The following is a 115,343-nucleotide window of genomic DNA, read 5'->3' as shown; positions in this document are numbered from 1 at the left end:
CGGGCCATTGGTTCATGTTGAGTTGCCTGAGTATTTACCGAAACCGGCCTCGATCTTGCTGCGCCGCACCCGCATCGCGCGCGTGCTGGGCATTGTGATTGATGATGCCGAGGTGGAGCGTGTTTTACATGCACTTGGTATGCAGGTGACTGCTCAAGCGGATGGCTGGCGAGTTGTTGCACCAAGCCGGCGTTTCGACATTGCGCTTGAGGAAGATCTGATCGAGGAGCTTGTACGTATCCATGGTTACGAGCATCTGCCGACGGCGTTGCCGGGTGGAGCGAGTCGCATCGCAATGCCAAGTGAAACGCGACTTGATGTGAGCAGTGTGCGTCGTCAGCTAGTTGCGCGCGAGTTACAAGAAGCCATCAACTATGCCTTCATCGATCCTGAGTTGCTGCACCGTTGGCAATTGGATGCCAGTCAGGTCGTGCTGGTTAACCCGCTGAGCGCTGAGTTAGCAGTGATGCGGCCACGCTTGTTACCAGGCTTGGTGGCAGCGTTGGGTCGCAACATTGCGCGTCAGGCTGAGCGCGTGCGTTTGTTTGAGTTGGGGAAGGTGTTTACTGCGTCTGATGAGTCTGGGGCAGCACCGCTTGAAGTCCAGCACGTCGCTGCTGCGGTGTGTGGTGATGCGTTTGCCTTGCAGTGGGGTGAACAGTTGCGTAAGGTCGATTTTTACGATCTGAAAGGTGATCTTGAATCGCTGGCTGCGGCTAGCGGCGCAGTCTTAGCGTTCCATCCGTCAGCACAGCCATGGAGCCATCCGGGCCGCTCAGCCGACGTTTGGTGTGATGGCACTTGTATTGGCTGGATCGGACAATTGCATCCGATGCTCATCAAAGCACTCGAGATCAATGTGGATGTGATCGCGTTCGAGCTGGCTTTGGAACCGTTGGTACGTTGCGCACTTCCACGTGCTTATGCGCTGTCGCGGTTCCCATCGGTGCGCCGTGACTTGGCCTGTGTGGTGCCGGAGGAAGTGACTTGGAACGATCTGTCAATCACTGTACGCGACTCAGTCGGACCGTTGCTTCGCGAGGTGAAACTGTTTGATCGCTATGTCGGTAAGGGTATCGAATTTGGCTTTAAAAGTCTGGCTATTGGCTTGATTTTACAAGATAGCACGCGCACTCTGACCGACCGTGACGTGGACGACCTCGTTACAAAGGTCGTGATAGCGATCAAGCAGCGGCACGGCGCGCGAATTCGGTCTTGAGGCGAGAAAGGGAGCACATCAGCATGGCATTGACGAAAGCAGAGATGGTCGAGCGTTTATTTGATGAAGTCGGCTTGAATAAACGCGAAGCGAAAGAATTTGTTAATACCTTCTTTGACGTGTTGAGCGATGCACTGGAGCAAGGACGGCAGGTCAAGCTCTCCGGCTTCGGTAACTTTGAATTACGCTGTAAGAATCAACGTCCTGGCCGCAATCCTAAGACGGGTGAAGAGATCCCAATTTCTGCCAGGACAGTGGTTACTTTCCGATCGGGTCAGAAACTGAAGGAGAGGGTGGATGCCTATGTTGGATCCAGGCAGTAACCGAGAACTTCCATCGATTCCAGCCAAGCGTTACTTCACCATTGGTGAAGTTGCTGATTTGTGCGACGTCAAACCGCATGTATTACGCTACTGGGAAACTGAGTTCCCCAGTCTGGAGCCAGCCAAACGTCGTGGTAACCGTCGTTACTACCAGCGTCACGATGTGCTTTTAGTGCGTCAAATTCGCAGCCTGTTGTACGAACAGGGATACACCATCGGTGGTGCACGCTTGCGTCTGGACGGTGAGAGCACTCGCCACGAATTGACGCTAAGCCATCAGATCATCAGGCAAGTGCGCATGGAACTGGAGCAAGTATTGCAGTTACTGCGGCGCTGAGTACGTCAAACGCTTCCTCTTATGAGTGTCTCAGCCTATGTGGAATGCTGCGCAAACCCTAGGCAGGGTTGAGCTAATGCGGCTATAATCGCGCCCTGCCGCCACACCGGCGTGCTGTTGAGCGGGGTATAGCGCAGCCTGGTAGCGCACCAGTCTGGGGGACTGGTGGTCGTCGGTTCGAATCCGGCTACCCCGACCAAATTAAATGGAAAAATCGTACTGCTTGGTGGAGTGTTCTCATTTTGGCTTCCACTACGCTGTTTGCTTTATTCATTCCCGATTGCCGTAGCTTCTGGTCTGCATAATATGTTGTCCGGTATGCATTGATGTTGTTGCCAGCGTGGAGAATATTGGTGACTGCTCCTGCTCCTATCCAACGTCCATGAACGTTGCCAGCTTAGGCAGTTTGGAGGAGATGCACTAGCACACGCAGGGTTGCCCGTGCAGATGGCAGTGTTTGCTTTTCAGAGGATCAGCCAGATACAGTTGTATCGATGGCTAATGCCTCGCAAAATGATTCCGTCTGTCTTGTCAGAATCTGTCCGCTGAATGTTGTATGCCCAGGTCCACCTCACTCTGCCTGCCTGGATTCACCAACACGTCGATTCAACATGCCCCTATCTGGACGACAACGACAAGATCAATTTGGCAATTCGCCTATCTGCATTAAATGTGGAGGAACGTAGCGGTGGCCCATTTGGAGCAGTAGTGTTTGGTCCGGATAACTGCATCATTGCCATTGGTATGAACCGTGTAGTACCACATACCACCTCGATAGCTCACGCCGAGATCATGGCCTATATGCTGGCCCAGCAGCGTTTGCAGACTCCACGTCTGAATGATGTTTTATCCCCAGTGACTCTGGCCACGTCCGCACAGCCGTGTTGCCAGTGCTACGGTGCTACGATCTGGGCCGGTATTGATCGCCTGCTGATCGGAGCCCGTGCTGAAGATGTGATGGAGTTGACCGCGTTCGACGAAGGGCCGTTACCTGCCGACTGGATTGGTGAACTGGTCAAGCGCGATATCGAAGTCGTGCGTGACTTGCAACGCGACGCCGCGCGTGCTGTGCTGCGCCAGTACTCGGAGGGTGGTGGCGATCATTACTGAGGTACCACGATGAACGGTCTCATCGGTTACTGCCGTCAAGGGTTTGGGCCAGCATTGGCGGCTGAGTGAAACGACGGCCCAGCATTGCTCGTGATATACAAACACACCGCAATGACCGCTTCGTGCTGTTGCTGTGCGATCTGCTTGAGGCCGATACACTGGTGTAGCAGTTGCACTGGCGCGGATTGAATTCGCAGGACAAATCCTGCACCTACATGCCGAACTGAAAGATCTGAATTTACGCGATCGGATTGGTCCTAATCCTGACGGCACTACCCAATACACCGTGCTTCGGTAATCTGTGGATTGAGTATCCAGATTCAGACATGGGTCAGCCATTGGCCGGGCTGGCATGCAGAGTGTTGGTACGCATTGCGTCCAGTACTGCGCAGAGCCTGACTGCTTTCCGGGCACATCAATGCACCGTGGCCACTCGGCATCCCGCGTTTGAAACTGTTGCCGGATACGTCCTCGTGCTCTGCACTTAAACGGGAAGAGGCATTGATTACCCTGCTGACTCCGATCGAGTCTGCATCCTGGTATGCGTGCGACCGATCTGGGGGCAGCGTCCAGTGGTTGGGCCTGGGTGTTGATTCGCCAGTACCTGCACGTCAACGGTATTGACAATGCATCGTTGCGGTCACCGTTGCTCGACACTGATTGGTTGAACACGTGCGTGTCAATGGCTTTCGTTGGAAGCTGCTGCAGCCAATGGATTGGATGGTCTGCGACATGGTCGAACAGCTGTGCTGAGTCGCAGAGCGTATGGTTGTCTGGCTGCGCTCAATCTCAAGTGACCGATGAAAAAACGTTGGCATGAAACCCGGTTGTGTCTGGAACGCTTCAAGACGCATGCTGGAGTGCCACTGACCATGTGTATCATGACCCTGAAGAGATCACGATCTATGCCAGCAACGCCGTTTGGCAGGTATCTGAAATAACGCATCAATGACTTCATTCTGCTGTGACTAAGAGGACAAGCACCTAATCGACTGGATTAATGAAGCATCACTCCGCAGATCTGTCCCAACTGTAAAGTTGGTCGACTTTCAGAGGTCGTCATGAAAAACGCTAGTTCTACCTCTGAGAGGATTTTGGGATTTATCAACTAAATCAACGCCGGCATCGCGGTACCGGTACATTCCATCGTTGTGGGATATCCCATTTGTATGATTGGTTGATTGAAATTCAGCTCAGCAGTCGATAAAAATGTCTGACAGAAGAAAAGGGGCCGATCTCAAAACAATTGTTGCGGTTGAGTATGCTATGAGGAACGGGTCGAAGGACCAGGGCCCCGAAAAATGCAAGGACATGTTTGTTGACGATACCCATTTGCTCCTTACGCATCAGTTTTGTCTTGATGCTGTACTAAATCATATTCCTTGCGCTGCCTGAGACGAAGAAGCGTTAGCTTTTTCCCTTTTATCACCTAATTGGCGTCAGCACCTTTGCTGACGGCACAATCTCACATGTACCGTCTTTCACTCATTATCTTTCGACGATCGACCGATGTTGTTGCAATCGCTATATATCACCACTGTCGCGTGAATTTGTTTAGAGAATATTTATTCATATTGCTTGTTTTACAGAGTTATCTTGCTATCCCGAGGTTGAGACGATTGTTGTGAAGGTGACGTTTGCACATATTGGAGTCAGTCTTTGAACGTGACTTCATTAAATAACATCAAAGGAATTTAACTGTGTGATGCTTACTAAAGCGAGGCTCTTCGGATAAATAGACCAAGCACTACTGTTTGTTGGCAATGACGCCGTATTGTTTGGAATAGCTGGAAAAGTGCTCAATCGGATATTGACTCTTATACAGGCTGTGATTGTGATCATGACCTGTTTACCCGTTATTGCACTAATAAATTTTAGTTTTTCCAGGGTGCAATGCGATCCCTGATTAGATCGTTTGGTATATCGATGGTGGTATGAATTTTTGTTTAGCTCACTATGACTGTGTCCGATAGTTTGTGGTGCTGTAATTGTTTTCCATTGTTATGTTGGTGAAGAAGAACGGTTGTTGAATCGATCTTTGTATACGTGTTACTGATGTTTAGGCGGTTATTATGCGTGTTCGTTCCAACATGGTCTTTGCAGCCCGACAATAATGGTTTGATCTGTTTCCATTCATTCTGATCGAAATATGGAATGGCCGATTATGGAAGGTAAATCGATTGACCAAGACACAAGCATGTCTTCTATAAGAGTGATAGCACGTCTTAGCCATCTAAGACGTGGATATTACTGGCAACGGCAATAGCCATTGGTTGGCGGAGTAGTGGCTGGGCGCTGAAGATTTGTCTCCAAACAAGTAGTGACTGAAAGTATTTATGCGCTGACGTATGCGACAGCGCTTGCTTGCGCAGTAAACAAGAAAACTTCTGACGCTTTTAGCCTGGAAAGGCTGGGAATTTTTCATCTGGGTGTTTAGCTTTCCACGCTGTGTAGGCGGCAGTGCCTACCCAGGCTTCGAAAGCTTTGGGTGTCTTGCCACGCCCGCTCCATGTTGCGTTGCAATGGGGTAGCCAATACTTTATAGGAACTTCGCGCTTAGTTTTGGTTGGTGCCTTACGGGGAGGGGTAACCTCTTTGACCAGTGCCCCGATTTCAGACTTCTGTTTGGAGTTGAAATGCGTACTGAATGTGTTTATCAGGCTGATGACTTCGAGAAATGCATCGTTTGCCTGTACTTGGCGCAGCTGCGCTTCCTGTTCTTCCAGCTTGTGCAGCTCTTCCGTCAGTTTGATCTTGGTTTGAGCAATCAAATCCAGAGAGGAGTTGGTTGTGTCGTTCATAGCTTCCGGTGTGGTGTCTATAAATTGAGTCAGAGGTGGTTATCAGCCAAACCCTAGAGATAGGGAACAGTCGCTGATGCATATCAATGCCTGCATGGTACTGACCAAACCCTGATTATTGGAGTGATCCGTGGGTACGGAGGGAAAGCGTACTCCTGTTGCCTTAACCGCATATCGCAGCCCTTTTCCAGCCAAGTGCCAGAGCGAGCAGTGTAATACAGCTTCACTGCTCGAATGGAATGTTAGGTGTCGTCTGGCATAGATAACAGTGGCTGCAACTGTGTTTCGAGCAGAGCGCGACGCCATTGACCAAGTGAGTCAGGCCATTGGCGTTGTTCGATGAGAGCCTCTAAATGACGGCGTGAGGCGAGGATACCGTCAGGTAAACCTAGATCGCAGCTACATTTAGCTACGGTTTGCTGTAAGCGCTTGAGCAGGGCTTTATCTGCATCGCTGGGTGCGATGGCTAGCGGGGCTTGAGTTTCGTCGGCAAGAGGAGTGTGCAGTGCTTCCAGTATTTGACTGGCGAGTGTGTTCCACGATTTGTTGCACTTTTTAAGCTGGTATCGCAGGTCAGCTAGATCGGAAGGAGGGAAGCGCGCCAGAGTATTGGCCAGTTCATTGTTCAATATCCAGTTACGTGGCTGGTTGCTGGTGCGCGCTAACGTGTCCCGCCAGCGCAGCAGCCTTAGCAAGCGGTACTGTCCTGGTGTGTCGAGAAGGTGTGCCGAACGTATTGCCAGATGCGGCCAGCGTTCGTTCTCGTCTTGTTCGATGGTGTGGATAAGTCGTGCGCAGTCCTCTTCCAGCCAAGCACTGCGGTTCAGCTGTGCCAGCCGTTCTGTGAGCGTGTCATGCAATGTGAATAGGTAACGGACATCGTTAGCGGCGTAGTCTAGTTGGGCTGGTGTGAGTGGTCGGTGCATCCAGTCTGAGCGTGTTTCCCCTTTTTTCAATTCCACGCTGGTGACCGTGGCCACCAGCTTCTGGTAACCCAGTCCGCCCCCCAAGCCTGCCAAGGCAGCCCCAATTTGGGTGTCGAACAGCGGTCGTGGCAGTACGCCGCAGGCACGCTTAAATGCAATCAAGTCTTCGCTAGCGCTGTGCATGACTTTGACCACATGCGGCGCGGTTAGCCAGAGTCGCAGTGCGTCGATTATGCCCGGTACTAGTGGATCGACGAGTAATATCTCGTCCTCAATTGCGATCTGTACCAGAGCTAATTGTGGCCAGAAGGTGCGCTCGCGGATGAATTCGGTATCCATACCGATTCGGGTTGGCTGTCGGTGCCACCAGGTAGCGAGGGTGTCGGGATGCTGGATCCAATGCGGCACGTGATTTCCGTGATTAGGCTAGGATTATTCGAATTGAGCAGAATAGCCTAAGGTGTGCTGCGGTGCGGTCTTGGGAGGAGGCGGATGTGCGCATCGGTGGTCAGTGGATTGTGGGATTGTGGCTGTTGTTATCGGTCGGATGCGCGCCGACGCCCGAGCCGGCTGCACCAAAGGTGGTTGCCGCATTGCCGACTGCACCCCATGTTTCGATGGCCGGCCAAAAATCGGTTCCGACACTCCCACTTTGGCAAGCGCCGCCGGTCGTATTAGGTGACATGACGTCCGTGCAGGTCAGGCGACGTGCCGCTCAGGCATTGGTGGAGGATCGACTGTACCGCAGTGCTGACGATGCGATTCCACTTTACTTGGCGTTGCGTACCCGCAGTGGCGGGCGCGACCGTGCGGCTGAAGATGGTCTGCGCCGTGCGTTGCTGCGTTTGCTCGCCCTGGCGGATGGGCTATTGCTGCAGCGAGAGGTACAAGAAGAGGCATTAGAACAGGCTGGCGACGTGACGAGGGTGGCGTTGTCGCTGGCACCGCAGGATATGCGCGTGCGTCGTTTGCAGAGTCGTGTTGAGACCGCACAACGTGTCCTTGCATTCAATCTCGCTGGTGAGGACGATCTGCGTGCTGGGAGGTTGGGCGAGAGTGGTCATGGTGCCTTGGGCAACTTCCGTGATGCGTTGGGCTTGGATCCAGACAATACTCGGGCGCCTCAGGGCTTGGCGGCAGTAGAGAGCGCGATGATCCGCCACGCCGAACAGGCGGCTGATGCCTCCAACTTCGAGAGCGCTACGCACTGGATTGGTTTGGCATCCGAGGTGCGCGAGCAAGCACCCACAGTGACCGATGCGCGGGTGCGCATCGTCACCCTCCGTATGGCCAAGATTGCCGCATTGCGGGATGCCGCATTACGTGCGATATCTGATCCGAAGAAATTGAAGGATGCGCGCATCCTCTTCGCTGAGGTGTTACGTATTGCCGTGCCTGGTGATGCGGTGGTGAGCGAGTTGCGAGAGCGCATCGATCGGGCTACCCACTATGGTAGTTTCCGGCGAGGACAAGTGTTTACCGATGCGATGCAAGACGGTACCCGAGGCCCGCAAATGGTTGTGGTGCCCCACGGTAGCTTCCAGATGGGGGCAGGCGATACCGAACCAGGCACATCAGCTGCGGAACGGCCGCGCCACTACGTGCGTTTTGAACGCGGTTTCGCAATGTCCATTACCGAGGTCACCGTCGCCCAGTTTCGGCGCTTTGTTGAACAGACAGGTTACCGGCCACGAGCGACTCGGCGTGGACACTCGCTGGTCTATGATGAGCGCAGTGGAAACTTCGTGCGGCGCAGTGGGGTGGATTGGCAGTCCGGCTACGATGGTCGTGCGGCTGGCCCCAATGATCCGGTGATGCATGTCAGCGTGCGTGATGCGGAGGCTTATGCAGTGTGGATGTCGCGCCAGACCGGGCGTTATTACCGTCTGCCCAGTGAGGCCGAGTTTGAGTACACACTGCGTGCCGGCGGAGAAGGCTATTATCCTTGGGGCAACGCCGCAGTCCCAATGACCGGCAACTATACTGGCGGTAACGATGTCTCTCCGAGCGGACGGCGTTGGGCCAATGCCTTCATCGGTTATGGGGACGGTTATTGGGCCGTAGCGCCAGTCGCCAGTTTCCAGGCCAATGCCTGGGGCCTCCACGACATGGGGGGGAACCTTAGCGAATGGGTGGCCGATTGCTGGCACTCAAGCTATCGACGTGCCCCGGCTGATGGCATCGCTTGGTACAACCCGGGCTGCCGCCAACGTTTGGTGCGTGGCGGTAGCTGGGCTAACTCGCCACAGCAGACCCGTGCGGCGTGGCGTGGATCACAAGATTCAGATATGACGAGCGCCAGAATCGGTTTCCGTCTGGTCCGTGGCATCTAAGTGTGTTGTTATTGCGAGTAGCAGGTCGTAATGAGGGGTGTTGCCGTTTCGATCCCAACATAATGCGCAGTAGTACAGTCGTTCGGCGAGGAATCAATGAGGTGCGTTAATAGCAGGGTCAAGTGGTTGACGGCGTTTGCATTGCTGGTGGGCGGCAGTGTTGCAGTGTGTTTTCAGGTGTATAGCAATGCTTTCGCCAGGCGTGATGGATTGCTTGGAATGTTGACGTTAGCCCGTGCATCGCCTGTGATGCTGATGCAGTATCCGAGCGTCGCTGCCACGCTCTTGGCTCATCCTGCTGTGGTACAGCCGCTGGCTGAGGACGGAGTGATCAATACAGGTCGTTACTTGACGCATAGGTATGGGTGCACATTGAAGTGCATAGGTTTAGTCGATGCTCCCTTGGGATTGAACAAGCGCTTACTGCGTCGCCAGGGTGACGATGCTTTCATGGTATCTGCTCTGATTGGTCATGATCGTAGGAAAGTCTTGGTACCACAGATTCAGGCTTCTACTGAGACCGACGTGTCAGGCGAGGTTGTTGCCACCATACCGACCAACACAAGGTCTGTATTGGCCACTGATCCATTGCAGGTCAATGATTTGACCCATGGATTTGTGGAGATGCTACCGAAGTTTGCTTCCCAATCAGAGTTGCCGGAAAAAGTACAGCCGCATAGGGCCACCCATATACCGGGCAGAGGCGTAGAGACCCTGCCGCTCGTGGAATACTATGCGCCGGGCAGTGATCGGCTGGCCATCATGATCTCCGGTGATGGTGGTTGGCGCCAACTGGATCAGGGTTTGGCCAAGGAATTGCAGCATCGCGGTATTTCGGTGGTGGGATGGAGTAGCCTGAGTTATTTTTGGAATCTGCGCACCCCTGAACAAGTGGGTGATGATCTTGGTCGTGTCATTGCCTATTACCAACACCATTGGGATGCCCACCAATTAATACTGATCGGTTATTCGTTCGGTTCCGACGTGATGCCATTTGCCTACGCCAGATTGACGCCGGCACAGCGCAACCAGGTTGACTTTATTTCTCTGCTTGCTCTGGGCCATCAGGCAGACTTCAAAGGCCGGATTTTTGGTTGGATAGGTTGGGGTGAGCACGGCACCCGAGATGTCTTGCCTGCGTTAGCTGCGTTCGATTTGCAGCGCGTGCAATGCATCTATGGACAGTATGAGAAAGACACGCTATGCCCCGAATTGCGTGGACGTGTGTTCGATGTAGTGATGCGCCCCGGCGGTCATCATTTCGACAATGATCCTGCCAAGCTTGCCAATGCGATCCTACAAGGGTGGCGGCGTAGTGTTGAGACCCGTGAACCACACAGGGCGGAGTCGTAGTTGATGCAAGCCGTCGTCGGCTGTAACAGTGCAGCGTGACCAATGGCGATGGTATTTAGTTCAGTTGCTGCTGAACTCCACCCGCACGCGCAGCTGGCCGTGTGCCAGTTTGGCGTCCAGCAGATCGCCAGTAGTGACCTGGGTACTGTCGCGTACTAGTTCGTTGTTGTCGGTACGACTCATCAGCGCGTAGCCGCGTGCAACCGTGGCCAGAGGGTTCACGGCTTCCAGGGCGCGTACCAGTCCGTGTAGACGCAGTTGTTCGTATCTCAGACGTCGTTGCAGCGGTTCCTGTGGATTCAGGTGCTGTAGATCCCCTTGCAATCTTTCCAGCTGCTGTCTCGGGTTGTGCGCATATAGTCGTGTCTGCTTGTTGAGTAGTTGCCCTTGGGCGCGTTCCAGCACGTGGCGTATGCGCTGCTGCAGGCGGCGTCCAGCTTCGGTTTGGCGTTGTGCTAACAGGCGCAGGTGCATCTGAGGGTTGCGTGCGTGCAGGCGCAGTCCCAGTTGGTCGGTACGTTGGATCGCTTGGTCGAGATAATGTTGCTGCAAGTACAGGAGGCGCTCCTGCAACTGGCGTAAGTGCTTTTGCAGCGTACGCTGGTCGGGCACCAGCAGTTCGGCCGCAACGGATGGGGTCGGCGCACGTATATCTGCGGCAAAGTCGGCCAGAGTGAAGTCAGTCTCGTGCCCAATGGCCGAGATCACCGGGGTGTGTGCGGCAGCGATAGTACGTGCTAGCTGCTCGTCGTTAAATGCCCATAGATCCTCAAGCGAGCCTCCGCCGCGTGCCACCAGAATGGCGTCGTAACGGCCGCTGGTGTCTGCGCGGCGCAGCAGGTTGGTGATCTGTGCCGCCGCTGTATCACCCTGCACCAGTGACGGTAACACTTCGATCTCGACCAGCGGGAAGCGTCGCATCAGCACGCTGAAAATGTCACGTACCGCGGCGCCGGTGGGCGAGGTGATCAGCGCGATGCGACGCGGATGGGTAGGGAGCGGCTGCTTGCGTGCAGCATCGAACAGGCCTTCAGCCTCGAGCCGGATACGTAGTTGCTCAAAAGCCCGGCGCAGAGCGCCTTCACCGGCTTCTTCGATGTGATCGAGGACCACTTGGTAGTCGCCGCGCGCTTCGTACAGGGTCATCCGCCCGCGTGCGAGTACCCGCAAGCCCTCGCGCGGTTGAAACGTTAACCACTGGCTTTGGGGTTTGAACATCGCACAGCGCACCTGCGCATGCGTGTCCTTCAGAGTGATATACAAATGTCCTGACGAGGGGCGCGTGACATGACCGAGTTCACCCTCAATCCAGACCAGTGGAAACGCGCTTTCAAGCAGATCGCGCGCGAGTGTATTGAGTTGACTGGGTGTCAGAATCTGGTCGCGGTGCTGCATGTTCGCATTATTACCCAGTCGGGCAGGATGCAGCGTACTTCTGCCAGCGACGTCGAAGCAGCTCAGATGTGGATGTCATCCTTCCGTGCGTAGTCCAATTGCAGCGGGATCACGGCGCGGTGTTCCAAGGATGTGTTGGTACGGTGTTGTGTCATGTTTCCTAGATACCTAGCTAGATTCACAAGTGAGCTGCGCTGTTTTCCGACGGATTCTGGTGATATCCAGGGGTTGGAAGCCAGCCACGTGCTTGTACATCTGAAAAGTGATAAGCATCGTATCTTTGGGAGTGAGCGTAGCAGCCATATGCACAGTTATAGAATTCCCACATGCATGCTCCTTTGGCGCTCTATGACACCGTGACCGCATGTACGCTTGACGCACAGGTGACTGCGCATTTAGCTGATGATGGTTATATCTTGATGCAGCGCGCTGGCCATGCTGCTTGGGAGCTGCTATGTCAGCGTTGGCCTGCGGCTCGTCACGTGTTGATTGCATGCGGTCCTGGTAACAATGGTGGCGACGGCTATGTACTTGCCTGCTTGGCGCAGCGCGCCGGCTGGCGGGTAAAGGTGGTGCATTTGCCCGGGTGTGGGCCGGCATCGTTGCTGGCGCAGCGTGCTTGTGCCGATTATCTTGCCGCGGGTGGTCAGGTGACATTGTTCCCATGTGCGCTCGATGCTGCGGATGTGTTGGTTGATGCCTTGTTCGGCATTGGTTTAAATAGGCGCTTGGATGTGCCGACGCAAGGTCTGATCGATGCGTTGAATGCGGCGGGTCGACCCGTGTTGGCGTTAGATGTTCCTAGCGGGGTCGATGCCGAACGGGGCGCTGTATTTGGTACGCCAATACGTGCGCATGTCACGCTGCAATTTATCGTGCGCCATGTTGGTCTTTATACAGGCCAGGCATTGGAATCGGTGGGTGAGCGTTTACTCGCCGAGCTCGATGTGCCGGCAGCGCTCCGGGATAGCCTTGCCCCCTGCGCTGAAGTATGGGCTCCACCGATACTAGCGTCCCGGTGGCGTCCGCGGCGGCGTAACAGCCACAAAGGCGAGTCCGGGCGTGTGCTGTGCGTGGGCGGTAATTGGGGTAGCGGTGGAGCTATCATGTTGAGTGCCGAGGCCGCGCTGCGAAGTGGGGCCGGTGTGGTGCAAGTTGCCACGCGTGAGGCGCATGTCGCGCCGTTGCTGGCGCGTTGTCCAGAGACAATGCCATGTGGTGTCGTGGGTAGTGCCGAGTTAACACCGTTGCTGGCCGCCGCCGATGTCGTTGCGCTGGGGCCGGGGTTAGGGCAGGACCTATGGGGCCAAGCGTTATGGTCGACCACCCTCGACAGTGGGTGTGCCCTAGTGGTTGATGCTGATGCGTTGAACTTGTTAGCGGCGGCACCACGTGCTTTGCCATCCGGTGCAATTTTGACGCCGCATCCGGGCGAGGCTGGGCGTTTGCTTGGCTGCGAGACGGCCCAAGTGCAGGCTGATCGCCGTGCGGCTGCTCAGGCGTTGGCGGCGCGCTTTGCTGCTGTGGTGGTGCTTAAGGGCGCTGGCAGCGTGATTGCGGCGCCTCGTTGCTTACCTTGCCTGATTGATGCCGGTAATCCCGGCATGGCGGTTGGTGGGATGGGCGACTTACTCACTGGCGTGATTGCCGCGTTGCGTGCGCAGGGGTATAGCGCATTCGATGCGGCATTGTTGGGCGCGTTGCTGCATGCGGCGGCTGGAGACCGTGCGGTGTGTGACGGTGGTGAACGCGGCTTGCTGCCTAGCGATTTATTGCCGGTACTACGCCGTTTGGTGAATCAGGATCCTGCTCAGTGATCGAGTTCCACCTCACTGATGTTGCTGCTACTGAACGCTTGGGTGTGGTCTTGGCACACAGCCGGCCGATACGTGCCGGGTTGCATCTGCAGGGCGATATCGGGGCTGGCAAATCGACCTTGGCACGCGCGCTACTGCGTGCGCTGGGTGTCAGTGGGTTGATCCGCAGTCCGACCTACACGCTGATTGAACGTTATGTGTTGGCCGATGGCGGTGAAGCTTGGCATTTGGATCTATACCGGATTGGCCATGCAACTGAACTCGATTTTCTCGGTTTGGATGAGGACGAGGTTGCACTATGGCTGGTGGAGTGGCCTGAGCGTGGAGCGGGTGCGTTGCCGTTGTTGGATCTGGAGGTGGCGTTGGCCGTCGATGGTACGGGGCGTCGCGTCCGGTTACGTGCAGCCAGTACGCAAGGTGAGGTATGGCTGGCTGCTGCGGCTATAAAAATGCAATTGCCGGTTATTTTTCCAGAAATGTCCTAGGAAATGACGCCAGGCTATGGATTATTAAAGAGAAATTGCTTGCAATTCACAGGGGGCAATGCTTGAATCATTCACTATGATTCCCGGGAGTTTTCGATTCCGATGCTGTGCCTTGCTGTTTGTAGCTGCCCTCACGCTGGTGGGACCGCCGCTGCATGCAGGTGAGGTCAATGCGGTCGAGTTGACCAACAGTGTCAGTGGTACCCGTGCTGAAATCCGTCTTGTTGGCCGCGGTGTTTTCAAGACTATGTCGCTGGCTGCGCCAGAGCGTTTGGTAGTGGATTTCCCTGATTCCAGCGCCATTGAATCCTTGAAGCTACCCTCAGGGAGCGGCGTGGTGCGTAGCGTGCGCACTGGGCAGCCGACGCCCGGAACGTTTCGTGTGGTATTCGACTTGGTGAGTCCTGTGGTTTCGCTCAAACCGCAGATGCAAATGATCGGCAATGTCTCGACGTTGGTGATTGAGTGGCCGGGCAATGTCAGTCGCACATCAATTGCGGCGGACGTGCAGTCCGAGATCCGCCCGGCAGCGGTACCGGCTCCTTTGCCTATCGTTGATTCACGTACCGAGGCGGCACGTGCCACCGCGGTGTTGACGGGAAAGGTGCCACATCCCGCCTCCATGCTGGTTGCTCCTCAACCAAGCGAGGCGACCACCTACAGACTGTCTCCTGCTGAAATTCTCAACGGAGCGTCGCTAGGCGATGCTGCGTCTAGACAGGTCCCGGTGGTGGCTGTCTCTGCGCCTGCACCGGTGTTTCCAGCATCTCTTGTGGCGGCGGCTAACCCGGTGGGCGAAGCGATGGTTCCGCAGGTGACTGATGTGAAGGGTGCCCAGGGAGACGACACCGCACTGGTGTCGGCGCATCCCGTCATACCTGGCAATCTGGCACACATGAAGATGGAAGCTGGCATGCGTCCATTGATCGTGGCGATCGATCCCGGCCACGGTGGTCAAGATTCTGGTGCGGTTGGTCCCAGCGGTAAACTTGAGAAAAACGTGACTTTGGCGGTTGGCCGTGAGTTGGCGCGTCAGATCAATGCGACTCCCGGCATGAAGGCCTACATGACCCGTGATAGCGATGTATTTATCCCACTGCCCATGCGCGCGCAAAGAGCACGTGCGGCCAAGGCCGACATTTTCATTTCGATCCATGCGGATGCCGCTGATAACCGGGTTGCCAGTGGTTCGTCGGTCTATGTGCTGTCGACGAAGGGGGCCTCCTCGCAGCGCGCGCGCTGGTTGGCTGACAAAGAAAATGCGGCCGATCTGGTCGGAGGGGTACGTTTGCAAAAGGCCGAGCCAACCTTGGTCAACGTGTTGTTGGACTTAGCCCAGAGCGGTTATATGAAGGCGTCTGAAGACGCTGCCGAGCATGTGCTGGGTAGCCTGAAGCGGATCGGTAATAGCCACAAGCCAGAGGTAGAACACGCCAATTTCGCGGTGCTGCGCACCTCGGATATGCCGGCGATGCTTGTCGAAACGGCCTTCATCTCCAATCCATCTGAGGAACGGCGCTTGATCGATCCCATGTTCCAGCGCCAGTTGGCTAGTGCGGTGTTGGATGGAGTGATGACCTTCTTCACCAGCCAGCCACCACCCGGTACGCTATTCGCCGTGCGTGCCCAACTCGAGTCAGCCCCGGCCGCTGGCTCGGTGAGCAACAGCACGCGTTAAGCTGCTTGATGATGATCTAAGAGGTTCTGGAGTGAACCGGAGCCCGGGTGCCGTTGATCCGGGTTTCCCGGATGCCTGGGTATTTCATCGTGTCAGTTTGATTACTGTTTCCTATCCGTCATCCCCGGAGAATCGCTGATGCCAATCCGTCAGCTGCCCGAGATCTTGATTAACCAGATTGCTGCTGGCGAGGTGGTTGAACGTCCAGCCTCGGTGGTCAAAGAATTGGTCGAAAATGCAATCGATGCCGGCGCGACACGTGTGGACATCGATTTGGAAGAAGGAGGAGTGCGCCTGATCCGAATCCGCGACAACGGCCACGGTATAGGTGCCCAGGAATTACCGCTGGCAGTCTCGCGCCACGCCACTAGCAAAATCGCCTCACTGGATGACTTAGAAGCAGTTGCCACACTCGGCTTCCGTGGCGAGGCACTGCCTTCGATTGCGTCGGTGAGCCGTTTTACCTTGATGTCGCGTCGTGCCGCTGATGAGCACGGCGCGGCATTGCACGTTGAGGGAGGTCAATGTGGTGAGGTGATACCGCATCCACATGCACTGGGTACGACTGTTGAGGTACGTGAGTTGTTCTACAACGTGCCGGCGCGGCGTAAGTTCCTTCGTGCTGAGCGCACTGAGTTGGGTCATATTGAAGAGTGGGCGCGCTCGCTGGCGCTGGCGCATCCAGACGTAGAGTGGCGTATCTCGCATAACGGCAAACTTTCGCGTCGCTATAAACCTGGCGACTTGTATTCAGACGTGCGCCTGATCGAGATCCTGGGCGAAGACTTTGCGCATCAGGCCTTGCGTGTGGACCACAGTGGTGCCGGATTACGTCTGCATGGGTGCATCGTTCAGCCGCATTACTCACGCCCCAATGCGGATCAGCAATACCTGTACGTGAACGGACGCCCAGTCCGTGATCGCAGTGTTGCTCACGCTGTCAAGAATGCTTACGGCGATGTGCTCTACCACGGTCGTTATCCAGCGTACGTGCTGTTTCTAGAGCTGGATCCAACACGCGTGGACGTGAATGTACACCCAGCCAAACATGAGGTGCGTTTCCGTGATGCACGGCTGATCTATGACTTCGTCTACCGCACCCTTCAGGATACGTTGGCACAGACGCGTGCTGGTACCACACCGCTGGCGGCATTAGTGGGTATGGGTCATGTGGAGGGGGAAATCGCGTCGCATCCTGACCCTCAGGCCCTGTCATCTGTAGGGCGGCGTGCTGTCTCGGATGTGTTGGGGAGCCGCTCTAGCGGCGCTTGGCGGCCTCTTCAGAGTTCGCCAAGCTTGTCTGTGGCTGAAGCGCCAGCCGCGTATGCCGCGTTGTATGCGCCGCCAGCGGTTGAACCTGTGGATGCTGCGCCACAACAGGTACTGATTCAGGCCGGATTGCCATTGGCCGATGAAACTGATGGCATACCACCGCTTGGCTATGCGATCGCACAGCTACATGGCGTTTATATTCTCGCGGAGTGTACTGATGGATTGATCGTGGTGGATATGCATGCTGCTCACGAGCGCATTGGCTACGAGCGACTCAAGCGCGCCCACGATGGCATTGGCTTGCGCACCCAGCCGCTCTTGGTACCGATGACCTTGATGGTATCCGAGCGTGAGGCCGATGTGGCTGAGTGCGAAGCTGAGACCTTGGTCGGCCTTGGCTTTGAAGTGACCCGCAGCGGTCCGGGTGCGTTGCATGTGCGCAGCATTCCGGCGTTGCTTGCCCACGCTGAACCAGAGAGGTTACTGCGCGACGTGCTCAGCGATCTGCTTGAACATGGCCAGACCCGGCGTGTGGCCGCTGCACGTGACACGCTACTTTCGAAGATGGCTTGCCATGGTGCAGTGCGTGCGCACCGACGCTTGACCATCTCCGAGATGAATGCGTTGTTGCGTGACATGGAAGCCACCGAGCGTTCCGGTCAATGTAATCATGGCCGTCCCACCTGGGCACGGTTCAGTCTGGCTGAAATCGATCGTTGGTTCCTTAGGGGGCGGTGATGCGACGTGGATGCGAATGGGGGACCGTATCGATCCTGTTGGCCGTCTTGGCAGCGCTTTTGGTGGGTTGTCAGCGTGGTCGTGAGTCTGCCGCACAGCCGTTTGTGAAGACAGACGCGACATTCCAGGCCGATCATCGGATGTGGCGCGAGCACCGGCGGCGTGAGCTGAGTAAACCCGATGGGTGGACTAGCTTGATTGGCTTGCACTGGTTGGGGCCGAAGGCGCATTACATCGGCACCAGTCCCGACAATGGCATCCGCTTGATGATGGGGCCGCCTGAGATGGGCATGATCGAGCGCGATGGAGATGTTGTTTGGTTGACTCCAAAGTCCGGTGTGCCGTTGAGTGTCGATGGGCAGCCGTTGCGTGATCGCGTCCGGGTGTTCAGTGATCGTGATCCCACACCCACCACGATTGGTTTTGATGATGGCAAGGGATGGTTGACGCTGATTCGGCGCGGTGACCGGTTTGCACTGCGGGTCAGACATGCGCATGCACCGTCACGGCTGCACTTCACTGGTGTGCAGTATTGGCCGGTAGATCCAACATGGCGGATTCAAGCTCGTTATTTGCCTAACAAGGCTGGCGCTACGCTATCGATTGTTAACATCGTTGGTGTGACGACCAATGAGCCCAACGCGGGTGTGATCGAGTTCGAGCGCTTTGGCCGCACCTATCGTCTGCAAGCGATCGGTGAGCCGGGGCAGGCGCTGTTCGTGATGTTTGCTGACCGTACCAGTGGCCACGGCAGCTATCCTGCTGGGCGCTTCTTGGAGGTGGATACGCCGGATACACAGGGTCGTGTAGCGCTGGATTTCAATCGTGCCTACAACCCGCCATGTGCATTTACGTCGTTTTCCACCTGCCCGCTCCCACCCCCTGAGAACCGATTGAATTTGGCGGTAACTGCTGGGGAGAAGACTTACCATGCATCGACAACTTCACCGTGAATGCATGGGCGGTGTCGTCTGAGTGGTTGATACCGCTGACTGACTAGGGATCTGTCATCGTATGGTCGTTGCTTCGGTCAATGGCCTGTTATGACCGCGGTTGCAAGATGTGGATGATGACGCTCATTGCACCTGGCTTTATTGTTGTTTCGCAGCTGGTCGAGGATGGCTGCGCATGCACTACGCAGTGACGTGGATGTCAGTGCTGCGGCACATACCACGTATAAAAGCGGGTGGGTTTGGAGCTGTGTTGTCTGCCAAATCCAAATGCCATCGGGCTTGTCTCAATGGGTGCGATAAACCCGCATGATCGACTGAGCGATGCAGTCATTCTTCTTTAAAGGTCCATTTTCTCCGGTTTGTGCTGCGAGTCCTTTCTGGCGAGTCATGACTCAGTCCAGGCAGATCGTTGTAACACATGATCCCAAGCATCCAGGGGCCTCAGGACATCTGCCTGACTGAACTGATTGAGGTGCGTCGCTGGTCGGTGGTATCCGTTCGATCTGTCCGCTTCAAGTACGTGGCAGCGTGACTCCCGTCTGTCCTTGATATTTGCCGTCGCGGTCGCGGTAGGATGTTTCGCACACATCGTCGACATCGGCTTGTAGAAACAGCATCTGCGCTACGCCCTCGTTCGCATAAATGCGTGCGGGTAACGGGGTTGTGTTGCTAAATTCCAGAGTCACGTGCCCTTCCCACTCCGGCTCCAATGGGGTCACATTGACGATGATCCCGCAACGTGCGTAGGTGCTTTTCCCAAGACATACCACCAGTACGTCACGTGGGATGCGGAAATACTCGATCGTACGTGCCAAGGCAAAGCTGTTCGGCGGGATGATGCATACGTCTGACTCGACATCGACGAAGCTTCCATTGTCGAAGTGTTTTGGATCGACGATGGTCGAATTGATATTGGTGAATATCTTGAACTCACGCGAGCAGCGCACGTCGTAGCCGTAACTGGATGTGCCGTAACTGACGATGCGTTGCGCTGCCGCATTTTGCTTGATTTGGCCAGGTTCGAACGGTGCAATCATGCGGTGTTGCCCGGCCATATGCCGGATCCAGCGGTCGCTCTTGATGCTCATGTGATGTCCTTAGGAACAGGGGGGCGCTTGGCCGCGCATTCTAACCGCCGTCAGTGCTGTCCGCCTCGACCTTGAATGCGTGATACCCCGGTGACAGCGCGTTGCTGGGATATCGAATCTGCTTGTCCATGTTGCCGCTATCGTGTTACAGCGCGGCCTGATGCCTCGAACCCGTATCTGCCAAGGTGTTTACGGATGTTGTGTCAGCGCCTCCACTTGGACGCCGCCATGACTCATTCCCGATGCTTCCCAACACATGCGTGTATTGGGGGTGTCTGCCCTGCGCAGATGTTCTCGCCAGTCTTAACCTACGTATCCCTCGATCTCCACGAGCAGATCATTGCGGCATATGGTGCCGTGCAACAGCACGTGCGGGATCGTGTCCAGGCGTGCCTGTAGTGCGGTGGCAATGCGTGGTAAGTCCATGTGCTCGCGCACGTAGACTTTTAATCGCGTTTTTGGGTCAAAGTGCGCTGGTATTTCGGAGCGCTGTGCGTGCGCTTGACTGAGCAGTGTGTTGAAGTTTGCGAAGATCTCCTCCAATTGTGCCACTGGTTCACCGGGATGCATGGAGCGATGCCCGACGATGGCTGCAGTGCTAGACAACAACAGTGGCATTGCGCTGGCGCGGGGGGGCAGCATCGCTCGTGCGAAGCTTGGAGATTGTGGGCCGTAGCGACGTGGATAGCAGTAGGCACTGATCTGACGCGGATTTTCCAGAGGTGTCCCAGGCATCGCTGCAGCCAACCAATAGACTTGAAGGATGCGGTGTTCGCTGCTGTGACCGATGGCTGTTGCAGCGGGCAGTTGTGTGGTCTCCAAGCTGCCGAGGCCACGTGCGCGGCCAATGTTGAACTTGCGGTAACGCTCGTGATCACCAGTACCGATGGTGATTGCGTCTAGATAGTTCCAGATCCGTAACAAATGTGGTGTGCTGCTGCCAGCAACAAAGTTCGTCAGGCGCGTGTAGAGTCGTTCAGCGCAGCTTTCGATCGGTTGTGCTCCCTCCTCCAATTCAATCACGCCGAATTGCAGCTGACCGTTACTGGCCCAGGCAATCTCAGCGTTACGTCCGCAATCTACCGGTGTATTGCTGGACCATACTTCCAATGGTGCTGCGCCGTATGGTTCCAGACGTACGCGTACGTAGCGCGGGTCGTCGGCACGCGGCGCATCGGCACCAAAACCAAACACAGCCAGCACGCAACGATCGGCCAGCAACATGCCCAGGGCTGAGGTTGGTGCGTAGTCTACGTGTAATGCGGCAGTAAACGCGGTGTTCATCAATGGTGTCATTGTAGCGTCTCGCCTGCGAAGCCAAGACGCGGCTGACGGTGGCGTTGCCGCCAAGAGTGCCCGGTCTGGGGCAGTATCAACAATGTGGTCATCGCGTAGATCAGGGTGAACACGTGCAAGCGCTACGGTATGGCTGAGGGAAAGTCGGCGCCGAACTCGAGTGCGCTGATGGCGCGCACGGTGTCCAGTACCCCTAGTCATTGCAAAAGCGGTATGTTCAATGACAGCAGCGACGCGCTGATGTGCAAGCGCGGGTGGATATTTTTTCTAACCATGTCACTCCCCAGCCGCGTTGGGTAAGCAGGATGGCTGCGGTGTAGCCTGCGGGACCAGCGTCGATCACCAACACATCCGGGGTGTTGACCTTGGCCATCGACCGTGGAACAGCGGACGTCGCGTGTGTGGCGGTGGGCGTCACCTTAGATATGTACCTTGAACAGAGCGTGAAAACATCTCAATGCTACCTGGGGAAAAGGTGCCGGGGGAGTTGCACGCGACGTGCCGATGCATGATCTTTGTGCACCGTTTATTGTTTGGGATCTCTGCTAGATGTCTGTGCAAACTCCTGCTGAGCGCGAACTGGCTGAGTTACTGGTTGAAAGTCTCAATCTTGAGGATGTCCAACCCGGGGATATCGATCCGACAGCACCGTTGTTCAACACGGGGTTGGGCCTGGATTCGATTGATGCGCTCGAATTGGCTCTGGTGATTACCAAGCGTTATGGTTTCCAGATACGTTCGGATCATGACGACAACCAACGTATCTTCGCTTCGCTGCGTGCGCTTTCAGATCATGTCCAAGCGCATAGAAGTACCTGAGTCAGTTGCAGATACGTCTGTCCTAGCCTGGGTGTTGGGCTTGGCCGTGTTGGTGGCGTTGTCCTAATTCATTGCTGGGGCACTAGGCCAATACCACGCACCGGTCTTCGCTGGCGCGTGCTGGCGGGTGCCGCCCTGGTGCTGATTGAGCCAATAGCACGTGGCCGCATATGGGCTTGTCGTGCCGTGTTGGTTGTGTTGGTGGCGATCGCGTCATTGTGGGAATCGCGCCGTGCGTTGCTACTGCTGGCGGTGCCACCGGTGGTGTTCACTGGGTGGATGGCTTGGCTCTTCGGGGGCCGGGTGCGTCGCGGCCATGTGCTGCTCATCACCCGTAGTGTTGCGGGCTTGTATCGCCCCGCGTGCCGGAATATTAGCCCGGTTCAATCTCGCTACGCTTGCCGATTGACTCTGGTGTGGACCTTATTTTGACCGGGCCGACCTTGGTGAATGGAGTGCTTGGGTTGTGTGCGGTGCCAAGTGGGGTGCTTGCTCAGCTTGGCCAGCCACCGTGGCTGGCGATTCCTGACGGGTGGGTTGCGGTATTGGTGAATCTGTTGGCTTACGCCGTGATCGGCAGCTGCTTCATTGGGGAATATTTTTTGTGTGGAGACGGGTTTCCGTAGCGTCCATACGGGAATTTTGTGGATTTTTTGTGCCAGATGGTGTGTTTGGGTCCCGAATGTTGGCGCAATTTGCTGCGTTGAGTTTGACGTTCTTTACAGCATGAGCAGTTGAGCGAACGTGACACTGCCGTATCGCATGTGGGTATGACGCACTCTCTTGCCAACCACGCTTTATCTTGAGTTTGGGCTGCTGGCAGTATCCTGCTGCGGTTTACCTTAAAGAGCGTGGGTGCGGGTGTTAAGTGTGGCGCGCAATATGGTCTCAAGCATGTTCATGAGAGATGCGATTGATGGAATTTTTCATTCCTAAAACGCATCCCTGCTTGCCTGGCCACTTTCCTGGCTTTCCCATCGTGCCTGGCGTGCTCGTGTTGGAGCACGTGTTACATGCATTGCAGGTACGCGAAGGTAGGTTGACCGGCATCCGTCTGCCGCAGGTCAAATTTTTGCGGCCGCTGTTGCCGGAGCAACATGCGCGGATCGAATTGGAGGGAACCATGCCACGCTGGCGTTTCCGCGTTTGCTGCGCCCAGCATCTTTTGGCCAGCGGCGAGATTGTTGCCGGGTCGGCGGCATGAGTGCGTTCTGGAAGCATCGTCCGGAGGGTGGGGGGCGCTTCGCGCTGTGGTTAATCTGCGGTATTGCGCGCTATGGCGGTCGTGTGATCGGGCGTGCGTTGCTGTATCCGATCACTGTCTACTTCCTCCTGGTGCGTGGTTCGGAACGCCGCGCCTCTCGGTATTACCTGACGTGTGTGCTGGGCCGGCCAGCGGGCTGGATGGATGTGGCGCGACACATCCATGTGTTCGCCTCCACGATTCTCGACCGCGTGTATATGTTGTGTGGGCAGATGGAGCCTTTCCAGATCGATTTGCGCGGATTGGATCAGTTGTCTGTGTATCTGGACCGCGGTTGTGGTGTGCTGATCTTCGGTTCGCACCTGGGCAGTTTTGAAGCGTTGCGTGTGCTGGCGACCGAGCGTCCGCATGCCAAGCTCCGGATCGTGCTCGATAAGGCACACAACCGCGCAACGAGTGAGTTGTTGGACGCACTCAATCCGGAGCTTGCGGACGGCATCATTGATGCTGGTATGGACAGTACCTCGATTGTCATCGCGATTAAGACAGCCGTGGAGGAGGGAGCGATGGTGGCGTTGCTGGTGGACCGCCCATCCCAGAGGGATCCTTTGTTGCCGATGATGTTCCTCGGACGCACCGCGGCGTTTCCCACCTCGCCGTGGCTGATCGCTGCAGCGCTGAAGGTGCCTGTGGTGCTGGCATTCGGTTTGTACCACGGCGGTAACCATTACGAGTTGATATTCGAAGCGTTCAGCGAAGGGCTGGAACTGCCCCGTCGCCAGCGTGCCCCAGCATTGGCCATGCTCATACGCGATTACGCCGCCAGGCTGGAACATTACACACGTTACGCGCCATACAACTGGTTCAACTTCTACGATTTCTGGAATGTCCCTGATGCTGCTGATGCGTCGTGCCTTGCCGTGGATGCTGATACTGCTGTGCAGCGGCGCACCGCTGCTGCTGACCGCAGCAAATGAGCAGGATGATGTCACCTGGATACTTAAGACGCTGGCCCACCCAGTGTCAGTGAGTATCCCGTTTTTGGAATTGCACCGCTCGGCATTATTGAAGACCCGGTTGCGGGTTCAGGGCTATTACCGTTGGCTGGATGCGCAGACCCTGGTGCGCGAAGTAACCGTGCCGTACCACGAGGTGACAACGCTGCGCAATGGCGAGGTGATCCTTGAGCGCGATGGCAAGGCACGACGCCGTTTTGATCTGTCACGCGCACCTGAGTTAGCTGCTTTGTACACTGGATTAAGTGCGTTGCTGTCAGGCAACCGCGCGTTGCTCGAACGGAATTTTCGTGTTCGTGCCGAGGGCACACAGGATGTTTGGCAACTGCATCTGGCCCCTCTGGAGGCAACATTGGCGCAACAGGTGCGTGAGGTGCGTCTGTATGGACGTGGTGCCGATCTGAACTGTATGGAAAGTGTGCCGGCCAGAGGGGACGTGCAGCGTACCTTATTGGCCGGTGCAGTACAGGCGGTGACTGCGGTGGATAACACAACAACACTGGTCGCGCTATGTCATGGCCGTTCTACGTGAGGTTTGCTCACGAGAGCGGTGATGTGCCGATGTGGGGTGCTTGCAGTATTGGTCCAGGTTGCGGGACGTGTGTCTCCATCCGTTCCGGCATGTTCGATGACCGCATGTGGTCTGATGTGTGGGTGCCTTGGCCACGATCTGCCGCTTGTGTCGGTGTCGCCTGCTGCAACGTGGAGACCGATCATGCGTGATTGGAGTGCGGGGTGTCGTATCGGCATCGCTTTATTGTGGTTGGTGCTCTTAGTGGTCATGGCCTGGTGGCTTTCTGATCGGCTGCAACTCACGGGTGATCTGCGTAAGTTCATGCCCGAGGCACATACTCCCGCACAAAAGCTGTTACTCGAGGAACTGGGTGAAGGGCCGGGCTCACGTCTGTTGTTGATGTCCTTACGTGGCAGTGATCCAGCCACGCTGGCGCGGCAATCGCAGGCATTGCACCAAATACTGGCTGGGCAGGACCAGGTGTTTGAGCTGGTGGCTAACGGTACCCATGTTGGGTTGGAGGCCATCCCGGCGCGATTACTGCCATACCGTTACCTGCTCACTGACAGCTTTGATGCGGCACCGCTGGATGCCGCGCAGCTCAAGCAGGCACTGCAGCTGCGGTTACAAGATCTGGGTTCTCCGGCGGCCATCTTGGTTGAACCTCTGCTGCCCCGGGATCCAACGCTGGAAGTGGTGCATCTGGCGGAGCGTTTACAGCCGCTGGTGGCACCTCCAATGCACGATGGTGTCTGGTTTGATCATGCTGGACAGCGTGCGTTACTGCTGGCACAGACGCGTGCGGCTGGTTTTGATCCGACGAGTCAGCAGCGCGCCTACGATACGGTACAGGCCGCGTTCACCCGGGTGGCTGTCAATACTGCAACTCAGTTAGAACTCACCGGACCCGGAGCATTCGCGGTGGAGATTACCGCGCGGACTCAAGGTGAGGCGCAGTGGATCGGGATACTGGATACGGCAGGGCTGATTGTGCTGCTGCTGCTGGCGTATCGCAGTTGGAAAGTGCCAGTGTTGGGTGTGTTACCTCTTGCCAGTGCCGGTTTGGCTGGTCTGGCGGCGGTGGCCTTGCTGTTTGACAGCGTGCATGGCATCACCGTGGCGTTCGGTTTTACTTTGATCGGTGTGGCGCAGGATTATCCGATTCACTTGTTTAGCCATCAACGTCCGGGCCTGGACCCGCGGGAAAACGCGCGCCACCTTTGGCCGACCTTGGCGACGGGTGTGGTGTCCACCTGTATTGCCTATGTCACTTTCCTATTTTCCGGAGTGGATGGTCTGCGCCAGCTTGCCACCTTCACCATTGCAGGCTTACTGGTGGCGGCGCTGACCACACGCTGGTTGTTGCCGGAGTTGATTGATCCTGCGCCGCGTGATCCTGCGCATTCGGTATGGCTCGCGCGGCTATGGCAGTGGATCGCGGGGGGGCCGTGTCCGCGCTGGTCGCTGGCCCTATTGAGCGTGGCTGCAGGAGCCGCTGTGCTCCTGGCGCCGGGACCGTTCTGGCAGAACGACCTGTCCAAGCTGACTCCGGTACCGGTTGAGGCGTTGCGGCGTGATCTGCACCTGCGTCGGGAGCTGGGTGCACCGGATGTACGTTATGTGCTGGTATTGCATGCGGCTTCGGTCGAGCAGGCTTTGCAGGCTAGCGAGGCATTGCGCCCACGTCTGGATCGTGCGGTTGCCCAAGGGAGCGTTGCCGGTTACGACATGGCCGCACGTTATCTGCCCAGTATCCAGACCCAGCGTCGCCGTCAGGCGGCATTGCCCACACCGGAGGAGGCGCGGCGCTTGATCGAAGCAGCGGTTGCGGCCTCAGCGTTTCGCACCGACGTATTCGAGCCATTTCAGGCGGATGTGGAGACGGCACGGCAGGCGCCGCCTCTGACGGTACAGAGCTTGGTGGGTACTCCGTTGGCCATGCCGGTCAGCAGTTTGTTGTTGCTGCGTACGGATGGCGTTACCGCGCTGGTTTCCCTGATCGGTCTGCATGATCCGCAGGCGCTCGCGGCAGTGGTACGCGGCAGTGGTGCCCAGTTGATGGACCTGAAGGAAGCTTCTGAGTCCCTTGTTGTGGCTTACCGTGGTCGTGTGCTGGCCGCGTTGGGTGTTGCTGCGTTTCTATTGGCTGGTACCGTTGCCTTGGCATTGCGTCAGTGGCGACGGATCGTGCGTGTGCTATTGCCAATGGCGATGACGACGTTGCTGATCGTGGCATTGCAACGCCTCTGCGGGGTAGAACTGAATCTGTTTCACCTGATTGCGCTGATTCTCGCGGCTGGGTTGGGCCTGGACTATGCGTTGTTCTTCGAACATGCCGGTCACCATCGTGCCGACCAATTGCGTACGCTGCATGCGCTGTTGGTGTGCAGTGTGATGACGCTGTTAGTGTTCGCGCTGCTGGCCGTATCGAGCATCCCGGTGCTGAGTGCGATTGGGAGTACGGTGGCACTGGGTGTTTTGTTTAACTTCATTCTCGCGTTGTTGATCTCGCGTGCTCCGGTGTTGGACCGGATCTCTGGGAAGGAAGCGGATGTTGCAAGGATTTGAATCTATCGCTGAGCTGCTGCCTCACCAAGGCAGCATGTGTTTTTGGGAACAGGTAGTGGATTGGGACACGACGCGCATTGTGCTGTGCAGTGATATGCACCGTGATCTGGTCCACCCACTACGTGACGCCGGGCGTTTGCACGCAGTGCATCTGTGTGAGTACGGTGCGCAAGCAATGGCGGTGCATGGCGGCTTGCTGGGGCGCGAGATAGGCCGCCCCGTGCGACAGGGCATGCTGGTCGCATTGCGTGCGGTGACGCTGTATGTAGATCGGTTCGACGATTTACCACAGGCGCTGCATGGGGAGGCCGCAGTGCTGCTGCAAGGCGAGGACAGCCAACAGTACACATTCCGTATCTTCCATGTTGGCCAGCTGCTTGCCGAAGGCCGTGCGGTGGTGATGCTGGACTGAGCGCCTGTGTGGCTGTGCAGGCGGTGACCACTTTTTGTACCGTTTTAATCCGGTGGTCAGTGGATTGCGCTAGGCGTGATTGAATCGAAACAAAGACAATGCAGTACTCACCCGGTGAATTGTGGAGCACCGTACGTATTACGGAGGGGGTCGAGTGTTGCAAATGATTGATTTTATTGGAGCGGGCGATGGGAATCGAACCCACGTCAGTAGCTTGGGAAGCTACAGCTCTACCATTGAGCTACGCCCGCTGAGCGTGCACCGGAGTCTATGCTTGCTTTGCTGTGGAGGCAACGACGCGAGCCCGGTCGTTGCCTTGCTGGTGCTTCATGGTGGCATACGCAGGCGATATGTTTAAAAACTGCCGTTGACGTTGACGAATAACGTAGTGTCGCGGGCGTTCTTCTGCGTGGTCGTGGTGAGGCCAACGTTGCTTTGCAGATTCCTGATGTTGGCTCGGGCACCGAGCACGATGCTCACATAGTTGCGATTGAAATTCAGTCCCGGCACTGAATACATACCCGTCTCTGGCATGGTTTGCAGCCATGCGCTGGCTTCGGTTTGTTGTTTCTTGAATTCGTGATCGTAGGTCACCTGTAGATAGGGGTTGACCACGCCTGTTTCGAATCGTATCTGCCCACCAACGCGTCCGAGCAGTGAATTGAGGCGCTGATCGGCATAACCGAGTGCGGAGGCGCTGGTATTTTGTTCGGTGTAGCCGTCCAATTTGGTTTTTTGCCAGATCAGACCGGCGACTGAGCCATAGCGCAGCTGACCCTCGCCCATTTCGTAACTGGCGTTCAGTGCGGCGGTCAGGTTGCTGCCATTGGGGGAACCTCGATGTACCCGCGTGGCTGGACCGAGTTGCACCTCGCGGTTGACGTCGTAGTTCAACCAGCTGTAACTGATCTGGGCATTGACCCAGACGGGGCCTGTATACCAACCGAAAAAGCCGCCGAGGGTCTTGTCTTTTTGCTTGAAGGTGCCGTTGTCATTACTGAAGTCGGCATGCATCCGTCCGTAGCCGACGAAGCCGCCGGACACCAGTTGACCCTTGTTCCAGTCAAGGCCGAATAGGCCTTCTGGCGCAACGCTTTTGTATAGGTCGTTACGATCATTGCGCTGGGAGTCACCGCGCATACTGCCCCACCAGCGCAGGCCATCGTGCTGCGGTGTGCCGTCCAGATGCCAACCCACCTGGTAGGCGCGCCCACGACCCACCCCTTGGGCCGAGTGAGTCAGCACTTGCTGCAGGGGTGGCGCTTCCAGGATTGAAATCGTGTACTGGCCCAAAATATGGTGTGCTGTGGTCGTTGGGTGGATGCTATCGGCGAACGCATAGTTGTTAGGCGCATTCGCGTTGACCAGGGTATTGGGGTTGCACAATGGCAGTGCTAGGGTGCAGGCCGTGTCGGTGGTGTTGGTAAAGCCGTAGGTCGCTGGTGAAGCGATGATTTCTTGTAATAAATGGAAGGTGTCTACCGGGATGATGTTCAATCCTGCCGATTGCAGACCAGTGAATAAGGCTGTGTTGTAGGCGATGGCCGCAGCGGTGCTTTGCGCAGCGGTCCCGGTGGTTTGGGCGAGTGGGGTCAAACCAAGATCAGGGATTGACAGCACGGCGATGTAATGTGCGCCGGCGCTCTTCAGGGTGTTCACTAAGCTGATTTCTGCGGCGGTTGCACTGCCGATGATGGCTTGTGCCTGGTCTGGGGTTGCGAATGCGGCGAGCAGATCGTTGGCGCCCCCCCAGATGGCGTACAGCGCGTTTGGGTCAGCCTTGCCTCCATTCGCACTGAGATAGGTGCTCGTTTGAGAGATCAGTGGTGGTGCTTCGCCCAATGCGTTGACCGAGGATGCATTGACCCGCGCGTTGCCAGCGGCGTAATTGTTGCCGGTTTGGCCGTTGCCATTGGGGGACGCATTGCTGTCATAGTAGCTGGCTACGTGTTCCGCCCAGACCCAGCCAGGGTTGGTGGTGAATTTGCCGGTGATGGCTTGCACATTGCTTGGTAGCAGTGGGCGATAGTAGCCGCTGTCTGTCAGGCTGTCGCCGAAAAATAGGGTTTGTTGAAAGTCTGGGTGAGCGATAGCCGGTGTGGTGGCCGCAGTGATGGCGATTGCGATGAGGGAGCGTGTGGGATGGAAAAACATTGTCATGGGAATTTTCTTTGAAATCTCGACGATGGGTGCTGCAGAAACAACGTGTATGTTAGGGAAGAGTGGTCATCAGTTCGCCAGTATGGTTGGCGTTCATGTGGTGATTGTCACGTGATGGCAAAACCTCAACCAATAATATTATTGGTGTCACAATTCTGTATCTATGAACATCCAACTCAACGGTCAATCCCGTCAAATCCCCGAGGCGAGTTCCATTGTGGCCTTGCTTGCAGGGGAGGGATTAAGCGAGCGCCGTGTTGCGGTGGAGGTCAATGGGGAGATCGTGCCGCGCCTCCAGCATGGGGGTTACGTGCTGCACGAGGGCGACCGGGTTGAGATCGTCCATGCGCTGGGAGGAGGCTGAAGTTCCTGAGTCACCATGCGCAGCAAGGTAATCGGCCATAATCCCTGGATGAACAATCTCGCTTCCCATGATCCGCTCGTTATTGCCGGTACTGCCTACTCATCCCGGTTGCTTACTGGGACTGGCAAGTTCAAAGATCTCGAAGAGACCCGCTTAGCCACTGAGGCGGCGGCGGCCCAAATTGTGACCGTGGCGATCCGCCGGGTGAATATCGGCCAGGATCCAAACCAGCCCAATCTGCTTAACGTTCTATCTCCGGATCGCTACACGATCCTACCCAATACTGCGGGTTGCTACACGGCTGAGGATGCGGTGCGGACCTGCCGGTTGGCGCGGGAACTGTTGGATGGACACACGCTCACTAAGCTAGAAGTACTTGGCGACAACAAGATGTTGTATCCGGACGTGGTGCAGACTTTGCAAGCAGCGGAACAGTTGGTTGCCGAAGGTTTTCAAGTGATGGTGTATACCAGTGACGACCCGATCTTGGCCAAGCGCCTGGAGGAGATCGGTTGCGTGGCGGTGATGCCGTTAGCGGCACCCATCGGTTCGGGCCTGGGGGTTCAGAATCGCTACAACCTGCTGGAGATTATTGAGAACGCTCAGGTGCCTATCATTGTTGACGCTGGAGTAGGCACAGCCTCGGATGCGGCCATTGCGATGGAACTTGGCTGTGATGCTGTATTAATGAATACCGCGATTGCTAGTGCGCGCGCTCCGGTGTTGATGGCCAGTGCCATGCGCAAGGCTGTGGAGGCTGGACGTGAAGCGTTTCTGGCTGGACGTATCCCACGCAAGCGTTACGCTGCGGCGTCCAGCCCAATTGAGGGATTGGTTGGATGATGGATGTGCTCGGTAGCGATGCTACCCAAGCCCCGCCTAAACCCTTCATCCTCAATGAAGGGCACCGTCAAGTGCGTAGCTTTGTGCTGCGTCAGGGTCGTTTCACGCCTGCTCAGAAGCGTGCTTTCGACAACTATTGGCCGTGTTTTGGCGTGGACTTTATCGGTCAGTTGCGCGATCTGGATGTGTTGTTTGGCCGCAGTGCGCCGAAGGTGCTGGAGATTGGGTTTGGTAACGGCGATGCGTTGCGTTTCGCCGCACGGCAGGAGCCCAGATACGACTATATCGGCATTGAAGTGCATGCGCCGGGTGTAGGGCGTTTGTTGAATGCGTTGGCTGAGGATGGCAGCCACCATGTGCGTCTTTATCAGTACGATGCTGTTGAAGTGCTGAAGAAGGAAATTACAGATGGTGCCCTTGATGAGGTCCGCATTTATTTTCCAGATCCTTGGCATAAGAAGCGGCATCACAAGCGCCGGTTAATTCAGCCGCTATTCGCTGCGTTACTGGTACGCAAGTTACGTGTCGGCGGACGTCTGCACATGGCGACGGATTGGGCCGATTATGCTGAACAGATGTGGGATGTGCTCGATGCCACGCCTGGATTGGTCAACCGTGCTGGCTTGCGTGGCCAAGTACCTTGCCCTGATTGGCGAGCTCATACGCATTTTGAGAGGCGTGGACAAAACCTGGGTCACAGGGTCTGGGATCTGCTCTACGATCGAGTCTGAATTCTGAAATCGGGATCACTACATCACTCCATGGATACTGCCTTGACGTTGACCAATGATATGAAGCTCGTGCTTGGATTGGTCGGTTTTACGATGGCAATGTTTGTCTGGGAGCGGATCCGTGCTGATGTGGTGGCGTTGATCGTGTTAGTGGTGCTGGGAACCACGGGGTTGATTGCCCCGGAAGAGCTTTTCGGCGGTTTCTCTGGTAATGCAGTGATGAGCATCATCGCTACGGCTATCCTGGGTGCCGGACTGGAACGCACCGGTGCGTTGAACCGCTTGGCGGCTTGGTTGATGCGTCGCTCCGATGGTAGTGAACGGCGGTTGTTGCTGATAACCATGGTGGTTGCTGGACTGAACTCGCCATTGATGCAAAACACGTCGGTGATGGCACTGTATATGCCGGTTGCTGCGCGTTTAGCGGCACGCACGGGTCTCACGTTACAGCGATTACTACTACCGATTGCCGCGATGATTGTCATGGGTGGTGCATTGACGATGGTCGGTAATTCGCCATTGATCTTGCTCAACGATTTGTTGCAATCGGCCAACAACAATTTGCCTTCAGGAATCGCCACAATTGAGCCGCTGCAGATGTTTGCGCCGCTGCCGATCGGTGTCGCATTATTGGTCGCGGCGTTGCTTTACTTTTATTTCTACGGACACAGCAAGCTGATTCAAGAGGAGTGCTTGGCCAACGATGAGGTGGCTGCGGTGCGTCACGAGAGCTATTTCGCGCGTACCTACGGCATTGATACCGAGGTCTTCGAGTTGGTGGTTAGTGCCGAGAGTCCACTGGTGGGTATGACGTTAGGCGAGGCTGAAACTATCCGTGGTGCGCCACGGTTGTTGGCACTGAAGATGGGTAACGATACTCGCTTGGCTCCGCCAGTGGACATGCGCATCTGGGTTGGCAGTGTGCTTGGGGCAATGGGAGCACGTCAGCAGGTGGCTGATTTTGCGAAGCATCAATTTCTGCATTTTTCCTCACGATTGCGTCACCTTGGTGACTTGTTCAACCCGGCATGTGCTGGTATTTGCGAGGTGGTGATCCCACCGAGTTCGCGTTTCATTGATAAGACATCGACCGAGTTGCGCTTGCGTAAGCAAATGGGGATCAGTTTGCTGGCGATCAGCCGCGATAAGCATGTGATTCGAGAAGACGTGCGTAACGTGTCGCTGCGTGCGGGGGATATGCTGGTGTTGCACAGCCTCTGGCAAGATCTGGCGCAGGCGGCAGAAAGCCGGGATTTCGTCCCAGTGACTGATTATCCTAAAGGCGAACAGCGCCCGCATAAGTTCAAGGTTGCGATGGCAATCTTCGCATTGACCATTGTGATTGCGCTGACGGCCAAGTTACCGGTGCCGTTGACTCTGTTGACCGGTGTGGCTTGTATGCTGGTGACTGGGGTGATCCGCATGGACGAGGCTTATACTGCCATCAGCTGGAAAACCATTTTCATGATGGCTGGCTTGATCCCTCTGGGTTGGGCGATGGACAGCAGTGGCACCGCGGCTTGGGTGGCTGGGCACACAATCGACCGGCTACCGCATGGAATGCCGGTATGGGCGATCGAGCTGGCCTTGGCATTCCTGACGACGGCGTTTTCGCTGGTGATCAGTCACGTTGGTGCAACGATTGTGATGGTCCCGATCGCAGTTAACTTGGCGTTGGCAGCGAACTGCAATCCGACTGCATTCGGCCTGATCGTAGCGCTATCAGCTTCCAACAATCTGATGACGGTTTCCAACCCAGTGATTTCAATGGTGACCGGCCCGGCCAACTATCAACCACGCGAACTGTGGCAGGTAGGTGGGCCGTTGTCCCTGATCTATATCGTGGTGATGGTCGCGATGATTAACTTAATGTCTCAATGGGGTGTGCTTTGAGCGTATCAGCTTCAGTCGCTGCATGGCTAAGTCGCAGTGGTTCATTAGTCTTTATACAAGTTGTTTCTCGGGGTAGGAGTGCTGATAACAGATGTTTCCGTATTACGTCGAAGCGTGCAGAGTTTTAAGAGTATGTGTGTCATGTATTTAAATTGTAGCTATTAAAATAATGATAGTTTTGCGACTGTTGTGTGTGGCGTGATCGGTGCATTAAGTTGTTTTATGTAAATAAGTGGTGTGGTTATTGGGCCATTCCGCAGTCATCTGATGAGAGGCTATACACGCATCATTTAGGCGTGTTTACCTTGAAGGCAAGACCGTGTTGTTTTGAGGGACTGTTTGCCTGTGTCAGAATGCAGTGAATGCATTGCTATGACTTTCAAATATATTTGAAAAGTGACATCGTAGACTAATAACAGTGCGTTATTTTTTCCATTAAGCTGCATAGTGAAGGTTGAATATCTGTCGTCCAGTATGGGCCCAATATATGGACCGAGATTCTCGAAATGTTGGTCATGGTTGGTCAACCTAGGGGAGGTGCTTATGTAATGACGTGTGTCGAGGACTTTAATAAGGTATGAGAAGTACGAACTCTTAGTACGAACTCTTCGGAGTCACTATGGTTTGAGCGATTGTCCTTGATACCCATGTCATTTTCTGAGCGATGGAATTTGATTCGCGCAGATTGCTGTGGGTAAAGGAGAAGTCCAAACGTTAAGCAACTGAAAAAATGTACCTGTGTAACTTGATGATGATCGAGTTGTTATTTGGCATTGATGTACATCCACTCGATCAGTGGAGGATAGTTTGGTACAGGCTGGGGATGATCTGAATAAGAAAATGAATGGATCAGTGTGGCGATTCGACATCAATGTGATGTGGTGGTATTTCAATCTCATCGTGATGTTAAAGACCAACAGGGTAGATTATTTTTGATGGTTATATTACTGAAATTGAGGTTTCGCTTGGTTTCACGAGCGGTCAAGTGAAATGGTCTCCTGCACTCAGAGTGATAGACAAAGGGATAGGTACAGCGAATGCCATTGAGGATTCGAGTCATTCAGATTATTTCTTTTTTCTGTTGTAACTCTGACTACATTATTTGAGAGATACATAACATCCTATCTAAAGATGTTCTCGCGGCTGTGTAGTCACTCGGCCAAACTGAGTCTTTAATCTGAGGTGGGCCGTCATCGAAAAAATGTTTGTACCTTTCTTTTTGACCTAATAATCCATCCATACGTTGTTGTTATTCTTTCAGAGAGAAGCAGTAGTAACCGATCACGGGATCATCATTTGGACGTGAGAAGCATCGGTTGTTGATGTTGCGGTGATGTGGTGTTTCTCGTAGGCCAGTACTTGCAGTGTATTGTTTCCTCACTCATGTCGAGCCAAGTCGAGGAATACAGAGGCAGGAATCTCCGATATGAGGGTGCTGGCATTCACATCTTCCTGCTGGGTAAGCGACATAGTCGTAATACAACCGTTACGGCCCACTAATCTTGAACTGCCTATCCAAGGAGGGAATTTTACTTCGAATGGAAATGCTTCGGACGGTACCATAAACTCTTGCTGCACGCATTTTCGATATTGGTGACAAGCGCTAGGGGGGGGGCCAAATGACAGTCACTCATACATATCCGTTGTGTTTACTTGATTGCTCTAGATCACCCGACACCGGTCGGTTTCCGGTGTGGTGTGCCGGAGTGTTTTTTGCAGGCGTAATACTTCTGGATGGCTGTTCCCGCCCGGTCTAAATCAGGTCAGTCCTAGTTAAATTCTTCTTTAAATGAGATTGGTGTCACTCTGGTGCCCGATTTTCTTAGATTTGATTGTGAGGAGTTGAAATTATTTACTATTTTTAAATTCATATAAAAAAATTTGCGATGAAATTCATAATTTTTATAAATATTCTCGTAAATTATTGATTATTAAGGGGTGAATCTTATCAATGTTGTTAAATTTTTCTAAATGAGTGGAAAAATAGGGTTAATCCAGGTTTTTTATGGTTTTTTGTGGTTCAATAACCCTTGGTGCGGACTTGTTAGGGCCTTGAAGGCAATTACGACAGTGTTCCAGGGTGAAACGGCCATTACGTTGGACGATAAAGGACGCATGGTGGTCCCTACGGCCTATCGCGATCTTGTCGCAAGCATGAGCGCCAATCGTCTTGTGTTGACGTACAACCCGTTCGAGGCTGGTTGTCTTTGGTTGTATGCAGAGAAAGAGTGGGAACGTGTTCGTGATGAACTGATGGTCAAGCCCAATACCCAGCGTATGATTCGGGTACTACAGCAGAAGCTTGTTGGTTCCTCGGCGGTGTTGGAGTTGGACGCCAACGGACGCATTAGTGTTCCGCCCAGTCACCGTGGTGCAGTTGGTATCGAGAAAAAAGCGGTGTTACTAGGGATGGGAGACAAGTTCGAACTTTGGAGCGAGCAGGCGCATCGTGCATTGATCCAGCAGACGCTTTCTGATGGTGATCTTGGCGATGGATTACTCGATCTCAGGTTGTGAGTGGGAACCCATGTGCGACACAGGGTGGTCCGATTGCCTGGCACCGCAATTGTCAGTGACGCATGTCCCCGTGCTCTACACGCAAGCCATGAAAGGGTTGCGGGTGGTTGAAAACGGAATCTATTTGGATGGTACTTTCGGGCGTGGGGGGCACGCGCGTGGGGTGCTGCAACAGCTCGGCCCCGGAGGTCGACTGCTAGTGATGGATAAGGATCCAGAAGCGATCGCAATGGCTGCGCGTGCGTTCAGCTCCGATCCGCGCGTAGTCATCCGTCATGGCAGCTTTGCTTCGCTCGCACAGGTGGCTGCGCCACAGTCTTTGGATGGAGTGTTGTTCGACTTGGGAGTGTCTTCACCACAGTTGGATGTGGCTGAGCGCGGTTTTTCTTTTGTTAAGGATGGTCCGCTCGACATGCGCATGGATCCGGAGATCGGAGAGAGTGCGGCGCAGTGGCTGGCACGTGTGCCCGAGCGTGAAATCGCTGATGTACTTTGGACCTATGGCGAGGAGAAGCAGAGCCGTCGTATTGCTCGTGCGATCGTCGCGTATCGTGCTAAGCAGCCGTTATTACGTACCGTGCAGTTGGCTGAACTGATTGCATCGGTGATGTTACGCAGCAAGTCTGGTGCCCATAAATCCAGGATTCATCCTGCTACGCGCAGCTTTCAGGGGATCCGTATCCATGTGAACTGTGAATTGCTGGATTTGGAGGTTGGTCTTGAGGCGGCACTTGCCGCATTACGCCCAGGCGGGCGGTTGGTCGTGATCAGTTTTCACTCGCTGGAGGACCGTATCGTCAAGCAGTTCATCCATCGTCATGCCAAAGTGCCGTTTGGCAACCGCCGCCTGCCTGAGATGCAGACCTTCGTGCCGCTATTGCGCATTATCGGTCGTTCGATCCAGGCCGATGACGATGAATTAGTGGTTAATCCACGTGCACGCAGTGCGGTGCTGCGGGTGGCTGAGAAGTTGGATAGGTTGGAGGTGGTGCAATGAGCCGCCTTCTGTTGATTGTTCTGTTGGCGTGCACAGTCGCCTCGGCGATCGGTGTGGTTTATATGCGCCACCTGCATCGCAAGCTGTTCGTTGAACTGTCCCATGCCGAGCGGGTCCGTGATGATTTGAATATCGAGTTTGGTCGATTGCAGTTGGAGCAAGCGACCTGGGCCGAAGCCAATCGGGTTGACCAGGTTGCACGTGAGCGTCTGGGGATGAAATTCCCGGAAAGCAACGAGATTGTCGTGGTGCGTCCATGAAGACCAGCCACAGTCGCTTCCGCAGTCATTTCAATCTGCGTGGCCGGCTGCTGCTGGTGGGTACGGCACTGGCGCTGTGTTCACTGACGTTGATCGCTAGTGCAGCCTACGTGCAATTGATCAATAGCGATTTCTACCAGCGTCAGGCTGAAGCGCGTTACTTGCGTGAGCTGCCGATTCCAACCTCACGCGGCATGATTACAGATCGCAATGGTGAGCCGTTAGCGGTCTCCACACCGGTGGAATCGATTTGGGCAAACCCACAGGAACTGCTGCGTAATCCTGATTGGATCCCGAAACTGGCCAATGTACTGCAAGCCCCGGTGGATGAACTCACCACTCGTTTGTCGCAGAAGGCCGATAAAGAGTTCATGTACCTCAAGCGCAGGATTAACCCGGATGTTGCACACCGCATTCTTGCGTTAAAAATTCCTGGGGTGTTTACACAGCGTGAGTTCAGGCGTTTTTACCCTCAGGGTGAGGTGATGGCTCATGTATTGGGTTTTACCAATATCGATGACCGTGGCCAGGAAGGTTTGGAGCTGGCATTCGATGACTGGCTGCGAGGTAAGCCTGGCAGCAAGCGTGTGGTACGTGATGCACGCGGCGCCATTGTGGAGAGTGTGGATTTGATCCGATCGGCGCAGCCGGGCAAGGACCTGGTCTTAACGCTCGACCGTCGTATCCAATACCTTGCTTATAAGGAACTGCGCAACGCCATTATCGAAAATCAAGCCGCTGGCGGTTCGATTGTGGTGATGGCTGTGGACACTGGCGAAATTCTAGCCATGGTCAATCTACCGACCTACAACCCTAACGCGGTGACCGGGATTAACTCCTCAGCGCAGCGTAACCGCGCGGTGACGGATCTGATCGAGCCAGGCTCGACGATGAAGCCGCTGACGATTGCGACCGCGTTGCAAGCTGGTGTGGTGACTCCCGATACGGTCATTGATACCAATCCTGGTTATCTGTCATTGGGGCGCTTTACCATCCGTGATGTGCCGCGTAACAACGGTGTGCTCAATGTAACTGGCGTGATTACGCGCAGCTCCAACATCGGTGCCGCCAAGATCGTCGCCAAGGTGCCGGACCAGACGTTCTACCAATTGATTCAAGGCTTTGGTTACGGTACGGCACCTCATAGCGGCTTTCCTGGTGAATCCAGCGGGGTGTTGCCTTTACCGGCACGCTGGAGCGGTACCTCCAAGACCACGATGTCTTACGGTTACGGCCTGTCTGTGACGCCGTTGCAAATTGCACAGGCGTACGCGGCGTTGGGTAACGGCGGCAAGCTGATCCCACCGACTTTTGTGAAAGGCCAGCATGCCGAAGCACGCCAAGTGATCGACTCCCAAGTTGCACGCCAAGTGATTGGCATGATGGAAACCGTGGTTACCCGTGGAGGTGCTAAGGCCGCCGCGATCCTCGGCTACCATGTTGCCGGCAAGACGGGCACGGCGCGCAAAACGGGTGCTAATGGCTACGAATCCGGCCATTACAACGCGCTGTTTGCTGGTTTGGTGCCGGCCACACACCCGCGCTTCGCTACCGTCATTGTGATCAACGATCCGCAGGGCAAGGTCTACTACGGCGGGTTGGTGTCTGCACCAGTGTTCCGCCGGGTCATGGAGGGAGCACTACGGCTGATGGATGTGTCTCCCGACGATATTCAATCATGGCTGGCTGCGCAGGTTGCTGGCAAAACCGGACGGACGCCAGCGCGGCAGATCGAGCTCGATCCGGCGTTGGTACCCGATGCTGCCGACGAGGTGGCCGCTGGGATTCCTACTGTGGTTGCACCATCCCCGTCTCCGATGCAGAGAAATAACCAATGAGGCGTTTCATGCCATTGGCGCAGCTGTTGCCTGATATTCCGCAAGCGCGTGATGTCGTTATCTCTGGTTTAGTCATGGATAGCCGCGAGGTGCAGCCAGGCGATGCTTTTGTCGCGATTGCAGGGTTCGGCGCCCATGGGTTGGGTTTCATTGAGCAGGCGTGTGCCAAAGGTGCAGTGGTGATTTTGTTTGAGCCGCCTGCACCAGAGGGGTTACCAGTGCCTGACGAGGCGATTGCAGTGCCTGGATTGCGTGGGCGTCTGGGTGCGATGGCGGACCACTTCCACGGCCATCCGTCGCAAGAGATGACTATGGTCGGTGTCACTGGCACCAATGGTAAGACCTCCACTGTGCAATTGTTGGCGCAGGCTTGGCATCGTCTGGGCGTGCGCAGTGCGACCTGTGGAACACTCGGTGTGGGTTTGTACGATCAGGCCGTACCGACGGGTTTCACGACGCCGCTGGTGTTGCAACTGCATCAGTGTCTGGGACAGCTACGTGATGCTGGCGCGCAGGCGGTGGCGATGGAAGTCAGTTCGCATGCACTTCACCAGGGACGCGTAGACGGCGTGCGCTATGACGTGGCGGTGTTTACCAATCTGACACGTGATCACCTTGATTATCACGGTGACATGGAGCACTACGGTGCAGCCAAGGCTCGGCTCTTCACGTACAACGATTTGCAGGCAGCGGTGATCAACGTGGATGACCCCTTTGGTGTCCGCCTGTTGCATGGTGTGGCCCATGGGGTGCGCCGGATCGCAATCAGCTCACGTGGTCACACGCATGCCGATGTAGGGGCGCAGCATCTGAGTCTGAATGCTCAGGGTATCGCGTTCGATCTGGTGATCGGCACTCACCGTTTGCCGGTGCATTCACCCCTGATGGGGCGTTTCAACGTTGATAATCTGCTTGCGGTAGCCGGTGTTTTATATGCGTTGGACCATGCTCCGACCGAGATCGCTGCGGTGCTGTCGCAGTTGCAGCCGATTCAGGGTCGGATGAATCGCCTTGGCGGTCATGATGGGCAGCCTCTGGTGGTTGTCGATTACGCACATACACCCGATTCGCTGGAGCAGGTGCTGTCCAGTTTGAGCAGTCATGCCTGTGGCCGTTTGATTTGTGTGTTTGGCTGTGGTGGTGAACGCGATAGCGGCAAGCGCCTGCAAATGGCTGCTATTGCCGAGAAAAAAGCCGATGTCGTGTTCGTGACCGACGATAATCCGCGTGGTGAAGATGGTGACCGCATTGTCGCCGACATTCTGGCCGGTTTTGTTCATCCCGAAGCCGTAAAAGTGCAGCGTGACCGCTCTGCTGCGGTTGCTGCAGCCATTGGTATGGCCAGCGCAGATGACATCGTGTTGATTGCTGGCAAAGGTCACGAGCAATACCAGGAAGTGGCTGGGGTGCGGCATCCGTTCGACGACACCGAGGTTGCGATGCGCATGCTTGCGGTCATGTCGGTGCAGGAGGGTCCCTGATGAGGCGTACACCACTTTCATTAATTGCGCATTGGACTGGCGGTTACCTGCATGGTGAAGATGTCATGGTGTGCGCCATCGGTCATGACACCCGTGCGCTGGATGTTGGCGTGTTGTATGTGGCGTTGCGCGGCCAGTGCTTCGATGCCCATGCATTCTGTGCCGAAGCGTTGGCACGCGGTGCGGCGGGGTTATTAGTCGATCACGTGTTGCCAGAACTGGATATCCCTCAGGTCGTTGTGGCCGATACTGAGCGTGCACTTGCGGCGGTTGCTGCAGCATTGCAGCGTGACCGCACTTCCGTTGTGTTGGCATTGACTGGTTCCAATGGAAAAACCAGTGTTAAAGCACTGCTTGTGTCGATCTTGGAGCATGCCGCGGCGCAGAACAGTGCAGTGGTCTACGCGAACTCCGGCAACCGCAACAACGAGATCGGCCTGCCGTTGGCAGTGATTGCTGCCCCCGATGATGCCGATTTTGTGGTGTACGAGATGGGGGCTGGCAAGTTGGGTGACATCGGTTATTTGACTGGCATCGTTCCGCCGGATGTGGCGTTAGTCAACAACATCGCACCGGCCCACTTGGAGCGCATGGGCAGCCTGCTTGGTGTGGCGCGTACCAAAGGTGAGATCTATGCCGCGTTGCGGCCTGGTGGTACCGCTGTGATCAATGTCGATGATGCCTTTGCTTTGTGGTTTGAGCAGCAGTGTGTGCCGGCTGGCCGTGCAGTGTTGCGGTTCGGTTTGCAGGTGCCTGCTGACATTACTGCGTATCACCTGCAATTCAGTGAGGATCATGTGCGTTTTGTACTTGTTACGCCGCAGGGGGAGGTGCCGGTACGGCTGGCACTGACTGGACGTCACAATGTGTGTAATGCGCTGGCGGCGGCGGCCATGGCGCTGGTGGCTGGCATTTCGTTGACGCAAATTGCGACCGGTCTTGGTTTGGCCAAGCCGGTGGCTGGCCGCCAAGTCGCGCATGCATTACCCGGCGGTGCGGTATTGATCGATGATAGTTACAACGCCAACCCCGGTTCGTTAGACGCGGCGATCGACACGTTGACGACTGCTGTAGGTCCGGCGTGGTTGGTACTTGGCGACATGCGCGAGCTCGGTTTGGAAGGTATAGCGCTACATGCGGCGGCTGGACGTCGCGCACGCCAAGCGAAAGTAGCCCGGTTGTACGCGCTGGGTGAGTTGAGTGCCGTTGCGGCTCGAACGTTTGGTGAGGGTGGGTATGTGTTTGCTGATCATGCGGCGTTGGCGGCCGTGTTGTGGGATGACTTGAAGCGTGCTCAAGCCGAAGTGCCGCCACGCGTACTTGTGAAGGGCTCGCGGGGTAGTGCCATGGATAAGATTGTGAGCGCACTGTTGTCGAGTGCGGATGGTGCATCGCATGTTGCTTGAACTGGCCCGTTGGTTACAGCAATTTGAAAGTCTGTTCGGGTTGTTCAATTACCTGACATTCCGCAGCATCCTGGCGGCATTGACCTCATTATTGTTGTCGCTCTGGATAGGGCCGGTGTTGATCCGGAAGTTGTCCCAATTTAAAGGTGGTCAGCCGATCCGCCAGGATGGCCCAAAGATGCACTTTTCTAAAGCTGGCACGCCGACGATGGGCGGTTCCCTGATTCTGATGACAGTGACGTTATCGGTATTGTTATGGGGTGACTTGCGTAATCGCTACGTGTGGCTGGTATTGGCCGTGATGCTGTGCTTTGGTGCGATTGGTTGGTACGACGATTGGATCAAGCTTGCCAAGCGTGATCCGAACGGTCTGAAATCGCGCTGGAAGTACCTGCTGCAGTCGATCTTCGGTTTGGCGGCTGGCTTGTTTCTTTACTGCACTGCTGATGTGCCGGCGGCAGTCACTTTTTACATCCCCATGTTCAAGTCGATCGCATTACCGCTGACGGGTATTAGTTTTATCGCGATCACCTATTTTTGGATTGTTGGCTTCTCCAACGCGGTTAATTTGACGGATGGTTTAGATGGGTTGGCGATTATGCCGACAGTGCTAGTGGCGTGTGCATTGGGCGTATTCGCTTACGCTTCCGGGAACGTGTTGTTCTCCAGTTATCTGAAGATTCCTACGGTTCCTGGCGCTGGTGATTTAATCATTATCTGTGCGGCCATTGCTGGATCTGGCCTCGGTTTTCTGTGGTTTAACGCGTATCCGGCAATGGTGTTCATGGGCGACATCGGTGCACTGGCATTGGGTGCGGCGCTTGGCACGATTGCAGTGATCGTGCGGCAGGAGTTGGTATTAGTGGTGATGGGTGGCGTGTTTGTCATTGAAACGTTGTCGGTGATCATTCAGGTGGTCAGTTTCAAGTTGACCGGGAAGCGTGTGTTTCGTATGGCACCGATCCACCATCACTTTGAGCTTAAGGGTTGGCCGGAGCCGCGTGTAATCGTGCGTTTCTGGATTATCTCTGTGGTGCTGGTGTTGATTGGTTTGGCGACGTTGAAGGTGCGCTGATGAACGCTTTCTTGCGCCAGGCAACCCGACTTGAGGCCATTGGAGGCTGCTACGATCCGTGGCTGCTTGGTGCTGCTGTGGCGTTGGCTTCGCTTGGTGTGGTCATGGTGGCTTCCAGTTCGATCGAGCTGACCAATAGCCCGTTTTATTACCTGATTCGGCACCTCGTGTCCTTGAGTATCGGCATCGGTTTAGCGTTTTTGGCGATGCGTACTGAGCTTAAGAAGGTCGAACAATACAACCGCATGCTTCTTTTGATCTGCTTCGTGTTGCTGTTAATGGTGTTTGTGCCGGGATTGGGCAGCAATGTTAACGGCGCCAAGCGCTGGATCAATCTGGGTGTGTCCAAGTTCCAGACGGTCGAGGCGGTGAAGGTGTTGTATATCGTTTGGTTGTCCAGCTACCTGGTGCGCTTCCGTGACGATGTCAACGCGACTTGGCCGGCGATGCTTAAACCGCTGAGTGTGGTTGCTGTGTTGATTGGCTTGTTGTTGATGCAGCCAGACTTTGGTTCCTCAACGTTATTGCTGGGCATTACTGCCGGGATGTTGGTATTAGGCGGGGTGAATCTGCCAAAGATGTCGATGCCGATAGTTGTAGCGCTGGTGGTGCTCGTCGCGCTGGTGGTGTTCGAGCCATACCGTATGCGTCGTATGACGTCATTCATGGACCCGTGGGCTGATCAACGTGGGTCCGGTTATCAGTTGTCCAATGCGTTGATGGCGGTGGGCCGTGGCGAGTGGTTTGGTGTGGGTCTGGGCGCTTCGGTACAGAAGCTCAATTATTTGCCTGAATCGCACACTGATTTCATCTTTTCGGTGATTGCAGAAGAATTGGGTTTCGTTGGGGTATGTACGGTGATCGCGTTGTATACATTGCTAGTCGGACGCGCGTTCTGGCTAGGGATGCGTTGTGTCGAGATGAAGCGTCATTTCCCCGGTTATGTCGCTTTAGGGATTGCGTTATGGATCAGCTTGCAGAGTTTCGTCTCGATTGCTGTCAATCTGGGTATCTTGCCAACGAAGGGTCTGACTCTGCCGCTGATTTCCTCTGGCGGTTCGTCGGTGCTGATGACATGTGTCGCGATAGGGTTGTTGCTACGTGTTTCCTATGAGGTCGATCGAGCGGAGCGATTGCGCAAAAAATTGGTGTCTGCTGCTGATGAGGTTTTGCTGCACGAGGTTGCCGCTGTTCCCTTGGTCGCATCACAGCGTGGCATCAGCCGGATGCAGTCCCGCGTGGCATCAGCTTTTGGGAAGGTGCTATGGCCATAGTCGTCCAGGCTCCGGTGACACACTATCGTCCCGTCATGATTTTGGCTGGTGGTACCGGTGGTCATATCTTCCCGGGCCTGGCGGTGGCACGTGCGCTGCGAGCCCGTGATGTGCCAGTGGTATGGCTGGGTGCGATCGGGAAAATGGAGACCCATCTGGTACCAAAGCACGGCATTGAAATCGAGACAATCCCAATCGCCGGCTTGCGCGGTCGTGGCATGTTGGCCTTGCTTGGGGCACCTATGCGAGTGTTTCGCGCGATTTGTGCCGCAAGTGTTGTGTTGCGTCGCTACCGCCCACGCGTTGTGATCAGCTTTGGTGGTTTCGCTGCTGGCCCCGGTGGTATTGCAGCACGCTTTATGCGCCTGCCTTTGATCGTGCACGAACAGAATCGTGCACCTGGGATGACCAATAAGATCCTCGCGCGTGTTGCCGGACGCGTGCTGGCAGGCTTTCCTGGCAGTTTCGTCGGTGAGGAGGTGGTTGGCAATCCAGTGCGCGAGGACATTGCTGCGCTGTCTGCGCCGGCGGTGCGTTTTGCTGGCCGCAGTGGTCCGGTGCGTTTGTTAGTCCTTGGGGGCAGTCAGGGCGCACGTGCAATGAATCAAGCTTTGCCGGTGGTTTTGGCGATGCTGTCTGATGTGGCAGTGGAGGTGCGCCATCAGTGCGGCGAAACATTGTGTGCTGAAGCGGAGATGGCCTATGCACAAGCAGGTGTCGCTGCTCGTGTTGAACCGTTTATCAATGACATGGCTGCAGCTTACGCCTGGGCCGACTTGGTGGTGTGTCGTGCCGGTGCCTCAACGTTGGCTGAGTTGTGTGCCGTCGGTATTGGTAGTGTGTTGGTGCCTTTCCCAGCTGCGGTGGATGACCACCAGACTCGCAATGCCGAATATCTGGCCGGTGCCGGTGCTGCGCTGTTGCTTAAGCAGGACGACACGCTGAGTGTGCGACTGCAACCCGTGTTGCGTGCCTTGTTGACTGATCCGATACGTCGCTTGGCGATGGCTGAGATTGCACGTGGATTGGCTAAATCTGATGCCTCAGAGCGTATTGCTGACATTATTCTTGAGGAATCCATATGAGGCGAGGAATCGACACCAAAATCGTTGGGTGCAGTGCTCGAAGTGAGGCTCGTTTGTGATTCGTCGTCTCCAAGACAATGGCGATTTGATCCGCACGTTCCCACGCGTGCATTTCGTTGGTATTGGCGGTGCCGGCATGAGCGGTATTGCTGAGGTGATGTTGACGTTGGGTTACGAGGTATCCGGTTCGGACAATGCCGATAATGCGGCGACCCGACGTTTGGCCACACTTGGTGCGCGGGTGATGCGTGGTCACTCAGCGGCCAATGTGCTTGGTACCGACTGCGTGGTGGTGTCCAGCGCGATTCGCGAAGATAACCCCGAATTGATGGAGGCGCGTAGTCAGCGTATCCCGATCATGCCGCGTGCGGCGATGTTGGCCGAGTTGATGCGTTTTCGCCACGGCATTGCCGTGGCCGGTACGCACGGTAAGACGACGACGACCAGTCTGATTGCGGCAGTGCTCAGTGAGGGAGGGCTGGATCCGACTTTTGTGATCGGTGGTCAGTTGCTTGCTGCTGGTGCTAACGCCAAGCTCGGTGCCGGTCAATGGTTGGTGGTTGAAGCTGACGAAAGCGATGGTAGTTTCCTGCGTTTGAATCCGCTCGTGGCGGTGATTACCAATATCGATGCCGATCACTTGGAGAACTACGACAACGACTTTTCTCGCATAAAAGAAGCGTTTGCGGAGTTTCTGCAGCGCCTGCCGTTCTATGGACTGGCGTTGTTGTGCATTGATGATCCTGAAGTGATGGAGTTGGCGAGCAAAACGACACGTCATGTGATGACTTACGGCATCAATGCTGCTGCTGATGTGCGTGCCGAAGAGGTGATTCAAGAGGGTGCCCACATGTGTTTTACGCTGTGTCTTCCTGAGGGCAATAGTATCCCGGTGACGCTGGCATTGCCTGGGCGTCACAACGTACTCAATGCCTTGGCTGCCGCTGCAATAGGGTGGCAGTTGGGTGTGCCGCCGCAGATTATTGGGCGTGCATTGAAGAGCTTTGTTGGTATCGGCCGTCGTTTTAATGATTTAGGAGAAATCGCCATTGGAAATGGTGCATGTGTTCGTTTGATCGACGATTATGGCCATCATCCGCGTGAATTAGAGGCGGTGTTTGCGGCCGCGCGGGGGGGGTGGCCGGACAAGCGTCTGGTGGTTGCGTTTCAACCGCATCGCTACAGTCGTACCCGCGATCAATTTGACGCATTCGCTGCGGTGTTGAGCAGTGTCGATGCACTCGTGCTGAGTGAGGTTTACCCGGCTGGTGAAGTGCCAATTCCGGGTGCTGATGCTAAGTCGCTGGCGCGTGCGATCCGCGCACGCGGACGCAGTGAGCCGGTAGTGGTCGGCCAAGTCGCTAGTTTGGTTGAGGTATTACCGGATGTGCTGCAGGACGATGATCTGCTGTTGATGATGGGCGCTGGCGACATTGGTTACATCGCTCAGCGGATCGCTCATGCTGGCTTTGGAGGTATTGAAATATGAGCCTATTTTCACTTGCTCCACGCTACACCAATCCGGCTGTGTTCGGTCGTGTTGCAGTGCTTTTTGGGGGGACATCTTCTGAGCGTGAGGTGTCTCTGCATTCTGGTCACAACGTGCTGGAAGGATTGCGCGCGCGCGGGGTCAATGCCCAGCCGGTAGATGGGATTCCGGCACTGGCTCAGGCGCTGGTAGAACGGCGTTTTGACCGTGTGTTCAATGTGCTGCACGGCCATAATGGTGGTGGTGAGGATGGTGTGGTGCAGGGTTTGATGCAGGCTTTTGGTGTGCCATACACCGGCTCGGATGTGCTTGGTTCGGCGCTGAGTATGGATAAAGTGCGTACCAAGCAGATTTGGCTTTCTTTGGGTTTGCCTACGCCGCGTTATGCGAGTTTGAGTGCTCGTGCCACTGCTGTTGAGGTGCGTAAGGCGGCTGAGATGCTGGGTTTGCCGGTGATCATTAAACCGGCTAAAGAAGGATCCAGTGTTGGTGTTAGTCGCGTGTTTGCGCTGGAGCATTTAGAGGAGGCGGCCGCTTCAGCGGGGCGTTACGATGGCGAGCTGCTGATGGAAGAGCTGATTGAAGGCGATGAATTGACGGTGGCGATTCTCGGTGAAATGGCGTTGCCGTCCATTCGGATCGTTCCTCAGGGACAGTGGTATGACTATAACGCCAAGTACATTGCTGAAGACACTCAGTATCTGTGCCCGGGTTTGGACGGTGTTGATGAGGCTGAAATCGCTCGACTTGCCTTGGCTGCATTTCGTGCTGCCGGTTGCCGTGGTTGGGGTCGTGTGGACGTGATGCGTGACGGTGCGAGTGGCCGCTTTTTCTTACTGGAAGTAAATACTGCTCCTGGTATGACAGCCCACTCGTTGGTACCCAAGGCAGCGAGCCAACTGGGTATCGGCTTTGATGACTTGGTATGGCGGGTTCTGGAGCAGACGCTGTGAGTTGCTTTGATATCCGTACGGGTGTGCGACAGAACGGGTGTGCATGTTGTGCTGGCAGCGTTGTGATGTGCGTGTTTTGCGTATCGCACGCTTGGAGTGCCATCGTATGAACACTGTGCTGCGTATCCTGGCTTGGTTGTTGGCGATGACGCTAGTGGTATTACCGGTGGTCGCTGTGCTCAATGGTTGGGTGGGCACTGAGCGCTGGCCGTTGGCCAAGCTGCGTGTGACCGGCGATTTTAAGCGTGTTTCACCGGAGCAACTGCGTGCAGTGGTATTACCTTACGTACGCTCCGGTTTCTTTGCGGTGCAGTTGCAGCAGGTCCAGGATGCAATTGAGCGTCTACCATGGGTGGAACGTGCGCAGGTCAGTAAGCGCTGGCCGGATGTGTTGGAAGTCATGGTGATTGAACATCAGCCGTTCGCGCGCTGGGGAGCTGACCGGATGTTGTCCGAACAGGGGCGGTTGTTTCCTGTGCCGGGGGGGCTCAAAGATCTCAAGCTCCCACAGCTTGGTGGTCCAGACAGTAAGGTCACGGAGGTGATAGCACTGTATAAAGTCTCGGGTGCGCTGTTTGCGTCGACCGGATTGGATGTGAGCTGGTTGGAGATGGATGCACGGGGTAGTTGGTCGCTGGGATTAAGTAACGGTCTGCAGATTCTGGTTGGTCGCGACGATACAAGGGAGCGACTGCAACGCTTCGCTCGAGTGTTGCCGCAATTGTTGGACCCGCAGCATCCGGTCGTGCGCGCTGATCTGCGCTATACCAATGGGTTCACTGTCGTGCGTGGTCCTGCCTCTGTTGCTTTCAGCGTTGAGAGTAGGTTGTCTGAAGCGATGTTTGCGTCGGCATCGCAGCGGGTGACGTCGTGTGTGCAGTTTGGTCGGCAGCCGTTCATCGCGTTTCAGTCCGTATTTCCTATTTGCAGCTTTGGCACATGAACCGTAAAGGTGAAAAATCTCTAATTGTTGGATTGGACGTCGGCACGTCCAAAGTGGTTGCGCTGGTTGGCGAGTACTCGCCAGGCAACTTGATCGAGGTGATTGGTATCGGCTCGCATGAATCGCGGGGGCTCAAGCGGGGCGTGGTGGTGGATATCGAGTCAACGGTGCAGTCGATCCAGCGCGCTGTTGAAGAAGCTGAGCTGATGGCTGGTTGTGAGATTCGATCGGTGTACGCTTCAATTTCTGGGAATCATGTGCAATGCAAAAATTCCCCAGGCATTGTGCCAATCCGTGATGGAGAGGTGACTTGGAATGATTTGGAGCGCGTGCTCGACGCGGCCAAGGCGGTGGCGATTCCGGCAGATCAACGTATTTTGCATGCGATTCCGCGTGAATACGTGTTGGACGATTCACAGGAAGGTATCCGTAACCCGGTTGGTATGACTGGTGTGCGCCTTGAGGTGCATGCGCACTTGGTGGTGTGCGCGCAGTCAGCCGCGGCCAACATCATCAAATGTGTACATAAGTGTGGTTTGCAGGTGGACGACTTGGTGTTGTCTTCGTTAGCGTCCGCGGTGGCGGTCTTGACTGCTGACGAGCGTGAATTGGGTGTAGTGTTGGTCGACATCGGCGCCGGTACCACTGATTTAGCAGTCTACGTGCATGGGGCGATTTGCCATACGGCTTCTTTGCCGATCGCTGGTGACCATGTGACCAACGATATTGCGCATATGTTGCGTACCCCAACACCGGAAGCTGAGCAGATCAAAGTGCGTTATGCATGTGCGTTGGCTCAGTTGGCTATGGCTGAGGAGTCCATCCAGGTGCCCTCGGTGGGTGACCGGCCGCCACGGCGTATGCCCCGTGCTTCGCTGGCACAGGCGGTGCAGGGGCGTTATGAGGAAATCTTTGAAATGGTGCAGGCTGAATTGCGCCGTTCGGGATTCGAGGAGTTGGTCCGTGCCGGCATGGTGCTGACGGGCGGCGCTTCGAAGATGGAGGGTGTTGTTGAATTGGCCGAGGAAATGTTGCAAATGCCGGTGCGTGTCGGCATTCCGCAGCATGTCACCGGCTTGGGCGAAGTGGTCGGCAATCCAGTGCATGCTTCTGGCGTGGGCTTATTGCTGATGGGCAGTCAGATGGAACGCCCGCGCCGCCCATCGTTACCGACCGGGCGGGTGGGCACTTTCTTCAAGAAGTTGAAGAACTGGTATAGGGGTGAATTTTGACCGGACGATGGAAAGAGCCTGTTTCGTTCCCAAGAGCAGGTCATAGCAACGACATGGATAAGCGCCGTCAGGCGTGGCAGTACATCACAACCAGAAAACGCCGTCGAGGTTCCGGGTGCAATCCCCAGCTCGTTTCCCCGTCGGCACGACAAGCTACAATGAGGACATGGACATGGCACATTTTGAACTGATTGAGAAAATGGCTCCGAACGCGGTAATTAAGGTCGTTGGTGTTGGTGGTGGTGGTGGTAACGCCGTGGCACACATGGTTAATAGCACTGTCGATGGTGTGGAGTTCATCATTGCTAACACTGACTCACAGGCGATTAAAAACTGTGGCGCCAAGCTGCAATTACAGCTTGGTGCTAACGTGACCAAAGGTCTGGGCGCAGGGGCCAATCCTGAAGTCGGCCGTCAGGCTGCACTGGAGGATCGTGAGCGCATCATTGATGCCCTTCAGGGGGCGGATATGGTGTTCATTACTGCCGGTATGGGTGGAGGCACTGGTACCGGGGCTGCTCCGGTAGTAGCGCAATTAGCCAAAGAGATGGGTATCCTCACAGTGGCTGTCGTGACCAAACCGTTCCCGTTCGAGGGGCGTCGTCGCATGCAAGTGGCGTTGAAAGGTATCGAAGAGCTGAATCAGCACTGTGATTCTTTGATTACCATACCGAATGAGAAGCTAATAACGGTGCTTGGCCGCAATGCAACGATGATTCAGGCGTTTCGTGCCGCTAACGACGTGTTGCAAGGGGCTGTGCAGGGCATTGCCGATTTGATCGTGCGGCCAGGTTTGATCAATGTTGACTTTGCCGATGTACGTACCGTGATGTCTGAAATGGGGCTGGCAATGATGGGTACAGGTTCGGCCCGTGGTGACGACCGTGCTCAAGCCGCAGCCGAGGCTGCAGTTCAGAATCCTCTGCTGGATGACGTTAACTTGGCTGGTGCCAACGGTATTCTGGTTAATATCACTGCTGGTTCGGATTTCACCATGGCTGAGTTTGATGAGATTGGCCGCACGATTGATGGTTTCGCTTCCGAAGATGCGACTGTGGTGGTTGGTACCGTGCTTGATCCAGATATGCAGGACGAAGTGCGTGTTACTGTGGTTGCGACTGGCTTAAGTCGTGCCGTGCCACGTACGGCGCAGCGTCCGGAGCAGCGCGCGCCAGTCAAACTCGTGCGGAACGCGACGACCGGCCAGGTCGAATTTGGCGACTTGGACAATGGGGGCGATGTGGTATCGCGAGCGGTGGGTGGGTCCCTGGGTTTAGGTTTGGCGTTGCGTCGCTCGAGTACCGATACAGCGTCCAGTTCAGCTGCTTCGGCACCAGTGACTGCTGAATTGCCGAGCGATTATCTAGATATTCCTGCATTTTTGCGTCGTCAAGCTGATTAATGCTTTGCATGGTAATCAATGTGGCTCACTGATGGCTGAAGCTGTCTGTGGTAAGTGGAGCTTTCTAAGATGCGTATGAGGTGATGTGCTGCAATTGCCCAGAGTAATATGACAACGTTATCTCAGTGGCCGACTTCTGTTGCCCGGGTGCAGTTGTCGGCCATCTACGTGCTTCGCCAGTGACGCGCGCTTTATATGCTGCCATAACTTCTGCGTCTCAGTGGTTTTGGCCGCTGTATGTGTCTGTTGTTATTCGTATGTCCGCGTACTGTTAAGATTTAGAGCATTATCTCTTGTGACCAAATACGGTGGGTTCAACTTCTCGCCTTGCTTCTTTACTTTTTTCAGACTTCCATCCATGACCCAGCAACGTACCCTCAACAACACGATTCGCGCGACCGGTGTTGGTCTGCACAGTGGCAATAAGGTCCACATCACTCTCCGTCCCGCTCCGGTGAACTACGGTATCGTGTTCCGACGTGTGGACCTGGAGCCTGTCGTTGAAATCCCCGCTAGTGGGGATTTAGTGACCGAGGTGATGTTGTGCACCGGCTTGACTTGCAAGGGGGCTAAAGTACAGACGGTCGAACATTTGATGTCTGCCTTTGCCGGGCTTGGTATCGACAACGCCATTGTGGATCTGTCGTCGGCTGAGTTGCCGATTATGGATGGTTCTTCCGCACCGTTTGTATTTCTGTTGCAGTCGGCGGGTATCTTCGAGCAGGACGCCCCCAAGCGCTTCATCCGTATTAAACGCTTGGTCGAAGTGCGCGAAGGGGACAAAATCGCCAGGTTTCACCCGTACGATGGTTACAAGCTGGGGTTCACCATTGAGTTCGATCACCCAATGATCCCGCGCAGACAGTCGCATCATGAAATTGAGTTTTCTACTCCGGCTTATATCAGGGAAATTTCTCTAGCGCGCACTTTCGGTTTCATGCATGACTTGGAAGATATGCGTGAACGTAACCTTGGGCTGGGCGGCTCAATGGACAATGCGATTTTGCTTGACGAGTTCCGTGTGCTCAATGAGGATGGCTTGCGCTATGGCAACGAGTTCGTGCGTCACAAAATACTCGATGCAATTGGTGATCTTTACTTGATTGGCGGCCCGATTTTGGGTGCTTACGAAGCTTTTAAGTCTGGTCATGCGCTGAACAATAAGCTGGTTCGTGCTGTACTTGCGGATCAGACTGCTTGGGAGTGGATCAGTTTTCCGAGTTCAGTCGCTGCGCAGCCGCCTGTCGCCTACACTCATCCAGCTTGCATTTGAATCATTCTCAGAAAACTTGACGATATGATTCTTAATCAATGATTTCTTAATCTATAAATAACGAATCAATAGCCGATACCGGTTACGATGCCACGGGTCGTGTGGTTCCAATCTCGTAAGCTTTTGCGCTTCGGTAGAGAATCACCGGCTCTCAAATCTCAGCGTTTCTGCGGATGTTTGATCCATGAAGGGCTCTCAAAGCTTCTTGCAGGCCTTTTGGAATCTCTGCATTAACAAGTCCGTTTGCTTCCTTTAGATATTCCTTAGTGAAGGGTAGGAGAGAGGGTAGGATTTTGATGATGACCTGAGTGGCCATTAATCCGATGGATCGGGCAGCGTCGAGAAGTTGGGATTCGGAAAGCCTTAGTTTGGTGTGCCAAGCTGCTGACTCGACCAGAAAAACGAGCTTTTTACCATTGACATTGGCTAGTCTGCATTGGCTTGCTAGGGTTGCTGGTAGATGGGAGCGCAACTGCTGATCTAGCCTATCGAGCCATATGGCTCGTTGGAAGGTAGGGATCGTTTTTTCGTTCAGTATCGCTTCAAGGGCGGTCTGAAAGGAGGAATGGCTGTTAGCGTTGGATTTCAGATTAGACATGAAGAAGTCTTATGGCATTAAAAAGAATCATACTTAAATCCCATGAAACTCGAGTTCAGTGCTTTGTGCGTCAGATGCGTGACTTCGCAGAGCAGCGTCCACTCATTGTTTTGGGGACCGTGTTGGGGATTGGTGTGCTAAGTGGTGTTGGTACTGGTGCAGCGTTGGGGATGGTGAACAATGCACGGTTGCAGGCTAAAGTGGAGTGGCAGCAGGTTGAATTGGAACATCTTCGTGGCACTTCTCAGGCGCAGGTTAATGCGTTAGCCGCGCGTCTGGGTGAATTGCAGGCTCAGGCCAACCGTCTTAACGCGCTTGGTACACGTTTGACCGAAATGGGTAAATTGCAGAACGGTGAATTCAAGTTTGATGATCCAGTTGGACTCGGTGGTCCTGAAACTCCAATGCATGACATGCCTGTCAAGGATCTCAAGGAGAGTTTAGGGCAACTTGAGCAGCAATTCTCTGGTTCTGGTCAGCAATTGAGTGTGCTTGCTTCGCTATTGTTTAATAACCAGATCGAACAAAATGCGGTGCCTTCGCGGTCACCGGTCCGCAACACCTACATTACCTCCAGCTTTGGCCGCCGTGCTGATCCGTTCAATGGCGGTGTTGCTGAACATAAGGGGGTAGACTTTCACGCTAGTGTTGGTAGCTCGGTCATGGCGGTGGCCGAAGGCGTGGTTAGTTATGCTGGTTATCGCAATGGCTACGGTAACGTAGTTGATGTTGACCATGGTAATGGTTACGTGACCCGCTACGCGCATAATTCGCGATTGACAGTAAAGGTCGGCGATCTGGTCCGAATCGGGCAGGAGGTTGCTAAAGCGGGTTCCACCGGGCGCTCCACAGGAGCTCACGTGCATTTCGAAGTATGGAAGGATGGGGTGGTGATGAATCCAATTAAATTTCTAGGTAATGGGAGCACTCCGGTGGGTCGCTACCGTCGTGGCTGAAAGCTAGTGATATTGGGTTGAATTCACGGGGGACTGCCCCGAGCTACAATGTGGATTGACCACGAACAGGGTGCAGTGCGCCCTGTTTTTGCTGACGGCGTTCCGATCCCCTAAGGATCCGGCGTCTAATAGACCGTTCCTTTTCAACCGGTTGCCTCAATGATCAACAGTTTGCTTACCCGCGTTTTTGGCAGTCGCAACGAACGCCAGCTTCGCCAACTCAACTCCATCGTGGCCAAGATCAACGCTTTGGAGACGGAATTGCAGAAGCTTCCCGACAAGGCGCTGCAGGCTAAGACTACGGAATTCAAACAGTCCATCCAAGACGGTAAGTCGTTGGATAAATTGCTGCCTGAGGCCTTTGCAGTATGCCGTGAGGCCAGTCGCCGCGTGCTAGGTATGCGCCACTACGACGTGCAGTTGATCGGTGGCATGGTGCTGCATTTGGGCAAAATTGCCGAGATGCGTACCGGTGAAGGCAAGACCCTGGTGGCGACGTTGCCAGTCTATTTGAATGCACTGGAAGGCAAGGGCGTACACGTGGTGACCGTGAACGATTATCTGGCTCGCCGCGATGCTGCCCATATGGGCAGGCTGTACAACTGGTTGGGTTTGAGCGTGGGTGTGGTTTATCCAGGGATGCCACATAGTGACAAGCATGCTGCCTACCGTGCTGACATCACCTACGGCACTAATAATGAGTTTGGCTTCGATTACCTGCGGGACAATATGGCGCTGTCTAAAGCTGATCGTTACCAGCGTGGGTTGCATTATGCGATTGTTGACGAAGTGGACTCGATCCTCATCGACGAAGCCCGTACTCCGCTCATCATTTCTGGTCCGGCCGATGAGTCGCCGGATCTTTATATCCGAGTAAATCGCATCATTCCACATCTGACCCGGCAGAAGAACGAGGAAGCAGAGGGCGACTACTGGGTTGACGAAAAGAGCAAGCAAGTGCATCTGTCCGAGGTTGGTATGGAACGTGCCGAGGAACTGCTCCATCAAGCCGGCATTCTGGGTGAAGGCGATGATAGTTTGTATGCTGCGCAGAATCTGAGCGTGGTCCACCATATCAACGCTGCGCTGCGTGCCCACGCGCTTTATCAACGCGATGTGGACTACATCGTTCGTGATGGTGAAGTAGTGATCGTCGACGAATTTACCGGACGCACCCTGTCAGGCCGGCGCTGGTCCGATGGTTTGCACCAAGCGATTGAAGCGAAGGAAGGTGTACCTGTACAACGCGAGAATCAGACGCTGGCATCGATTACCTTCCAGAACCTGTTTCGTATCTACAAAAAGCTGTCCGGCATGACAGGGACTGCGGACACAGAAGCTTATGAATTCCAGAATATCTACGGACTGGAAGTCGTGGTCATCCCAACCAACAAGCCGACCGTTCGCAAGGATTATCCCGATCAAGTCTTTCTTAACCGCAAGAGCAAGTTCAATGCAGTATTGGAAGACATCAAAGGCTGCGCTCAGCGTGGTCAACCGGTATTGGTTGGTACCACTTCTATCGAAATCTCGGAGATGTTGTCCGAACATCTACACAAGGCTAAGGTCAAGCACGAAGTCCTGAATGCCAAACAGCATGAGCGTGAAGCGACCATCGTTGCTAACGCTGGGCTTCCTAGTGCTGTGACAATTGCCACCAACATGGCTGGTCGTGGTACCGACATTGTTCTTGGCGGTTCGCTTGATGCTGTACTGGCTGAACTCGGCCCGAATGCGAGCGAGGAAGATCGGTTTCGAGCAAAGAATGCATGGAACCGCCGTCACGAGGCAGTTAAGACTGCTGGTGGCCTGCACATTATAGGTACGGAGCGTCATGAGAGCCGTCGTATCGATAATCAATTACGTGGTCGTGCAGGACGACAGGGCGACCCGGGTTCGTCGCGTTTCTACCTGTCCCTTGAGGACAGCTTGATGCGTATCTTCGCTTCCGAATGGGTGCAGAAGGTGATGCGTTTGATGGGTATGAAGGAAGACGACGTTATCGAAGACCGTCGAGTGACTCGCCAAATCGAGAGGGCACAGCGTAAGGTTGAAGCTCACAATTTCGACATCCGCAAGAATTTGCTCGATTACGACGACGTCAACAACGATCAGCGTAAGGTGATCTACGCTCAGCGTGATGAACTACTTGATGCCGAATCGGTTAAAGAGAACATTGATAGTATCCGCCACGATGTGATTGACGTTCTGGTGGCGCGTTTCGTACCAGCCCATTCCATTGACGAGCAATGGGATTTGCCTGGTTTGCAGGCTACCCTGCAAAGTGAATGGGGTTTACATCTGCCACTGATAGAGATGCTCGAGGGTCGCGAGGAAGTCGACGCCGAGCGGATTACTCTTCTGGTGCAGGATGCGGTGGATAAACATTGTGCTGAAAGAGAGGCTTCTATCGGTTCCGAGACGATGCGTGCGCTGGAAAAGCATGTGATGTTGACGGTGCTTGACCAATGTTGGAAGGAACATCTAGCCACAATGGATTACTTGCGCCAAGGTATTCACTTGCGTGGCTATGCGCAAAAGCAGCCTAAGCAAGAGTACAAACGTGAAGCATTCGAGTTGTTCTCCGAAATGTTGGAGCATGTAAAGCGTGAGGTGATTGCCTCGCTCGCGCGGATGCGTATCCGTAGCGAGGAAGAAATGGCTGCGCTGGAGGAACAGGAGCGTCGTCAGATCGATGCCTTGTTACGTCAATCACAGTTTCAGCATCAAGAGTCGGGCGGCTACGGTGCCGATGATGACGTTGCTTCGTTACAGCGCCAGTCTGCCGGCCAAGTGGCGACCGTCGCCCAGGTCATTCGTGATACGCCCAAAGTTGGTCGCAACGATCCGTGTCCTTGTGGTAGTGGTAAAAAGTACAAACATTGCCATGGTCTAGTGACTTGAATTTCAGACCCCCGATCTTCAGAGATGCCTTGATGGGAGGCTTATTAGCTTTGAGGCATCGACTGTATTCGATGATCTCGCTGCAGATTGTTGGACCGTACACTCGTAGATTCCAATCCCGTTGGATGAATGCTTTGTTTGTGCTGGTGTGATTTTGTGTATTTCGGCTGTAGCCGCTGGTAGGCATCAGATTGGGTCCGTTGATAAATAACGATGCCGTTTAACTCTTTAGTTTTGGATGCAAGTTGGTTTGTATCGTTAAACACTTTGGGAGGGTTAAGTTGTTGCGGTGAAAGTGTGTGCTGAGCAGTTGCTATCTACACCGGTGTGGTGGGGCGGTGCGGAGCAACACACGTCAGGTGACGCAGATGTGTGTCGGAGTTGTGAAGTCAGTGCTGATGCTGTGAAATGATGAGAGCGAGCCGCTGCCACAAGCGCAGTCTCAGCAAAGTGAGCAAATGACACAGCATTACACGCTGTTTAAAGATGGAGTGGATAGTAGTTGCCGCCGCGTTTTCCTGAATTTCGACCGGACATTGCCGCATGTTCGAACCTGTCGTTTGATCTTAAATTGATGCGTCCATCGAGCAGTCCATCTGCTTTGGCTGTTGTGAGCGCTGCTCATGGCAATTGGGAGAATTGGCTCGGTCAGGGTGTTCCGTTTGACGATTGCAAGGTGAAGTACGGCGTCATCAGGTATTGATTGCACACGTGAAGTGACCGTTGCGGCGGTGATGAAGTAGCCTGGATACAGATATGATCGGCTTGGTTGATAGCCTTCACTAACACAGCGCTGCGATATTGGCAGTGCTATGTGTCAGTCCAGCACAAACGAGGTATGAGATGCGACGCTTGACGATCTTACTTTGGCTTGCGGTGTGTGGCTGCGTGGTGTCAGTGATGTACGGTGGAACGGTTGAGGCCCAAAATCCAGTGCCTGATGCACACTTTGTCGAGGCGCTCCACGGCGTTAACTGGCGTGGTTTGGAAACGCTCCAGCACATGCCGCAAGGGTTGGATCAGCGTAACTGGCGTGAGGTACTCGACCAGATGCAGAAGCTAGGCATTAATGCGATCCGTCTGCCGCTGTGTTCGGCCAGCTTGCATGGTGCGATGCCCGTCAACCTGGATCTTGGGCGCAATCCCGATCTGAAGGGACGTAGCGCGTTGGAACTTGCCGACGCGATCGTGGATGAAGCTGGGCAACGTGGTATGCGGGTCCTCCTGGCGTATCACGGTCTGGGGTGTGCCCTGAGTCAAGACCCGTTATGGTACAGCGCGGATGAACCAGAGCATCAATGGATTGCCGATCTACAATTCATCGCGTCGCGCTATCGTGCTCAACAAAAGGCGGTCATTGGCGTGGACTTGGCCGACATGGCATACAGCGGCGCACTTCAGGGTAGCGGTGATCTGGCGCGTGATTGGAACCGTGCCGCCGAGCGTGCCGCTGCTGCAATTTTGGCGATTGCTCCTGACTGGCTGATCGGTGTGCAGAGTGTTGCTGCCCATCCACCATGCTTGGATGCAGCCGCACCCATGTCCGATGACAACCTACAATCGCAGCATTGTGTACCGTTACACGTGCCTGATCGAAATGTGTTGTTGCTGCCGCGCTTAACGAGCAGTGGCCTCGATACTGAAGCTGAGCGTATTGCTTGGCATGCTGAGCTCGCCGCATTAGTGGGAAAGCATCCGGTGTTACCCAACTCCCTGGATGCCACGGATGCGGTACAGCTCGGGCATCGGGTGGATGCATTGCTGGCACTCGGCATACGCGATGGTTTTCATGCCTCTTGGATGACCTCAGCACAGGTGCCGTTTGGCATGTTGGATAAAGACGGGCGTACCCCACGGGTAGCATTGGTTGCGCAGCTGCATCGTTGGTGGGGGGTGAGCCGTGTGGATGTTGCCACTGAGAGTAATGCGAGTACGCATCAAACAGGGACAGATACCAGTGAATGTGTTGCGAGTGACAGCAGCATGCCGATTGATGGGTGGGACACCTCTTTCCGTGGTACTGCCACCTATACCTATTCTGGTTACAAGGGCGGCGCATTGATGCTGGATCCGATCCAGTCCGATGCGCATATCACCGCACTGAATCCCACTCAACTTAATCTGGGAGGGGTCCCCGCTGCGATGGCCGGTGCTTACCTGCGTGTGCAAGGTCCGAAGGGAAGCACGACCGTCTATGTAACAGATCGATATCCCACCGGATCTTCTGGTGGATTAGATCTTTCGCCGAACGCATTTGCCAGTATCGGCAACATCGCCCAGGGGCGTATCCCGGTGCAATGGAAAGTAGTCTCTGCACCGGTGAGCGGCAACGTGATGTATCGGGTGAAAAAGGGGAGCTCGGGATGGTGGGCAGCGATCCAAGTACGCCAGCATAGGTATCCAGTGCTCAAACTGGAGGTATGTCAGGATGGTGCCTGGTTGAATTTGCCAAAAAAGAATTACAACTACTTTGTCGGCAGCCGACTGGGTAACCAACCGTTGTCGATCCGCATGACAGACATCCGTGGCCAGACGCTTATCGATACGCTGCCTGGCTTGCCCAAGCATGCGGCCTCCAAAGCCTATGCTGTCGATGGGAATGTCCAGTTTTCCGAGTAAAGCCGACACTGCTTCAGGTTGTTGTTGCAGCTGAGTGGGGTGGCAGCCTGAATATTACCGCTGGCGTCGGTGCTCTTTGAGTACCTGATCCTGCTGTGAGCAGGCGGTTCATAGCCAGGACGGCTCTTGCCCCCAGAGACTTTTCACGTTTGTTGTTATCTGGACAATCGCGGTAACACTTACCGTCCTGTGATACTGATCCATGCTTGGCCGTTGTTGGTGCAAGCTTGGAAGGATTGGAACTCGATGCTGTAGGTAGGATGACGAGTGTGCCTTGCGCTGCTGATTGAAGCGTGTAAAACAGCTTTAAGTACACTGACCTCAGCGCGGCAGCTTGACTGATGTCTGGGAGTGACTCGATGTGATGTGACCGTGGACCCTTGCTCAGGATGGAGGGAGGTATCAGGCAGCACGTCGCATCGCTTGTCAGAGCGATCCGCAGGTGCTTAGCGAGTGTTTGCCGTGGCAGTGCCGCCCTTGATTGCTGAAGAGTGTCTGCGATCAGAGGTCACCACCCGGTGTTGACGTCAATGGCATGCTGAGCGTCATACAGGCATTGCTGTCGTCGTGTTGACAGAGTTCCGTTGTCGTCAGGATGTGTTGAAGATGTGCCTCTCCACTCTGACAGCGTGTGGTCGTGCTGATTGTTGTGTGTTGTTCGAGTCCTTGGGTTGGTGCATCTATCTGCTGATGGTCAACGGTGAGCGCAGCAAAAGACCCCGCATTACTGCAATATCGATTGCAGTAATGCCTACTCACTAACTAGATATTCCTCATCTGCCTGCACACGTGGTGTGAATCGGCATGCGCGTCTTCAGTGTCCGATGTATGGCTGTTAGCGGCGTTGTGCGATCACTCCATCCAGTGTCAGCGTGCTTCGAAAACCGGCTTTCTCCAATCGTCGTGCGACTTCGCGCGGCACATCACGGCCATGACTCAGCTGATTTGGTGTGCCGGTGTAGTGGAACAGATGTCCGCCACGGCGCAGTACCCGTGCCAACTGATCGTAAAAGCGTAGTGCGTATAACTCCCCGGCAATACTGAAGCGCGGAGGATCGTGCAGAATGGCGCCGAAACTGGCATCCGGCAAATCCTTGATGGCTTCCGCGATATCCCCACGGACCAACTGAAGGTGCTTGCTGACGTGTGCCACCTCCGGGTCTGGAGACCAGGGGTTGAGTGTGCGCAGCCACAGAACATCAGGATTCTTTTCAAACGAGCGGATGTGAATAGCGCCGGCTTCCAGACAGCAGGCTGCGAAATAGCCGAGTCCGCCGCAGGTGTCCAGCACCATCTTGCCTTGTGGCATGACCAGAGCCACTTTGCGTCGCGCGTCCTCGAAAGGAGACACTCGCATCGACGGTAGCATCTTGATGCCATCAATCTCGAAAGTGGGTGCCCCCCACGGAGTAGGGACCAGCTTGATCAGTGAGCCGCTGAAGCGCGAGATCGCCGCGAAGTCGTCACCGTCCCAGTAGTAAAGCGTGCGTTCCTTCAGTTGGCTTGGATACGGATAGGACTGCGTCTCTAAATGCCAGGCATCGGTATCGATCCGCACCTGCGCATGCGTGCGTTCCAGGTCAAATGAGCCTGACCATGTGGCCGCACCGCGGCTCCGTGCCTCTTGCAGTGCGTCACTCATGGTGCGAGTCAGCAACGGGCCGGTGTAGTGGGGCATATGCATGTAAGGCGGCCTGCGTGGCTGGCAAAAGAGCAGGCTGGGATCGTACCCAAGCCAGATGAGGGTGGATAGGTGATGTCCTTGAGGCCTACGGCGTGCTCACGGCACATGGTCAGTAGCGACATCACCGCATTGGGCCCGTGATCCTCAGGTGTTGCGTTGTGGGTGGAGTTCCGCGGCCTATGGTTGCAGTGCGCTCTGACACCATCACGCCAAGGATGAATAGATGATGTACCTGTATGAGCTGAAAGAATTCTGCTCGGCTGAAGCGTTCCCATGTTGTATGGTGTCTAATGCCGTCACAAGGTCGGCTCATGTTTCCGGTGAATGATATGAATCCATATGAACAAAAGCTTCTCGACGATTTTTTGACGCGATTGCGCGGCGCTGGAGGAGTTGTGAAAGACCCTCAAGCCGAAGCGTTAATCTCCGACCGCCTCGCTGGTCATCCTGATGCGGCCTATCTCCTGGTGCAACGTGCGTTATTACTTGAACAAGCGCTAACGTCGGCGCAAACCCAGATTGCACAGCTTCAGCAAGCCGCTACTGGACACGAGGCTGGTTCTGGTAATAGCAGTTTCCTCGGTCAAACTGGCTGGGGCGCTCAGCAGACGGCACCGCCGCCGCCAGTATCCCCGCCGCCAGCACATCCAAGCTGGCGTGAGCGTCTGTTTGGCAGCAGTCCAGCGCCAGTACAGCAAGCGGCGCCAGTACAGCAAGCGGCGCCCTCGGGTGCAGGTAGCTTCCTCGGCACTGCCGCCAGTACTGCGGCGGGTGTCGCTGGCGGCATGTTCTTGTTTCAGGGCCTGGAGCATTTGTTCGGGGGGCACCAAGGCGGGGGGCTCTTCGGTAATGCCAATAACGCACCACAAGAGACCATCGTTGAGAATGTTGTCACCAACAACTACTACGACACCGATCCATCGTTACAAGACGATGGCAGCGTCGGTTTCGCTGACGATGGTGGGGATTTCGACAACGATACTTGGGTGTGAGATCAGCACTGATGGGTGTGTGTGGATGCGCACGCACCCTATGCCGCCGTTTGCGGAGATGTCTACGTGGTGAGTGGTGGAGGCTCATGAAGTCAAGTGCCGTGAGTCTTTTTTCCCATCCCTTAGGCATGGCTGGTCGGCTTGGTACGGTCGTTTGATGAGCCTCCCCGGCTTTAATCTCGTAGGACACATACACGCAACGACGCTCTACGGGCTTACTCGCATCATGTAGGATGGGCGATCGGCTGCCTTGATTTGATTGGATCCCGTCTTGTCCCAGGTGATGGTCAATCCGCTGCGTTCGATCCTGCGCATCGCCCACTCACGCAAAGCCAACCCGGTACAGTGATTACTCAATGTCCTGAGGTTCTCAACCCTTGGTGAGCAAGATGCGGGTGCAGGTGCTCATGAGAGGGCGTGTTGGGTTTTTAGATTGGCCGTGCAGATGATTGCTACTTGTGGCTGATGAGTGTGTGTCCAGATACGGTCACTGGTGCAGCACTTGACGGACCGGATAGAGCCAAGGTGAAGTCGCGTCGACCACGGGTGATACCGTCCGGATGCCAGCAGAGAAGGTACTGGGAAAAGGGACGGCACTGTGATGAGTCACGTATGTCTAGGCAAAAAACACGCGTGTTGCTGCCATCCCGACGGGATGGCCAAATACAGTTGCGGATAAAATAGCCATGCCTTGCGGCTGGTCTGTGATAACGTAAGCATGCACGACTTTTTTGGCAGAGCTGCATGTGGCTGTTTGCACCATTGATACTCAGCAACGCCCTTATACAAGGCGATAACGCACTCTAGGACGCAGACCAGAGGCCGATGTCGTAGTGCGTGTATCGTGGTTATTCCGTCATGGTGAAGGTTATCTATTGCGATCCAAGACAGCGGTACGCAGTTGTTTGGTGCGTTCTACTGTTCCCTGGTGCAGTCACTGTGTTGCGGAGAGCGTGAGTGATTGGGTGCGATCTTGACCATGCGCATCGCACGACTCTCGCGGAGATGGGGTCGGCAGATCACACATGCTGTATCCCAGCGGCAACCAACGTTCTTTAATGTTTAATTCAATACCCATGTTGCATGTGTAGGGGGGAGTATCTGGTTCAGCAGCGAACAAGGTTGTCAGGCATGTTTGTCTATTGGAGCAACCTTTGACCGTATTCTGCTGGCGGTGGGTGAGGGACGATCCAGCATGGTGTGTGTGCGATGCGTCCCTTTCCCACGTTTGCCTTGCTGACGCACGCTTCTGTCCTGGAGCGTCGACAACAAGATTCAATGCGGTGTGGCTGGATGGCCCTCGCTGTCCAGTACGCGGACAGCGCCCAGATGCAGAGCGCGGACCGGCGCTTCGATTTTGCTGAGATCACCGATGATGACCCAGGTCATCGCATTCGGATCGACGATGCGCTTGATGGCGCGCTCCACGCTGGCTTGATCAATGGCTTCCAGATGCGGTTTGAGTGTTTGTACGTAGTTGTCTGGGCGTTCGTACTGGACAATGCCTTCGACCGCATCCAGAACTGCATCGGTGGTTTCATAACTGCCCGGCAGGCCACGGATGAGCTGATGCTTGATCTTGTCGATTTCTGCTTGAGTGAGGGGCCTGCTGCCGATCACGGCCTGTGCTTCCTTCTGTATCTCGGCGATGGATGCGGCCGTTTTGTCGGTTTGTACCGGGGCCAGGAATAGGTAAGGACGTTGGCCTTGTGCGTTGATGAGGACACTACTGGCACCATAAGCCCAACGTTTGTCCTCGCGCAGATTCATGTTCAGGCGTGAGCTGAAGGTGCCACCGAAGGCGCCGTTGGCCACATTGATTTCGAGATTGGCGGGATCCTTAGTCGAGGGGGCGAGCAGGCCGGTCAGAATCAATGACTGCTGGGCTTCTGGCCGATGGATCAGGAATATATGTGGCGTGAGCTGTGCGGCCACGTGGGTCATCTGTTTGTGACCCTTGATCATGGCTGGGGCGTGCCAGTCACCAAAGACGGCTTCTAACTGCGGGATGATGGTTTCAAGCGTGGTATTACCGGCGACCAGGATGCGCACGTTGTCAGGGCGCAGCCAGCGTTGCTGGAAATCCTTCAGGTCTGTGGCAGCTAGACTTTGGATGGCTGCCTCAGTACCGCTACCGGTCAGCGGCATGCCGTAGGGATGCTGCTTTCCATATAACAACAGTGGCAGGATGCGTAGTGCCAATCCCTGTGGCTGGGTCTTCTCTTGCGCGATTGAGGCCAGCCATTGGCCGCGTACCCGTTCGATGTCTGCGGCCTTGAACGCCGGGTTGCGTACCAGGTCGGCGAACAGGTGCAGCGATGGTGCGAGTTGATCGTTGAGCGCATTAAGTGAAGCATTACAGGCGTCGAGGTTGCAGGAAATGCTGGTCATGGCACCTAGACGCTGGCGCCGCTGCGAGACTTCGACCGAGTCCAACGATGTGGTGCTCTCGTTCATTAACGTGGCGGTGAAGTTTGCCGTACCCGGCTTGCCGTCCTGGTCGGCGGCGTAGCCAGCGTCGAAGAGCAACTGGATTTGGGTGACAGGGATGGTGTGCCGTTCAGCCAGGATCACTTCGATGCCGTTTTTTAGCGTGCTGCGCTGCAATGCAGGGAAGCTCAGCGGTGGGAATTGAGTTGTTTCCGGTACGCCAGTGCGGCGGTCTACCTGCGACGCTGTGACGTGGTAATGAGCCTTGGACGGTAGCATGGTTGCCGGTTTGCCTGGTTCGGCAGCGCGTGCGACCACCGCCCTGTCTTCGGCGATTGGATCGAAGTCAGGGCCCGCCGGCAGCACGGTCAACAGGTAGTCGCCCTTGCTGAACCATGTTGCTGCTGCGTGTTTGACGCTGTCCGGTGTGGCTTGTGCAGCACGTTGCAGATCGAGCTTGTAGGCGCCGGGATCTTTGAGGTAAAGCTGTCCCTCGGCCAGGAGCGCTGCCTTACCACCGACCTTTTCAAGGCCGCGCACGAAGTCGGCACGGTAGCTTATCTGAGCGCGTTGCAATTCGTCATCACTTGGGCCGTCGGCCAAAAACCTCTTCAATTCGTCGGCAATCGCCGCTTCGACCTTGGTCGGATCTATCCCAGGTTTCACATCGGCGTTGATCTGTAGTTGACTAGCCAGTGCGAATGGGGAAATACCGGCTGATACATCGTCAGCCAGCTTGTCCCGGTAGACCAGGCGTTGATACAGACGGGAGCTTTTACTGCCACCGAGAATGGTGGTGGCCAAGTCGAGTTGAACCACAGCATCGCTTCCCAGTTCCGGCGCTATCCAGGTGCGATACACACGTGGCTGCGATACGTGATCGTATTGCACACGGTGCTGCTGCGCCGGCAGTGGGGTGATCCAGGGTTGCTGGCGTGCCACCGGCGGGCCGGCGGGGATGTCACCGAAATACTGTGCCGCTTTGGTGCGTGCTGTGGCCACCGTGATGTCGCCGGCTAATACCAATGTGGCATTGGCGGCGCCGTAATGGGTATGAAACCAGGTTTTCACATCGGCCAGCGAAGCGGCCTCCAGGTCCTGCATCGAACCGATCGTGCTGTGCTGATACGGGTGGTTGGCTGGAAAGAGGTTGGACAGGATATTTTGGTTCACGCGTCCGTAGGGGACGTTCTCCCGTTGGCGTTTTTCGTTCTGGACCACGCCACGCTGTGTATCCAGTTCCTTCTGGCCGATCGCATCAAGCAGATGGCCCATGCGGTCTGATTCCATCCAAAGCGCCATGTCTAGCGCCGTAGTCGGTACAGTCTGGAAGTAATTGGTACGGTCAAACCAGGTGGTGCCATTCATGTCGGTTGCACCGACCTTCTCAAACGGCTGAAAGTAACTGCCCTTGTGATTTTCAGAACCAGAGAACATCAAGTGCTCAAACAGATGTGCGAAGCCGGTTTTCCCGGCAGGCTCGTCGGCCGAGCCGATGTGATACCAAACGTTGACGGCGACCACGGGCGCTTTGTGGTCCTCATGGACGATCACGGTCAACCCATTGGGCAGGGTGAAACGTTCGTAGGCGATGTCTGGAATCGCGCTGCTGGCTGTCACCAGCGTGCCAGGTGTCGCATCGACCCGGGGCAGAAAGGTGGCAATCCCGAGACCGAGAATGCCGGTGATGAGCAGAGGCAGCGGACGCAGCATGTATGGTTCCGTGAATAGGATCGACTGCCGAGCCTAGGGGGTCGCGGCGTGTTTCGCAAATGCGTTTTGGATGCTGGATTGATTGAGTCATAGCGTTACTGGGGCTATTGATGGGCGTAGATCCCCGATGCAGAGTGCTCCACCGGGTTGTTGCACAGTGGCTGAATGTCCTTGGACAGTGTTGGTTGGGTGCAATGTCAGGGTGTGCACTGCAGGGGATCACCACGGTGCAGCCGTGGCCCGATGCACTGTTGCGTGTCGTGGTGACGGCAATACCGGGTGGCACATGATTCATACCGATGATGTCTGGTCGTTCGAACACGACGGTGCTCGCGTTGCGAGCCAGGAGTGTGTTATCGGTCTGTATCCGCGTCATCGATCCCCACGGCCATGCCGGAAAGGCAGCGGCGTCGTTGATCGTGCGCAATGGTTGTTTCTTTGGACACGGCGTACTGCCGTTGTAACCGCTCCGGCGGCGGTGTGCCGCCGGAGTGGGAAAAACACCTCAATATGATCCACAAAAGCCGAATTCGGTCGTTGCATTCGGCATTCCACTGGGTGCAAGCGTCTTGTTCCAGTCCATACCATAAGCGATGAGCGTGGCACCACTCTGTGACCCATATGCGCTCCAGAGCTTCTGGATCTTGCCCTTGATCGGAACATTGATAGTCCAGGTGTTGGGGCTGTTGCCGGTATTCGTTACCTGGACGCGCTCGCAGTAACCGGTTTTCCAATCGGTGTCCACGATGGTACGAAAAGAAATGTTGCCGCTCGGATCAGGGTTGGGGCCTGGATTGGGGTTGGGGCCTGGATTGGGGTTGGGACCTGGATTGGGGTTGGGACCTGGATTAGGGTTGGGACCTGGATTGGGGTTGGGACCTGGATTGGGGTTGGGACCTGGATTGGGGTTGGGACCTGGATTGGGGTTGGGACCTGGATTGGGATGCGGGACGCTGCCGCCCCCCTTAGCAACCCACAGTTTGCTCAGTAGGCGAACTTTGTCGTCACGCACGCTGCTCCAGTCGTCGCGTAGGATGCCGCCGGTGTCGCCACTGTTCGCGTTTAATGCCCAATAGAAGCCATCTGTAATCCCTTTGTCGCGTAAATAGTCCACCAGTGCGTTTTGCCAGGTTACGTCGCGTGAATCACCTTCACCGTACTTGCCACCGAACTCACCCAGCGCAATCGCGTAGCCGGCTTGCACGAAATGCCCCCAGTGCTTCTCCCAGATGGCTGCCATGTTGGCCGGGAAATTGGGGGCATTGAAGTATGGCTGTCCGTACACATCTGGTCCGTAGGTGTGTGGCGTCAAGAGCACGTGGTCGCGCGGAATGTTCAGCGGAGTACAGTCTAGGGGTTCCAGGTTCTCGCCCCAAAAATGCCCGATGTTGCTGGAGCAGCTAGGATTCTCTCCGATGCCCTCGACCGCGATCAGCCATTTGGGTGCAGCCTGCAAGATGGCTGCTGCCGCATGTTCAACAGCGGTGTTCCAGTCGGTTTTGGGGTCCCCAATGCCCCAGGTGGCGCGGCCATGTGGTTCGTTCTTCACGTCCAAGCCGATGACGCCGGGTATTTTGCTGTAACGGCGCGCCAGGAAGCGCAGGTCATCAATCCACTGTGTTTCGCTGTAGGAATCCGTGTACCACAGCTCGGAAATTGCTGCGCAGTCGGGCGTATGGTGGTCCAGCAGCACGTACATCCCGCGGTCGTTCAGTTCTTTAACGACCTTGTCCAGCACTTCGATCGAACTCAGGCCTTGCAAGTCCTGATTGCGGCTGTAATCAATGCTGCTCGGTGAAGTGCTGCTTTTCAGACTGGCCGGACAGAACGGCAGACGCACCGCGTTGAATCCGAGATTCTGCATCTGCGTGATTACATCTTTCCAGTTGCGTGTCCACAGGCCGTGTAACACGTGGTTCTGGGTCTCGAAACCAAACCAGCTGAGACCGTTTAAATGTATTTGATTCCCGTTGTCATCGACGATCTTGCCATTACTGATGGAGTAGCTGAATGCCGGTATGGAACATAACGATAAGCAAGTGATAAGTGCCAACTTACTGAGGTGTTTAATAAACGACATCATTTAAGTGCCCTTAGGGAAAGCCGGTATTTCCGGGGCGCGCATGATGAATAGGCCCTGCTTTACACTGGATGACTATTTTCAGGTTGGACGAGGTATTACTTAATGAAGCGGATCGCAGTGGCTGTGCTGGTGTGGTCGGTGTCTGCGATGGTGTTCGCACAGACAGCGCCGGTGTTTAAGGGCAAGCGCATGTCGCAGGATGTGAAGCAATTGGCTTCGGACGCGTTTCAGGGTCGCGCCCCAGCCAGTATTGGGGAGCAGAGGACCATTGCCTACTTGAGTGAACAGTTCGCTACGGCTGGGTTGCAGCCCGGCGGCGATCTTCAGGCCGACGGCAAGCGCCTATGGACTCAGGCGGTACCACTGCGGCGTACTGAAATCATTGGTCACCCACGGTTACTGCTCAGTCATGCTGGCAAGCACCGTCCCCTGAGCCAGGGGCAGGACATCGCCGTACGCGCCCCTTTGGATGGATCATCCGAGGTTGCATTGCATGCAGTGCCGCTGGTGTTTGTCGGTTATGGGGTGCAGGCGCCGGAGCGCCATTGGGATGATTTCAAAGGGGTGGACTTGAAGGGCAAGATTGCGGTGATGCTGATCAATGATCCTGACTTTGAAACCGGCCAGGGTGATTTTGACGGCAAGGGCATGACGTATTACGGCCGTTGGACTTACAAGTTCGAGGAGGCAGCGCGCCAAGGTGCGGTAGGTGCGTTGATTGTGCACGAGACGGCTCCGGCCTCTTATGGCTGGGCGACGGTGGCCAGTTCCAACACCAACAGCATGTTCGACGTGGTTCGCGAGCATCCGGATACGCTCCACCCCAAGCTGGAAGCCTGGATCCAACACGATGTGGCCGTGCAGATGTTTAAAGACGCTGGCCTTGATTTTCAAGCGCTGAAGATCAAAGCCCAGTCACGCGATTTCAAACCAGTGGTGTTAAAGGGACAGACCTTGAGTGCCGATTATCGGGTGAAGTCTGAGGTTATCACCTCGCATAACGTGGTGGCGCGGCTGAAGGGCAGTGCGCACCCTGATGAGACGTTGATCTATAGCGCCCACTGGGATCACCTCGGTGTGGGTGCGCCGGACGCCAAAGGTGACACCATCTTTAACGGTGCTCTGGACAATGCCAGCGGCACTGCGGCGTTGCTGGAGTTGGCGCGGGGCTTTGCTCAGGGGCCGCAGCCGCAGCGTTCGGTGTTGTTTCTGGCCGTGACGGCTGAGGAGAAGGGATTACTGGGTTCGGAGTACTACGCGTCCAATCCGCTGTATCCGCTGGAGAAGACCGTGGCCGTGATCAATATGGACGTGATGAATCCACAGGGGCCGTCCCGCGATTTTGGGATCTATGGCACCGCCAAACTGGATCTGCTGGATATGCTGGAGCAGGTCGCTGCCCGCTGGAAGCTGCGTTATACCCCCGATCCAAACCCGGAAGCGGGCCATTTTTTCCGTTCGGATCATTTCTCTTTTGCTAAACGTGGTGTTCCTGCAATTTCATACGCCGCTGGGCAGGATTGGGAGGTCGGTGGTCTGACGGCGGGCAAGGCGGCTTCAGATGACTATACGGCCCGGCGTTACCACCAGCAGGGTGACGAGTGGCAGCCAGATTGGACATTTGCTGGCGCGGCGCGTGATGTGGCCGTGCTGTACGCATTGGGTCGCGTGTTGACGGATGACGGTCGGCACTGGCCGAACTGGAGCGAGGATTCCGAATTCCGTGCGCGGCGCGATGCCAGCGCTGCCGCGCGTGATTGAATGAACATCGTTGTGTTCGGTTCCAGACATAGTGTAGACGTTGGGATCTGATGCATCGTGGCACTTCACCTCCTTGGGTCCGACAGGTGTCCTGTTTCTGGATGTGACTCTTGGAGGTGCTGGTTGCAGTGTGCTTGATGCTGTTATTTCTCCATGAGGATGCACTCTTTAGTAGTGGTGACAGGCCGCGTGCTTGGTCAGCTTGTTTGATCGTCATTGGTTGGAGCGTGCTTACTTCATTGTTGGCGAAGGTGACCTGTGTGACCGATCCCCATGCCGTTCTCAATGGATCTCGTGCGAGCAGAGGTTGCTGTGAGCACTGATCTCATCGTCGGTGAGCAGGCCGCGGGCCAGGCATACGGCGTCTGGATGCTCAACAACCGTGTGTAGTGCGATGTGGCCTTGCTTCCCGAGCAGCGCCCCCGCTTTGCAGCACGCATGAACATGCCGGATCACCCGGACGCATCGCAGCACGAGCAGTCTCTGCGTACCGGGGATGCTGGCACGTTCTATTTCAACCTGAATCACGGTTCTCTCGTGACGTGTGGTGAGGCGTTGCCGTGGTGCCTGTCGTGGCCTACGTCGCCTCTGCTCACAAATGGTTGGTGATGCTCAGCAGGAAGTCGCTCGTCAACCAGGCGCAGCGTGCTTTATGTTTCGTTTTCTGAGACGACCCCTTGCTGAAATGCTGGTCAGGCCGCAACACATGGTTTACAGCGGATGGGCTGTTTTTCAGTCAGCAGCAACACCACTTAAGCGGAGGCGGCTGGGTCGCGTTGTGCAGCGCACGTGGCACATATCCCATGTACTTCCAGCGTTTGCATCTGGGGTTGGAAACCCAGCGCTCTGGCGCATGCGTCCAGTTGGGCGACCACATTCTTGTCCTCTAATTCCACCGCGTTATGGCAGTGATCGCAGATCAGAAAGGGGACTGAATGGCGTTTGCTGTTCGGATGGTGGCAAGCAATAAAGGCGTTGATCGATTCCAGTTTGTGCACGAAACCATGGGTGATCAAGAAATCCAGCGCGCGGTAGACCGTGGGTGGAGCATCGGCACCGACGCCCTTCCCCTCACGTACCCATTCCAGCAGTTCATACGCTTTCACTGGCTTGCCGGCATGGGCAATCAGACGCAATAGGTTTGCGCGGATGGGGGTCAGACGTAATCCACGTTCGCTGCAGGCGTGTTCCACCGCACGCATGAACGCAGGTGCGTCGTGTACGTGGTGGTGGGGATCGGTACAGCCGTGCTGGTTGCTCATGAGACGTTCCGTGGAGTTCAGGCCATAGCAATCTTGATGAGTGCCGCATCAATGCGTTTTAAGGCTTCGCTGCGGCCAGCCAGGTAAACGGTATAGGCGATGTCAGGACTCACCTGGGTACCCGTGATAGCCACACGCAACGGCTGCGCCACTTTGCCCATGCCGATCTCCAGCGCCGTAGCGGTATCGCGCAGGGCTGTGTCCACGGCGTGCACAGTCCACGCGGGCAGTGCAGCTAACAGGGTGCGCGCGTGGAGCAAAGCTGCGTCGGCACCCGGCTTGAGATGCTTGGCGACGGCCGCTGCGTCATAGCACTGTAGCGGGCGGTACCATATCTCCGCTTTCTCGGCCATGTCTTTTAGTGTCTGAACACGTTCGCGCAAGGCCAGGACAACGTCGGTTGGGGCAGGGCCGGTGTTGACATCAATACCGCGCTGTTCCAGGTGCCAGACCAGTGACGGGGCAAGGGTCGCCGGGTCATCGGTCTTCAAATAGTGCTGGTTAACCCAGCCAAGTTTTGCCATGTCCAGGCGCGCTGCTTTGGAGTTGACATCGCTGATTTGAAACAAGTCGATGAGTGTTTGCCGGCTGAATAGCTCTTGGTCGCCGTGCGACCAGCCCAGCCGCACCAGATAGTTAATCAGTGCATGGGGCAGATAACCGGCATCTTTGTACTGCATCACATCGGCCGCACCAGTGCGCTTGGACAGCTTGGCGCCCTGTTCGTCCAGGATCATTGGCAGATGCGCGAATCTCGGCACGGGTGCGCCCAGGGCTTGATAGAGGTTGATCTGCCGCGGCGTATTGTTGATGTGGTCGTCGCCACGGATGACCTCGGTGATGCACATATCCCAGTCGTCCACAACCACGGCGAAGTTGTACGTTGGATAGCCATCCGGACGAACGATCACCATGTCGTCGAGCTCGCTGTTGGCGATCTGGATCCGGCCTTTGATCAAATCGTCGAAAACCACGGCGCCTGAGTGCGGATTTTTGAAGCGGATGACCCGATTGGGATCATCGCGGTATGGCAGGTGAGCGTCGCGCGCAGCACCGTTATAGCGTGGTTTTTCGCCGGTACGCAGCGCTGCTTCGCGCATCGCGTCCAGGGTGTCCTTGGATTCGTAAGCGTAGTAAGCCTTGCCTTCGGCCATCAGGCGTTCGGCTACCTGGTTGTAGCGTTCGATGCGCTGGGTTTGGTAGACCGGGCTTGCGTCGTAGTCCAGCCCCAGCCAGTCCATAGCGTGCAGGATGGCGTCGATCGCGGCTTGGGTGCTGCGTTCGCGGTCGGTGTCTTCGATGCGCAGCAAAAATTGCCCGTTGCGGCGCCGCGCTTCCAGCCAGCAATACAGCGCGGTACGGGCGCCGCCGATGTGCAGGTAACCGGTGGGGCTGGGAGCAAAGCGGGTGCGGCACGTCATGGAACGCTCGATGGGCTGCAAATCGTGGTAATTCTAACGGAGTGGCTACTCCCCCGTCCGGGTGTGTGATGTCTTCGTGTTGCAACGGTGGCAAACGTCCCCAGTGGGAAGGCGTGCATCAAGGGGATGACCACTCTTAACACGCTGCGTCTTTGGATGCGAGTTGGTGCCTGAAAAATAGTGCCATTGTCGTAGTACAGCGGCGTGTTGCAACGTGCCCGATCTGTTGTGCGCTGATTTCAAATCATCCATCAAGCGCGCATCTTTCTGTCTTTAAAACGCTATTGCGTCGTGTGGAGTGTGTGCTGGAAGCCACATGCGGCACGTGGGCGTGTATCGATAAGGTTCGCGGTGTCGCTTGGGGTTTGATCCTGGTTGCTGTGGTGGGTGTGAACGTTTACATCTTCTCCTGGTGCTTGCTGGAATGTAGCGTTGCTGCCGCCATCCGTGTTTACCTCAAGGATGATGTTGGGGATGTCTGTCAGCGTTTCGAGTGTTTTTCTGGCCCTGATTGACTGGTGCAGCTTGAAAGAATTCGGACGGCTGCTGCTGATCACCCGCACATGTGCAGAATCAATCCCGTGATTTGGTGTGCCGGTCATCGTGTGCATTAGGTGAGCAGTGTTGGTGTGACCGGGGTTTCGCTGGCGTCATGGATGAGGCGTACGGTGTCACTGGCGATGTACGGTGGATGATTGACACGATGTATTGACCGGCCAGAGCGCGGCAGAATGGGAGCAGCGGTTGCCGGTGTGGCGGTATTCCTGTGCCTGGTTGAGTAACGCGGGCAATGTTGCGTTTACTGCCAAGCGACAACAGGCAACACGGTAGCGTGTTGCCTGTGCGATCCGGCGTTATTGGCGAGCAAGCAGCATCGTCCTGTCCTATTCAGTCTTTACACCATGCAAGTTGCTGCGTTTGGGAAGTCTATGGAGAGCGATATCCATATGGCTACGTAGTTGCGTCAGTGACCAGCGTAGACGTGAAGGATGTCTGGCCGGCATCTGCGCGTGGCTGAAGCGCGATATCGTGCAGGCATTGCTCAAACACGGCTGTTGAGCGTCTTTTGCAATGTCATCATCGGGGCAATGCATTGTCCCGATCCAGCACACCGATGGTGTTGGTGAGGCTGGGTCAAAGGGACGCGATTGGCTTGATGACAATATCGAATGGCTGAGTGCCGATGGCGGCTTGAGCAGTGCGCATGCGATTGCAAGCATTGTAGGTGTGGCGCCGCAGGCATGATGGTTTGGGGAGTCTTTTTGTTTGGAGCACTTGGAAGCGTAGTCCAATGCATACCTTTTATGGTTGGCGGTGGCGTCCACGATGTGGGAGCGCCGTTTCGGATTGGAACGGCGGTGTATGTTTGCTGCGGGAACTGTTCAGTGCGTCACCACACTGGGATGAAGGCATCATCGGGTGCATTGCCTGCGTGCCGGTCACGGCAAGGTGTTTGCAGGTCGCTGCCATCACCGACGCTTGCTGTAGATGGAGTGAACCAATCGTTCAACCGCGGCTTTTGTAAGAGATGTCGCTTCAGAACGCTGATTGGCGTTTTTCCTGGCGATTGAGCAGCAGCGTGGTGCGTCAGTGCCCGATCAGGGTTCGGGCTTCATGAGGTACATATATCTATGGCGTTGTCAAGATGTTTGGTTGGGGGCCGGCGGCCGTCGATCTGATGTGTGCGGATGTGCAGCGCATCATGTTGTTTACCTGTGGGGCCTGGTGGCGAGGATCGGATGTGGGAACATCCCCTGGTTTGCTGCACGGTGTGTCGCTACACATCGCCGTGTAGTGATCTGTTTGTTCATTCTGGGTGGATATCGGCACCGCATGGCATGGCAGCACGCTGCTGCTGTTGCAATGGGAGGCAGGCTGACGGGTGTATATGTTTGGTGTTTACCTGCTGCAAGATGAACGGGGACAATGGCGTTTTTTTCTATCATCCAAAGGAATCGTGATGTCCATCGTTCGCATGACCGATCTCGCTCTAACCGATAAGCGGGTGCTGATTCGTCAGGACCTGAATGTACCGATTGAGCACGGCCGTATTACTTCCGAGCAGCGCATCATTGCTTCGCTGCCGACGATCAAGGCGGCATTGGAGCGAGGCGCGGCGGTCATGGTCACTTCGCATCTGGGCCGTCCGAAGGAAGGTGTTTGGAGTGAGGAGGATTCATTGGCGCCTGTCGCCAAGCGCCTGTCGCAATTGCTTGGGGTCGAGGTTCCGTTGCGTCGCGATTGGGTTGATGGCGTGCAGGTCGCGCCAGGACAGGTGGTCTTATTGGAAAACTGTCGGATGAATATCGGCGAAGCTGAGAATGACGCTGCTTTGGCGAGGAAGTATGCGGCGTTGTGTGATGTGTTCGTGATGGATGCGTTTGGCACGGCGCACCGGGCTCATGCTTCGACGTACGGGGTGATCCATTGTGCTCCGATTGCTGCCGGCGGTCCGTTGTTGATGGCCGAGTTGGATACCTTGAGTCGCGCCTTAGAGCATCCGGTGAAACCGCTGTTGGCGATTGTGGGTGGCAGTAAGGTGTCGACGAAACTGGAGTTGCTTGCCAATCTGGTGAACAACGTTGACCAATTGATCGTGGGGGGAGGCATTGCCAATACCTTCATTGCCGCTGCCGGTTACGCCGTTGGCAAGTCGTTGTGCGAGGTGGATTTGGTCGAGACGGCACGAAAGATTGTTGCTGTGGCGAAAGCGCGTGGTGCTGAGATTCCGCTACCCACCGACGTAGTGGTCGCCAAGCAGTTTTTACCTGGTGTCACGGCAACGGTGAAGGCGGTCGATGCAGTGGCTGCAGATGACCTCATTCTGGACATTGGTCCGCAGACAGCGGCGCACTATGCGGCGCTGATTGGTCAGGCGGGCACGGTGGTCTGGAATGGTCCGGTCGGTGTGTTTGAGTTCGATGTTTTCAGCAAGGGCACCGAGGCGTTAGCGCGGGCGATCGCTACTTCGCCTGCGTTTTCGATTGCTGGCGGGGGCGATACCTTGGCCGCTGTTGATAAATACAACGTTGCTCGCCAGATCAACTACATTTCCACAGGCGGTGGCGCTTTCCTGGAGTTTTTGGAAGGTAAAACGTTGCCGGCGGTCGCTGCGTTGCAGGCGCGCGGCCAGTAAGCGCTGTGGTGCTGCGTGCCGTGTCGCGTGGCGTTCTGGTCAATTCAAATGGGTATTCCTCCCGGGGTGCTGCATCCCTGCATAGTGTTGCGTGATTGGGTGCCGGGGATGGTGTCGTGGTGCGTTTGAGTGCTTCCTGATATTCGGTTGCTGCTGTGCTGAGCTGTTTTTGTCGGATGGGCGCTGGTGTTTTATTGCCAGTCTTATTGATGCAGTCCGATGGGAACATCATGCCGTATCCGACGCTTGCGGGTGGCATGCAGACTGCCCTTGAGGCCCACGGTGTATATAGCGGGGCGGCTTGCAGTCATTAGCGCTTTGTGTGGTGCATGGCGGTGTATTTCATGATGGATCGCAGTAGTGATGAGACGCACATTTTTAATGTCGATCTGATGGTGAAAGGATGTGGTCCACAATGAAGCCGTGCTTGAGGGGGTGATGCTAGACAAAGGGAGTGTGAACGTTGCGTGATGTCGTTGCGTGCTGCGGGTAGAGGAATAGGGGTGGCCGCATCTGGGAGTGTGCTGCTGGGGAATCACTGGGCGTGTTTTGCAAGGTCTCGACCTGTTCTGGGATGCGCTCGGGACGATGGCTGTGTTTTCTGTCCGGCATTGAGGTGCAGCCATCCTGAAAACAGGCGTGTGGCCATGTATGCATGACATTCTGGAAAAAAGAAGCCTGTGTTACTTTGCCGGGCTTCTGTTAAAGAGATTTTTCTATGTCTGAGCGTCAGCGCCGCACCAAGATTCTTGCCACGCTTGGGCCAGCGACAGATCCGCCCGGTGTGCTTGATGCGCTGTTTAAGGCTGGTGTCAATGTGGTGCGGCTGAATTTCAGTCATGGCGATTTCTCAGATCAGGCCAAGCGTGCCGCTGAAGTGCGTACTGCCGCCGCGCGTGTGGGTGTTGAGATTGGCATCCTTGCCGATCTGCCCGGTCCAAAGATCCGTATTGGACGTTTTACCGGGGGAAAAGTCCGGCTCGTGGCTCATGCGCGCTTCGATCTGCTCGCTGCTGTCAACGCTCCGATGGGTGATTGCACGCAGGTTGGGGTCAGTTATCTTGGTTTGCCGCAGGATGTCGGTGTGGGAGATGTCCTGTTACTGGATGATGGGCTTGTGCAATTGCAGGTGGTCGACGTGCAGGGTGAGCGTATTGTGACCACGGTGCTTAACGACAGCGTGCTGTCGGATCGTAAGGGGCTGAATAAGCAAGGAGGCGGTTTGTCACTGGGTGCGCTGACCGATCGTGACCGTGAACTGATTGGCATCGTTGCCAAGATAGGGGTCGACTTTATTGCAGTGTCGTTTTGCCGTCATGCAGAAGACATGCATGAGGCGCGCCGTATCGCTCGGCAGTACGGCTGCGATGCCGCACTGGTCTCTAAGATTGAGCGTGCTGAGGCGATCGTGAATCTTGCCGGGATTGTTGAGGCGTCGGATGTGGTGATGGTTGCACGTGGCGATTTGGGCGTGGAGATCGGTGATGCTCAATTGCCGAGTTTGCAAAAAAAGATCATCAGGGAAGCGTTAGTACAGAACAAGGTGGTGATCACCGCCACGCAGATGCTGCAATCGATGGTTGAGAGTCCGATGCCTACCCGTGCCGAGGTGCTAGACGTGGCCAACGCGGTGATTGATGGGACCGATGCGGTGATGCTGTCAGCTGAAACGGCGGCAGGTGATTATCCGGTCAAGGCCGTGGAAGCGATGGCGCGTATCTGTTTGGGAGCCGAACACCAGTTTGAGTTCGATACTGACTACGAGGCAGCGCAGCGTAACTTACAGCGTGCTGATCATGCGATCGCGATGGCAACGATGTTCTTGTCCGAGCACATTCGCCTTGGCGGTGTGGTGGCGTTGACTGAATCCGGCGCCACTCCGCGGTTTCTGTCACGGTTCCGGTCACAGGTCCCGATCTATGCGTTTACGCGTCATGAGGATGTGCGTCGGCGCATGGTGCTGATGCGTGGTGTATTTCCGATGAGTTTTGACAGCCGTGGTTTGACTCCGCGTGAGGCGGCAAGAGCGACGATCCGCCTGTTGGTCGAGTCTGGCTTGATGGGGCCGGGTGATCGTGTGGTGTTCACGAGTGGTGAGCATATGGAAACCCTCGGTGCTACCAATACGCTGCGTTTGCTTGAGGTTGGCGCTGATGGGCGTGTCAGTGGCCTGTGGGAACTCTAGGCATGCCGAACAAGAGAATGCTTCACTGAGGAGGGGAGATCTTGGGGAAGCAATGATTTTGCTGTTGTGGTCGATGCAGAGCAGGCGTTTGAAGAAGTTGCTGTCTTTACTAACATGCCTGAATGTCTCGGCCTGTGTTGTATGTGTGATTTGATGGGGTATCTGAGTTGCGCTTGAGTCGTGGTGTGCATGTTGTGCGTGCATCGGCTGGTGGTTGCGCTGTTGTTCAGCGCATCCAATCCCTATGGCGGCGTCATGCTCAATGGCGGTGTGTGCGCCAGGAGCATATTGGTGATTCAGGTGATGGTGGGTGCTGGTTGCATCTCCCTAGTTAGGTAGGGTGCTGTTTGCAACCGATGTGCTAGTCGTACTGCTGGACAGTGGGCGTGACGACGATATGGCGGCACGTGCAGCCGGCGTGGGCCTGGTGTTTGGTGTGCCAGATGGTCGACTTCGTGGGTGCTGTGTTTTCCTGGAGCACTGCAGATGCGGTATCTGCACGATGCGGCGGAGCACATCCGGGGAGCGAGGGGGAAGCGGATCGGTGCTCGGACAATGGGCACGCGCGTGGTGGTTGCCGTTGTTCGATGTGCTTGATGTGGCCTTGTTCGGGTTCTTGCACTGGTGCGCCGGAAGTGGCACAGCAGAGCAGGGTGCGATTGTTATATGAATTTAGCGACTGTGACTGTATGCGTATCTTTTTTCAAAGGGAATGTTCTTACGGTCTTCATCGCTATACTTCCGCTTTCCCCGCAGCTGCCATAGGAATCCAATGAGTATTGAACAGCTTGCAGAAACCGCCCAAGCGATGGTCGCTTCGGGCAAGGGCATCATTGCAATTGATGAGTCCGCCGGCACCATTGCCAAGCGTTTTTCCAGTGTCGGTATCGAGAATACCGAGGAGAATCGCCGTGCCTACCGAGAGTTACTGCTGACCACGCCTAAATTGAGTGATTATATTTCTGGCGCGATTCTATTCGATGAGACCATCCGTCAGTCGACGAAGGCCGGTGTCCCGTTTCCGAAGTACATGGTTGAGCATGGCATCATCCCAGGGATTAAGGTTGACAAGGGGGCGTACCCGTTAGCGGGTTGTCCTGGCGAGCTGGTCACGGAGGGATTGGATGGATTGCGTGCACGGCTGGAGGAGTATTACAAGCTCGGTGCACGCTTTGCTAAGTGGCGTGCAGTGATCAACATTGGCGAGGATATTCCGTCGGGGATGTGCATCGAAGCCAATGTCCACGCGCTGGCGCGTTATGCGGCGTTGTGCCAGGAACAGGGTTTGGTGCCGATGGTCGAGCCGGAAGTGATCATGGATGGTAGTCATGACATCTCGGTCTGTTATGAAGTGACCGAAGCGACGCTGCGTTCACTGTTTAATGCGCTGTACGAACAGAATGTGGTGCTCGAAGGGAGCATTCTAAAGGCGTCTATGGTGATCGCCGGTACGGACTGTGATGAGCAGGCCAGTGTTGAAGAAGTGGCCGAATCCACGGTGATGTGTTTGAAATCAACGGTGCCGGCGATCTTGCCAGGTATTGTGTTCCTATCTGGTGGGCAGACGGATACGCAGTCCACAGCACACTTGAATGCGATGAATCAATTGGATCACTTACCGTGGCCGTTGAGCTTTTCTTATGGCCGTGCGATGCAGCAGGCGGCGTTGAAGTTGTGGTCGCAGGACATGAAGGGTAACTTCGCCAAGGCGCAGCAGGTTGTCTACGAGCGGGCCAAGGAGAATGGTCTGGCCGCCCTTGGCAAGTGGAAGGGGTGAGCTGGTCTGGTCTGGTCTGGTCATTGTGGCGAAGGCGCTGGCTGCGATGCCGGTGCCTTCGGTGTTTAGATGGCGCAGCGATTGGTCGGTGGCTTGCTCGCGAACGTCATCGTGGGTGGGGTGCGTGACGCTTCAGGTGACGCTGCGGCGTGGCACTTGCGGGGAAACCTTAGAAAATAGTGTTGCTTTGCGGCTGATTAGCATGATGTATCGGGTCATGCAGTCTGTGATGCAGCAGCGGTGTCCTGTATGGCGCTGGATGCGGTTTGATGCAGTACATGACTGTACGTACATGGACGGTTGCTGATACTTGCATCGCTTTGGTGGGTGATGTGGCTGTCGATCTTGAGTGGGTGAGCGTGCCGGCGTGTGATGTCCGTTGCTGTACAAGACGGACCAAATAATAAGCAACATCTTGTGGTTGGGCGCTGGGACGCGATGCACCGGATATATGCTTCCGGGGGTGTGATGCTCGTGTTGAATCTATTTCCAGTCGTTTGTGTTGGGGCAGCTGCAATAGGTGTCCGGGGGTGCGTGGCTTGCACGCTCTTACTGGTACTGAATTGGCTTGCGTTGCGGAGGTATGCGATGGTGCTTACGGTCGCTTTGGTGGTGTTTCTTTTGCAGAAGTGCTGTGCCGTTGAGCCATATTGGCATGCTGCGTGTAGTGCATGTTGGGCAGGCGGTGCGGTTTACTGCAACCATTTTTTCCCATTGTGACAAGCGTCGCTTCAGTCAGCTGCACAAGGGTTCAAGTGCTATGTGCTACGACGCGTCCTTCTTGAGGTGACGCGGTGCTACCGCCTTGCGGCGTATACAGCGCAGTGATTCAAGCAGACGTTGCCGCATGTGGTCCGCACACGGGTTTCCTTTACTGAGATGAGCATGTATTGCAAAACCGCCAACGCGACTGGCGACAGCAGGTGGCAGAGACTTGTACGGTGATGTCGGTTTGGCTGAGGATCAGCCCTGATCCTCAACGGGTTGCGTGATGGCAATACGGACCGCTCTGCGCCAGATGTGCCGGTGGGCTGCCAGAGATGAGGGTGGTTTCCGTTTGCGTGCGAGTATCGGCAAGTACAGCAGCCAGGCGCTGGCACTGCCGATATGTACGACCAACGTCATCCGTGGGGCGTGTGGTAGTGCCAATGTTGGCAGCGGTTGCGGCCGCAGCGACAACGGCGCTGCACCAACCACGGTGGGCACGTATCCGGAGGAACGTCCTGACGGGCGTGTACCGCGACAGCGCAACCACCTCTTTCATGCATCCTGCTGTGTTCTTGGTGTGACTGCAGCATCTAGGCTGGCTTGAGTGGTGATCATCGATTCGGAGTCCAAGTGACATGTCCGCCTTTATTTATGATGGGCAGCGCGGTGGCCGTGAAGCGCTGCCGCATGTGACAGGTCAGAAAAATGTTGGTGTCTTCAGCCGAGACTTGCTAGCCATTCGTCGTCTGAGTGCTCGTTGATATCAGCAAACAGAGGGGTGGAGAAGTAACGTTCACCGGTATCTGGCAGCATCGCGAGGATCACGGCACCCGGTTCGGCAGACTCGGCGATCTGAAGTGCAGTGGCGACGGTGGCACCGCCGGAGATCCCTGTGAAAATACCTTCCTCAGCAGCTAGACGACGTGCAACAGCGATGGCATTGTCGTCAGTGACACTGAGGACTTGGTGCGGAACGGAACGATTCAGCACCTCTGGTACGAAGTCGGGCGTCCATCCCTGAATCTTGTGCGGTTGCCAGTCTTTGCCTTGTAGCAGTGCTGCGCTGGCGGGTTCGCTAGCCGTGATGTTGACGTCCGGGCGAGCGATTTTCAGCACTTCGCCGACCCCGGTGAGCGTGCCGCCGGTGCCCCAGCCGCTCACGAAATGGTCCAGACGGCGCCCAGCAAAGTCACGCAGGATCTCGGCGGCGGTGGTGTTGCGGTGGTAGGCCGCGTTGGCTGGAGTGGAGAACTGGCTGGCCAGAAACCAGCCGTGCTGCTCGGCGAGTTCCTTGGCCTTACGTACCATGCCGCTGCCGCGTTCGGCGGCCGGAGTGAGGATCACTTTGGCACCATAGGCGCGCATCAGTTTGCGCCGCTCGATCGAAAAGGTTTCAACCATGGTGGCGACGAACGTGTAGCCGCGCGCGGCGGCGATCATGGCCAGGGCGATGCCGGTATTGCCCGACGTCGCTTCAACGATGGTGTCGCCGGGTTTCAGCAAGCCGCGTTGTTCGGCGTCGAGAATAATGGCCAGTGCTAAGCGGTCTTTGACCGAGCCGCTTGGATTGAATGATTCAACCTTGACGTACAGGTCCACGTGCTCCGGAGCGATGCGGTGCAGTTTCACCACGGGCGTGTGGCCGATGGTGTCCAGGATGGTGTTGTAGATAGTCATGAAGGTCTCTGTGGAGGTGATCGAGGGAGATGCACTGATTATGCGGGTGTCTCGGATATCTAGTTGCAGGATGAGTGCAGCAACGGGGCAGATAATGGTGCGGTACCGAACCAATGCAGTTGTGCGGCGAACGCGGTCACTTCACCGAGGATCAGCAGTGCGGGGGGGTGTACCGCGTATATCTGCGCGGTGTGTGCCAGTGTTTCCAGCGTTCCGGTGAGCACCCGCTGTTGTGCACGTGCACCGTTTTCGATCAATGCAAAAGGAGTCGAATCGGCCCGTCCGGCCTCACGCAGGCGCTGCTGAATGGTGTTCAGTCCCGCTACGCCCATGTAGAACGCCAGAGTTTGGCGTTCCTGTGCCAGCACGGCCCAGTCCAGGGTGTCCAGTGAGGATTGGCAATGGGCGGTGACTAGACGCAATGACTGAGCATGGTCGCGGTGAGTTAACGGGATACCGGCATAGGCGGCACAGGCCAGAGCAGCGGTGATCCCGGGGACGACTTCATAGGGGATGCTGTGGGTGCGTAAGAACTCTAGCTCCTCCCCGCCGCGACCGAACACGAATGGATCACCGCCTTTCAGCCGTACTACGTGTTGGCCGGCACGGGCGTGCTCCAGCATCAGCGCGTGAATGTCTTCTTGGCGCACACTGTGGCCAGTTGCAGATTTGCCCACCTCGATCTGCTCAGCATCGCGCCGTGCCATCTGCAGCACGGTGTCGCTGACCAGCCGGTCGTAGAGGATCACGTCGGCTTCATTCAGGGCGCGCAGCGCATTCAAGGTCAGTAGGCCGGCATCGCCGGCACCGGCGCCCACCAGGGTCACGGTGCCGGACACGGGGCGGGGCGTCTCGGCCAGTGCTGCGTCGAGTGTTGCTTCGGCTGCTGCGTGGTGTTGCTTGCGTAGCAGTCGTGGGAGTGGACCGGCCAGTTGGGTTTCAAAGAAGCGGCGGCGTGCTCCCGTGTTTGGATAGCGGGCACGGATCTTGTCACGGCGTTGCGTGAACAGTGTGGTCAGTCGACCCCAGCTATCGTCAATCAGGCTTTCGAGTTGCTGTCGCAGATGACGTGCCACCATCGGTGCGCCACCACCGCTGGAAATCGCGATCCGCAACGGACCGCGCTCGATCACCGCTGGGACTTGAACGTTGGAGAGCGCGATATCGTCCACTACATTGATGAACAGCCGCTGTGCGTGCGCCGCGCGTGCCACGGCGTGGTTCACCTCGGGTTGATCGGTGGCGGCGATGACCAGCCAGATGTCTTCTTTCAGCCAGGTGTCTTCAAATGTCCCCTGCCACCAAGTGATACGACCGGCTTCGGTCCAGCGATGCAAAGATGCCGTCAAACGTGGTGCGCCGATGATCGGTAAGGCACCCACCTTCAGCAGTGCCTCGGTCTTGCGTTCGGCCACCTTACCGCCGCCGACCACCAACACGGCCCGGTCGTGCAGGTTGACGAATAGAGGGAACAGAGCGCTGGCGGTCACTAGAGTGAGCTGAGATCGGGAGCCATGACCGTAGCGTCTGACTGATATTCCCAGGAAATGACTTCGTGCATTTGGAAAATAGCCGTTAGTTATTAAGTTCTTAACGGAAGTGATCTACAGTCGTTCTTGCTTTCGCCATCACCGGCCTGCCATGACGTTGACTCAACTTCGCTACCTCGTAGCCATTGCCGATGCTGATCTCAATATTACGCTTGCCGCTGCGCGTGTACATGCCACTCAGCCGGGCTTGTCCAAGCAACTGAAAAAGCTGGAGGACGAGCTCGGCTTCCTCCTGTTTGTGCGCCGGGGGCGCAGTTTGGAAGCGGTGACACCTGCCGGGGAGGAGGTGATTGAGCGCGCGCGGGCGATGTTGGTCGAAGTGAACAACATCCGTACCTATGCGGCGAATCAGCGCCGTGAGCACCAGGGGCAATTGACTTTGAGCACCACCCACACTCAAGCGCGGTTCGTGCTGCCGCCTGCTGTGGCGCTGATCAAGCAGACTTATCCGCAGGTCAGTGTGCATTTGCAGCAGGTGGCTGAGAGCGATGTGCTGGATGCACTTGGCCCGGGAGGGGGCGATATTGCAGTAATGAGTACGGCTGGCAGTGAACCTGCGGCAGGTCTTGCGGTACCGCTGTATCGATGGCGGCGCTTGGTGATTGTGCCGCGTGGTCATCCTTTGGACACACTAGGCAGCACCCCAGATGTAGCGGCGCTAGCTGAATATCCGTTGGTCAGTTACGAATCTTCAACCCGGCCAGCATCTTCACTGCAACGTGCTTTTGCCAGTCTCGGGTTGGAGCCGCGCATTGTGTTGACAGCACTCGATGCTGACTTGATCAAGACCTATGTCCGTACCGGCCTAGGTGTGGGCATTCTCGCGGAGATGGCGGTCAATGCGGTCGACACTGATTTGCGCACTTGGCTGGCACCGGTTCCTGAATGCATCGCTTGGGCTGTGCTGCCGCGCAATCGCGTATTGCGTGACTACGTGTTGGAGTTGGTGCACGTGCTTGCACCGCAGATCGACAAGCGGGATCTGCGTCGTGTACTCAATGGTCATCAGGAGCCTGACTGGCCGTCGCCCCCTACCTGGGAATCGCTGACGCAGACCATCACCAATTGAGTGGGTTTCAATACGCTGTTTGAGATCCACGTATTTTCTTGATGAGTCAAACGGGTGTTCGTAGGTGTGTGGGGTGTAACCAAAGGGATTTTCAGTGGCGACTTCGGGCTGCACTACAGTGGTGTCACTCGCTGCCATCTGGATCACAGCAAATCGAGATGGGTATTCATGGCGGCGGCGGCATCCAACGGCGCGGCATTGGATTCTTTTGTCAAAAATCGAAGCTGCACCAACGTGGGTCTTTGATGGCGTAGGTGACCATCATGTCACCTGCGGCTGTGCCGCCGACGACTAGTGCTGAGCTTGCGCGTGGCAAGCCGCCGCGGGTCCCAGAGTCACCACGATCGCAGCACGAATCAAACATGTGTTCATATCCATTCTCCTTGGGGTTGGAGTTACGGGGTGCATCCAGAAATCGCAGCTAGATGCTCACGAAGCCGCGCAATATCGCTTTCAATGTCGGGGGCTTTCATCACGTCGTAGCAGGAAAACGAGGGCAGGATTTCCGCCCCACAAAATGTGTAGTTGGCGGTATTGGCGACAAACACGTCATCCACCGTCTTACCTGTAAACAAGACCTGATCCTTGTCATCAAATGCCTCCCTGGGGGCATTCCAGGTCAGGGACAGCATGTATTTCTTGCCCTGCATCAGACCACCCGTGCCGTACTGCTTGCTCGGGTTTTCCCGTGTTCTGCCGTCACCAGTCAGCAAGCGTTTCTGGGACAAGCCAGCCGAGAAAACTTCGTCAACGTATTTCTTGTAAATCCACGGTGCCCCGAACCAGAATACGGGCGCTTGCAGGATGATGAGGTCGGCCCAAACGTGGTTCTGTACCTCGGTATCCGTGTCGTAGCCGGACTCGATATCGGTTTGCCGCACCTTGTAGCCGCGTTTCTCCATGTCTTCCTTGATGATGCCGGCCAGGCTGCGGTTCAGCCTGCCTGGAGAAATGGTTTCGTACAATTGGTGGGCGTTAATCAGCAGTAAGTTTTTCATCTTCGCTCCTTGGCGAGTTGTGCATGCTCCGATGACAAGTAGTGTGGCTTCGAAGCCCCCGGGAGCGTTTGCCAAAACTGGTTTAATTCTTGCCTAATTCGATGAACTACAATCGAATTAGGAATAGATCGTTATCTGGTAATGCGGAGCTTCAGCTTCGCAAACTACCGCCAAGCACACTATTTTTACGTAGAAATGGAATGGCAATCCATACACAGGCAAACGTTGGTGAACTTGCTTGCCTAGTCGGAAACATTGCACAAAACGATGGAGATTACAGCACGCTGATTCCAGCGCTTATGCTCTATCGGCGGAGTTCCGCGACCGATCCGATGCCCTGCATTTACGGTCTTGGCCTTGGACTGGCGGTGCAGGGCGACAAACGGGTGACGTTGGGCGATGCGATCTTTGACTATGTGGCTGGACAATCCCTCGTCACGACCGTAGATCTGCCCGTCGTGTCATATGTCACGCGTGCCAGCTCCACTGAACCTTACCTCGGCGTGAGGCTGGAGTTGGATGCTCGCGTCATTGCGCAGATGGTCGCCGAGATGGAGTTTGCAACGCCGCTCCAGGTTGCAACGACGCGAGCGATATCCGTCGTGACGTTGGATGAAGGTCTGCAGGACGCATTGACCCGGTTAATCCGCCTCCTGGCTGAACCGCAGCTCATCCCTCTTCTTGCTCCTTTGATTCAGCAGGAGATAGTTGTCCGTCTACTGAATGGTGAGCATGGTCCGAATTTGCGCCGTCTCGTCGCAGTCGGCACACCGAGTCGGCAAATTGCCAAGGTAGTCACCTGGTTGAAGCAGCACTATACGGAGGACGTAGCGATGGATGATTTGGCGACCAAAGCCCACATGAGTCCGGCAACTTTCCGGCAGCATTTCCGCGTTGTAGTTGGCATGAGCCCCTTGCAGTATTTGAAGAATCTGCGCTTGCGAGATGCGCGGCAACTGATGCTCAACGAAAACCTGGATGCGGGCAGCGCGGCGGTGCGCGTAGGGTATGAGAGTGCGTCGCAGTTTAGTCGGGAATACAGGCGGCTATTTGGAGAGCCACCCAATCGCGATATCAGACGGATACGGGAAGCCATCTGAGCAAGAGACGGACACTGTTTCTGGCTTAGCGTGCTTTACTTCCCCGTTTTTTGAGACGACCCCAGGTACAGCGGCGGTGAATCAGGAGGCAGGCTGTATCGATCCGCGATGTGTGGCGAAGACGTGATTGGGCGCCACTCGCACCCGCTGCAGCGTTGGGGGATGCATGTCGCGGTGATGGGATCACTGCATTCCTGAAGCGCGACGCCACAGGGCGTGGACCAGCGGTGGCAGACGGTCGACCAAGCCCAGTGCCGCGCCACGCAGCAGGGTCAGGTGAAAGGTGTCGTTTGAAAACACCCGGTTAATCGCATCAAAAGTATAGGCGGCGAGGGTGTTATCGCTACGGCGCTGACGTGCCCAGCGTTGTAGCCGGTGTGGTGCGGCCCAGTCGGCACGCCGTGTTTGCGCCTGCTGGATCAGTGCCTGCAGCGCGGCGACATCACGCAAACCGAGGTTGACGCCCTGTCCAGCCAATGGATGCACGACGTGCGCAGCGTCGCCCAGTGTCAGGACACGGCCGGCGATGTAGTCGGTGGCCAGTTGCCGGCGCAGTGGGAAGGCCGTTCGCGGCGAAACCACTTCTACCTGTCCAAGGCGCCCACCGAATGCGGCGGTCAGTTCGCGTGCGAATGCGGTTTCGTCCAGTGCCAGGACGCGTTCTGCTTCGGCATCGGGGAGCGTCCAGACGATTGAGCTGCGCTCATCAGTAAATGGCAGGAATGCTAATGGTCCGGTCGGCAAGAAGCGTTGCCAGGCGGTGGCTTCGTGTGGGTATTCGGTGGCGACAAAGGCGACGATACCTTGCTGTGCATAGTCATGTCGGTGTACTGGCAGGTGAGCCAATTGACGCAAGGTGGAATCGGCGCCGTCGGCAGCGATGGCCAGGCGTGCTTCGAGCCGACGACCATCCTCCAAGCGTAAACGCACGCTATCGGTGTCTTGTTCCAAGGCGGTGATGCGTGCCGGACAATGCAGGTGTACGCCTGCTTCAGCGAGTCCGGCCCACAGTTGGTTTACCAGCAGGGTGTTCTCGACGATCCAGCCGAGTTGTTCACGGCCCAGTGTGGCGGCGTCGAAGCACAATTCGCCCCCTCCCCCACTGTCCCAGATACGCATGCGATGGTATGCCGGTGCACGTGTCGCGCGCACCGCTGGCCATACGCCTAATGTGTGCAGCAGTGCTGCACTGTCTGGGGCACATGCGTATACACGCACATCCGGAACCGTTGCCTGCCAACGCGGCGGTTCGCATCCTTCGATCAGGGTCACGTGTAATCCTGTTTTTGCCAAGGCGAGGGCGCTGGCGGCGCCGACGATCCCGCCACCAGCCACGAGCACATCGGGTCGGTGAGTCCGGCTCATACGTTGTTGCGACACAGGTGGGGTACCTCGCCACGGAAGCCCATCGCGCCGCTCACCAGGCGTGCTTGCAGCCCGCCGATGTGAGAGGCCGCCAGCAGGCCGATACTGCGCAGCGGCCGCAGCAGCGGCGCTCCGTTGCTGGTCAGTCGTGCCAAGCCGGTAGAGAACGCGAGTGTCTGTTCGCGGTCGGTGTGTCGCCGTGATGTATAGGTAGTAAGCAGTGTGGTTGCGCCGGGGTCGGTGTGATCAGTGGTGATCAGTTCAGCCAAGGTGAGCGCATCGCGCAGGCCCAGGTTGAAGCCCTGGGCACCCATCGGGTGCAGCGTCTGTGCGGCGTTGCCGAGCAGCACGACACGTTCGGCGGTCAGACGACGTGCCACCACTTGCACCAATGGATACGCGCTGCGCGTGCCGCTGGCGACGAAGCGGCCAGCACGCCAGCTGGCGGCGTGTTGCAGTCGTGTCAGCCAGCCGGTCTCATCCAGTGCAGCGACTGTATTGGCCTCGGTACGGGCGACGCAATGAATCGCGCCATAGTGGCGGTCGGCGCGAGGCAACAGTGCGGTAGGGCCGTGTTCGGTGAAACGTTCGTAGGCGGTTCCATCGGGTACGCGGGTAGCTTGTACCCGTGCGACGAAAAGTGTCTGGCAGTAATCGTGCTCCTGCGTCTCAATGTGCAGCAGATGGCGCACCGTACTATGTGTGCCATCGGCGCCGACCACCAGACGTGCACGTAATAGGTGTTCGCCGTCGGCATTGGCGATGCGCACTCCGCGTAGGCCGTCGGTGACTGGAGTCAGGCCGATGCAGCGTGCCGGGCGGTAGCGGGTCAGCTGACCGAGTTCGGTGAGTCGGCTTTCCAGAGCCTCACCGAAATCACGTGCGACGACCACGTGGCCGAAGTCGTCACGGCCATAGGTCGTAGCATCCAGTAGCACCCGGCCGAAGTCGCCGGTGCGGCTCACATGGATACGCCGAATGGGTCCGGCGGCGTGGCGTATCCGTGCCATGACCTTGAGTGCGTCTAACGCATTGACCGTAGCTGCGGCGAAACAGAGGTTGCGTTCATCGAATACTGTTGGCAACGTGGCCGGTGGAGTGACCTCGACCAAGCCAACGTCCATGCCAATCCGGTCCAGGGCGATCGCGAGGCTAGCGCCGACTAAACCGCCACCGATGATCAAGACATCATGGAGTTGATTCATTGCGCCATGATAAGCGTTCGTCTCTTGAGATTGGACCCGTGCGCCGCTTCATCGATCAGGGTTAGCGGTGGTGCTGGCCGTTGCATGGGTCGCTTGATCCAGGGGGGTGTGTCTCTTGGACATTCATGCGGTCGCGGTGTCCAATCTTGGCTGTCGGTAAGCCGGTCGCGTTGCCCAGTACGGCGCTACAGGACTGATAGGCCTCTGGGGCTGCCTGCTTGGCACGATGCATAGGCTCTTGCGAAAGGAGGGCGGGGTTTATCGCATAGGGATGATCGGACCGGAGGCGACAACAGTATCCGTGTGGTGCGACACCGGTTGCATCTGAGTGATGGTCGACAAGGTCGACTCGATGATTAGCTTGCTTCCAGTGTTGTTGGATCTGTTATGGCATGCCCTTGTGTTGAGCGATACAACATTGCTGATTCGGGTTGGAGGGGGGGATCGCACATTCTGCGGTGACGTTGTGATGTGCGATGCCGGCATCAAACACTGGAAGCTGATTTTAATGGCATATGCATGCTGACGTGCCGTGTTGAGTGTAAGACCGGCGTACCGGTGCCATTGCCATTGGGGCGGTGCGCCTACAGGTCATCGGTGATTTCAATAAACTTCCGACCTGTCACTCCTGCTGATCTTGAGTGAAATGCTGTGGTGCTGCGCATATCTCACCACCGTGGCGTGATCGTTACGCCGGTCTCTGGCATTGGCTGAATCAAGCGCTGCTTTTCACGCATCCCGTCTTGTGTGGATTCCTGTCAGGGTTATCCCAAGTGCCTGGCGTGCAGAGGGTATTTGATGGATGGTCTGTGGCGGATCGCGATGATCGATTTCGACATGTGCCACGGCAATGGGACTCAGACAAATTTTGGACGTGAGTGGCGGGTGCAGTCCTGCAGCAGGCATCGGTCGGATCTAATATCCGTTCTCTGGCGGTGTTCACGAACATCCACAACGTGCTGTTGTCACTTGGCAGCGATGGATTCGACGTTCGCAACATCCGAAGCGGATGACGGATACAAGTGATGCAACGATGTTCGCGCGCCGTTGATATCGATCTCGTCCGGCTTCCGCGTACATTGTCAGGATTTCCAGGCTGATCTGATGTTGCAAGAGGAAGCTGTTACTTGAATGAACGTTGAACTGTGTGCGTTGGCAAGTGGCTACGCCGGCGGAAGGTTGGTGTTGATGTCAACAAGAGGGACGACCTGCAGACGCTGCGCAATACTTGTATGGCTTATGTCGGTGCGTTGCTTGTTCTCCCGGCAGAGGTAGTGATACATGATCAGTAGCTATTGAACGGTGGCATCTCGCTTTATTGTCCATACCGAGGGGATGCGGCAAGCTAATGGACGTTTTACTGACGATCTGACCACGTGTACCGAGTTTTCCACCTGCTGCCCTTGCCTTTGAGTATTGCTATCTGTCTGTCGGCGCTGGCAGAAGAGAAACCGCCTAATTGGGGGCTGTGCCCTGCGACGTTGCCGTTACAGGGCTTTGAGCAGGCGCCCAAGACGGATAAGCATGTGGCTCAGATCCGTCCCCAATTGCCGACCAATATCGAGGGTGACACGCTCACCGGTACCGCAAGCACCCCGCTGTACCAGGGCAATGTTGTTTTGGTGCGTGGTGATCAGTTCTTGGGTGCTGATAGTGTGCGGATAGACACCGAGACCGGCGGCTACATTGCTGAGGGTCATGTCCGCTACCAGGACGCTTCGGTCCGAGTGATTGCCGACCGTGCTGAAGGCAACCAGAATACCGATGTCCATAAGATCAGCAACATTCGATATCAATTGATTGATCATCGTGGCAATGGCGTTGCCCAGTCTGTCGATATCCACGGCCAGGTGGGACGAACGTACCACTCTACCTACACCACCTGCGATCCGTCGCAGGTAGTCTGGCGGGTCCGTGCTCCCCAGATCGATGTGGATAATGTGGAGGGTTTCGGCGTTGCGCGTCATGCGGTGTTCGAGGTTGGCAAATGGCCAGTGTTGTATCTGCCTTGGTTTAAATTTCCGATCGACAATCGCCGCCAAACTGGCTTGCTCTACCCGCAGTTGAGTTATTCCGGTCGAAATGGTTTCGACTACACCCAGCCGGTATATCTCAATCTGGCACCGAACTATGACGCCACGCTGTATCCGCGTTACATGCAGAAGCGTGGTGCCATGCTCGATACCGAATTTCGCTATCTGTACGATGGCGGCAAGGGGCAGACGCGTGCCGCTTACATCCCTAACGATAGGTTGCGCGATAAAAGCCGTGGGAGTTTTAGTTTCAGTGGCTACCACAATATTGATAGCCACTGGCAGGCGCGTGCTTCGTTAGCTTGGGTCAGTGATACCCGCTACACGGAGGATTTTTCCAGTCGCCTTGTTGGGATGTCATCCCTGTCAAGCTTGCAAAGTACGGTCGGTGTGTACGGTATAGGTGACACATGGACGGCTGGTCTGATGGCTGATCGCTGGCAGCTCACCGATTACAGCCTGGATGAAAGTGCGTTGGCTTACAACCGTCAGCCGCGTTTGTTTTTCAACTGGAACAAGCCGGTGTCTGACTCGCTGGAATTCGGCGTGTACAGCGAGGCAGTGCGTTTCCAGCATGATGATGCTTACTTGGTGGCATCACAGAGTGATGGCAGCTATCGCCGTACCGGTGGGGTGATTCCTTACTACGGTGGCAGTCGCTTGGATGTGAAGCCTTATGTATTGCTGCCATTGACCGGTGCGGCTTGGTACGTCACTCCAAGTGTTGCTTGGCGCTATTCTGCGTATCATTTGGACAGAGGCATTGCAGATCAATTGAATGGTCATCGCACGCCGATGCGCAGCGTGCCGATCGTATCTTTAGATTCGGGGTTGTACTTGGATCGTGAGACAAATGTTTTCGGTAGGAGCTATCTGAACACATTGGAGCCGCGGCTTTACTATTTGTATGTCCCATATCGCAACCAGAGCGACCTGCCGCTGTTCGATACCCGTGCTTTCACCTTCAGTTGGGGACAATTATTCCGCGACAGCCGTTATACCGGTCCCGATCGTCAAAACGATGCCGATCAGCTGACTCTAGCGGTCACTTCACGCTGGCTGCATCAAGAAACTGGCAAGGAAGAGCTTGCGCTGAGTGTCGGTCAGATCCTGTACTTTAAAGACTCGCTTGTCACCTTGAATGATAGTGAGGAACGCGTTGAACAGGGCAAGTCAGCTTGGGTGGGCGACGTGGCTTACAACATTAACGACCGTTGGATGCTAAACGCGACTTACCAGTGGAATCCTAACTTCCGCCGCGATGACCTGGCCAGTCTCCGTGCTCGTTACCTGATCGGTAGCGATGGAATCATCAACTTGGCTTACCGTTACCGGCGTAATACCTTGGATGGTACCGACCAGCTCAAACAGACGGATATTTCTTTCCTGTATCCAATCAATCCCAAGTGGAGCGCCATTGGTCGTTACTACTATTCGTTGTTGGATAAGAAGCCGTTAGAAATCATCGGTGGCCTCCAGTGGGACAGTTGCTGCCTGGCCGTGCGCACCGTGTTTCGTCGCCACATGCGTAACCGCACGGGTGACATGGACAATTCCATTCAGTTGGAGTTTGTGTTTAAGGGGTTGAGCTCAGTGGGGCAGGACACAGATCGCGTCCTGCGCCGTGCTATTCTTGGTTACTATCGCGATGACCTTTACTTGGTTCCGCCTAGCAACACGACGACCGATCCGGACGCTTACGATCCAAATCAGATTCCATGACCAGACCTCTTCCCGTTGTTCTCTCTTTGCTGTTGGCAGTGTCCAGTGTGTTCTTGCCGGTGGCGTCGGCACGACAGCAATCGTTGGATCACATCGTTGCTGTCGTTGATGACAATGTGATTTTGAGGAGTGAACTCGATCGCGCCATTCGCAATGTCAAGTCACAGTATGTTGGCCATGAAGCCCAGTTGCCTCCGGATGAAGTCTTGCAGCGGCAAGTATTGGAACGGCTGATTTTGATCAAGCTCCAAGTCGCGCGCGCGCAGAGCAATGGTATCCGGGTCAGTGACGATGAATTGAATCACGCCATTGCTAGCATTGCTGATAACAATGGCACCAGTGTTGATGGCCTCCGCCAGAAATTGGCTGCAGAAGGGATGCCTTTCCCCGAATTTCGCCAGTCAGTGCGTGATGAGATCACCATGCAGCATTTGCGGCAAAGCTTTGCGCAGAGTCGCGTTGTGGTCAGCGAGGGTGAAGTCGACACTGCAGTTGCCCAGCAGGCTAACAGCGGTGTGCAGTACCACCTGCAACACATCTTGGTCGGCTTGCCTGAGGGGGCTACTTCCGAACAGATTGCGATTGCCCAGAAAAAAGTCGATGGTATTAAGCACCTGATCGATAAGGGGGAGCTTGGCTTTGCCGCCGCCGCGGTGCGTTATTCCGATAGTCCTAATGCGCTTGAAAGCGGCGATTTGGGGTGGCGTAGCCTGGACGAGATCCCTGAAGCATTTGCACAGATGGTTCACGGCATGCAGGCTGGTCAGGTGGTGGGGCCGCTGCGTGGCCCCAGCGGTTTTCAGCTACTGAAGCTCGTAGAAGTGCGCGATAGTGCGGCCGCTGGCACGAAACAGATGGTCACCGAATACCATGCCCGCCACATTCTGATTCGTGTCAATGGGGACCAGGGCGACGCTGAAGCCAAGGCCAAAATCGGCACCTTGCGTGCACGTATCATTGCTGGTTCGGATTTTCAGGCCGTCGCTCAAGAGTCCTCGGAGGACGCCAACAACCGCAATCAGGGTGGAGATCTTGGTTGGTTCCCGGTGGATGCTTTTGGAGCTGACTTCGGCAACCATATCAAAGCGCTTGCTGACGGCAAGGTTTCGGAACCTTTCCGTACCGCAGCCGGCTGGCACATCGTGCAGCGTCTGGGCACGCGCCAGACAGACGTCAACAGTGAGAACCAACGTTCCCAGGTTCGCGAGATGATTGGCCAGCGCAAGTTGGAGGAAGCCTATGAACGCTTCTTGCAGGAGCTCCGTGGCGAGGCTTACGTGAATCTCCAGGTTGAGGACGCCAGTCCAAGTGCTGCTCCCCCGGCTGTAGGCGTCACGTCACCGTCCTCAATGAAGCACTGATCTCATGTTGCAACCTGCGCTTGCTTTGGTTCCTGGTGAACCGGCGGGCGTTGGGCCGGAATTATGCGTGCGGTTGGTGCAACACCCGCGTGACGATTGCCGACTCGTCGCCTTTGCCGATCCAGGCACTTTACAGGCCGCCGCCGCCGCACTGGGTTTGCCGCTGCGTTTGCTTCCGCCCGAAGCGATCCCCCAGTGTCCTGGCGATCTGCCTCTACAGGTACAGCCTCAAGTCCATCCGACTCGCTTTGGTCAAGCGGACCCCGCCAATGCTCCCGCGGTGGTGGCTGCACTATGTGAGGCGGCAAGCCACTGCTTGCACGGTGCGTTGCACGGCATGGTCACTGGCCCGGTACACAAGGCCGTGATCAATCAGAGTGGCATCCATTACACCGGCACGACAGAGTTGCTCGCCGAGCAGGCCGGGTGCGATGTGGTCATGATGTTGGCTAATACGCAGCTGCGCGTGGCTTTGGTCACCACACATCTGCCGCTGCGTGACGTGCCGCACGCCATTACTGCTGCTGCGGTGGAACGTTGCTTATGCATTGTTAATGCGGCGATGTGCAGTGAGTTTGGCTTGACAACGCCACGTATTGCCGTACTTGGGGTGAATCCGCACGCCGGCGAAGATGGTTATCTTGGTCGCGAAGAGCTGGATGTCATCATCCCAGTGTTGCAGCGCTTGCGTACCGCAGGCATGACCTTGCTGGGCCCACTGCCTGCGGACACGGCTTTCCTGCCGGCCAAGCTGATTGAATACGACGCCGTCGTGGCGATGTATCACGACCAAGGCTTACCAGTGCTCAAACACAGCGGATTCGAACAAGCCGTCAATATCACGTTGGGTCTTCCCTATCCCCGTGTGGCCGTCGACCATGGCACCGCCCTTGACCTGGCTGGCCGTGGAGTGGCCGATCCTTCCAGCCTCTTTGCAGCCACTGCACTGTGCGCGCAGCTGGCGGTATCGCGTGCCTCCAGGTCCGGGCGTCCCTGATGCCCGCAGCATGAGTGATTTCAGAAGGTCCTCGTATCGGGAAGGTGCTGCGTGTCCCGATGCGTGAACTTAAACCGGCTTACAACAGCATCTTGAACAGGAGTAGCCGATACCAAGCTACCCGCTTGGTGCTGTGGTCATGACCATGCACTCCCATCGTCTGGATACTCCCCGTTTTTACTGATGGCTCCTGGCAGGATGTTAAAAGAGGCATCGTCAGAGCGCTGACTCATGCTGCTGTCAGCGGCGTATGGGACGTCATGCCGTGTTGTAGAGAAAACGTTGCTTCTCATGGGAAAACACCCATGCCCAGAAGAGTGACTGCTTTTGAAGAAAACGACTTGGCCGTGCTTGGAGTGATCCACCGCTGCTGTTGCACACCGCGCACCCGGGCTGCCGAGGTATCGTTCACATCCAACACAAGCACCGTGTTACTCCCTTGGCGCTGCCACGCCCCCGGGAAGTAAAGCGCACCCTGCGGACCGATACTCCAGTGGCGGCCAAGCGTGTGACCATTGGCCCATGTCACCCCCTTGCTGAACGCTTGCATGTCCAAAAACGTATCCGCTGGCCTGCTGATATACAGCGTCCCCCGATGGAACGCAGGTCCCTTGATCTTTGCCGTTGTCCAGCCACGGATCGCTTCTGGCGTCTCCAGCGGTAGCAGAAACGTTTCCCACCCCTTCACCGGCTGGTGATTGAGCCATACCGGATCAATCAGTCCGGCGCGACCATCGGCGAGGTGAGGACCATAGTTCACCCGTCCGCTGTTTTCTACCAGCACATCGAGCGTGTGTGTGCCCGAGGGAATGTCGACCTCCACCGACACCTGCTGCAGGCGGCGTTCAGCACTCCCCGCGAGGATGCGATCAACGTAGACGTGAGCCTCATCCCGCACGTCGCCCAGATACAGCGTGCCCTGCCGTGGACCGTTCACTCTGGTGCGGTACACGATGTAACCGTAGGCTTGCCCATAGCGCTCCATCGGTTGCGGATCTGGCGTGGTGGCCACCGGTGCAGGCAGGTTGTCCCACAGCGAAGCTGATTCACCTAATGGCGTGTCCGGCAGATCAATGAAACGGGTCGCCGCTGGCAACGGTGGTGGCTGGATACCCGTCACGCGGGTGATGACATCACGGAACATCGCGAACTTCGGCATGGGCCGTCCGCCCTCATCCAGCACCGCGTCGTAATCGTAGCTGGTGGTTTGAGGGCTGTAATGGTCGCTCGGCGCACCTTGGAAGTTCGCCCCATTCATGAAGCCGAAGCTAGTGCCTCCAGTGAACATATAAAGATTCATCGAGTGGCCTTGCCGCAGGATCCATTCGATCTCCTTCGCCTGCTGCTTCGCATCGGTACGCGCATGCGGCTTTCCCCATTGATCGAACCAGCCGGCCCAATATTCGCCCACCATCTGTGGCTGTCCGGGATGGAATCGGGCAAGCTTTTCGAGTGCATCTTTAGCCTCGCCCGGCGCAACATTCACGGCGGCCAGCATGTCCGGCAAAGTACCGTTGCCGAGCATCTCTGCCCCGTCGGAGGTGAACAGCAGTGCGCGTCCGAAACCGGACTTGATAAACATTCCGCGCATCGCCTGCAGATACGCATGATCGTCACCGTAGGAGCCGTACTCGTTTTCAACCTGCACAGCAATAATGGGACCGCCATTGCCATTGAGTAGCGGACCGATCTCTCTGCCGAGGGCGTCAAGGTAGCGCTCACTGGCATCCAGGAAACGCGGATCCTGACTGCGTACCCGCAGCGTAGGATCGGCAAACAGCCAAGCCGGGTAACCGCCTGCCTCCCATTCCGCACACACGTAGGGCCCAGGACGCAGGATCACGTTCAGTCCTTGTGACGCCGCTTCACGCACAAAAGCGCCAACGTCGTTATTTCCCGTGAAGTCGAATTGACCTTGGCGAGGTTCGACCAAATTCCAGAAAACATAGGTTTCTACCGTGTTGAGTCCCAGGGCACGGGCCTTCTGCAATCGGTCCTTCCAGTACGCTCGCGGAATGCGCTGCAAGTGAATGGCACCCGAGATCAATTGATACGGCTTCCCATCACGGATGAAGTGCGTGCCCTGGGTCGAAAACACCGGCCAAGGTGCAGCGCTGAGCGTCATGGGCAGTGTAATGGCGAGTGTCAAAGCGAATATCTTAAGCAGCATGGAGTGTCTCAAAGGAGGAAAAACACGGCGCGATTGGATCCAACACAGCCCGCCGGATGGATATCTGCCGTGAATGGGAACATGAGGGAGTGCAGCATCCGGGCGCAAGCCTCGTACCGCCTACCCAAGTTCCCAGGCAGAGCGGTGCACTCATTCTCGATTCCAGACGCCTCCCGCACTGACACTTAAGCGCGGCTCCCCTGGATGGGCCCGGGGTGCTGGGAGGCTGAGGGCAATGACGTGAAAGACGGTGGCAGATCCTGCTGGCCTGTGCCGAAAGCGAGGTTGGGTCGGGGCCCCATCTCAAATTCCAGCGTGCCCCCCTGCGCCAATTCGGAGTGGTGCAGCCAAGTACGGGTGATGGGAGTGCCGTTCCAGCGGAGTGATTGCACATAGACGTTTTGCGCACTGTTGTTGCGCGCGAAGAGACGCAACTGACGGCCCTGACCCACGTCCAACACCGCGTACGGAAACAAAGGACTGCCGATCACATAGTAGCCGCTGACCGGATCGACCGCGTACAACCCCAGCGCACTGAGCACGAACCAAGCGCTCATCTGGCCACAATCCTCATTCCCGGACAGACCATCACGTGCATCGTGGTATTGCTCCCTCAGGAGGCGGCGCACCATCGCCTGGGTTTTGTACGGTTGCCCCGCGTACACGTACAGATAGGCGATATGGTGACTTGGCTCGTTACCGTGAGCGTACTGGCCCACCATCCCATCAATATCCGGCGGTGCCCCTGGCGGCAAGTCGGAACGTGCAGAAAACAGCGCGTCGAGCTTGGCGATAAAGCGGTCACGGCCGCCGAACAGCGCCATATAACCGTACAGATCGTGCTGATTTAAAAAGGTGGCCTGCCAAGCGTTTGATTCCGTGAAATCGTGCCACTGCGGCAGATGTCCCAACGCCCGTGGATCGAACGGCGTTGCCCAGGCCCCATTTTCCAAACGGGGTTGCATAAAGCCGCTGTTGCTATTGAACACGTGGCGATACTGGCGCGACCGTGCCCGCAGGAGACGTGCGTCGGTGTCCGCCCCCGCGGCGGCGGCCAAGTGCGCACAGGCCCAATCGTCATACGCATATTCCAGGGTGCGGCTGACCGCTTCATCCACCTTGTCGCTGGGGATATAGCCGAGCCTGCGGTAGTACGCCAGACCGTGCGCCTTATCCTGCATCGCGCGCGCGCGGTAATGCGGCCAAGCCGCCGCATAGTCGATGCCCGTGAACCCCTTCGTATACGCCTCGGCCAGGGCGACGGCAGAGTGATACCCGATCATGCAACCGGTTTCTACGCCTTGTAACGGCCAGATACCGACGCCGTCCGGGCATTCTGCCGCGCCACGTACCAGACATTGCAACAGATCCGGGACGCGTTCGGACTGCACGAGCGTCAACAGCGGATGCAGCGCGCGATAGGTGTCCCACAACGAGTAAGTGCTGTAATTGTGGTACCCGGCCGGCAGCGTATGCACCTCCAGGTCCATACCGCGGTAACGGCCATCGACATCACTAAACAACGTGGGGGCGAGCAGGCTGTGATACAGACTGGTATAGAAAATACGGCGCTGCGCGTCATTGTCCGTCTCGATCCGCACCCGCCCCAGTGCGTGCTCCCAAGTTGCCACGGCTTGCGCATGCACACGGGCGAAGTCGAAATCTGGCAATTCGGCGTCAAGGTTGGCCAGCGCGTTTTCAGCGCTGACCGCAGACAGGCCGACCTTGACCAGCAGCGGTGCTTCCCCGGCGTCGGGGAAGTGCAACGCTGCTTTCAGACATAGACCCTTGGCTTGGCGCGTGTCCGTGCTGAGTGGAGCATCGTCGCTATACAGCTGTGCATGTGCGAACGGACGTGACAGCCGCATCGCGAAGAAGATGTAGCGGCCCTTAGCCCACTGATAGACACGGCGGCCACCCAGCAGGGTACGTGTATCGGCGATGCGCACCTGTACGTCACTCAACCGCGGCGCGGTGGTGGGCGTGTCCTGCATCGCGTGGCTCAGGTCCAACAGCAGGTGACCGGGCTGATGTTGAGGAAAGTGGTAACGGTGCAGGCCAGTCCGTGCGGTGGCGGTCAGCTCGGCGAGAATGCCCGTGTCCTTCAAGCGCACCCGATAGTAACCGGGGGAGGCGGCTTCGTCGGCGTGATCGTAGCGTTGCCGGTAGCCGGTCTCAGGGGCATTGAGCGGACCGGGTGTCAGCTTCACTGCGCCGCTGCCCGGCATGAGCAGGAAGTCCAGCAGATCGCCGATCCCAGTCCCCGACAGGTGCGTGTGCGAGAAGCCCATGATCGAGCCGTTGGAGGCGTGATAGCCGGAGCAGGCGTCCCACGCCGCGTTATAGGTGTCCGGGCTGAGTTGCACCATGCCGAATGGGAGCGTGGCCCCTGGGAAGGTGTGGCCGTGGCCGCTGCTGCCGATGAAGACGTCCACGTGGCGCGTCAGGTCGGCCTGGGTCCGCGTATCTTCCGGGAGTGCCCAGGCATTGACCCGTGAATGGGCGAAGCCAGGCAGATAGCCAGCACCACCCATCAGGGTCAGCGTGATGGCACCCTGCAAAAACGTGCGTCGTGTTGCCATCGTGCATGTCCTCGGCCATGTATGAAGTGGACAGGTGTTTTGGTCAGCCGGCAGATTTCATCGACTTAGGAGCACCGTGCCACGGCTCGGTCCGAGCAGATGCGGCTTGCGTTGTGCTAGATCAATGATCAGTTCGCCGAACAGACTATTGGCCCAGGCGAACCAACCACGGGTAAACGTGTTGGCATCGTCCTGGTTGAATGCCTCGTGCATGAAGCCGGTACCGGCATGGGTGCTCTTGAGCCAGTGCAGGCATTGCTGGATCTGCGTGTCGTCGTGACTCGCTAAGGCGTAATGAATGATCGACATCGGCCAGATGGTCTTGAGTCCCGTATGGGGGCTGCCCACCCCCGTTGCAGCGCGTCCACGGTAGAAGTACGGGTTGCGCTCGCTCCAGGCCAGGGTGCGGGTCCGCAAGAAGACCGGATCGGTCGAGGCGCAGCAGCCCAGATACGCCAAGCTGAGCAAGCTCGGGGCATTGGCGTCGTCCATGAATAATTGATTGCCATAACCGTCTACCTCATAAACCCAGAATGGTTGATTGTCCGTGTCGCGCCTCTGTCCGAACCGCTGCGTCGCCTGCTCAATGTCGTGTGCTAGCGCGCGGCACTCGCTGGCAAATGCGACATCGTGGTGAATGGCTTCGCTCATCGTGGCGAGCTGGCGCAGCGTCACGACGGCGAACAGATTGGCCGGCACCAACAACGGATACACGCAGGCATCGTCGGAGGGGCGGAACATCGCATGGAGCATCCCGTTGGGCCGAGTCGGCGCACCGTAGCCCTCCAACATCAACGTCTCGGTGGCCAGTGGCGCCGGACGCTGGAAGGTATACGGGCCGCGGGTCTCCAAGCGTTGCTGTTCGCTGAAAGTGCGCAGCACGATGTGCATGGCGTCTCGCCAGTCATCATCGAAGGGCGTGGTGTCGTCGCTGGCGCGCCAATAGGCGTGGGCCAAGCGGATGGGGTAGCACAGTGAATCGACTTCCCATTTGCGCTCCCCGATGCCAGGTTGCATCTCCGTGATGTCATGGACCGCCCATTGCAGCGGTTGGGTGGCGTCATCGGGTAGAAAGGCGTTGGCGTAAGGATCCAGGCGGATGCAAGCGGCGTGGCGCTGGATCAGGCCGTGCAACATATGGCGTAGCGCTGGATCTTCGCGGCTCAGCGGGACATACGCATGCACTTGCGCCGCAGAATCGCGCAGCCATAACGCCTGGATGTCACCAGTGATCACAACGGTGTCGGGCTTGCCGTTCCGAGTGCCGGTCGTGACAGTGGTGTCTAGCGTGTTTGGATAGCAGTTTTCAAACAGCCACGCCAACTCAGGATCAGCGATCTTGGCTTTGATCTGTGTCAGGTGTTGTTCTACCGCAGGACTGACGAAGCGGCGCTGTGCCTTGGGGGGGCGTCGACTCATGAAGCCAGACGTTGCAGAGGACAGTTCCGGGCGGGTGCGCTCAGTAGCATGTGCCAGCCGTGTGGGACTGAGCAGCGCGATTCCCGCCGCGTGGCTGATGAGGCGCAGCAACGTGCGACGACTCAGACCGTGGTGCAGGGAGGAACGCGACAACGGTGCGGTCATGGTGTCATATGCATCCATCGCACGTCTGGACGCCTATGGCAGTGGTCTGGGTGCTGTCGGCCACGGTACCCCTTGCCAAGTGATGTTTTGTGTCGCAGTGACGTATGGCTAGGCATCGCGGATGCGGTGGTGTGGCTTGGTAGGGTGGTGTGACTGCGGATTGGGGTCACCGATGCAGTGCTGCTTATGTGCAGTATTGATGGCAAGTGTGCCGTTGGGGTTCATGGTGTTGAGCCGCCGCGCGTCCAGTGACATGTCGACAGGTGTGATGCATTGGAAGCCCCTTTTACGGTGGGGTGAGTGGAGTCACCGTTGCAGGCCATCTTGACGGATTCCTTACAGAGGGCGATGTGCTGTCGGGCACAGTACGTACCATGTCACTTATTTCGGTAGCAGGAGATGGCCGGTGACCGAGAATGTCGCGACTTCACCGGGTGCGCCGCTGCCGGGTTGGCCACCGCCGACGAAGAGGCGGTAACGACCAGCTGCGACACGGCGTTGGCCGGTAGGCGCAACGCTGCTGAGCCGACGTGCGTCCAGTGCGAAGCTCAGCAGGCGGGATTCTCCAGGGCGCAGTGTCACCCTCTGGAAGCCGACTAGGCTGCGGATGGGGGATTCCGGATGCTGCGGGGATTCTAGATAGACCTGCACGACTTCGTCACCGCTCCGCGTCCCAGTATTGCGGACGCGAGTGGAGACGGCCAAGGTGTCACCGGCCTTCAGGCTTGCGGTGGACAGCCGCAGTGCCTCGTATGCGAATTGCGTATAGCTCAGGCCGTAGCCAAACGGATACAGCGACTGGCCCTTGAAGTAGCGATAGGTACGCCCCGTCATGGCGTAACTGACGTAGGGCGGTAGATCCTGGGTCGAGCGGTAGAACGTCACGGGCAGGCGCCCGCCGGGATTCACGTCGCCCGCCAGCGCCTGTGCAATCGCGGTCCCCCCGGATTGCCCCGGATACCATGCGGCGAGGATCGCGTCGGCATGCTGCTGCGCCCAATTCAGTGCGACAGCGCTGCCGCTCATCAAGACGACGATCAAGGGTTTGCCTGTCGCTTTGACATGATGCAACAGTCTTTCCTGTGTCGTCGGCAGGTCAATAGTGGTGCGGTCGCCGCCGCTGAAACCAGGGATGTCGACGTGGAGTTCTTCGCCTTCTACATCTGGGGATAGGCCGACAAAAGCGACGGTGACGTCAGCCTGCGCTACGGCACGTTCCGCCTCCGCCAGTTGTGGCTCGGCAGGGGGCAGCCACTCCAGGCGCACCCCTTGATCTTCACCACGGTGTTCCATCTCCAGCTGGATCTGGTGTGGCTGGCTATCGTCAAAGTGAAGGGTTGCTTCAAGGCGATCGCTGTCTGTGTCATGGGTGCCAGCGGCCGCCTGCGCATCCTTGACGTTGTTGGTGATGACCGGACGATCGTCAATGGACAGGCGCACCGTGTCATGGCCGCTACAGTCGAAGCAGCGCGCCACATGTACCGCCAAGGTGTAGCTGCCAGGACCGGGCGGGAGTAGCTCGCCTGTCCAGCGTACCGCGTAGCGGTGCGGGTTCATGTCCTTGGTGGGGGCGACGTGGTCCCAGTTGAAGGCGATGAGGCGGTCTTGGCGCACCAGACGCGGCGTGCCGGACAGGTCAAGGGTGTCAAAGTACTCCCCTTTCAGGCCAGGTTGGCCATTGCTGCGCAGTGCGGTGTCTGGGATCGTGCTTGGTACACCGGGCGCCAGTGACGCGCCCGGTGCGTAGTGCACATGGTGGGTGCCGAAACGGGAGCGCAGACCCAGCAGTGGGGTGACTGGGGCGGATGACGTGCCTTGGTAATTGGCTTCCAGGGCGGTCAGTGCATCGGCGTTCGGGCCGAGTACGGCTAATGTGGTCCCGGGTGTTAACGGGAGGATGTTGCCGGTGTTTTTCAAGAGGACCAACGACTGCACGGCGGCTTGCAGTGCAAGTGCGCGATGGCCTGGGGTGTCGATGTCTTTGGTGCCAATGCCTGCGTAGGGATCGTGCTCGCGTGGGTGTAGCGTGCCGAGCCGCTCCCGTGCGGTGAAGAGTCGGATCAGTGCCCGGTCGAGCACGGCTGCGTCGACGTCGCCGCGTGCCAGTGCTTGGTTCAGGTCGCGATAGGCGTTGCCGCAGTTGAGGTCGGTGCCGCTCTGCAGTGTGGTGGCCGATGCACTGGCGTTATCTGGCCGGAAGAAATGGAATCGGGTCATGTCTTCGATCGCGTCGCAGTCAGAGACAACGAAGCCGTTGAACCCCCAGTCGCCGCGGAGACGTCCATTCAGCAACCAGTCGGCTGCACACACAGGTGTGCCGTGCAGTGCGTTATAGGCACACATCACCGAGCCGGCATGGCCGTCGACAATCGCCGCGCGGAAGGCGGGGGTATAGGTGTCCTCCAGATCGTATGCTGAAACATCGACGTCGAACCCGTGGCGACCTGACTCTGGGCCACTGTGTACTGCGAAGTGTTTGGGTGTGGCGATGGTGCGCGGGTGGTCGGGGGCATCGCCCTGTAGGCCGCGGATGAAGCTGACCGCAAGCTGGCTGGTGAGGTATGGATCTTCACCGTAAGTTTCCATGCCGCGACCCCAACGCGGGTCGCGGAAGATATTGATGTTTGGCGACCAGAGGGTGAGTCCTGCATAGCGCGTGTGGTCTTTACCGGGGCCGCCGGCAAGGTTGAACTTGGCGCGTGCCTCGGTTGCGGTGACCGTGCCGACCTGCCGTAGCAGGTCGGTGTTCCAGCTGGCAGCCAGGCCGATGGCTTGGGGAAACACGGTGGCGTAGCCGTTGCGGGCGATGCCGTGCAGTCCTTCGCTCCACCAGTCGTAGGCGGGGATCCCTAAGCGTGGGATGGCCGGGGCGGCGTTCATCGCTTGCGCAATCTTCTCCTCACGGGTCATCTGTGCGACCAGCGCAACGGCATGTTGCTCGGGGGTGAGTTCCGCTGCGGTGGTGGCCGTGGTGAGAAACAAGGTGAGGCTCAGTGCAGCAGTCAGTGTGCGGGGGAGTGCAATGGGCAACGGCATCGCATCATTCCTGGACGTGGGCGTGTATGACGTTGGAGTGCGGCGTCATTTGGATTCGACCGGTTCCGATGGTGCGCTGGCCAGGGTTGCGGCCACGTCGCGTATCTGCAGCGCCTTTTGTAATTGTGCAAGTGGGGCGGCACTACGGATCTGCACGGTCAGCGGTTCTCCGGGCAGCAGGTCGAAGGCGTTATCTGAGAGCCGTGCATCGATATCGCCAAACGACAGCCATACTTCGCGTGCAAACGCTGGGCTGGTCAGGGTGAGTAGATACATGCCGTGATCTGCTTTCCAGGCGCTGCGGATGTGTGGCTGCGGGAGTTTCAGGTGTTTGGCGGCGTCGAAAAACACGGTCTGACGTGACAGGATGGTGTTGCCATTCAATAGTTCGAACACAGCCACACTGTGTTCAGGATCGGCTTGACCAAGCAGTTGTGCGTCGCTGTACTGCGCGATCTGGCGGCTGCTCAATGGCGCGATGGTCGTTTTTTGCTCGTGTGTGTTCAATGCTGTGCCGTCCATGTCCAGGACGCGCAGGCGCCAGCGTACTTCCAGTGGCACGGTGCGGTCGGAGACGAGGGAGACAGTGGTGGTGCCGTCTTTACGTAGCGCGGCGATCATGACGGGCGCGTAGAAGTGACGTGCGTGGTAGTGCAGTGCCTTCCAGCGTCCTGCGTAATCAATGCTCGACCAGGAGGCCCCTGGCCAGACATCGTTGAGTTGCCAGTACAGCGAGCCCATTGTCTGTGGCCGTGCGGCGCGCAGGTGCTGCGCCGCTATCGCAATGCCCTCGGCTTGCATCAGTTGACTCAGGTAGACGAAGCTTTCGAAGTCTTTTGGTTCGCCGAATTCGCGGCGGATGTACAGCAGCAGGCGTTGGTTGCCGCGACCGTTGTCGAATTTCTGGTGCGCACGCATCACCTGCGATTCTGGGGACAGATCCTCTGGCCGCGCGAAGGTGCGGATGGTGCGTATATCCGGAAATGATTGCAGCCCATACTCGGACATGAAGCGCGGCGTGACATTGAGGTATTCGGTCACTGGCAGTGCTGGGTTACCCCAGACCTTCCAGTAGTGCATGTCGCCGTCGTTGGTTTGGTCTGCGGGGCCGTCGAAGTCGGTGCCGGGGGAGGTGGCCCAGTATGGGATGCCTGGTGAATACAGCTTCACGGCTTCACGCAGGACGCTGCCGAACAGGATTGTCATGCCACGCTCAATCCGGCTGCGTTCTTCATGGGCCAGGGATTGTTTAAATCTAATCCGGTCGTCCCAGTGTTCCCAACCAGTTTGCACTTCGTTATTGCCGCACCACAGGACGATGCTGGGGTGGTCACGCAGGCGCGTGATTTGTTCGATGGCTTCTTGCCGGGTGTTTTCGCGGAAGTCGACGTCGTCGGGCGGGATGGCGCCGCCGAACATGAAGTCTTGCCAAATCATGATGCCCAGTGCGTCGGCAAGTGTGTAGAAGCGTTCGTCCTGATAGTGGCCACCACCCCAGATGCGCAACATGTTCATGTTGGCCTCACGCGCGTCTTCCAGGGTGTGGCGCATGGTGGCCTCGGTGACGCGGGTGGGAATGCTATCGAGTGGGATCAGGTTGGCACCTTTGGCGAAGATCGGAATGCCGTTGACCACAAGGGCCATGCTCTTGCCCCATTGGTCTTGTTCGCGGCGCAGTGCGACGGTACGCAGGCCGGTGATGCGTTCGACCCGTTGGATGTCGCCGGCGGCATCGCGGACTGTGGCTGCAAAGGTATAGCGGTCCGGGGCACCATAGCCTGCAGGGAACCAGCGCCGCGGTTGGGTAATACGCACGGGCAGGTTGATGCGATTGTGGCCCGTGTCGAGGGTGCGCTGTTCGCGGTGTTGCAGGATTTGGCGGCCGTCTGGGTCGAAGACGTGCAGTGTGATCTGCGCGGGGCCGTCTCGCCCTGCGTCCAGGGTGAGTTGTGCTTCCAGTTGTGCGACGCTGGCGTCCACGCGCTGCTGGGCGATATGTAGGTCATCAATGCGGGTAGCGTCCCAGGTCTCCAGCTTCACTTCCTTCCAGAGGCCAGAGGTGACGATGCGTGGTCCCCAGTCCCACCCAAACTGGTAGGGTGCTTTGCGGACGTAGGTAGCGCTGTGGCGTGCTGCCGGTTCGTCGCCGAATGCTGAGTCGTAGGAGCCGGGTAGCGCATAGGGTTGTTGTGCCAGCCAGGGCTGGATCTTCTTGATCGGTGAGTACAGCGTCACGTCCAGGATGTTTTCGCCGTGCTTGAGCAATGGCTTTGCGTTCACGCGCCAGTGCCGGAACATGTTGTTGGTATCGAGCAGTGGCGTGCCGTTGAGTGTCACGGTGGCCAGGGTATCCAGGCCGTCGAACACCAGTTCGGCGTGCTGGCGGGTCAGTGTGGCCGCGTTGACCTGAAAGCGGGTGTGGTATTGCCAGTCGCTTAGGCCGACCCATTGAATGTGCGCTTCTTGATCACGGTAAAACGGATCGGGTACGACACCGGCGGCGATGAGGTCGCTCTGCACCGTGCCGGGTACGTGTGCGGGCAGCCAGGTGGTTGCCTTTAAGGGGATCGTGGGGGCTTTGGTTTGACCAGGAGCGTACCGGACGTGCCAGCCGCTGTTGAGGGGTTGGGTCCTGGGTGGGGCGGCCCAGGTGATACAGGTGCTGCCGAAGGTGAGCAGGGGGAGGAGGGCCAAGCGGAAGCAGGCGATAGAGGGATGCTGCGACATGGGAGGGTGGGGGGATGGGTTCAGTGTGTGGACGGGACGGGCGGCGGCGCGGGGGTATCGATCAGGTGGACGCTACCAATGCCGTACAGCGGGCCGCGGATGGGGGCGGTGATGCGCAGGCAGAGGTCGTGGATACCGACGGTCGGGGGTAAGGGGGCGTCGAGGGTGAATTGTTTGCCAATGGTGTTTCCGGGGGGGAGTGGGATCACTACCAGTGGCGCTTGGTTGCAGTCGGCGCGGACTTCCAGTTCGCCGTGTGCGGTGTGTGCCGGATACTGAACGACGTTGGATTGATCGTGGGCCAGACCGTAGTTGCGTGCCAGGCGTGCGGCGTCGATGTGGATGGCGTGCACGTCGTTCAGGCGCATCTGCGGGACGATCCAGCAGGCGTGAAACAGGTCGACGTTGTAAACCGGCGTGTCGGGACTGGCCATGTCTGGCAGCAGTGGCACGCGCAAGCCCAGTGGCCCCTTGTCCGAGCAGTTGCGTAATCCTTGGGTATCTACACTCAACAGGCTGGTGTGCTGGAAGGTGCGGTGGCGGGGGGTGGCCAGTGGGCGGCCGTCTGCGGTGAATACGGCCGCTTTGACGGTCGTGGGCAGTGTGATGGGGAAGGGGCCGGTGTAGCGCAGTGAATCCAGGGTCGGTTCGTTGCCGTCGGTGGTGTAGCGAATCTGGCCGGTGTTGGTTTGATTGCTGAGTGTGATGTAGGCGGGTTTGCCAGCGAGTACGGGGGCTGGACCACGCTCCAGCATGATGTCGGCCGCGAATGCGCCGTCGCTGTAGTCGATCCCCAGGGCGTGATAGCGCTGTAGTTGTGCGGGTAAGCGTGTGAGGAAGCCGTCCCAGTTGCGCACGGCCATAGGTGACCAGGCTGCTTCGGCAACGGCGGCGATGCGCGGGAACAGGGCGTGATCAATGTGCCAGCGTGAGGGGATGTATTCGCTCCACAGGGCGCCCTGTAGGCCAAGGACGTGCAGGGCTTGGTTGGGGCTGAGTTCTTTTGGCACCGGGTCCAGTGCGTAGACGCGCGCGAGCGGCAGTGTGGCGAGGCGTCCGTTTGGTTCGTCGCTGCGCTCGGTTTGTAGGTTGTCCAGGTACATCCACCCAGCGGGAGCCATGACGACATCGTGTCCCTGCTGCGCCGCGGCGATGGCGCCGTCCACGCCGCGCCACGACATGACGGAGGCACTTTCTGGGAGGCCGCTTTGGACGATTTCGTCCCAGCCGATCAGGCGTCGGCCATGTGCGGTCAGATACTGGGCGAGTTGCGTGTTGAACCAGCCCTGCATGGCATGCATGTCTTTCACTCCATGCATGCGCATCTGTGCGCGGATCGCTGGCGAAGCCTCCCACTGATCTTTGATGGCCTCGTCACCGCCGATGTGAATGTACGGCGATGGGAAGAGTGCGAGGACTTCGTCGAGTACATTGCGGATGAAGTCCAGACTGCGTGTTGCGGTATTGAACAGGTAGGGGTTGACACCCCAGTCGACGGCGACAGGGGGGCGGGTGCCGGTGACGCCGATGATGTCCGGGTAGGCAGCGACGGCGGCCTGTGCATGGCCGGGCATATCGATTTCCGGGAGGATGGTGATGTGGCGTTCGGCGGCGTAGGCGACCAGTTCGCGGATTTGATGCTGGGTGTAGAAGCCACCGTAGTGTTGCGGTATCCCGTGGCGTCCGGCACCTGGTGGGATACGTTCGGCGCCGATGGTGGTGAGCTTGGGATAGCGTTTGATCTCGATACGCCAGCCCTGGTCGTCGTTGAGGTGCAGGTGGAGTACGTTGAGTTTGTGTTGCGCCATGGCGTCGATCACGTGCTTGACGGTGTCTACGTCGTGGAAGTGACGGGCCACGTCGAGGAGTTGACCACGCCAGCTGAAGCGTGGCCAGTCGTGAATCGTGACGGCCGGTACTTCGGTCGCGCCTTGGCCGCCGTCGGCCGTGAGCAGTTGCCATGCACTGATCGTGCCGTAAAACAGACCGCGTGCGTCGCGTGCACGGATCTGGATCCCTTGATCGGGGGCGGCTTCCAGTGTGTAGCCTTCAGTCTGTGTGACGGGTGATTGTGGATCCTGTTGCAGGCGGATGCTGCCTGGTGTGGGGACGACTTCGGTGTGGATGTGCAATGTCAGGTTACGGGTGCGCTGTAGCAGTGTGGCCAGGTAGTTGGCGCTGTGTTGTGCGTCGGCATCATCGGGGGGGATGGAAATCGGGGTGCGGGTGTCGATGCTGATCTGTCCGTGACCGCGTTGCACTTGAACGGGGGCTGGGATCAGGGGTAGTGGTGGTGGGGAGGGCGGTGCGGCTCCCGTCATCAAGGTGTGTTGTGACCTTGCAATGTGCGCTGCCGTCGCGTTGCCGCCGGTGGGCGGCAGTGCGGCAATGCACAGGATGAGCAGGGCGCGCGGCAACAGCAGTGCATGCGTCGGTCGTGCGGGTGTTGCGGTCATCCGTGCGCCTCCTTCGGGGTGGGGCGTGTGCCGCGCTGCGTGGCGGCAGGTCTGCGGCAGCACGCCAAGGGGATGGTGTGTGCTTAGCGGGTGGCGAGTGGCAGTTCATCCCACACTTTGGGGTCTTCGGCGCCAAGCACCCAGGAACTGAAACCTTCCAGTCCGCTCTGCTTCACTAGGTCATAGCGGGCACGGAAGCTATGTGCGTCCGGGCGGAATACCCACTCGCGCATGTTGTCGCGGTAAAAGTAGAACCATGATTCTTGTTCTATAGGATCCCATTGCACGATGGCTTTCTGTTCGATAGCTAATGGGAAGGATTGGTCGGCGTCGATGTTGGCGCCCGAAATGTTGGGACCTTCGGTGCCGTCTTTCTTGACGGGGTCACCGGTGAACCAGCGGTAGCCATACGTGGCAATTCCTAAGGATAATTTTTCCTTAGGTACCAGGGTCAATGCATATTCCAGGTGCTTTTTGATCCACGGCATGCCGTCAACGGGGCCGGGGGTGGTCCAGCGGGTGTGCTGGTCGTAGGTCATCAGGCTGATCAGGTCGGCGGCCTGACCCAGAGCTTTCAGGTCGTATGCGCCGCGCCAGTATTCCCACATCCATTTGGCGAAGCGGCCTCCTTCTTCTGGGTGGCCAGGAGCATTGGGGACCACAGCGACCGATAGGGTCATGCCAGCTTTATGCAGCGTATCGGCGGTCTGTTTGACCATCAGCGTATAGGCGTTACGGTCGGCTTGGGCGATGTTTTCGAAATCGAATTGGAAGCCTTTGTAGCCACGTGCCTTGCTTTCATGCACTAGAAAGTCGTTCATCCGTTTCTTTGCTGCTTCGTCATACAGCAGTTGGTGAAAACCATTGCGGCCGCCGGACATCGATAGAATCGGGGTGACGGTGATTTTCTTTTTTTGGGCGATGCGGTAGATGCGTTCGTTCGGTGCGCCGTTGACAAGTCCTTTGGGGTCTACGCTGTACCACGTGGGTACCAGTGTGTCGATTTTGTCGGCGTGGGCCAGGAAAGAGTTGGTCGATTTCTGGGTGCCCATCAGATAGAACAGGGCGGTCGGATTTTTAGCGGCAGCGGGTACAGCAAATATGAGCGTTAGCAGCAGGGCTAAAGAACGTTTCGTCATGAGGGGGCGTCCATCACATGTTTTGGTGGAGGATAGTGGGATTGGCAATATTCAAGGGTGTGTACGGAATCAAGGGTGTATACGGATTGCCAAGTTCCACTGCTTATGTTTGCAGTTAAGCAGCATTTTACTTACTTAAAAACGGTGGCTGACCGAGATCGGACGAGGGCCGTTGTGCGACTTGTTCTTGATGATTGGGGTGCCACCTGATCGATGGTTTACCGGGGGCTGGTGTCGGTGTGGGTGCCAGCGAAGACTGGATTGAGTGGGGTGTGCTGGGTCTTTGAATAACGGGATGGGAGTGGCCGGTGTTTGGTTTTGGTTGCGGTGAAGATGCGGAGATGCTGTCCTGAAGAAGTGTTCGGGAAGACAGTGGTTTGGGGAGATAGGGCGGGCCATAGACGTTTCTCGGGGCGGAGATTGCGGGAGTGATGTGAGCACGTTGTGGCTGCGTTGCTCTTGGATTTTGGTGCAGATGGTGCAGGCCCGCACCGCTATTTTGCTCCCTAGGCATCGGTCCGATCACGCTTTGAGAGGATGAAGTGCGATGGAGTGTCAATTTTCAACGTGTTTTGAGATTGCGGCGCGCGTCAGGTGTGGTATGCCGTGTTATCGCCGCGGTGCAATCGGTCCGGGAGCACGGTGCCGGCCGGGATGAAAGTGAGTGAGACCGAATTCAGACAATAGCGCTCGCTACTTGGTGGTGGGCCGTCTGGGAAGACGTGGCCAAGGTGGCTATTGCAGCGTGCGCAGACGATTTCGGTGCGGATCATGCCGTGGCTGGTGTCGTGTCGTTTGCTAATGTGCGCCTGGGTATAGGGTTCAAAAAAACTTGGCCAGCCGGTGCCGGATGCGAACTTGGCATCGGAGTGGAACAGCGGCAGGCCGCACAGGCGGCAGGTGTAGATTCCGAGGTGCTGGTTGTCCAGCCATTTGCTGCAGAACGGGGCTTCTGTGCCGTGTTGCAGGAGGATGCGGCGTTCTTCGGCGTTGAGTGTGGCAATCAATGCCTCACGTTGTGATGGGGATGGCGGGGTCAAGTCGAAAGTAAGATTCATCGTAACCTCGGAGGGCATGGATGCGGTGGAAGGTGCGAATACGGTTGTTGATACTTTGTATCAGGTCGCGTTTTTGTGTATGGGTGAGGATGTTGTCGATGTGTCGGACGATGTGCTGTACCTATGTGCACGTGGTAGTGCATCCGCATTAATTAAGGAGTTGGCATTGCTTTGAAGATGTGAGTGATGGTGGGTTTGCAGGTAGGCTTTTTTCTGACTTCATGCGGCGATGCATTGTGGAAGGTGTCTAATGAATCCTATGTGCGGTGCCTGTTGCTGTTGAACTTGGTTATGTACTGGTGCCCACTGGTGCGATTGCTGCCGGTGTCTGTAGTGTTGTTTGCGTTCGATGTTTTCCAGATGTTGCAAGTGAGTTTGAATGCTGGGGTGAATGTCAGTGAAACATATGTGGCCGCTTATACTGCGCCGATTGTGATTCTTGCATGTGCAGCGGCAGGCAATACTCTGGGCGGAGACGTTGAATGCGTGTACTGATTCTAGGAAGTGGCGTCATCGGTACGACCAGTGCATGGTATCTGGCCAAGGCGGGTTGCGAGGTTGTGGTGGTTGACCGTCAGCCTGGTTCTGGTTTGGAGACCAGTTATGCCAATGCTGGTCAGCTTTCATTTGGTTATACCTCGCCCTGGGCGGCGCCAGGTATTCCGTTAAAGGCGGTTCAATGGTTGTTCGAGCGGCATGCGCCGTTGTCGATTCGTCCAACGTGCCATTGGCATCAGTATCTTTGGTTGGCGCACATGTTGCGTCATTGCACGGCCAAACGCTATGCATTGAATAAGTCGCGTATGGTGCGTATCACGGAGTACAGCCGTGAAAGTTTGGATGCGTTATCTGCTGAGACCGGGATCGTATTCGAGGGGCGCCGCTTGGGTACGACGCAATTGTTCCGGACCCAGCAGCAGCTTGATGCCGCTGCTCGAGATATCGAGGTCTTGGCGCAGTACGGTATTCCATACGAGATACTCAGTCCGGACCAGATTGCCAGGTTCGAGCCCGGTTTGGTCGATGGTGGTGCCGGCTTAGCGGGTGCACTGCACTTGCCCAATGACCAGACGGGGGATTGCCATTTATTCACCCAACGGTTGGCTGCATTGGCTGCTGGGCGTGGTGTCGAGTTCCGTTACGGCTGTACGGTGCAACGCTTGGAAGTGGAGGGTCGTCGTGTCGTCGGTGCTTGGATCGACGGCATGCTGGAGCGTGCTGATTGCTGTGTGGTAGCGCTCGGCAGCTACTCGCCACCGCTATTGGTGCCCCTGGGCCTACGCTTGCTGGTGTATCCGTTAAAAGGGTTTTCGTTGACGTTGCCCATTGTCGATGCGTCGCGTGCACCCATCTCCACGGTGCTCGACGAGAGTTACAAAATCGCGATCACTCGTTTCGATCAACGTATCCGTATTGGTGGTATGGCGGAGGTGGCTGGTTACGACTTGTCGCTGAATGGGCGTCGCCGCGCCACGTTGGAGATGGTTGTGCAGGATCTGTTCTGCGGTGGTGGTGATCTGGCGCGTGGTGAGTTTTGGACTGGCCTGCGCCCGGCGACGCCGGATGGCACGCCGGTGATTGGTGCCACGCCATATGCCGGTCTGTTTCTTAATACAGGCCACGGTACCCTTGGTTGGACCATGTCGTCCGGTTCGGGTCGCTATCTGGCCGACTTGATATGTGGTCGACCCGGTGGGATTGACGGTGAAGGATTAGACATTTTCCGCTACCTGCCACCCACTGTTTGCCGCCCGTAAGAGACCATATCTGTGCGTCCCGCTCATGCTGTAATTGATTTGGATGCGTTACGGCACAATTATCGGCTTGCTCGCCGTGTTGGCGGCGGCAAGGCGCTGGCCGTGGTGAAGGCGGATGCGTATGGCCACGGTGCGGTGTGGTGCGCGCAGGCGCTGGAGGCCGAAGCGGATGGTTTTGCCGTGGCGTGTATCGAAGAAGCGTTGGAATTGCGTCAAGCCGGTATACGTGCACCGATCCTGTTGCTGGAAGGCTTCTTCGAGGCTGAGGAGCTGGAGCTGATTGCCGAGCACCGGCTGTGGACGGTGATTGCTTCGCCGTGGCAGGTGCGCGTGCTGGCGGCGTTCCACAGCCCGTATCCGATTGGGGTGTGGCTCAAGTTGGATAGCGGGATGCACCGGCTTGGCTTGGATCCGCAGGAGTTCCGGGAGGCGTGGCTGTCCCTCTGCAGTCTGCCGCAGGTGGGTGAGATGGTGTTGATGACTCATCTGGCTTGTGCTGATGAGTTGGACAATCCCCGTACCAACGAGCAGGCCGTGGTTTTTGCACATGCTTCCCGCGGGATGGCGGCACCAGTGAGTGTGTGTAATTCATCAGGTTTACTCGGCTGGGCAGGGTTGCCCAGTGATTGGGCCCGGCCTGGGTTGATGTTGTACG

87 protein-coding genes, 2 tRNA genes and 3 pseudogenes (2 of these 92 cut by a window edge) are annotated in these 115,343 nt (G+C 56.6%); 60 read left to right on the top strand and 32 right to left on the bottom strand.

All coding sequences use genetic code 11. The features are described 5' to 3' along the window. The 6 genes and pseudogenes from pheT to PLS229_RS11675 form a co-directional block, all read left to right on the top strand. Nucleotides 1–1,219, top strand: partial view of a phenylalanine--tRNA ligase subunit beta gene (gene pheT / locus PLS229_RS11700; protein WP_038269671.1) — the 3' portion only. The gene continues 1,160 nt to the left of window position 1, outside the view; 1,219 of the gene's 2,379 nt are visible here — the last part of the coding sequence; its start codon lies beyond the left edge, outside the window; the stop codon is at nucleotides 1,217–1,219. A 23-nt stretch (nucleotides 1,220–1,242) separates the two neighbouring features. After that, nucleotides 1,243–1,542, top strand: a complete 300-nt coding sequence (locus tag PLS229_RS11695) for an integration host factor subunit alpha (RefSeq protein WP_038269673.1) — start codon at nucleotides 1,243–1,245, stop codon at nucleotides 1,540–1,542. After that, nucleotides 1,523–1,879 (top strand): MerR family transcriptional regulator, encoded by a 357-nt coding sequence (locus PLS229_RS11690; RefSeq protein WP_038269675.1) that lies wholly within the window; start codon nucleotides 1,523–1,525, stop codon nucleotides 1,877–1,879. The genes PLS229_RS11695 and PLS229_RS11690 overlap by 20 nt, the downstream gene beginning before the upstream one ends. 122 nt (nucleotides 1,880–2,001) lie before the next feature. Further along, nucleotides 2,002–2,078, top strand: a tRNA-Pro gene (locus PLS229_RS11685). A 350-nt stretch (nucleotides 2,079–2,428) separates the two neighbouring features. Beyond that, complete coding sequence (locus PLS229_RS11680) at nucleotides 2,429–2,989, top strand: nucleoside deaminase (RefSeq protein WP_038269677.1); 561 nt, start codon at nucleotides 2,429–2,431, stop codon at nucleotides 2,987–2,989. Between the two features lie 9 nt (nucleotides 2,990–2,998). Further along, a pseudogene (locus tag PLS229_RS11675) lies at nucleotides 2,999–3,941 on the top strand (23S rRNA (cytidine(2498)-2'-O)-methyltransferase RlmM). 1,444 nt (nucleotides 3,942–5,385) lie between these two features. Here the strand turns inward: PLS229_RS11675 and PLS229_RS11670 are convergent. Both PLS229_RS11670 and rnd read right to left on the bottom strand, forming a co-directional pair. Continuing rightward, nucleotides 5,386–5,790, bottom strand: coding sequence for an H-NS histone family protein (locus PLS229_RS11670; RefSeq protein WP_038269681.1), 405 nt, complete (start codon nucleotides 5,788–5,790; stop codon nucleotides 5,386–5,388). Nucleotides 5,791–6,032: 242 nt separating this feature from the next. After that, a complete protein-coding gene (gene rnd, locus PLS229_RS11665; RefSeq protein WP_038269683.1) occupies nucleotides 6,033–7,124 on the bottom strand; it encodes a ribonuclease D in 1,092 nt (363 codons plus the stop codon). Nucleotides 7,125–7,246: 122 nt separating this feature from the next. On the opposite strand from rnd, the gene PLS229_RS11660 reads away from it, so the two are divergent. Further along, complete coding sequence (locus PLS229_RS11660; RefSeq protein WP_038269895.1) at nucleotides 7,247–9,049, top strand: formylglycine-generating enzyme family protein; 1,803 nt, start codon at nucleotides 7,247–7,249, stop codon at nucleotides 9,047–9,049. 96 nt (nucleotides 9,050–9,145) lie between these two features. Next, complete coding sequence (locus tag PLS229_RS12365; RefSeq protein WP_230428260.1) at nucleotides 9,146–10,402, top strand: virulence factor; 1,257 nt, start codon at nucleotides 9,146–9,148, stop codon at nucleotides 10,400–10,402. A 60-nt stretch (nucleotides 10,403–10,462) separates the two neighbouring features. Here PLS229_RS12365 and xseA read toward each other — a convergent pair whose 3' ends face one another. Beyond that, nucleotides 10,463–11,797, bottom strand: a complete 1,335-nt coding sequence (xseA, locus tag PLS229_RS11650) for an exodeoxyribonuclease VII large subunit (protein WP_038269685.1) — start codon at nucleotides 11,795–11,797, stop codon at nucleotides 10,463–10,465. Nucleotides 11,798–12,123: 326 nt separating this feature from the next. On the opposite strand from xseA, the gene PLS229_RS11645 reads away from it, so the two are divergent. The 5 genes from PLS229_RS11645 (at nucleotide 12,124) to PLS229_RS11625 (ending at nucleotide 18,740) form a co-directional block, all read left to right on the top strand. After that, nucleotides 12,124–13,614 carry an NAD(P)H-hydrate dehydratase gene (locus PLS229_RS11645; RefSeq protein ID WP_038269686.1) on the top strand — a complete coding sequence of 497 codons (1,491 nt, stop codon included), beginning with the start codon at nucleotides 12,124–12,126 and terminating at the stop codon, nucleotides 13,612–13,614. Further along, complete coding sequence (gene tsaE, locus PLS229_RS11640) at nucleotides 13,611–14,099, top strand: tRNA (adenosine(37)-N6)-threonylcarbamoyltransferase complex ATPase subunit type 1 TsaE (protein ID WP_038269688.1); 489 nt, start codon at nucleotides 13,611–13,613, stop codon at nucleotides 14,097–14,099. Before PLS229_RS11645 ends, tsaE begins: the two co-directional genes overlap by 4 nt. Nucleotides 14,100–14,157: 58 nt before the next feature. Next, entirely contained in the window at nucleotides 14,158–15,777 is a 1,620-nt protein-coding gene (locus tag PLS229_RS11635) for an N-acetylmuramoyl-L-alanine amidase (protein WP_038269690.1), read from the top strand. Between the two features lie 138 nt (nucleotides 15,778–15,915). Continuing rightward, nucleotides 15,916–17,787, top strand: coding sequence for a DNA mismatch repair endonuclease MutL (gene mutL / locus PLS229_RS11630; protein WP_038269692.1), 1,872 nt, complete (start codon nucleotides 15,916–15,918; stop codon nucleotides 17,785–17,787). Beyond that, a complete protein-coding gene (locus PLS229_RS11625; protein WP_038269695.1) occupies nucleotides 17,787–18,740 on the top strand; it encodes a DUF1684 domain-containing protein in 954 nt (317 codons plus the stop codon). The genes mutL and PLS229_RS11625 overlap by 1 nt, the downstream gene beginning before the upstream one ends. Before the next feature lie 512 nt (nucleotides 18,741–19,252). Here the strand turns inward: PLS229_RS11625 and dcd are convergent. The 3 genes from dcd to PLS229_RS11610 form a co-directional block, all read right to left on the bottom strand. Beyond that, entirely contained in the window at nucleotides 19,253–19,828 is a 576-nt protein-coding gene (dcd, locus tag PLS229_RS11620) for a dCTP deaminase (RefSeq protein WP_038269697.1), read from the bottom strand. 303 nt (nucleotides 19,829–20,131) lie between these two features. Continuing rightward, a complete protein-coding gene (locus tag PLS229_RS11615; protein WP_038269899.1) occupies nucleotides 20,132–21,112 on the bottom strand; it encodes a chorismate transformation FkbO/Hyg5 family protein in 981 nt (326 codons plus the stop codon). 229 nt (nucleotides 21,113–21,341) lie between these two features. Continuing rightward, on the bottom strand, nucleotides 21,342–21,542 hold the full coding sequence (locus PLS229_RS11610; RefSeq protein WP_425511072.1) for an FAD-dependent monooxygenase: 201 nt from the start codon (nucleotides 21,540–21,542) through the stop codon (nucleotides 21,342–21,344). 131 nt (nucleotides 21,543–21,673) lie between these two features. On the opposite strand from PLS229_RS11610, the gene PLS229_RS11605 reads away from it, so the two are divergent. From PLS229_RS11605 to PLS229_RS11575, 7 genes and pseudogenes are all read left to right on the top strand, one after another. After that, nucleotides 21,674–21,943 carry a phosphopantetheine-binding protein gene (locus PLS229_RS11605; RefSeq protein WP_038269698.1) on the top strand — a complete coding sequence of 90 codons (270 nt, stop codon included), beginning with the start codon at nucleotides 21,674–21,676 and terminating at the stop codon, nucleotides 21,941–21,943. Further along, nucleotides 21,918–22,650 (top strand): annotated as a pseudogene (locus tag PLS229_RS11600) (ketosynthase). The gene PLS229_RS11605 and the pseudogene PLS229_RS11600 overlap by 26 nt, the downstream one beginning before the upstream one ends. 209 nt (nucleotides 22,651–22,859) lie before the next feature. Then, nucleotides 22,860–23,147, top strand: a complete 288-nt coding sequence (locus tag PLS229_RS11595) for a 3-hydroxyacyl-ACP dehydratase FabZ family protein (protein WP_038269700.1) — start codon at nucleotides 22,860–22,862, stop codon at nucleotides 23,145–23,147. Next, entirely contained in the window at nucleotides 23,144–24,124 is a 981-nt protein-coding gene (locus PLS229_RS11590) for a lysophospholipid acyltransferase family protein (RefSeq protein WP_038269702.1), read from the top strand. The genes PLS229_RS11595 and PLS229_RS11590 overlap by 4 nt, the downstream gene beginning before the upstream one ends. Then, nucleotides 24,051–24,695, top strand: a complete 645-nt coding sequence (locus PLS229_RS11585) for a LolA-related protein (protein WP_081755386.1) — start codon at nucleotides 24,051–24,053, stop codon at nucleotides 24,693–24,695. The genes PLS229_RS11590 and PLS229_RS11585 overlap by 74 nt, the downstream gene beginning before the upstream one ends. Nucleotides 24,696–24,878: 183 nt before the next feature. After that, nucleotides 24,879–27,245, top strand: a complete 2,367-nt coding sequence (locus PLS229_RS11580; RefSeq protein ID WP_038269903.1) for an MMPL family transporter — start codon at nucleotides 24,879–24,881, stop codon at nucleotides 27,243–27,245. Next, nucleotides 27,232–27,657 carry a hotdog family protein gene (locus tag PLS229_RS11575; protein WP_038269904.1) on the top strand — a complete coding sequence of 142 codons (426 nt, stop codon included), beginning with the start codon at nucleotides 27,232–27,234 and terminating at the stop codon, nucleotides 27,655–27,657. Before PLS229_RS11580 ends, PLS229_RS11575 begins: the two co-directional genes overlap by 14 nt. Nucleotides 27,658–27,834: 177 nt before the next feature. Here the strand turns inward: PLS229_RS11575 and PLS229_RS11570 are convergent. Continuing rightward, nucleotides 27,835–27,908: transfer RNA gene (locus PLS229_RS11570), tRNA-Gly, on the bottom strand. Between the two features lie 103 nt (nucleotides 27,909–28,011). Beyond that, nucleotides 28,012–29,784, bottom strand: coding sequence for an autotransporter outer membrane beta-barrel domain-containing protein (locus PLS229_RS11565; protein ID WP_171898096.1), 1,773 nt, complete (start codon nucleotides 29,782–29,784; stop codon nucleotides 28,012–28,014). 196 nt (nucleotides 29,785–29,980) lie between these two features. Here PLS229_RS11565 and thiS point away from each other — a divergent pair, with 196 nt between their 5' ends. The 19 genes and pseudogenes from thiS (at nucleotide 29,981) to lpxC (ending at nucleotide 52,873) form a co-directional block, all read left to right on the top strand. Continuing rightward, entirely contained in the window at nucleotides 29,981–30,181 is a 201-nt protein-coding gene (gene thiS, locus PLS229_RS11560; RefSeq protein WP_038269706.1) for a sulfur carrier protein ThiS, read from the top strand. 48 nt (nucleotides 30,182–30,229) lie between these two features. Beyond that, complete coding sequence (locus tag PLS229_RS11555) at nucleotides 30,230–31,024, top strand: thiazole synthase (RefSeq protein WP_038269905.1); 795 nt, start codon at nucleotides 30,230–30,232, stop codon at nucleotides 31,022–31,024. Then, nucleotides 31,024–31,755 carry a tRNA (guanosine(46)-N7)-methyltransferase TrmB gene (gene trmB, locus PLS229_RS11550; protein WP_425511093.1) on the top strand — a complete coding sequence of 244 codons (732 nt, stop codon included), beginning with the start codon at nucleotides 31,024–31,026 and terminating at the stop codon, nucleotides 31,753–31,755. Before PLS229_RS11555 ends, trmB begins: the two co-directional genes overlap by 1 nt. A gap of 30 nt (nucleotides 31,756–31,785) precedes the next feature. Then, nucleotides 31,786–33,648: an SLC13 family permease gene (locus tag PLS229_RS11545; protein WP_038269710.1), complete on the top strand. Its 1,863-nt coding sequence runs from the start codon at nucleotides 31,786–31,788 to the stop codon at nucleotides 33,646–33,648. Nucleotides 33,649–35,709: 2,061 nt separating this feature from the next. Further along, nucleotides 35,710–36,165 carry a division/cell wall cluster transcriptional repressor MraZ gene (locus PLS229_RS11540; RefSeq protein WP_114867229.1) on the top strand — a complete coding sequence of 152 codons (456 nt, stop codon included), beginning with the start codon at nucleotides 35,710–35,712 and terminating at the stop codon, nucleotides 36,163–36,165. 10 nt (nucleotides 36,166–36,175) lie between these two features. After that, a complete protein-coding gene (gene rsmH / locus PLS229_RS11535; protein WP_038269715.1) occupies nucleotides 36,176–37,162 on the top strand; it encodes a 16S rRNA (cytosine(1402)-N(4))-methyltransferase RsmH in 987 nt (328 codons plus the stop codon). Further along, nucleotides 37,159–37,422: a cell division protein FtsL gene (gene ftsL, locus PLS229_RS11530; protein ID WP_038269717.1), complete on the top strand. Its 264-nt coding sequence runs from the start codon at nucleotides 37,159–37,161 to the stop codon at nucleotides 37,420–37,422. The genes rsmH and ftsL overlap by 4 nt, the downstream gene beginning before the upstream one ends. Next, a complete protein-coding gene (locus PLS229_RS11525) occupies nucleotides 37,419–39,260 on the top strand; it encodes a peptidoglycan D,D-transpeptidase FtsI family protein (protein WP_038269719.1) in 1,842 nt (613 codons plus the stop codon). The genes ftsL and PLS229_RS11525 overlap by 4 nt, the downstream gene beginning before the upstream one ends. 8 nt (nucleotides 39,261–39,268) lie before the next feature. After that, nucleotides 39,269–40,741 carry a UDP-N-acetylmuramoyl-L-alanyl-D-glutamate--2,6-diaminopimelate ligase gene (locus tag PLS229_RS11520; RefSeq protein ID WP_038269721.1) on the top strand — a complete coding sequence of 491 codons (1,473 nt, stop codon included), beginning with the start codon at nucleotides 39,269–39,271 and terminating at the stop codon, nucleotides 40,739–40,741. Beyond that, the gene (locus tag PLS229_RS11515; protein ID WP_038269723.1) at nucleotides 40,741–42,147 is read left to right on the top strand and encodes a UDP-N-acetylmuramoyl-tripeptide--D-alanyl-D-alanine ligase; all 1,407 of its coding nucleotides are present in this window, start codon (nucleotides 40,741–40,743) and stop codon (nucleotides 42,145–42,147) included. Before PLS229_RS11520 ends, PLS229_RS11515 begins: the two co-directional genes overlap by 1 nt. Then, the gene (gene mraY / locus PLS229_RS11510; protein ID WP_038269906.1) at nucleotides 42,137–43,222 is read left to right on the top strand and encodes a phospho-N-acetylmuramoyl-pentapeptide-transferase; all 1,086 of its coding nucleotides are present in this window, start codon (nucleotides 42,137–42,139) and stop codon (nucleotides 43,220–43,222) included. The genes PLS229_RS11515 and mraY overlap by 11 nt, the downstream gene beginning before the upstream one ends. Beyond that, on the top strand, nucleotides 43,222–44,496 hold the full coding sequence (ftsW, locus tag PLS229_RS11505) for a putative lipid II flippase FtsW (protein WP_038269725.1): 1,275 nt from the start codon (nucleotides 43,222–43,224) through the stop codon (nucleotides 44,494–44,496). The genes mraY and ftsW overlap by 1 nt, the downstream gene beginning before the upstream one ends. Beyond that, nucleotides 44,487–45,581 carry an undecaprenyldiphospho-muramoylpentapeptide beta-N-acetylglucosaminyltransferase gene (gene murG, locus PLS229_RS11500; protein WP_038269727.1) on the top strand — a complete coding sequence of 365 codons (1,095 nt, stop codon included), beginning with the start codon at nucleotides 44,487–44,489 and terminating at the stop codon, nucleotides 45,579–45,581. The genes ftsW and murG overlap by 10 nt, the downstream gene beginning before the upstream one ends. A 55-nt stretch (nucleotides 45,582–45,636) precedes the next feature. Then, a complete protein-coding gene (gene murC / locus PLS229_RS11495) occupies nucleotides 45,637–47,070 on the top strand; it encodes a UDP-N-acetylmuramate--L-alanine ligase (RefSeq protein ID WP_038269729.1) in 1,434 nt (477 codons plus the stop codon). Then, a complete protein-coding gene (locus tag PLS229_RS11490) occupies nucleotides 47,067–48,023 on the top strand; it encodes a D-alanine--D-alanine ligase (RefSeq protein WP_038269731.1) in 957 nt (318 codons plus the stop codon). The genes murC and PLS229_RS11490 overlap by 4 nt, the downstream gene beginning before the upstream one ends. Nucleotides 48,024–48,129: 106 nt before the next feature. Then, a pseudogene (locus PLS229_RS11485) lies at nucleotides 48,130–48,813 on the top strand (cell division protein FtsQ/DivIB); the annotation flags it as partial. 149 nt (nucleotides 48,814–48,962) lie between these two features. Then, nucleotides 48,963–50,198, top strand: coding sequence for a cell division protein FtsA (gene ftsA / locus PLS229_RS11480; RefSeq protein ID WP_038269733.1), 1,236 nt, complete (start codon nucleotides 48,963–48,965; stop codon nucleotides 50,196–50,198). 172 nt (nucleotides 50,199–50,370) lie between these two features. Continuing rightward, nucleotides 50,371–51,600 (top strand): cell division protein FtsZ, encoded by a 1,230-nt coding sequence (gene ftsZ / locus PLS229_RS11475; RefSeq protein WP_038269912.1) that lies wholly within the window; start codon nucleotides 50,371–50,373, stop codon nucleotides 51,598–51,600. A gap of 358 nt (nucleotides 51,601–51,958) precedes the next feature. Next, entirely contained in the window at nucleotides 51,959–52,873 is a 915-nt protein-coding gene (gene lpxC / locus PLS229_RS11470; RefSeq protein ID WP_038269734.1) for a UDP-3-O-acyl-N-acetylglucosamine deacetylase, read from the top strand. A gap of 151 nt (nucleotides 52,874–53,024) precedes the next feature. Here the strand turns inward: lpxC and PLS229_RS11465 are convergent, their stop codons facing one another. Then, nucleotides 53,025–53,471, bottom strand: a complete 447-nt coding sequence (locus PLS229_RS11465; RefSeq protein ID WP_038269735.1) for a DciA family protein — start codon at nucleotides 53,469–53,471, stop codon at nucleotides 53,025–53,027. An 11-nt stretch (nucleotides 53,472–53,482) separates the two neighbouring features. Between PLS229_RS11465 and PLS229_RS11460 the strand changes: the two genes are divergently transcribed. The 3 genes from PLS229_RS11460 to PLS229_RS12595 all read left to right on the top strand — a co-directional run bounded on the left by PLS229_RS11460 (nucleotide 53,483) and on the right by PLS229_RS12595 (nucleotide 59,950). Further along, nucleotides 53,483–54,427: a M23 family metallopeptidase gene (locus tag PLS229_RS11460; RefSeq protein WP_038269737.1), complete on the top strand. Its 945-nt coding sequence runs from the start codon at nucleotides 53,483–53,485 to the stop codon at nucleotides 54,425–54,427. A 159-nt stretch (nucleotides 54,428–54,586) separates the two neighbouring features. Next, nucleotides 54,587–57,331: a preprotein translocase subunit SecA gene (gene secA, locus PLS229_RS11455; protein ID WP_038269738.1), complete on the top strand. Its 2,745-nt coding sequence runs from the start codon at nucleotides 54,587–54,589 to the stop codon at nucleotides 57,329–57,331. Nucleotides 57,332–58,174: 843 nt separating this feature from the next. Next, nucleotides 58,175–59,950, top strand: a complete 1,776-nt coding sequence (locus tag PLS229_RS12595; protein ID WP_038269744.1) for an expansin EXLX1 family cellulose-binding protein — start codon at nucleotides 58,175–58,177, stop codon at nucleotides 59,948–59,950. A gap of 835 nt (nucleotides 59,951–60,785) precedes the next feature. Here PLS229_RS12595 and PLS229_RS11445 read toward each other — a convergent pair. Continuing rightward, nucleotides 60,786–61,628, bottom strand: coding sequence for a class I SAM-dependent methyltransferase (locus tag PLS229_RS11445; protein WP_038269747.1), 843 nt, complete (start codon nucleotides 61,626–61,628; stop codon nucleotides 60,786–60,788). A gap of 296 nt (nucleotides 61,629–61,924) precedes the next feature. Between PLS229_RS11445 and PLS229_RS11440 the strand changes: the two genes are divergently transcribed. Then, on the top strand, nucleotides 61,925–62,626 hold the full coding sequence (locus PLS229_RS11440; protein WP_325065061.1) for a DUF2076 domain-containing protein: 702 nt from the start codon (nucleotides 61,925–61,927) through the stop codon (nucleotides 62,624–62,626). Nucleotides 62,627–63,901: 1,275 nt separating this feature from the next. Here PLS229_RS11440 and PLS229_RS11435 read toward each other — a convergent pair. After that, a complete protein-coding gene (locus PLS229_RS11435) occupies nucleotides 63,902–66,769 on the bottom strand; it encodes a M16 family metallopeptidase (protein ID WP_038269753.1) in 2,868 nt (955 codons plus the stop codon). Nucleotides 66,770–67,068: 299 nt separating this feature from the next. Here PLS229_RS11435 and PLS229_RS11430 point away from each other — a divergent pair, with 299 nt between their 5' ends. Next, nucleotides 67,069–67,233: a hypothetical protein gene (locus tag PLS229_RS11430; protein ID WP_160165104.1), complete on the top strand. Its 165-nt coding sequence runs from the start codon at nucleotides 67,069–67,071 to the stop codon at nucleotides 67,231–67,233. A 41-nt stretch (nucleotides 67,234–67,274) separates the two neighbouring features. Here the strand turns inward: PLS229_RS11430 and PLS229_RS11425 are convergent, their stop codons facing one another. Next, nucleotides 67,275–68,849, bottom strand: a complete 1,575-nt coding sequence (locus tag PLS229_RS11425; RefSeq protein WP_114867228.1) for a glycoside hydrolase family 5 protein — start codon at nucleotides 68,847–68,849, stop codon at nucleotides 67,275–67,277. A 105-nt stretch (nucleotides 68,850–68,954) separates the two neighbouring features. Between PLS229_RS11425 and PLS229_RS11420 the strand changes: the two genes are divergently transcribed. Next, nucleotides 68,955–70,613, top strand: a complete 1,659-nt coding sequence (locus PLS229_RS11420; RefSeq protein WP_038269755.1) for a M28 family metallopeptidase — start codon at nucleotides 68,955–68,957, stop codon at nucleotides 70,611–70,613. 282 nt (nucleotides 70,614–70,895) lie between these two features. On the opposite strand, the gene PLS229_RS11415 is transcribed toward PLS229_RS11420, so the two are convergent. The 4 genes from PLS229_RS11415 to PLS229_RS11400 form a co-directional block, all read right to left on the bottom strand. Then, nucleotides 70,896–71,141 carry a hypothetical protein gene (locus tag PLS229_RS11415; protein WP_152536557.1) on the bottom strand — a complete coding sequence of 82 codons (246 nt, stop codon included), beginning with the start codon at nucleotides 71,139–71,141 and terminating at the stop codon, nucleotides 70,896–70,898. Between the two features lie 224 nt (nucleotides 71,142–71,365). Further along, nucleotides 71,366–71,875 (bottom strand): Fur family transcriptional regulator, encoded by a 510-nt coding sequence (locus PLS229_RS11410; RefSeq protein WP_038269759.1) that lies wholly within the window; start codon nucleotides 71,873–71,875, stop codon nucleotides 71,366–71,368. 17 nt (nucleotides 71,876–71,892) lie between these two features. Continuing rightward, a complete protein-coding gene (gene gltX / locus PLS229_RS11405; protein WP_038269762.1) occupies nucleotides 71,893–73,296 on the bottom strand; it encodes a glutamate--tRNA ligase in 1,404 nt (467 codons plus the stop codon). Between the two features lie 281 nt (nucleotides 73,297–73,577). Continuing rightward, nucleotides 73,578–73,898, bottom strand: a complete 321-nt coding sequence (locus PLS229_RS11400) for a hypothetical protein (protein WP_038269764.1) — start codon at nucleotides 73,896–73,898, stop codon at nucleotides 73,578–73,580. Between the two features lie 469 nt (nucleotides 73,899–74,367). On the opposite strand from PLS229_RS11400, the gene PLS229_RS11395 reads away from it, so the two are divergent. From PLS229_RS11395 to PLS229_RS11370, 6 genes are all read left to right on the top strand, one after another. Continuing rightward, nucleotides 74,368–74,541 (top strand): hypothetical protein, encoded by a 174-nt coding sequence (locus PLS229_RS11395; RefSeq protein WP_160165105.1) that lies wholly within the window; start codon nucleotides 74,368–74,370, stop codon nucleotides 74,539–74,541. 715 nt (nucleotides 74,542–75,256) lie between these two features. Then, complete coding sequence (locus tag PLS229_RS11390) at nucleotides 75,257–76,432, top strand: phosphoglycerate kinase (protein WP_038269917.1); 1,176 nt, start codon at nucleotides 75,257–75,259, stop codon at nucleotides 76,430–76,432. Nucleotides 76,433–77,150: 718 nt separating this feature from the next. Further along, on the top strand, nucleotides 77,151–78,617 hold the full coding sequence (gene pyk / locus PLS229_RS11385) for a pyruvate kinase (protein WP_038269766.1): 1,467 nt from the start codon (nucleotides 77,151–77,153) through the stop codon (nucleotides 78,615–78,617). Between the two features lie 340 nt (nucleotides 78,618–78,957). After that, a complete protein-coding gene (locus PLS229_RS11380; protein WP_038269769.1) occupies nucleotides 78,958–79,287 on the top strand; it encodes a hypothetical protein in 330 nt (109 codons plus the stop codon). Nucleotides 79,288–79,389: 102 nt separating this feature from the next. Next, a complete protein-coding gene (locus PLS229_RS11375) occupies nucleotides 79,390–80,394 on the top strand; it encodes a class I fructose-bisphosphate aldolase (protein WP_038269772.1) in 1,005 nt (334 codons plus the stop codon). A gap of 991 nt (nucleotides 80,395–81,385) precedes the next feature. After that, entirely contained in the window at nucleotides 81,386–81,706 is a 321-nt protein-coding gene (locus PLS229_RS11370) for a hypothetical protein (protein WP_038269774.1), read from the top strand. Nucleotides 81,707–81,819: 113 nt separating this feature from the next. Here PLS229_RS11370 and cysK read toward each other — a convergent pair whose 3' ends face one another. Both cysK and cysG read right to left on the bottom strand, forming a co-directional pair. Continuing rightward, nucleotides 81,820–82,779, bottom strand: coding sequence for a cysteine synthase A (cysK, locus tag PLS229_RS11365; protein ID WP_038269776.1), 960 nt, complete (start codon nucleotides 82,777–82,779; stop codon nucleotides 81,820–81,822). Between the two features lie 59 nt (nucleotides 82,780–82,838). After that, nucleotides 82,839–84,269 (bottom strand): siroheme synthase CysG, encoded by a 1,431-nt coding sequence (gene cysG, locus PLS229_RS11360; protein ID WP_038269779.1) that lies wholly within the window; start codon nucleotides 84,267–84,269, stop codon nucleotides 82,839–82,841. A 151-nt stretch (nucleotides 84,270–84,420) separates the two neighbouring features. Here cysG and PLS229_RS11355 point away from each other — a divergent pair, with 151 nt between their 5' ends. Next, on the top strand, nucleotides 84,421–85,398 hold the full coding sequence (locus PLS229_RS11355) for a LysR family transcriptional regulator (protein WP_038269781.1): 978 nt from the start codon (nucleotides 84,421–84,423) through the stop codon (nucleotides 85,396–85,398). A 211-nt stretch (nucleotides 85,399–85,609) separates the two neighbouring features. Here PLS229_RS11355 and PLS229_RS11350 read toward each other — a convergent pair whose 3' ends face one another. Both PLS229_RS11350 and PLS229_RS11345 read right to left on the bottom strand, forming a co-directional pair. After that, on the bottom strand, nucleotides 85,610–85,762 hold the full coding sequence (locus PLS229_RS11350) for a hypothetical protein (RefSeq protein WP_160165107.1): 153 nt from the start codon (nucleotides 85,760–85,762) through the stop codon (nucleotides 85,610–85,612). A 31-nt stretch (nucleotides 85,763–85,793) separates the two neighbouring features. Next, nucleotides 85,794–86,396: an NAD(P)H-dependent oxidoreductase gene (locus PLS229_RS11345; RefSeq protein WP_038269784.1), complete on the bottom strand. Its 603-nt coding sequence runs from the start codon at nucleotides 86,394–86,396 to the stop codon at nucleotides 85,794–85,796. Between the two features lie 332 nt (nucleotides 86,397–86,728). Here PLS229_RS11345 and PLS229_RS11340 point away from each other — a divergent pair, with 332 nt between their 5' ends. Further along, nucleotides 86,729–87,496, top strand: coding sequence for an AraC family transcriptional regulator (locus PLS229_RS11340; protein ID WP_230428258.1), 768 nt, complete (start codon nucleotides 86,729–86,731; stop codon nucleotides 87,494–87,496). A 183-nt stretch (nucleotides 87,497–87,679) separates the two neighbouring features. Here PLS229_RS11340 and PLS229_RS11335 read toward each other — a convergent pair whose 3' ends face one another. The 3 genes from PLS229_RS11335 to PLS229_RS11325 all read right to left on the bottom strand — a co-directional run bounded on the left by PLS229_RS11335 (nucleotide 87,680) and on the right by PLS229_RS11325 (nucleotide 90,298). Then, on the bottom strand, nucleotides 87,680–88,861 hold the full coding sequence (locus PLS229_RS11335; protein ID WP_038269789.1) for a UbiH/UbiF family hydroxylase: 1,182 nt from the start codon (nucleotides 88,859–88,861) through the stop codon (nucleotides 87,680–87,682). Further along, nucleotides 88,858–90,066, bottom strand: coding sequence for a 2-octaprenyl-6-methoxyphenyl hydroxylase (ubiH, locus tag PLS229_RS11330; RefSeq protein ID WP_038269792.1), 1,209 nt, complete (start codon nucleotides 90,064–90,066; stop codon nucleotides 88,858–88,860). The genes PLS229_RS11335 and ubiH overlap by 4 nt, the downstream gene beginning before the upstream one ends. Nucleotides 90,067–90,127: 61 nt before the next feature. After that, complete coding sequence (locus tag PLS229_RS11325; protein ID WP_160165108.1) at nucleotides 90,128–90,298, bottom strand: hypothetical protein; 171 nt, start codon at nucleotides 90,296–90,298, stop codon at nucleotides 90,128–90,130. A gap of 566 nt (nucleotides 90,299–90,864) precedes the next feature. Between PLS229_RS11325 and PLS229_RS12840 the strand changes: the two genes are divergently transcribed. The 4 genes from PLS229_RS12840 to pdxA all read left to right on the top strand — a co-directional run bounded on the left by PLS229_RS12840 (nucleotide 90,865) and on the right by pdxA (nucleotide 96,179). After that, a complete protein-coding gene (locus PLS229_RS12840; RefSeq protein WP_114867200.1) occupies nucleotides 90,865–91,092 on the top strand; it encodes a hypothetical protein in 228 nt (75 codons plus the stop codon). Nucleotides 91,093–91,442: 350 nt separating this feature from the next. Beyond that, entirely contained in the window at nucleotides 91,443–93,821 is a 2,379-nt protein-coding gene (gene lptD, locus PLS229_RS11315) for an LPS-assembly protein LptD (protein WP_038269796.1), read from the top strand. Continuing rightward, nucleotides 93,818–95,182 (top strand): peptidylprolyl isomerase, encoded by a 1,365-nt coding sequence (locus PLS229_RS11310; RefSeq protein ID WP_038269799.1) that lies wholly within the window; start codon nucleotides 93,818–93,820, stop codon nucleotides 95,180–95,182. The genes lptD and PLS229_RS11310 overlap by 4 nt, the downstream gene beginning before the upstream one ends. A gap of 4 nt (nucleotides 95,183–95,186) precedes the next feature. Continuing rightward, nucleotides 95,187–96,179 carry a 4-hydroxythreonine-4-phosphate dehydrogenase PdxA gene (pdxA, locus tag PLS229_RS11305; RefSeq protein ID WP_038269801.1) on the top strand — a complete coding sequence of 331 codons (993 nt, stop codon included), beginning with the start codon at nucleotides 95,187–95,189 and terminating at the stop codon, nucleotides 96,177–96,179. Between the two features lie 289 nt (nucleotides 96,180–96,468). Here the strand turns inward: pdxA and PLS229_RS11300 are convergent, their stop codons facing one another. From PLS229_RS11300 to msrB, 9 genes are all read right to left on the bottom strand, one after another. Continuing rightward, nucleotides 96,469–98,349 carry a glycoside hydrolase family 35 protein gene (locus tag PLS229_RS11300; RefSeq protein ID WP_051482231.1) on the bottom strand — a complete coding sequence of 627 codons (1,881 nt, stop codon included), beginning with the start codon at nucleotides 98,347–98,349 and terminating at the stop codon, nucleotides 96,469–96,471. 185 nt (nucleotides 98,350–98,534) lie between these two features. Beyond that, entirely contained in the window at nucleotides 98,535–100,931 is a 2,397-nt protein-coding gene (locus PLS229_RS11295; RefSeq protein WP_038269803.1) for a GH92 family glycosyl hydrolase, read from the bottom strand. 57 nt (nucleotides 100,932–100,988) lie between these two features. After that, nucleotides 100,989–102,515, bottom strand: coding sequence for a glycoside hydrolase family 125 protein (locus tag PLS229_RS11290; RefSeq protein ID WP_038269805.1), 1,527 nt, complete (start codon nucleotides 102,513–102,515; stop codon nucleotides 100,989–100,991). Between the two features lie 108 nt (nucleotides 102,516–102,623). After that, nucleotides 102,624–102,770, bottom strand: coding sequence for a hypothetical protein (locus tag PLS229_RS11285; protein WP_160165110.1), 147 nt, complete (start codon nucleotides 102,768–102,770; stop codon nucleotides 102,624–102,626). Nucleotides 102,771–102,896: 126 nt separating this feature from the next. Further along, nucleotides 102,897–105,551 carry a glycoside hydrolase family 3 protein gene (locus tag PLS229_RS11280; RefSeq protein WP_038269807.1) on the bottom strand — a complete coding sequence of 885 codons (2,655 nt, stop codon included), beginning with the start codon at nucleotides 105,549–105,551 and terminating at the stop codon, nucleotides 102,897–102,899. A 45-nt stretch (nucleotides 105,552–105,596) separates the two neighbouring features. Then, nucleotides 105,597–108,278 (bottom strand): beta-mannosidase, encoded by a 2,682-nt coding sequence (locus PLS229_RS11275; protein WP_038269809.1) that lies wholly within the window; start codon nucleotides 108,276–108,278, stop codon nucleotides 105,597–105,599. Between the two features lie 20 nt (nucleotides 108,279–108,298). Then, nucleotides 108,299–110,734: a beta-N-acetylhexosaminidase gene (locus PLS229_RS11270; RefSeq protein WP_038269811.1), complete on the bottom strand. Its 2,436-nt coding sequence runs from the start codon at nucleotides 110,732–110,734 to the stop codon at nucleotides 108,299–108,301. A gap of 83 nt (nucleotides 110,735–110,817) precedes the next feature. Next, nucleotides 110,818–111,873: a glycosyl hydrolase family 18 protein gene (locus tag PLS229_RS11265; RefSeq protein WP_038269813.1), complete on the bottom strand. Its 1,056-nt coding sequence runs from the start codon at nucleotides 111,871–111,873 to the stop codon at nucleotides 110,818–110,820. Between the two features lie 590 nt (nucleotides 111,874–112,463). Beyond that, nucleotides 112,464–112,931 (bottom strand): peptide-methionine (R)-S-oxide reductase MsrB, encoded by a 468-nt coding sequence (gene msrB / locus PLS229_RS11260; protein ID WP_038269923.1) that lies wholly within the window; start codon nucleotides 112,929–112,931, stop codon nucleotides 112,464–112,466. A gap of 16 nt (nucleotides 112,932–112,947) precedes the next feature. Here msrB and PLS229_RS11255 point away from each other — a divergent pair, with 16 nt between their 5' ends. From PLS229_RS11255 to alr, 3 genes are all read left to right on the top strand, one after another. After that, nucleotides 112,948–113,106 carry a hypothetical protein gene (locus PLS229_RS11255; protein ID WP_160165111.1) on the top strand — a complete coding sequence of 53 codons (159 nt, stop codon included), beginning with the start codon at nucleotides 112,948–112,950 and terminating at the stop codon, nucleotides 113,104–113,106. A gap of 307 nt (nucleotides 113,107–113,413) precedes the next feature. Next, on the top strand, nucleotides 113,414–114,688 hold the full coding sequence (locus PLS229_RS11250; protein ID WP_038269817.1) for a D-amino acid dehydrogenase: 1,275 nt from the start codon (nucleotides 113,414–113,416) through the stop codon (nucleotides 114,686–114,688). Nucleotides 114,689–114,700: 12 nt separating this feature from the next. Further along, nucleotides 114,701–115,343, top strand: the 5' portion of a protein-coding gene (gene alr, locus PLS229_RS11245) for an alanine racemase (protein ID WP_038269820.1). 446 nt of this gene lie beyond the right edge of the window; 643 of the gene's 1,089 nt are visible here — the first part of the coding sequence; the start codon lies at nucleotides 114,701–114,703; its stop codon lies beyond the right edge, outside the window.

The organism is Xylella taiwanensis (assembly GCF_013177435.1).
GTDB classification, from domain to species: Bacteria; Pseudomonadota; Gammaproteobacteria; order Xanthomonadales; family Xanthomonadaceae; genus Xylella; species Xylella taiwanensis.
This window is presented reverse-complemented; position numbering and strand designations above follow the sequence as displayed.

Coding starts and splice junctions, on each gene's coding strand:
- PLS229_RS11695 (WP_038269673.1), top strand. CDS start 1,243: ATGGCATTGACGAAAGCAGAGATGGTCGAGCGTTTATTTGATGAAGTC.
- PLS229_RS11690 (WP_038269675.1), top strand. CDS start 1,523: ATGTTGGATCCAGGCAGTAACCGAGAACTTCCATCGATTCCAGCCAAG.
- PLS229_RS11680 (WP_038269677.1), top strand. CDS start 2,429: ATGTTGTATGCCCAGGTCCACCTCACTCTGCCTGCCTGGATTCACCAA.
- PLS229_RS11670 (WP_038269681.1), bottom strand. CDS start 5,790: ATGAACGACACAACCAACTCCTCTCTGGATTTGATTGCTCAAACCAAG.
- PLS229_RS12365 (WP_230428260.1), top strand. CDS start 9,146: ATGAGGTGCGTTAATAGCAGGGTCAAGTGGTTGACGGCGTTTGCATTG.
- xseA (WP_038269685.1), bottom strand. CDS start 11,797: ATGCAGCACCGCGACCAGATTCTGACACCCAGTCAACTCAATACACTC.
- PLS229_RS11645 (WP_038269686.1), top strand. CDS start 12,124: ATGCATGCTCCTTTGGCGCTCTATGACACCGTGACCGCATGTACGCTT.
- PLS229_RS11635 (WP_038269690.1), top strand. CDS start 14,158: ATGCTTGAATCATTCACTATGATTCCCGGGAGTTTTCGATTCCGATGC.
- mutL (WP_038269692.1), top strand. CDS start 15,916: ATGCCAATCCGTCAGCTGCCCGAGATCTTGATTAACCAGATTGCTGCT.
- PLS229_RS11625 (WP_038269695.1), top strand. CDS start 17,787: ATGCGACGTGGATGCGAATGGGGGACCGTATCGATCCTGTTGGCCGTC.
- dcd (WP_038269697.1), bottom strand. CDS start 19,828: ATGAGCATCAAGAGCGACCGCTGGATCCGGCATATGGCCGGGCAACAC.
- PLS229_RS11615 (WP_038269899.1), bottom strand. CDS start 21,112: ATGAACACCGCGTTTACTGCCGCATTACACGTAGACTACGCACCAACC.
- PLS229_RS11605 (WP_038269698.1), top strand. CDS start 21,674: ATGTCTGTGCAAACTCCTGCTGAGCGCGAACTGGCTGAGTTACTGGTT.
- PLS229_RS11595 (WP_038269700.1), top strand. CDS start 22,860: ATGGAATTTTTCATTCCTAAAACGCATCCCTGCTTGCCTGGCCACTTT.
- PLS229_RS11590 (WP_038269702.1), top strand. CDS start 23,144: ATGAGTGCGTTCTGGAAGCATCGTCCGGAGGGTGGGGGGCGCTTCGCG.
- PLS229_RS11585 (WP_081755386.1), top strand. CDS start 24,051: ATGCGTCGTGCCTTGCCGTGGATGCTGATACTGCTGTGCAGCGGCGCA.
- PLS229_RS11580 (WP_038269903.1), top strand. CDS start 24,879: ATGCGTGATTGGAGTGCGGGGTGTCGTATCGGCATCGCTTTATTGTGG.
- thiS (WP_038269706.1), top strand. CDS start 29,981: ATGAACATCCAACTCAACGGTCAATCCCGTCAAATCCCCGAGGCGAGT.
- PLS229_RS11555 (WP_038269905.1), top strand. CDS start 30,230: ATGAACAATCTCGCTTCCCATGATCCGCTCGTTATTGCCGGTACTGCC.
- trmB (WP_425511093.1), top strand. CDS start 31,024: ATGGATGTGCTCGGTAGCGATGCTACCCAAGCCCCGCCTAAACCCTTC.
- PLS229_RS11545 (WP_038269710.1), top strand. CDS start 31,786: ATGGATACTGCCTTGACGTTGACCAATGATATGAAGCTCGTGCTTGGA.
- rsmH (WP_038269715.1), top strand. CDS start 36,176: ATGTGCGACACAGGGTGGTCCGATTGCCTGGCACCGCAATTGTCAGTG.
- ftsL (WP_038269717.1), top strand. CDS start 37,159: ATGAGCCGCCTTCTGTTGATTGTTCTGTTGGCGTGCACAGTCGCCTCG.
- PLS229_RS11525 (WP_038269719.1), top strand. CDS start 37,419: ATGAAGACCAGCCACAGTCGCTTCCGCAGTCATTTCAATCTGCGTGGC.
- PLS229_RS11520 (WP_038269721.1), top strand. CDS start 39,269: ATGCCATTGGCGCAGCTGTTGCCTGATATTCCGCAAGCGCGTGATGTC.
- PLS229_RS11515 (WP_038269723.1), top strand. CDS start 40,741: ATGAGGCGTACACCACTTTCATTAATTGCGCATTGGACTGGCGGTTAC.
- mraY (WP_038269906.1), top strand. CDS start 42,137: ATGTTGCTTGAACTGGCCCGTTGGTTACAGCAATTTGAAAGTCTGTTC.
- ftsW (WP_038269725.1), top strand. CDS start 43,222: ATGAACGCTTTCTTGCGCCAGGCAACCCGACTTGAGGCCATTGGAGGC.
- murG (WP_038269727.1), top strand. CDS start 44,487: ATGGCCATAGTCGTCCAGGCTCCGGTGACACACTATCGTCCCGTCATG.
- PLS229_RS11490 (WP_038269731.1), top strand. CDS start 47,067: ATGAGCCTATTTTCACTTGCTCCACGCTACACCAATCCGGCTGTGTTC.
- ftsA (WP_038269733.1), top strand. CDS start 48,963: ATGAACCGTAAAGGTGAAAAATCTCTAATTGTTGGATTGGACGTCGGC.
- ftsZ (WP_038269912.1), top strand. CDS start 50,371: ATGGCACATTTTGAACTGATTGAGAAAATGGCTCCGAACGCGGTAATT.
- lpxC (WP_038269734.1), top strand. CDS start 51,959: ATGACCCAGCAACGTACCCTCAACAACACGATTCGCGCGACCGGTGTT.
- PLS229_RS11465 (WP_038269735.1), bottom strand. CDS start 53,471: ATGTCTAATCTGAAATCCAACGCTAACAGCCATTCCTCCTTTCAGACC.
- PLS229_RS11460 (WP_038269737.1), top strand. CDS start 53,483: ATGGCATTAAAAAGAATCATACTTAAATCCCATGAAACTCGAGTTCAG.
- secA (WP_038269738.1), top strand. CDS start 54,587: ATGATCAACAGTTTGCTTACCCGCGTTTTTGGCAGTCGCAACGAACGC.
- PLS229_RS12595 (WP_038269744.1), top strand. CDS start 58,175: ATGCGACGCTTGACGATCTTACTTTGGCTTGCGGTGTGTGGCTGCGTG.
- PLS229_RS11445 (WP_038269747.1), bottom strand. CDS start 61,628: ATGCCCCACTACACCGGCCCGTTGCTGACTCGCACCATGAGTGACGCA.
- PLS229_RS11440 (WP_325065061.1), top strand. CDS start 61,925: ATGCCGTCACAAGGTCGGCTCATGTTTCCGGTGAATGATATGAATCCA.
- PLS229_RS11435 (WP_038269753.1), bottom strand. CDS start 66,769: ATGCTGCGTCCGCTGCCTCTGCTCATCACCGGCATTCTCGGTCTCGGG.
- PLS229_RS11430 (WP_160165104.1), top strand. CDS start 67,069: ATGATGTCTGGTCGTTCGAACACGACGGTGCTCGCGTTGCGAGCCAGG.
- PLS229_RS11425 (WP_114867228.1), bottom strand. CDS start 68,849: ATGTCGTTTATTAAACACCTCAGTAAGTTGGCACTTATCACTTGCTTA.
- PLS229_RS11420 (WP_038269755.1), top strand. CDS start 68,955: ATGAAGCGGATCGCAGTGGCTGTGCTGGTGTGGTCGGTGTCTGCGATG.
- PLS229_RS11410 (WP_038269759.1), bottom strand. CDS start 71,875: ATGAGCAACCAGCACGGCTGTACCGATCCCCACCACCACGTACACGAC.
- gltX (WP_038269762.1), bottom strand. CDS start 73,296: ATGACGTGCCGCACCCGCTTTGCTCCCAGCCCCACCGGTTACCTGCAC.
- PLS229_RS11400 (WP_038269764.1), bottom strand. CDS start 73,898: ATGACCGGCACACCAAATCACGGGATTGATTCTGCACATGTGCGGGTG.
- PLS229_RS11395 (WP_160165105.1), top strand. CDS start 74,368: ATGTCATCATCGGGGCAATGCATTGTCCCGATCCAGCACACCGATGGT.
- PLS229_RS11390 (WP_038269917.1), top strand. CDS start 75,257: ATGTCCATCGTTCGCATGACCGATCTCGCTCTAACCGATAAGCGGGTG.
- pyk (WP_038269766.1), top strand. CDS start 77,151: ATGTCTGAGCGTCAGCGCCGCACCAAGATTCTTGCCACGCTTGGGCCA.
- PLS229_RS11375 (WP_038269772.1), top strand. CDS start 79,390: ATGAGTATTGAACAGCTTGCAGAAACCGCCCAAGCGATGGTCGCTTCG.
- PLS229_RS11370 (WP_038269774.1), top strand. CDS start 81,386: ATGGCAATACGGACCGCTCTGCGCCAGATGTGCCGGTGGGCTGCCAGA.
- cysK (WP_038269776.1), bottom strand. CDS start 82,779: ATGACTATCTACAACACCATCCTGGACACCATCGGCCACACGCCCGTG.
- PLS229_RS11355 (WP_038269781.1), top strand. CDS start 84,421: ATGACGTTGACTCAACTTCGCTACCTCGTAGCCATTGCCGATGCTGAT.
- PLS229_RS11350 (WP_160165107.1), bottom strand. CDS start 85,762: ATGTTTGATTCGTGCTGCGATCGTGGTGACTCTGGGACCCGCGGCGGC.
- PLS229_RS11345 (WP_038269784.1), bottom strand. CDS start 86,396: ATGAAAAACTTACTGCTGATTAACGCCCACCAATTGTACGAAACCATT.
- PLS229_RS11340 (WP_230428258.1), top strand. CDS start 86,729: ATGCCCTGCATTTACGGTCTTGGCCTTGGACTGGCGGTGCAGGGCGAC.
- PLS229_RS11335 (WP_038269789.1), bottom strand. CDS start 88,861: ATGAGCCGGACTCACCGACCCGATGTGCTCGTGGCTGGTGGCGGGATC.
- ubiH (WP_038269792.1), bottom strand. CDS start 90,066: ATGAATCAACTCCATGATGTCTTGATCATCGGTGGCGGTTTAGTCGGC.
- PLS229_RS11325 (WP_160165108.1), bottom strand. CDS start 90,298: ATGCATCGTGCCAAGCAGGCAGCCCCAGAGGCCTATCAGTCCTGTAGC.
- PLS229_RS12840 (WP_114867200.1), top strand. CDS start 90,865: ATGGATGGTCTGTGGCGGATCGCGATGATCGATTTCGACATGTGCCAC.
- PLS229_RS11310 (WP_038269799.1), top strand. CDS start 93,818: ATGACCAGACCTCTTCCCGTTGTTCTCTCTTTGCTGTTGGCAGTGTCC.
- pdxA (WP_038269801.1), top strand. CDS start 95,187: ATGTTGCAACCTGCGCTTGCTTTGGTTCCTGGTGAACCGGCGGGCGTT.
- PLS229_RS11300 (WP_051482231.1), bottom strand. CDS start 98,349: ATGCTGCTTAAGATATTCGCTTTGACACTCGCCATTACACTGCCCATG.
- PLS229_RS11295 (WP_038269803.1), bottom strand. CDS start 100,931: ATGGCAACACGACGCACGTTTTTGCAGGGTGCCATCACGCTGACCCTG.
- PLS229_RS11290 (WP_038269805.1), bottom strand. CDS start 102,515: ATGACCGCACCGTTGTCGCGTTCCTCCCTGCACCACGGTCTGAGTCGT.
- PLS229_RS11285 (WP_160165110.1), bottom strand. CDS start 102,770: ATGTCACTGGACGCGCGGCGGCTCAACACCATGAACCCCAACGGCACA.
- PLS229_RS11280 (WP_038269807.1), bottom strand. CDS start 105,551: ATGCCGTTGCCCATTGCACTCCCCCGCACACTGACTGCTGCACTGAGC.
- PLS229_RS11275 (WP_038269809.1), bottom strand. CDS start 108,278: ATGTCGCAGCATCCCTCTATCGCCTGCTTCCGCTTGGCCCTCCTCCCC.
- PLS229_RS11270 (WP_038269811.1), bottom strand. CDS start 110,734: ATGACCGCAACACCCGCACGACCGACGCATGCACTGCTGTTGCCGCGC.
- PLS229_RS11265 (WP_038269813.1), bottom strand. CDS start 111,873: ATGACGAAACGTTCTTTAGCCCTGCTGCTAACGCTCATATTTGCTGTA.
- msrB (WP_038269923.1), bottom strand. CDS start 112,931: ATGAATCTTACTTTCGACTTGACCCCGCCATCCCCATCACAACGTGAG.
- PLS229_RS11255 (WP_160165111.1), top strand. CDS start 112,948: ATGGATGCGGTGGAAGGTGCGAATACGGTTGTTGATACTTTGTATCAG.
- PLS229_RS11250 (WP_038269817.1), top strand. CDS start 113,414: ATGCGTGTACTGATTCTAGGAAGTGGCGTCATCGGTACGACCAGTGCA.